Here is a 115343-nt window from a genome sequence, read left to right on the forward strand (position 1 = left end):
ATACAACATGGCAAAACCAAAAACCAAACCTCCCAAAGCAAAAAGGGAAGGGTAGAAGCCTATCTTACCGGTGAGGTTGGCGATAAATAGTCTGGAACGCGTTATAATTTTGAGCATAGGCGAATTTCCTAAATAACTTTATTATACTGCGTCTATTTGATAAACTGTTAACAGAAAGCTTTTGAGGCTGCGATCAAGAATTGTCTTCTGTTGAAGGATCAATGCGATTATCATTGAAAGCACTTGGCAACAATTCTGGAATGAATTTTATAAGAAGTGGAAGTAAAACACCTCCTCCCGGAAGCATAAAAATAGCAAGAGAAGGAATGCTTTTACAAATGTCCAGCAGCTGTGCTTTTACCTGCTTTTTTTCAGCTTTATTTAAATCGCGATAGGTAGATTGTCCCAGCAACATCACCAGATCTTTACTTTCTAAAAGTTCTTGAAGTAAACGCTTTTTATTTCTTAAAATAAGTCGTTTTACCGTATCACTGGTCTGCGTGTAAAAGTGGCGTACCGGATTGCTGTAATTGAGATACGATATGCGATCGTGATTAGAATGTATAAAATCAAGAACGTGCGTGGTTGACACTTTGAGCACTTCTTCGGGTAATTGAAGCAAGTTCCCCAACCTATTTAAAAAAAGAAATTCGGTTTTATCTAATTTATGATCATCCCAAAGTGCCAGCGCACCAAGGTCTAAAGCATAACGTTTTTCAAAAAGCGTTTGAAAAGGGGCTAGCGATAAATCATCGAGTGACTGCGCCTCTTGATTTATAGCTTTGGTATACCGCAAGGACTTCTCAAAAAGCTTAAGCAGTAAATAATCGTATTGTTCTTTTTCTTCTTTTTGCATCAGCGCGATCCAGATGATATTCATCAGTCCGGCTTCAAGAGCGGCCGCGTAGTTTTTCAGATCGCTTTTATTCTTTAAATATTGCTCAAATGCAATGACATCTAGAAAAAGTAATGCATTGGTTATAAGATTGCTGAAATTTCTTTCAAAACGCGCTTCATTAGTTTGTACGCGTTCTTGAATGATTTTTTCTAATGTAGCCGCACCGGGCTTACTTTTTGAAAATGAAGAGAAGTAAGAAGCGTGTTTAGGGTTTATTTGTTCATAAAACGCGCAGACTTCAGTATAGAAATCGCTTTCATCTCGCTGATTATAGAAATAGGTATAGTACAGGCAATCAAATAAATTGAGTTTGGTACGCTCAATTTCTGTCCATTTGAGCGGTTCCTTCTTTCCGTATGTAATCGATGACACCGAAACACCGTAGAGGAAACCAGATCTTAGCGCAAGTTCATAAAACTCAGAAGCGTTGATTTCCTGCGCGTTTAGGAAGCGATTGATGACCGGTTGGTGTTTATTTATCCATCCTGAAGATGAAGGGTTCATAAAATTTTATTTGATTTTTTAAATTTTAAAATATTGATTTTCAGTTTTTTAAAATTTTATTCGCTTTTTGTTTTAAAAAAAGTGAACCTGATGAAAACCGTATTTCTTTCTATTACGTAAATGTATTAAATAAGTTAAACTGGGCATTTAACTTTTTTACAATTGAAAAATCCAAATCTCTTTTATTTTGGAGAATATGGAAAGGAAGATTATCAATTGGTTAGTTGATTAGTTTTTTTGGATTTTTTGTTAGTTGAAGAATCACCTTGTTTTGGAGAAGGCAGGTGATTCTTTTTTTATGCCCAAATCTCAAAAGAAAGCTCTTCAGATTAAAATCGACACTCAATTCAATACATAAAAAAGCCTCTCAATTGAGAGGCTTTTTAGTATTCAACTATTGGCGCCGCCAAAGGGCTTAATAACTCGAGGTCGTTTACTAAGCATTATTTTCTACAACACCTAAGGTATAGAGTTGTTCCATTGTTGGTGTTTCACTACCACCGGCTGGTTCTAGCGTAATACCAAATGCCTGAGATTGATTTGGATTTTCTAGCGCAAATATTTTATTCTCATCCTCACTAAAGTTTTCCAGAAGTCCCATACTCGTAGGAGTTAATGGATCTAACGTAAGCGACCATACTTGGTAAACCATTCCTTCTGGAGGTTCGGGTAGACCTAAGGCATCAATATATGCTTTGTTTGAACTCTTGTCCCAGAATACATTTACATATGCGTCTGGTGCGATCTGTTGCCCGGCTAAAGGAACTTTTGTCACTTGTGGGTCTCGTATAACCGCTAAGATTTCTTTAGTCTCGGTAAGCGCATCTTCAGAAAATTGAAGTTTGCTTTCGAGCTTTGTTTTTTCGATTTCTACAACACGTAACTCATCACGCAAGTTGTTAGTACGGTTGAGTAAGATAAAAATTCCGATGAGGAATATTACCGAAGCCGCAACGCTTATAAAAGATAGCAAACGTGTTCTTTGTTGCGATCTGCTTGCCGGCAACTGTACCACGCCGTCTTTATTCTGAAGTTTTGATTTTATAACCGCAAGCATCTCCTCAGGATTGTAAGGAGCAGCTGCAGTCGCAAGTTGCTGCAGTGCAGCTTCTATCTGTTCGACTTCCTGTTCAACTTCAGGATACTGTTTAAGCACTTTAGAAACCTCTTCACTTTCTGCAGCAGTTAAAGCGCCATAAACATATAGCTCTAAGATACCTGATTCTATGTATTCTTGAATATCCATTTTATTTAACCAATATAGCTCTAAGTTTGTTAATACAGAGTCTGTTGCGGGTTTTAATCGTACCTAGGGGTATCTCTAATTCTTCTGAAGCTTCTTTTTGTGTGTACCCTTTAAAAAATAATAAGTCGATTACCTTTTTACAATCTTCGCCTATTTTTTTAATATACTTTTTAATTCCTATCGCATCAACCTTTGTAGAAAAACTGTTTTTGTTTTCAAGTATATCTACGAAATATTCCTGAGTAAGGTTTTTCTTTTGGTTTTTAAACGATTTAGACCGTGTTTTATCAATGGCTGCGTTGCGTGCTATATTGAGAAGCCACGTAAAAAATCTACCTTTTTTTGAAGAATAGGATTCACAATTATCCCAGACTTTTATAAAAACATCTTGCAGTACTTCTTCTGAGGCTTCAGTGTCGTGAAGAACACTATTGATCACACCAAAGATACTTTCGGAATACAGCGTGTATAAACGTTCAAAAGCTTTCTCGTCTTTTTGCTGTAATCGTAGAATTAATTCATCAGGTTGCATAAAGGGCTATTAGATTTTAAATGTATTAAATATAACACAAAAAAGCAGCCCGAAGGCTGCTTAATTTTATTGCTACCGTTAAAGGGTTCAATACTTTGAGACTTGACTTGAATCTGAAAATTTGTATCTAATCAATGCCTCCTGAGTTTGCCCTGAGGTAGTTTGCTTGTCAAATGTTGTGAATATGATTATTCAATAATTCCTCCACAGCTTACGCGTGCTCCTGCAGCACCACTAGGCTGACTTGTAAAATCATCTGCACCTTGGTGTACGATAATTCCTTTACCAACAACATTTTTGGTTTCATCTTCACAATCTAAACACCACTCATCTGTAGTTGTTGTAATTGTTCCGTTACCGTTTTCATCTGCTTCAAAATTACCTATATCTCCTTTGTGATATCCTTCAGCATCTCCCCACTTACCGTGTTTCTCTTTAGTTGGATTCCAGTGACCTCCGGCAGAAGTACCGTCATCTGCAGAGCAATCTGCGTTCTCGTGGATGTGTATTGCGTGCATTCCCGGTTCTAAACCTTCAAAAACAGCAGTCATAGAAACTTCACCATCTTCTTCGGTAAAAACAACGCTACCTGTAGCAGTGCTTCCGCTTTTTGAATCTAAGGCTACCGTTAATTTTTTTACTTCAGCCGGAGCTTCTTGTAATTCGGTAGTCTCGGTTGTCATTTCTTCAGTTTCGGTCTCTTTTTCTTTGTTCTCATTTTTACAAGAAGTAAAACCTAAGGTTAGGGCTAGAGAAAAAAGTATTGCGTAATTCTTCATAATACGTGTGATTAGTTAATTCAGCAACTAAAATAAAACTTTGAGCAGGCCCAGCCAAAGATTTAAAGATAAGCTTAACAAAAGCGTTAACTAGTGGTTAAAGCTTTTTGGAATTGCAATGCGCAATTTATCTGATGTCATTTTTGCGTGAATGGTTTCTTTTTTACCCATAAATTCGCCATCTATTTGAAAGGCGATCGGTTTCTCGGCAGTGATCTTCACCGCTTTACACGGAATAACTTTCACAAAGTCAGGATCTAAATGGGCATCATCGTAAAAGGTCTCTAAAATACCTTTTACGCTGAAATTTTTGAAAACCAAAACTTCAAAAATCCCATCATCCATTTTTCCGGTTGGATTAATGGTTGCACCTGTACCAAATTTATTGGCATTGGCTATGCCTATTAAAATTCCCTCTTCTTGGTAGATTTTTCCATCACAGTCGATGCTCACTTTAAAAGGGAAATCTTTATTCAGCAGGGTAGGGAAAGCTTGTATTAAATAGCCCAGTTTGCCTCGTATTTCAGACTTTTCATAGTTTTCAACAAGTTGAGCGTTAACGCCCAGATCTGCAATATGTAAACACGTATAGCCGTTGATATCAAGCAAATCCATATCGATGTATTCTTCGCCAAGCGCAATAGCTAACTGTCTGTCAAGATCCTCCGGAATGTCAAAATTAGTCGCCAAACCATTTGCAGACCCCGACGGAAGCAAACCAATGGTGACAGAAACACCTTTTATGGCATCGGCAACTTCGCGTATCGTCCCGTCACCACCAGAAATCAAAATGCGATCAGGTTGCTTGCTAGAAACGAGCTCTTGAATGGCTTCTTTATCGTTTTTACCGGTTGTCTCATAGACGTGACTTTCCTTATTTTGAGCCGCAACTTGCTCTTTAAAAGCCTTGATGATTGGACGTTTATCAGTTCCTCCTGCAATAGGGTTAATGACCAGTAAAATATTCTTTTGTGTTTTCATTAAGTCGATTTCGATTTAAAATTAGGTATTTTCAAAATCTCATTTCGTTAACAAAATACCAATTACGTGAAACTCGACCTCCAATTGTATCGTGGTTATGCCAATGATGAAGAACTTGTGGTTTTTGGCCATCTTTTTAAATCGTGGGCGCCAGACAAGTATCAATCTGATAAAAAAGGCTTTAAGCATGCATTTTCGGTTTTACATATGTTTCGTATTTCGCCACTCAAGAATGTAAGTGTACGATTGCGTTTTAAAGACATCGATGTGACTACGCGAACAATGGATGACGGATTTTTCAGGTTCAACGTGCCCTATAAAAATGACCTGAAAAGTGGGTGGCATACTTATGAGATTACCTGCAATCCCGTAGAGGAAGAATATGGCATTATTGAAAAAGCCGAATTCTTAAAACCCTTTGAAAGTGAATTGAGCATTATTTCTGATATCGACGATACTTTTTTGATTTCGCACAGCGGAAACATTTTTAAAAAACTATATGTGATGTTGGCGCGCAATGTAAACAGCCGTAAAACCTTTGAAGATGTTGTGAGGCATTATCAGTCATTAAGTACGAGCGGACATAATGAGGAAGGAAACCGAAACTCTTTCTTTTATGTCTCCAGCAGCGAATGGAATTTATACAACTTTATAGTGCAGTTTGCCAAATTGCAAGAATTGCCCAAGGCCGTCATTAAATTGAAAAGTATAAAAACAGGAATCACCGATTTTCTTAAAACTGGAGGAGGTAATCACGATCACAAGTTTATCAAGATCAAGGATATTATTTCATTCTATCCGCAGCAATCTTATGTTTTGTTAGGTGATGATTCGCAGCAAGATGCTTATATCTACGAGCGTATTTGTAAAATGTTTCCAATGAATATTAGAGCGGTATATCTACGGCAAACCGAAAATCATAAGAAGGAAAAAATCAATGCTGTTCTTAATAATATTGAAGGTATGCAAGTCGCCACCTGTTACTTCAAGAAAAGCACTGAGGCTATCGAACATTCCAAACAACAAGGAATCATCAAAGCGGAATAAACATAAAAAATCCCGAAAAGAAATTTTTTCGGGATTTTGTAATTCTGGTAACACAAGAACTATTCTACTTTAAAAGTTTTTATTTCTTTAAAAGGAGAGAGTTCTACTTGTTTCATTTCACTTTCATAGGTTGCCCATTCTTCGGTAAAGAAGGTATTTACTTTTTCTAAAGCGGCTTCAAGATCTTTTTCAGCCTGAGTGATCAGCTGCTCTTCTGTAGCGGTAAGTCCGTTAGGACGGCTACCTACATAACTACTAGCGAGGTAAATTCTGTTAAGAACGGTTACTTCAGCATTACGCGTAATACCTTGGCGATCATCTTCTTTGCCTAAAAACACTGCGATATGTTCTTCTAATTTTTCAGCAATTGCTTTAGAACTGTCAATCTGAGCTTTATAGGTTTCTTTATCGGCCTTTTTAAGATCGGCAATAAAATCTTCTGCAATATTCTTGCTTTCGACAAGTTGTTTAACCGCATCTGCTGCCACTTGTGTTAAGCTTTCCAAATGCTTTTCGGCCTCATAAATTTCTTGAGTAGCTTGTGCTGAAATATCCAGACGAGGATCGCTTTTCACCGTTATAGTTTCTGAATCTTCAATGCTTCCATAGCTCATAACTACTTTATAAGAGCCCGGTTTTACTGTGGCACCACCGGGTTCCCAGTTGCGCTCCCTTATGCGACGTGACGGGCGGTCTACACCTTTCTCATCAAGAAACCATCTAAAATTGTACATTCCCGCAGAATCAGGAGCTTTGGTTTTAAGTGTACGAATGAGACGCTCATTATCGTAAATATTGAGTACGATACTGTCCCATTTTACAGAAGCTTCTTCCGTTTCTGATGAGGATGCTTCATCCTTTTCAGTTTCTTCTGCTTTCACTTTTGGATTAAAGACATACTTTATAAAAGCACCGCTAGCACGATTTGCTCCGCTATATGTTGCATCTCCGCCAAATCGGCCTCCGGTAGGTTGTTGAGAGGCGTTTTGATAGGTGTCTGCAGGCGGTATCACTTCAAGAACAGTGCCTTCATCCATATTTAGATTTGCTACGAGATCTTGACTGGCTGCGAGCTTTCTCAATGGTTTGATATCATCAAGAATCCATATAGAACGACCAAAAGTGGCAATAGCTAAATCATCTTCTCTTGGATGAATGATCAAATCCTTTACTGGAACTGTAGGGAACCCGTTGGTCCACTTTTGCCAGTTTGCACCTGCATCTATAGAAACATATAAACCGTCGTCTGTCCCTAAGAACATCAGGTTAGGTTCTTCTTTATCTTCCAAAACTGCCAGCGCATAGCTACCCACATCTTCACTGTCTACAATGCGCGTCCAGCTTTTACCATAATCTGTGGTTCTATATACATAAGGTGTATAATCAAATCTGCGATAATTATTGGCTACCAAGAGCGCCTCACCTTTATTAGTCGCTGAAGCTTTGATCTGTGCGATCCAGCTGTTTGCAGGAAGACCTTTTAGGTTTTTAGATACATCAGTCCAATCTTGACCACCATTTTGTGTGTAATATACTTTACCATCATCAGAACCGGTCCAAATCATATTTTTTTCTGCCGGACTTGGTTCTATCACTAAAATAGTGGTGTGATTTTCAGCTCCGGTAGCATCCATCGTAAGACCACCACTTTCGCTTTGCTTTTGTTTTTCGGGATCATTGGTGGTTAAGTCGGGTGAAATTACTTCCCAAGTAAGTCCTTTATCTGTGGATTTATGCACATATTGACTACCAAAATAAAGTGTACTGTTATCAAAAGGATCGATATTAATAGCAGCGTTCCAGTTGAATCGAAGTTCAACTTCAGGATCAGGATGTGTAGGTCTTACTAAGTAATTAGCTCCTGTGATCCAGTCGTACCTACTTACATAACCCTGCTGACTCATAGACCAGCCATATTGTGAATCGTCCCGATCTGGCACTACGTCAAAACCGTCACCAAAAGAGATCTCTTGCCAATAACTGTTACGAATTCCCTGTGCTTTCCAGACATAGGCAGGACCGCGCCAGCTTCCGTTATCTTGCATTCCTCCGTAAACGTTATAAGGAAATTCATTATCTATTGCGATATGATAAAATTGACCAACGGGAATATTCTCAACAAAACGCCAGGTCTCACCGCCATCACGAGAGATGTTTAAACCGCCGTCGTTACCATCCATCATAAAATCGGTGTTTTCAGGATGAATATAGAACGCGTGATGATCTGGGTGAATACCGTTATCTACGCCATAAGCAGGCATCAGTTCTTCAAAGCTTTTACCGCCATCTTCAGAAACATTTACATAGGTAAATACACTATATACGCGGTTTTCATTATCGGGAGCGACATAGATTTCAGCATAGTAGAAAGGACGGTTTCCTATCTCACTCATATTGTCATTTACCAATTTCCAGTTTTCCCCACCATCTTCAGAACGATACAATCCGTTTTTCTTAGCTTCTACATAAGCATAAACGACGTTAGTTTTTCCTGGAGCAATGGCAAGTCCCATTCTTCCTAGGTCACCTTTGGGCAAGCCGTTTTCAGAAGTGATTTCTTTCCAGGTATCGCCACCATCATAGGTAATGTACAAACCAGAGCCTTCGCCACCACTTTTAAAGAACCAAGGATCGCGCTTATGCTCCCACATCGCAGCAATCAATTTGTTGGGATTGGTAGGATCCATAACCAACTCGGCAGTACCGGTTTTATCATTTACATAAAGTACTTTTTCCCAAGTTTTACCACCATCTTGTGTACGGTAAACCCCACGCTCTTCGTGTTCGCCCCAAGGCGATCCTATTGCAGCAGCATAGACAATATCTGGGTTTGACGGATTGATGCGCACGCGATAGATGTGTCTGGTCTTTTCAAGTCCCATACACTTCCAGGTTTTACCGCCGTCTAGAGATTTGTAGATACCAAATCCACCATTGAGGCTGTTTCGCGGGTTTCCTTCACCGGTTCCTACCCAAACCACAGAAGGATTGGATTGCTGAATCGCAACCGCACCGATAGATGAAGTAGCTTCATTTTCAAAAACGGGTTTCCAGGTAACACCGCCTGAAGTTGATTTCCATAGACCGCCAGAAGCAGAACCTGCGTAAATAATATCAGGATTGTCTGTCACCGCGTCAATAGCAGTAATACGCCCGCTCATTCCGGCAGGACCTACATTACGCGGTTGCATATCTTTTAAAAGATCAAGATTTAATTTTTGAGATATTCCTGTAACAGAAACACTTAGCAAGAGAAGAAGTAATAGTTTTTTCATTAAGTCTGTGTAAAGTTTGCTCTAAGTTAAGAAAAACCAAATGTTTATTGTGCACCCCAAGGAATATTGAAGCTTTTAACATAAATAAATTACAATTAACAAAAGCTTAGAGCATCGAATCGTTTTGTTTAAGTTTCTGTGGATATATTTAAACAAAATTAATAATCAAAAAAATTGAACTATGAAAAAGTTAGTATTAAGTATGGCAGTGATTGCTTCTATAGCATTCACTTCTTGTAAAGACAATGAAAAGAATACATCTGAAGAAACGATGACTGAAGAAGAGATAGCAATGGAAACAACCGATGTTTCAACTGAAGCCACCATGCCAGAACAAGAAACCATTGCAGAGATCGCAATGGGAAATGAGGACTTTAGCACCTTAGTGACCGCGGTAAAGGCAGCTGGATTAGCAGAAACTTTAAACAGTGAAGGTCCATTTACAGTATTTGCACCAACCAACGCAGCATTTGACAAGTTACCTGAAGGAACCGTTTCTACTTTAGTCGAGCCGGCAAACAAAGAAAAATTAGCTGGGATTTTAAAATACCATGTAGTTTCAGGAGAATATATGGCGGCAGATGTCGTAAAAGCAATCAATGATAATGACGGAAGCTTTACAATTCCTACAGTACAAGGCGGAGAATTGACAGCAACACTAGAAGGTGAAAATGTAATTTTAACCGACGCAGCAGGAAATAAATCTACAGTAATTATGACCGATGTTGATGCTTCAAACGGAGTAATCCATGCAATTGATGCTGTGGTGATGCCAAAATCATAAGCGCATAAGTGATTAGTATTTAGAACCCTTCAGCAATGAAGGGTTTTTTTGGTTTTGAGTTTTCAGAAAAAAAGAACCTGTCTATACATTCGCTTTTGCAGCTTCACTTAGAAAGAAACCTAGATTTTAAGAGACTTCTCAAGGTTTAGAATTCAAAATGCGTTAATTTTAGTACACTATGAAAAAGGAAACATTACGAAAGGGATTTGTATTTAAAAGCTACGAAGCTCCGGAGCAATCCTTATTTGATCAACTTTTTGAGATCTTCAAAGAATTGATCACGCATACATCAGGAGATTTTGATGAAGCGATGGATTGGTTGAAGGAGTTAGACAAAGAATACAATTTGACCAATGACGACTACACGCTCGACGATTTTGTACAGGAATTAAAGGACAAAGGCTACATCCGCGAGGAGATTGAACCTGACGGTAATGGTGGAATGTCGATCACCGCAAAAACCGAACGCGCTATTAGACAGCGTGCACTGGATCAGATTTTTGGTAAACTGAAGCGTGGCGGAGCCGGAAATCATAAAACCAATAGGGTAGGACGGGGTGATGAACATACCGGTGAGTACCGGGAATATCGCTTTGGTGACGCTCTAGAACGCGTTTCAATGACCGAAAGTCTTAAGAATGCACAAATCAATAACGGAATAGGCAATTTTGACCTTACCGAAAAGGATCTGGTTGTAGAAGAAACGCAATTTAAAGCGCAAATGAGTACGGTGTTGATGATAGACATCAGCCATAGTATGATTTTGTATGGGGAAGATCGCATTACTCCGGCAAAAAAAGTAGCGATGGCTTTAGTCGAATTGATAACCACACGCTATCCTAAAGACACCTTAGACATTATCGTTTTTGGTAATGACAGTTGGCCTATTAAAATCAAAGATTTACCGTACTTACAAGTAGGTCCTTACCATACCAATACGGTTGCAGGTTTACAACTCGCAATGGATATTTTAAGACGTAAGCGTAATACCAACAAGCAGATCTTTATGATCACCGATGGTAAGCCCAGTTGTGTGCGAGAGCCAGATGGCTTTTACTATAAAAACAGTGTGGGGCTTGATGAGTACATCGTTAATAAGTGCTACAGTATGGCGAGTCAGGCACGCAAAGTGAAGATTCCTATTACTACATTTATGATCGCTCAAGATCCTTACTTGATGAAGTTTGTGCGTCAATTTACACAGGCCAATCAAGGGAAAGCATTTTATACCGGTCTGCAAGGCCTTGGTGAAATGATCTTTGAGGATTATGAAACAAACAGAAAGAAGAGAATACGCTAGAAAAAGATAAAACTAACAGTAAACTATGAGTAAACCAGAAATTAAAAACCTAGGTGAGCTAAAGAAATCAGATTATAAGAGCCGAAGTATCAAAGAAGAACTTCGCGCTAATCTGTTAAACAATATAAAAGCAGGTAAAAATTCTTTTGAAGGAATACACGGTTATGAACATACCGTGATCCCAGAGTTAGAACGTGCTATTTTATCAAAGCATAACATCAATCTTTTAGGGCTTCGCGGGCAGGCAAAAACACGTCTGGCGCGTTTGATGGTACAATTATTAGACGAGTGGATTCCTGTGGTTGAAGGTTCAGAGTTAAATGATGATCCGCTAAAGCCCTTATCCCGCTATGCTCAAGAATTGATCGCCGAAAAGGGAGATGACACGCCCATTGTTTGGCTGCATCGTGAAGAACGTTTTGCTGAAAAGCTAGCGACTCCTGATGTGACGGTAGCCGATTTAATAGGTGATGTAGATCCTATCAAGGCTGCAAATTTGAAATTGAGTTATGCAGATGACCGTGTGTTGCATTTTGGGATGATTCCTCGTGCTAATCGTTGCATTTTTGTGATTAATGAATTGCCAGATTTACAAGCACGTATTCAAGTGGCTTTGTTCAATATTCTGCAAGAAGGAGATATTCAAATTCGCGGATTTAAATTGCGCTTACCGCTAGATCTTCAGTTTGTATTTACAGCAAACCCTGAAGATTATACCAACCGCGGAAGCATCGTTACTCCGTTAAAAGACCGTATCGGTTCTCAGATCTTGACGCATTATCCTGAGAATATTGAAATCGCGCGTACGATCACAGAACAGGAAGCAAAACGCGACGGCCGTAATGAAGAACAGGTTTATGTGCCTTCTTTGGCTAAAGATCTCTTGGAGCAAATAAGTTTTGAAGCTAGAGAGAGTGAATATATTGATGTTAAAAGCGGCGTGAGTGCGCGTATGAGTATCACCGCTTTTGAAAACCTTTTAAGTACTGCAGAACGTAGATCGTTGATGGCAGGAGATGATAAAACTACGGTGCGTCTTGGTGATTTTATGGGGATGATTCCGGCGATTACCGGTAAGGTAGAATTGGTTTATGAAGGAGAGCAGGAGGGAGCGGCTTCGGTTGCACATACTTTAATTGGTGATGCCATTCAAACCCTTTTTGTGACTTATTTTCCTGAAATTAAAAAGCTAGAAAAGCAAAATGAGAAAAGTCCGTACGATGAGGTGGTCACTTGGTTTTTTGACCAAAGCGACTTTCAGTTGTTAGACGATTTAACCGAAGAAGAGTATAAGAAAATGCTTGATTCGGTAACACCCTTGCAAAATTTGATCGATACACATCAACCTGATTTACCGAAGGAAGATCAGTATTTTATGAAAGAGTTTATTCTTTGGGCATTGGTTGAATTCAAGAAGTTGAGTAAATACCGAATGACCGATGGTATGCGTTTTAAAGACCTCTACGGAAGTTATATCAGTGGTTTATAATTCTTAATTTTAACAAACAAAAAAATCCCGTTAGCATCTGCGCTAACGGGATTTTTTGTTTTAAGGTTTAAAAGTCTTATTTCAAGATCGTGAATTCACTTCTACGATTCTCATCGAATTGTTCTTCGGTACAATCTCCCGAAGGACACGCATTGATAGGATCTTGCTCACCATAACCTTGCGCTTTAAGCCTGCTGCGATCTATTCCTTTAGAAACGATATAATCAACAGTAGACTGTGCTCTGCGTTGAGAAAGTTGTAAATTATAATCTTCTGGACCACGCTGATCTGTATGCGATGCTACTTCAACATTCATTTCAGGGTATTTCTTCATTAAAGCAACCAATTTATCTAATGTAGTTGCAGCATCTGGACGAATATTTGCTTTATCAAAATCAAAATAGATCTTCTCAAGTTTGACCTGAGTCAATTGATTACGATCATTTACCGCTACAATATCTTCGGTATCTGCGTAGGCCGACATTTGAAGCTTGATTAGTGTTTTAGTATTCTGAGCATATTCAATCTTTACTTCTTTTTCTACAGGAGCATACAATGCTTTTGTTGCTTTAACCTTATACAAGCTGTTCGGGCGTACTTCAAATTTGAAGCTGCCATCTGCTTCTGTGATCGTTTTTTGAGTAGTTCCTGTAGACGGGCGATACAAGGTCACTTCAGCGCCTGGAAGTGGCTCTAAGGTTTTCTTATCGTCAACATTACCTATGATCTGATAATTTAAATTAGGAAAGGTCTCAAAACTGTAGATTTTATCTTTTCCGGTTCGGTTTGATGACATGAATCCGCTGCCTTGGCGCTCTTTAATAATCAACGCAAAGTCATCTGCATTTGAGTTAATAGAACTTCCTAAGTTGTAGGCTTCAGCAAAAGAATCTCCTTGCGGATCACTGCTGTACAGATCCAAGCCGCCTAAACCTTCAGCGCGGTTAGAGGCAAAATAAAGATTTCCATTTTCAGAAATGTAAGGAAATTGTTCAAGCTTGTCTGAATTTACATTTTCACCCAAATTAACCGGTGTTCCAAAGCTTTCGCCCTCGATTGAGACTTTGTAAATATCAAAACTACCATAGCCTCCAGGCATATCGCTCGAGAAGTAAAGCGTATTCTCGTCTGCACTCAAAGCCGGGTGCGCTACCGAATATACATCAGAACTAATAGGTAACATTTGTACATTATCCCATTTTCCAGCTATCAATTCGGCACTGAATAATTGAAGCGGAGCTACCTTTGCGCCATCAACTTTTTTGAATTTATTGCTGGTACGTGTAAAGTACATTTTTTGTCCGTCTGAAGTAAAAACTGCATTACTTTCGTGCGTATCAGTGTTAATCGCTCCCGGAAACTCACCCTCGTCTGTGATAGCAGAACCGTTTATTTTTCCGTAATACAGGTCTAGATAAGGTTTACCCGTCCAAGGATACAACGGTCTTGTGGCATTTCTGTTAGAGGCAAAAACCACCTGCCTATCATAATACGCAGCACCAAAATCGTCATAAGCCGAAGCAGCATCTACTACTTGTGGCATAAAAAACTGGGAAACTTCAAGATCATTGGCTTCCATAGCTTTTAGGATATCTACGTTGGTCCCTGTGTAATTGGTTAAAATTGCATTGGCACGATCGTAATCTTTATTGCGTTTTAATGCATCTGCATATCTAAAATGCGCTTCAGGAGATCTGCCCTCATTGAGTTCCCAGGCTTGGTCATAATATTGAACTGCCTTTTCTGCATCAGCGATATAATAGTAAGCATCAGCAAGATTTAGTGTTGCATCAGCATCTAATTCATCTTCTGCAGTGTAAGCTTCAATAGCTTCTGCATAAGCTTGGCTTGCAAAAAGTTTATTGGCTTTTTCAAGCGTTTTGCTCTGTGATAATCCTACTTGACAAACGGCTAGTAGAATAAATAGTAGCGTATAATTTTTCATAGTCGTAGTTGTAGGTTAGAAGAAGCGAGGTGATTTGCGGTAAGAAGGTAGTTTACCAAAAATATCAAAATCAAACAGCAGCATGATTTCGTGACTACCGTTGTTATACTCACCAAGGTTTGATGTTGTATAGTCGTAAGCGTAGCCTACGCGAACACCCGGTGTTACCTCAAAATTGACCATCCCGGTAACAGCGTCGTCGAGGCGGTAACCAATACCTGCTTCAAAACGTTGATAGAATCGTACATTGGCGTTAAGGTCGATACTCACCGGAGCACCGTTTACCCAGCGTGCCATAAAAGAAGGTTTTATCTGAAATTCTGATGAAGGTTCAAAAACATATCCTCCTGTCAGGAAGTAATGCGTATTCTCACTACCTAAGCGCTGTACTCCGTTTTCATCTTCAATATGTCTTGAAGCTACCAAGTTAGGTGTAGAAAGTCCTATATAATAGCTTTCTGAAAAGTAATATGCACCAATACCAATGGTAGGGTAGGTCTGGTTGATATTCTGAGCAAAAGAAGGATCTGTTGCCGGAGCTCCACTTCCTAATTGTAATCGGCTAAAATCAGTACTGAAAAAAGAAGCACCAGCTTTAAGACCTAAGGCCAAGGTTGCATTTTCCTGAATTGGTAATTTATAAGCAAAATCTGCATTTAAATTGGTTTCCTGAACCACATCACCAATCTCATCGTGAACCAGATTTAAACCTAATTCTACATTGTCTGACATAGGTAAATGTCCAAAGACGGTGGCGGTAGTAGGAGCACCGTCTATTCCCACCCATTGTGCGCGGTATAAGGCTCCTACTTTTGCTTTATTCACCGAAGAATAAGCAGGGTTAATCACGCTCATATTATACATATACTGCGTGTATTCTGGGTCTTGTTGTCCAAACATGCTTCCACAAAAAAGGACAAATGCTGCAAAAAACGTAAGTTTTGAAGTTGAATTTTTCATCGTAAATATCCTTTTATCGGTTGAGGTAAACTTTACCTTGTTTTGGACTTGTTTGGCCATTGTTGTAATTAATTATGTAGAAATAAACTCCGTTAGGAAGCGTGTTGCCACCTAATCGACTTTGGTTTGATTGACCATTCCAGAAGCCTGTAGCGGCATCGCCTTTAAAGACAACCGCTCCGTTTCGGTTAAAAATTTCTATGGTGTAGTTGGGATAAACAATATCCATATTCTTCATTTCAAAAACGTCGTTAATTCCATCTCCGTTAGGCGAAAATCCATCAGGAATGAAAACAGAATCACAACCGGTAAGATCAATGGTTACGGCAAGGCGTTGAGATCCCTCACAACCTGTTGTAGTATTTTGAGCAGCTATATAATAGGTCGTGTTTGCTTGTAATAATGTTGACGGACTTATTACTGAACCTCCTGAAGCCGCATCATAAGTGATGATAGCAAAAGAAGAGCTCACATTCGCTTCAAGATCAGCAACGGTAGGATCATCATTAATACAGAAAATCGCTCCGGTGCTCGAAATCGTAGGTACAGCAGGATCTTCAACAGTAAATTGGGTGAAGGCCGTTCCTAAGTTTATTGCACTACAACTTGTAAGACTATTTTGGAGATCTAATAAACTGAATGTAGTCGCGCCACCTGCAGTAAATGTAGCAGGGTCAAGTGTGATTGTAGCTGCTCCACCGGTAACCGTAATGGTTTCGCTTAAAATTTCTGAAGTCGTAGCTCCGGTAATTTGATAAGAAACGATATAATCTCCGTCATTCAAAGCTGTTGCTCCTGAAAGCGTAACATTCACTTCTTCACCAAAACAAACATCAGAAGCTGAAACTACAGCGCCCTGAGCATCGGGTAATGGTAATACTTCAAAAGTGTCTTCTACTGATGCTGGTACAGAACTACATCCAAAAGTGCTGCTGATTAAAGTAGCAGTAATTGTGGTAGTTCCGGTTGCTGAAAGAGCAGTTGAAGGAATAGAAAATGTACCAGAACCATTAGCGATCGCAACTGTTTCTGTAAGACCTGTTGTGGTATTCGCTCCTGAAAGGGTGTACTCGATAGTATACTCGCCGTCAGCTAATGAACTTCCTGCATCCACGGTTACAAACCCGCTTTCAGCTAAACAAATATCTGAAGCAATCAAGTCTCCAGTGGCAAGTTCTGGAATAGGATTCACGTCAAAAGTGGTGTTTGTAGCTACAGTGCTTACACAGGCAGTGCTTTCATTAGTGATCGAAGTTACTGTGACCGTCGTAGAACCTGTAGCGGTTAAGTTAGCCGCATCAAGAACTATAGAAGCTTCACCGCCAGTGAATATAGTGCTTACCGTTTCGGTAAAGGTGTTAGCGTCTGACAATTCATAGGTGATCTCATAGCTTCCGTCAGGAAGATCAGATTCTGAAAATTCTAGCGTTGTGTCTTCTCCAAAACATACAGAAGCGACTGCTAATGTTGTGTTTTCGAGCGTAGGCAGCGGCAATACTTCAAAATCTGTAGCAAGCGGCAGACCGGTCGCTTCACAACTCTGAGCAGCTGTCGCAAGGCTAGTTACGGTTACTGTGGTCGTACCCGCTTCAGCAAGTTGCTCGGCAGTTAGATCAAACGAAGAGCTTCCTGAAGTAAAGGTAACAGTAGTTGTTGTAGCTTCAGTAGTGTTTGCACCGCTCAAGGTATATGTCAGCGTGTAATCTCCGTCAAGAATCAAGCTCGCATCTGCTGTAAAGGTAACGCTCGCTCCACCATCTTCACAGGTATCTGCAACAGCCAATACCGCGTTTGTAGCATCTGGCGTTGGTACAATATTGAAAGATGCAGCCGGCATCGTAAGATTGTCTGCTTCACAAGTACTGGTTGAATTTGAAACCGAAGTCAGCGTCAAGGTAGAGCTACCGTTAGCTAAAATATCCTGTGGAAGGTCAAAACTTCCGCTTCCGTCAGTGATAATAACTGAGCTTGCAATTTGATCGGTAACTGTAATAGCTCCTGAAATGTCATAAGTGAAATCGTAGGTTCCGTCTGCCAAATTTGGAGTTTCAGCAGTGTCAGTAATGTTAACCGAAACCACATCATCCTCACAGGTATCGTTGATGCTTACAGTAATTGTTTCAGCATCAGGAATAGGATTCACGTCAAAAGTGGTGCTTGTAGCTACAGTGCTTACACAGGCAGTACTTTCATTAGTGATTGAAGTTACTGTGACCGTTGTAGAACCTGTAGCGGTTAAGTTAGCCGCGTCAAGAACTATAGAAGCTTCACCGCCAGTGAATGTAGTGCTTACCGTTTCGGTAAAGGTGTTAGCTTCAGACAATTCGTAGGTGATCTCATAGCTTCCGTCAGGAAGATCAGAACCTGAAAATTCGAGTGATGTGTTTTCTCCAAAACATACAGAAGCGACTGCAAGTGTAGTGTTTTCAAGCGCAGGCAGCGGCAATACTTCAAAATCTGTAGCAAGCGGCAGACCGGTCGCTTCACAACTCTGAGCAGCTGTCGCAAGGCTGGTTACGGTTACTGTGGTCGTACCCGCTTCAGCAAGTTGCTCGGCAGTTAGATCAAACGAAGCGCTTCCTGATGTAAAGGTAACAGTTGTTGTTGTAGCTTCTGTAGTGTTTGCACCGCTCAAGGTATAAGTCAGCGTATAATCTCCGTCAAGGATCAAGCTAGCATCTGCGGTAAACGTAACGCTCGCTCCACCATCTTCACAGGTATCTGCAACAGCCAATACCGCATTTGTAGCATCTGGCGTTGGTACAATATTGAAAGATGCAGCCGGCATCGTAAGATTGTCTGCCTCACAAGTACTGGTTGAATTAGAAACCGAAGTCAGCGTCAAGGTAGAGCTTCCGTTAGCTAAAATATCCTGTGGAAGGTCAAAACTTCCGCTTCCATCAGTGATCGTTACGGAGCTTGCAATTTGATCGGTAACTGTAATAGCTCCTGAAATGTCATAAGTGAAATCGTAGGTTCCGTCTACTAAATTTGGAGTTTCTGCAGTGTCTGTAATGTTAACCGAAACCACATCATCCTCACAGGTATCGTTGATGCTTACGCTAACCGTTTCGGCATCTGGTTTTGGTAATACCGTAAATGTTGTGCTCAAATCAACGGGAGTCGTGCAGCTGGTACTGTTTTGAACTGAAGAAAGTGTAACAGTATAGTCGTCTGCATTCGGAAGTGCATTTGTAGCTAAGGTGATGGTTGCTTCTCCGTTGAGAACAGTTGCTGTTTGTGTGTACTCTTGAGAAGTAGTCGAACTTTCTAACGTATAGGTGAATGCATATTCCCCATCAATCAACTCTATTGCAGCAGTCGTACCTGCATCAGATAGTGTTAGTCTGCCATTTTCGTCCAGACATAGGGGTTGATCCACACTAATTTGTGTATCGGTAAGGTCTGGTAAGGCAACAATAGTTAAGGTGTCGCTTAGATTAGCTATAAGTGCTTCACAATTATTCTCTGTGTTTGGATCTATAATTGAAATTACACGAACCTCAGCAACACCGGCAGCAGTGAAAAAATCAGGATTTACAGCAAAGCTACCAACACCATTACTCATGGTAATTGTGATGGTTTCCATCCCGGTATTTGGGCTTGGACTTACTTCGTAGGTAAGTTCGTAATCTCCGTCAGGAATATCTGCGCTATCTCCGGTAATGGTTGCTGTTGTGTTAATAGGTAACGTGTCTTCACAAATAACATCATCTTCTTCTGCAGGAAAAGTAAGCTCTAAATTGGCATTAGTAAAGTCTACAACTTCCTCGATCTCGATACTTACAGTAGTTTGGCTAAGATCACAAAGTGGGTTTGTAGGTTGTACAGTATATGTGAAATTATAAATACCGGGACCAAAATTGTCTCTGATATTTTGAATATTAATAACGCTGTCATTAAAACCAGAGATTTCATTGGTTGTAGTTTCGGTCCAAACTCCATTAGTGTCTTCACCTATAAGAACATCTCTTAGATCAAAGTTGGTTTGTCCGCTTAAGTCATCGGTTTCACAAAATGAAGTATTAACAGCAGGGTCAACAGTACCTGATTCTGGAGCTTCAACCACTTGCATGACTACAGTACTCATTGTAGAGGGGCAGCTTCCCTGAGCATCTACAGTATAGGTAAACGTATAACTTCCCGGGCCTGCTTGTTGTGCATTAAAACGAGGGCCATTTAAAGCATCACTAGGACCACTTGTAATTGCCCAGGTTCCAAAAAGCGTAGGGTTGGGATTACTACCTACAAACTGAAAAAGGTTAATGTTCGTTTCATCCTCACAAGCAACCGCATTAAAATTGTCACTACCGGCATAACCGGCTAGTGTTAATGTTACCGTAGATTGGTTATCAGAACATCCGGTTTCTCCTTCTACTGTATAGGTATAAGAAAACGTGCCTCCACGGTTAATTAGCCAAGTGTTGAGTTCGCCGGTGGCTGTATTAAGACCGCCACTGTTATCACTATCAAACCATACACCTCCAGCAACCGGGCTTCCGCCTAGTGCTGCAAAAAGGTCGATATATTGATTAGATTCTTTGTCACAGGAAGTAATAGATGCATCTTCACCGGCACATTGACCGTAACTTTTAGAAGATATTCCTGCATTAAATAAAAGGAAAAATGCGCATAGCATCTTACCTAAAAACGTAATAGTTTTATGCATAGGAGTTGGGTTAGTATAAATTTAGTACAAGTATAGTCGATTAATTGCATATTCTGCCGATTAAAAGTAATTATTTTTCATTAATATTAATAAAAAATGTTAAGTCGGCAGAATTAGCTGTGTTTTTCTAGATTAAAAATTCTTGAACTTTTTAATAGAAGTCAAGATTTTAGAAGTGAAAAAGAATTAGTTAGCGTACTACTTTTTTTCCATCGGGATAAAGTGCAAAGCGTTTTGCATCAGCATCGTGGGTATGTTCTGAAGTAGGCCACGGCCAGCCACCAAATTGGGTTTGCTGATAATTCATAAATGCAGTCTCAATATCTTTTCTAGAATTACCCACAAAAGGGCCGTGTTGTACCACAGGCTCATTCATTGGTTTTCCTTCAAGTAATAAGAGTTTCGCTGGTTGTTCACCATTTTTTAGCGTGAGCTCTTGAGTAGGGTCTGCTTTAATTTGGTGCATTAAAGGAATGTCAAAACCTTCAGCGTGCAAGGTGTCACCTTCATAAAAGTAAACAGATCTATTGGAGCCGTCAATGCCTTTGGGAAGTTTGAATTCTGTATGAGCATCGAGGCTTATCAACCAGATGTTGATGCCGTTTTCGGGATTTGATGCCCAAGAATCGGGAGCAGGTTGCAAGGCTTTTTGATCTTTATAAGCTCCTGCGATAATTTTGATGCTGAAAGCACGACCTTCATCATCTTTTTCGTTTATAATTGGAATATCCTCATGCCACATCATTCCGAAATAGGGCGCTACATTTTTACTGGCTGCAGGAAGATTTAACCAAATTTGAAAAAGTAAAAGTGGATTTTCTTCTTCAGTATTAATAAGTGGAAACATTTCGCTGTGCTGAACACCTTTACCTGCGGTCATCCATTGTACATCGCCTTGACCAAATCTACCGGCAGCTCCAAGAGAATCTGAATGATCAACGAAACCTTCTTCAGCAATGGTTACCGTTTCAAAACCCACGTGAGGGTGCCCCGGAAATCCCGGTACTTTCGAACCGTGATACATAGCCCAACCGTCTTTCTGAACAAAATCTTGTCCTAGGTTGCGACCTGCTAAAGAAGTTGCCGGTCCAAGTTTTCCGTTTCCTTTAGGGTATTTGTCATTGTGAAAAGCACAGAATAAAAAAGGATCTTGTGTGTCCCATTGTGCATGTAATCTTGTGATTTTTTGAATCGCTGCCATTATTGATAATTTAGTGGACTACGAAGATACGAGCGAAAATCGTAACTCGAAAGCTTCTTCTTATGCACTTAGTAGCCTCAGGAACGCTTTGCGTTTTATAAATTTGTACGTTCATTAAAAGGAATAGGGATGCGATTTTATCAGAAAGAAATACGTTTACAGGCCAAGAGCCGTGGTTTTCATTTAATTACGCAAGAGATAGAGCAGAATTTAGAAGCACTGACAAACATAAAAGTTGGTCAACTTCAAGTTTTTATTAAACATACTTCGGCGAGTTTAACGATCAATGAAAATGCAGACCCTACGGTACGTCAGGATTTTGAAAGTCATATGAATAAAATGGTTCCTGAAAATGCACCTTATTATATTCATACTTATGAAGGACCAGACGATATGCCTGCACATATAAAAGCATCACTAATGGGGGCTTCAGTAACTATTCCCGTCACTAATGGGAGGTTGAATCTGGGAACCTGGCAAGGTATTTATCTATGCGAACACCGCAATCACGGCGGTGCCCGCAAAGTTGTACTTACGCTATTTGGTGAGTAGTGCTTCTTTAGCGGCTATGAGTTGCTCAAGAATGTGCTCTACGCCACCTTCATTGTTACTTTTTGTAGTGTAATTTGCAGCTTTGGTAACATTAGGATGTGCATTTTGCATTGCAAAACTGTAGGCTGCCTGCTCAATCATTTCAAGGTCGTTATTGTAGTCTCCAAAGACCATCGTTTCGTCTTTAGAGATATTTAATTGATCTTGAAGAATTTTAAGCGCGCGGCCTTTATCGGTATCAAGGTGACTGATGTCTAGCCAATACTCACCACTTACTTTTACTTTCACTTCATTTTCTAAAGCTTTGGCAATAGGATAAGTGGTTTCTTCAGAACCTCCAAAACTATATACCGCAATTTTAAAGAAATGATCGTCGCTAATTTCGGTTAGGTCGGGAACGCGCTTGAATTTGGTATAATATTCTTGAAAAATTTCAATAAACGGTTCGTGATCAGATTCAACATAGGCTTGTTCTTTTCCGCATAATACAATGTGCGCATCTTCAATCTCACGCATTTGCTTAATAAGATTATGCACGGTTTCGGTATCTACGGTACAGGTATCTAAAACTTCCGTTTTCTTAATTGTGATTCCGCCATTTTCAGCAACTACAATGATCTCATCTTTTATCGCCTCAAGCTTGTGAATGATGCTATAATATTGACGACCGCTGGCCGCGATGAATTGCACATCGTGTTTTTGCAGCTGTTTAAAAAGATCAAAAAATTTGGGGCTTACTTTTCCTTCGTCATTAAGAAGGGTGCCGTCCATATCAGAAACGACGAGTTTTACTTGTGTTAAATCCATATTTACAAAAATAACCCATAAACACGAGCCGTGTTTATGGGTCTTATTAATTGATTCTTAAATTATCGCTAAGCGAAATATGATCTGCAATTACTTGTACATCGCTCCTTGATCAATACCTTCACTGGCTTTCTCAATGAAATCACGAAGGTCTTGATTGGCGGTTTTTAAATCTTCAGCACGCAGATACATCATATGACCGCTGCGGTATCCTTTAAAGTCCATTCGGTCTGAAAATTTGCCGTTGATGTTGATCTGGCTCATAATATATTTCGCATTAAAATAGGTACACGCTCCGTCGTAATAGCCAGATTGTACCATTAAGTGCAAGTTAGCGTTCATTCCCATCGCATCTCTTAGGTCTGCACCAGTGTGATTATTAGAGCGATCCCAAGGATGCACGTTTCCAAACATATCATAAGTAAGGTCTGTTTTAAAGCCTAACTCTTCAGACATATAATAGTTGATTGCCGGTGTAAAACTGTGCAACCAAGACGTTAACTCGCTGTTGTAATCAGGACGATCTCCGGCATCTGCAATGTCTAAACCTTTGTAACGCGAATCGAGACGACCTATGGTGTATCCTTCTTTATCACGTAGCAGGTCTTTCCAGAAATAATTAAAAGGAACCGCCAAGTTATTTTGGCTAACGGTTTTTTCTGAAAGTCCCGAGTAATAGGCAGTTTTCTCAATGGCTTGTTGTTTTTCGGCTTCGGAAGCATAACCTCCTTTGGCTAAAACCGGAAGTAATTCTTCCACAGCATATTTTTCAACTTCCGGAAGCATTTCTGTTAAGTCTTTATTTTGAAGCGCCGGAGGCAAAGCATCATGATACCAAGCGGCGGCAGCAAAATAGGGTAGACGGTTAGCGATCTCTACAGGACCGGCAAAGTCAAAGCCAATTTCGGTAGGGGATACCAAAATCACCCCGTTTAAATACATCCAGTTACCTTGTTGTAAAGCTTTTGCTAAGCCTGAAACACGAGTAGTGCCGTAGCTTTCGCCAATGATAAATTTGGGAGAACGCCAGCGGTTGTGACGGGTTACAAAAGTATTCACCCAATCTGCGAGATAGGAGATATCTGCATTGACGCCAAAAAATTGATCGCGTTTGGGCATTTCGCCTTGCGCATTGGGAACCATTCTGCTGTATCCGGTATTTACCGGATTTACATAAACGATATCCGCCACATCTAAAACTGAATTTGGATTGTCTTTAATTCCATACGGTTGAACCGGGAAACCTTCGTCGGTGATTTTTAAAATACGCGGACCGGTATATGCGATATGCATCCAAACCGAAGCAGAACCGGGACCACCGTTAAAACTGATGAGTAACGGGCGGGTTTGATTGTCTTTAATATCGGTTCTTGTATAATAGGTATAATTAAGTGTTGCTACAGGATTACCTGAATTATCCCAAACCGGTTGAAAACCAAGCTCCGCTTTATACGGAATATTTTGACCTTTGATGGTCACACTGTGTGTAGAAGTTATTGTAGTATCTACAGGAGCTTTTACTTGTTGTGCAATTGTGGTAGAAGTGAAACACACGAGAAGCGCAAGTGTGCTAAGGGTAGTTTTTATATTCATAGAGGATTGATTATTCGTAATGCTTAAATTTAAGGATAAGGTTGATTGTTTTAATAAAATGCAACCATAAATCCTTTTACTGCATTTAAAATTGAGTCCTTAGAAGTTTTTGATCTAATAATTGAAGGATTACTAATTTTTAACCGTAGAATTTAGCAGTTCTGCTAGTTGATTACTTTCAAAAGTTTTTCCATTCTTTACCACCATAAAAATATCCTGCGTATTCTGAATGTCTTTCAACGGATTTGAATTAAGCAAAAGCAAATCTGCGTGTGCTCCTGCAATGATTTGAGGCAGTTCTTTTTGGAGAAAAACGGCTCCGTTTTGAGATGAGGTTTGCAAAGCTTCAAGTGGAGATAATCCGGCCTTAACCAAAGCTTGCAATTCTTTATGCAATGAAATCCCGGGATAGGTGTAGGAATTGAATGCGCCACTGTCTGAACCGGCAAGTAATCCCACTCCGTTATCAGCTAAAGTACCCGCTAGCTTTACAAATGCTGAATCTAAGTTCTTACGCATGATCACAAACTCGGGTGATGCATTTTTTGCACTGTTAATACGACCTGCATAGGTTTTTTGAATTCCGTTGCCTATGTATTTTAAATAGTCATCTTGCGTATGATCTACTTCGTCTAGATAGCTCAGCGTGTGACCAATATGAAGCGTAGGAACCACAAAAACATTGCGTTCTTTCAGTTTATTAAAAGTTTGTGTCGCAACAGAATCTGAATAGGTTTGCATTACACGATCCAGTGAGGTCCAAAAGCCGGCTTCGTTATTCTTTACTGCTTCGGTGATGGCACGTTCATCAGAAGAACAACCTTTTAAAACGTAATACAAATGTTCAATTGCATCGATTCCTGCACTTGTAGTTTCATCAACCGTCACCGAGTAAGGCATATGACCACTTGTGATCATCTTGCGTTTTTCAGCTTCTGAAATTACTTTTAGGTAATTCTCTCCGGAAATCTTACTGTCATAAATTTTGACAAAATCCACGTTCAATTCCTGCAGACTATCTAGCGCCTGTTGAATGTCTTGATCATTTTCCACTTCAAGCGAACCTGCCCAAGTAGCGCCGGGACCGTCAATTTTTGGTCCGCTGGTGTAGATGGTTGGTCCCACAAGCGTATTGGCTGCAATATCCTTTTGCCACCCTTGAACCGCTGTGGTTAAATCACCGCCGGCATCCCGTACGGTAGTGATCCCGTTTGCGATGAATAGTTTGAGTAAGTCTTTATTTTCTTCAATTAAATCTGTACCACCTCTAAAGTGCACGTGATTGTCCCAAAGGCCGGTCATAAGGTATTTACCGCTTCCGTCAATTTGTTGCTTGGCCGCGCTGGTCATTAAGTCCTTACTGTTCACAATAGAGTGAATCGTATCGCCAACTATAAACACCGATTGATCTTGTGTAACTTTCCCATCTTCAAGGTTGATAATGCTCACGTTATGAATGGCAACATCAAATTGTGGAGGAGGATTTCCGCAGGAATTAAGAAGTAAGATTAAAATAAGTAGAGGAAGTAAAGCTCTTTTCATAAATAGAGAATTGTGATGCTTTAAAAATAGGAATAAAAAAAGAGCCTCGTTAAAGGCTCTTTTCAAATTTATTGGCGTCGCTAATGGTTTTACTTGGCTTTGATTACTTTCCCCATTCTGTATGGAAAATACCTGAACGGTCGATACGCTCGTAGGTATGTGAACCAAAGTTATCGCGTTGTGCCTGAATTACATTTAATGGAAGTCGGCTTGAAGTATAGGCTTCAAAATAATTTAAAGCACTAGATAAACCGGGAACCGGAATTCCGCTTTGCGCCGCATAAGCTACCGTCTCACGAACAGACTCCAAAGTACCTTGTACTTTTTCTACAAATGAAGGAGCTAATAGTAGATTAGGCAATTCTTTATCTGCGGTATAAGCTTCTGAAATGTCCTCTAATAATCCCGCGCGAATGATACAACCTGCTCTCCAGATCTTAGCGATAACTGACATGTCAAGATCATACTCATATTCTTTAGAAGCGTCTGCCAGCTGATGCAAACCTTGTGCATAAGCAATGATAAAAGAGAAATATAAAGACTCTTCTGCCATTGCTATCATTTTGTCTTTATCAATAGCTTTAGGCTCTGGACGGCTGTATAATTTATCTGCAACGATACGCTCTTCTTTTAACGCTGAAATCTCACGCATACTCACTGCAACATCAATCGTAGGAACAGGAATTCCTAAGTCCATCGCATTTTGTGAGGTCCATTTACCGGTACCTTTTTGCTTGGCTTTGTCGAGTATCATATCTACTAATCTTCCGTCACCAAGATCATCTTCTTGTTTGAAGATTTCCGCAGTAATTTCAACTAAAAAAGATTGAAGACGTCCTTTATTCCAAAGGTCATAAACCTGATGCAATTCATCATTATCAAGACCAACCGATTTTTTTAGTAAGTCATAAATCTCTGAGGTTAACTGCATTAGCCCATATTCAATACCGTTGTGAACCATTTTCACATAGTTTCCGGCAGATTTAGGGCCTAAGTGTGCCACACAAGGCTCACCGTTAAATTTAGCCGAAACCGCTTCAAAAATTGGTTTAATATGCGTGTAAGCTTCTGCATTACCACCAGGCATAATGCTTGGCCCTTTACGTGCACCTTCGGCACCACCGCTAACGCCGGCTCCAAAAAAGTTAATTCCTTTTTCTTTTAAATAAGCCTCACGACGGTCTGTATCTGTAAAGAAGGAGTTACCTCCGTCTATAATAATATCTCCTTGATCGAGGTGCGGTAAGAGTGTTTCTATAACCTGATCTACAATTTTACCTGCAGGTACAAGCAACATGATTTTGCGAGGAGCGGCAAGCGCATCTACAAAAGTTTCTATTTCTGTAGAAGCATCAACCTTGTTCAAGTCTCCACCTTCTTCTTTTAAGGCGTCTACTTTTTCCTGATCTAAATCGTAACCGAAAGCCTTAAAATCGTTGTCTGCGACGTTTAAAATAAAATTACGTCCCATCACGCCAAGACCTACCAGTCCAAAATCATAATTTTTATGCTCCATAATAATGAATTATTGTTCTTTTTAATTTGACACGATAATGTTTTTATAAAGCCTCTTGTGTGCCGTCAAGATGCCTTATTTTTGTATTGGTTATAGCCAAAATTAAATGATAACATTGACTTTTTCCCCGTTTATCTTATAAACTCATGTTATAATTGCAAATAACCACCTAACAGATCAAAAAATTGAAAAATAATTATTCTTATGAATAAAACATCTAATCAGCTCCTGGTCATTTTTGGAGCTTCTGGAGATTTAACTGCCCGAAAACTTATTCCTGCTTTGTACAATTTATATGAGGGAGGACATTTCCCTGAAAATTTTGCAGTTCTAGGAGCGAGTAGGAGTGATTTGAGTGATGAGGAATTTAGAAAGCGTGTCGTTTACGAAAGCCCGTTTTTAAAAGACAAGCTTAAGAAAAAGGATGATGAGTTTATCAAGAAGTTTGCAGATATGATGTTTTACTCAGACTTAGGTGATGACTACGATTCTGAATACAGTAAACTTAATAAACGCATCACTGCGTTGAATGATGAACACGGCCTTGAGGGGAATTACTCTTTTTACCTTTCTACACCACCTAGTTTATTTGAACCCATCTCAAAAAATCTTTCTGACCAAGGATTAACAAAAGGTTCAGGAACTGATAAAGGATTTAGACGTATCATCGTTGAGAAGCCTTTTGGTTACAGTCTGGAAACTGCAAAAGAGCTTAATGCCGGTTTGCAGAAATATTTTAAAGAAAAACAGATTTATAGAATTGACCATTATCTAGGTAAGGAAACCGTACAAAACCTTATGGTTACCCGTTTCTCCAATTCTATTTTTGAACCACTTTGGAATCGTAATTACATTCATCATGTAGAAATCACCAATGCTGAAACTGTAGGTGTAGAAAAACGTGGTGGATATTACGATAAGTCTGGAGCTTTACGCGATATGTTTCAGAGTCACTTATTGCAGATTGTTTCTTTGATCGTAATGGAACCACCTATTAGTGCTGATGCAGATGAGATCCATAACGAAAAAGTAAAAGCGCTAAAGTCTATACGCAGAATGACTGAAAGTGAGACCCTTTTCAATCACACGATGAAGGGTCAATATGTAGCTTCAAGCATTGATGGAAAACGTGTAAAAGGATACCGCGAAGAAGAAGGCGTAGATCCTGAATCAAAAACGGAAACCTATGCAGCGATCAAATTCTTTGTAGATAACTGGCGTTGGAAGGATGTTCCGTTTTATGTGCGTACCGCTAAGCGTATGCCTACAAAGGTTACAGAAGTGGTAATTCACTTTAAAACACCGCATCACCAAGTATTTAAAGAGCAGGATATTAATAACAAAGACAATAAACTGGTAATTCGTATTCAGCCAGATGAAGGTATTCTGATCAAGTTTGGTGTAAAGGTACCGGGTCAAGGCTTCAAAGTAGAACGTGCGAATATGGATTTCTACTACAGTAGTCTTTCTGATAAAAATATAATGGATGCGTATGAGCGTTTATTGCTTGACGCGATGCAAGGTGATACAACCCTTTATGCGCGTGCCGATGAGGTTGAAGCGGCTTGGGCATTTGTTGATCCTATTTTAGAATATTGGGCAAACGACAAAGATGTACCTACCTACGGTTATCCTGCAGGAACTTGGGGTCCAAAAAATTCTGATGACTTGATCGAAGACAGCAATGGCTGGAGAAATCCGGGAGAGTTGCTTACCGATGAGACCGGATTCTGTATTATCTAAACTGAAATTTTAATTAAAATTATTCCAGAAATGGACTTACATATTAAAGAAACGAAGCAGCTTGTAGCTGAAGAATTTTCTGAATTTTTTAAAGAAAAGTGTACCACGGGAGAAGATGTTCATATCGCACTTTCCGGTGGAAGCACTCCAAAAATTGTTTTTGATTATTTAGCCAAAGAATATGGTTCTGATATCGATTGGACCAAAGTGTTTTTGTATTGGGGAGACGAGCGTTGTGTGCCGCCTTCTGATGATGAGAGTAACTACAAAATGACTGTAGAACACTTGATTTCTAAAATTGATATTCCTGAAGCGAATATTTTTAGAATCAAAGGAGAAGACGATCCTGAAAAAGAAGCCAAGCGCTATTCAAAAGTACTTGATGAGCAATTACCAAAGGCTAACGGTATTCCTTATTTTGATATCGTGATGTTAGGGATGGGAGATGATGGGCACACCGTATCTATTTTCCCTTACAACATAGAATTGTGGGATATGCCCGAAAATTGCCGTGTAGCAAAGCATCCTGATTCCGGACAAAAACGTGTAACCTTTACCGGCAAGATCGTAAATAATGCCAAAACGATCGCTTTTTTAGTTACTGGAGCCGGAAAGAATGAAAAAGTAACCGCTATTCTAAAAGAACAAGAAGGATATAAGCAATTTCCTGCAAGTTTAGTAGTACCAAAGCAAGGAGAGCTGCATTGGTTTTTAGACCAAGACGCTGCAGCAGGTTTGTAACGTGTTGCTAATATTAAAATTAAATTTCTGAGGGATTCCCAGGCTCAACGTGTATTAAGATAAAGTTGAGGTTGGGAATTTCTTCTTTTAGATAGTCTTGTAATCGGTGCGCGATCTCGTGACCTTCAGTAACCGATATACAACCATCTACAATCGCATGTAAATCGAGATGGTAGCTCATTCCGGCTTTGCGAATGAATGCTTTTTCGGTATCTAAAACTCCGGGAACTTCCAAGGCTTTTTCTCGTACCAATTCGATCACATCATCGTATCGGTTTTCGTCCATTATTTCGCCTAAAGCAGGTCTAAAAATGAGATAAGCGTTATAAAGAATAATTCCCGAGGCAAAAAGTGCAGCCCAATCATCGGCAGTCTCAAAACCTGCTCCAAAAATAAGTGCAATAGAAATTCCGATAAAAGCCATTACCGATGTTATCGCGTCACTGCGGTGATGCCAGGCATCTGCTTTAAGTGACGAACTATTGGTTTCTTTACTACGTTTTAATACGATTCTAAAGGAGATTTCTTTCCAGATAATAATCGCAGCGAGCACGGCAAGCGTCCACGGTTTTGGAGTTTTTTGCGGAGTGATCAAAAGAATATTCTGTACACTTTCATAAGCGATCACGGTTGCAGAAGTCACTAAGAAAGCAACGACCATAAAGGTGATAAGGGGTTCGATTTTTCCGTGACCGTAAGGATGATTATCATCTGCAGGTCTTTCAGCATATTTTAAACCGAATAATACCAGGAGCGATGCAAAAATATCTGCGGTAGATTCTATAGCATCAGCAATAAGCGCGTAGGAATTGCCAAAAATTCCTGCCAAAGCTTTAGCGATAGCCAGCACCGTATTGCCTATGATGCTGAAGTATGTTGCGCTTACTGCAGATTCGGTTTTACTCATAATTTAAACATTAGGGGAGTGCAAAGTTCAGCTATTTAAATCGCCTTTGCCCTTAAGTTTTAAATTATTTATCACGGAGTAAATCGGACTTGTCTGGTTCTTTAGTTGCTTTTTCAACCTTATCGCTATCCTTGCGCGATTGCATTTCTACACGGGTACGCGGTAAACTATGTGGATAATTTTCTTGGATGAAAATTACCAGTTTTTCTCTAACGTGCACCCGAAGGTCCCAAGCAGTAGGGGAGTCGATGGCACTCATTAATGCGCGGGTTTCTATCATTTCGTTATTGGTATCAGTAACCTGAAGCACGTTTACTTCGCCATCCCATAAATCGGTATTTTCAAGAATGCGCGTGAGTTCTTCGCGCAGCGCATCAAAAGGTACATTATAGTCGGTATAGATAAAAACTGTTCCCAAAATGTCTGAAGAATTACGGGTCCAGTTTTGAAAGGGTTGTTCTATGAAATAGGTTGTGGGAAGTACCAGGCGGCGCTTATCCCAGATTTTCACCACCACATAGGTGAGATATATTTCTTCGATGCGACCCCATTCTCCTTCTACGATCACTACATCGTCTAAGCGTATGGGTTGAGTAAATGCGATTTGAATCCCTGCCATTAAGGTTCCTAAAGCTTTTTGTGCAGCAAAACCAATGATGATACCGGCAATTCCTGCGGAGGTTAACATACTCACACCAATAGAGCGAATACTGTCGAAGCTCATTAGGGCAATACTCACGGCAAACAGAATGATCAGGAACATCAAGACGCGTTCAAGTACTGTAAACTGTGTGTATACTTTACGGGCGTGAACATTATCTGAAGCACTCATATCGTACTTCATCAAGACATTTCGTTTAAAAGCTTTCAGTATAATGATTACAATCCAAGTGATACTAAGAATGAAAAGCAGCGTACTGATATGACCTAAAACATTCTCATTGATAAATTCTAGGATTTGATCATTGGTATTGATGATCTTTAAGACTAAGGCCAACATAAAAAGTGCCAGCGGAATTCTCATTTTTCCGGCAAAATTTACGGGTAAAATATTCTTAGGACTTTTACCTAATTTTTTGAGAAAATAAAAAATCAATCCAAAAACAACAGCACCGGCAATTAATGTAAGGAGTAAAAATTTTGAAGTTTGAGAGTCAAAAAAATCTAGCATACGACCTGTTTTTTGGAGAATATATTATGAAGTTAAGAGGAAGTGGTGCTAAATTAAGTTAAGGATATTTAAAACTTTTAATATCAAGCTACTACAACGATGGTAAATATTAGATGTAAACCATTTCGGGGCAAGCCTGTCTGCCGACAAAGGCAGGTCCGTGAGGCATTGTTTGGAAATGAATGTTCAATTTCGAGGCAAGCCTCGTAGTATTTGACCCTTTGGCGGTGCCAATAAAAAAAGTCTCCTAGTTTTTACACTAGGAGACTTTTACATATAGGATGAAGATACTTAATTATCTCCAGCCAGGATTCTGCTCAAGTATAACATCCTTATTTCTATCGATTACCGTTTGTGGGATAGGCCACAAATTGAAATCAAAATTTAAAGTTGCACGAGTAATATCGTTTAATGCATATTCTCTGATTCGATCTACGGCTACAGTACCTCCCATTCTTAATAGTGTACACCATCTGCGCTCTTCCTGAAGAAGTTCGCGACCACGTTCATCGAGAATATAATCCAGATCAACTTCACCCGGAGTTACCGGAGTTGCATTAGCTCGGTTTCTGATAAGATTGATATCATCTGCGGCAAGACCGTTTTGATTTAAACGCATATAAGCTTCAGCTCTTAAAAGAATAGTTTCAGGGAGACGCACCGCGTACTCATCTCTAAAAATATTACTTCGGTTTTCACCTTGGTCAAGACCTACAAATTCATCAGTACTCAATTTCCAAAAAATTGGGAAGATCCACCCGTTTCCATTATTCTCATCGATCACACTTTGAGGAACAGGTTCGCCAAAGTTTGGTTGTGTAGGATCGTTATAGTAAAATGTACGTTGAATATTTGCAGTACTGTTTCTAATGTCATCTCCGGCGTTTTCCCAGATCAGATCCTTAGCATAAGGTGTAGGTGCATCAAAAGCAACACCACGACCTCCAACATCTTCTGCAGTACCTTCAACACCGGGAATTGCTCTAAGTACCGGCATATAACGTCTAGGATAATCTAAAACAGATTCACCATCCCCAGCAACAAAAGCATCAAAATCAATTTCAAAAGACCAAATGCTTTCTCTGTTACCGTCATTATAGCTTACATTATCTATTCGGAATAGATCCCAGTAAACATCTTTACCTTCTTCATCTGCGCGACTACCGAAGCGTTCTGTCATTAATGAATAGGTACCGCCATCAATCACAGCACTCGCAGCATCAATAGCATCTTGGTAATAGGAGGTTTCCCCTGTTTCAATACCTAAGGCTAGATAAAATTCGCTCAGGTAATGGTTTGCCACACCTTTAACAATTCGTCCCGGTTGACTTGCAACATCAGGTAAACTGGGGATGATCTCCTCGAGTTCTTGGATTGCAAAAAGGTAAGTTTCGGCACGCGTAGCACGCTCAAAATCATATCGCGGTTCATCTGCAAGTTCAGTGACAATTGGTACACCGCCATAAAGTTCGGCTAAAGTACCGTGGGCATAGGCTCTAAAGAAACGTGCCTGTGCAAGATGATAGTCTTTTACAGATTCATCTGCATATATAACTCCCTCTTGGTTTGCAGCATCAATAGCTGTGTTTGCATTTCTGATGACCAGATAATGAAAATTGAAGAAGTTAGTATATCTCCAATCGTTTGGGTTCAAAAGGCTGTAATCACCAAAGGTGTCTCCCAATCTAAATGCAGGCACGTCAAACATATCGGTGCCACGATGCCTAAAGTTTGCATCTCTGTGAAAGGCTCGCATATCTGAGTACAACGTGATCAATACCTGATCTACCTGAGTAGGAGATGTAAAAATATTACTAGAGGTATAAAATGTTTTGGGCTCAATATCTAGAAAATCTTCATCGTTACAGGCGGTAAACACCAGTAACAATAAGAGGATACTTAATGCGTATTTAAAAATTTTCATATAATTCTTTTTGTAGTTTATAGACTAAGATTAACACCAACAGAAACGGTTGTTGGTACTGGGTATGTACCATCACCAGGACGAATTCCTACCTCTGGGTCACCACCGCCAAACCAGTTTGTGAACGTATACAGGTTTTGAACATTCGCAAAAACCTTAGCCGACTTAAATTTGATTTTATCTAATAATTCGCTTGGGAAATTATACGATAATGACACATTTTGAATACGTACAAAACCTCTGGATTGAAGTCCCAGGTAACGGTTACCTAGATAGTTGGGTCTCAAGAATTCTTCGCTTTCATTCTCTGGAGTCCACCAACCGTGATTGATCTCATTGGTATCAAATCTTGCACCGAATGAATTGTGACGCGGATTTTCAGCCAGATAATAATTGTTTCCGCCAAAAACTCCATTCAGCATTACATAAAGCGAAAAGTTTTTATAATTAAACGTGTTGGCTAAACTCATTCTGAAATTTTCACGACGATATCCCAAAATTTTACGGTCATTGGTTGCATCGATCTCGCCATCACCATTGAGGTCTACAAATTTTGCATCACCTGGAACAGCGCCTGTGTTTGCAATATATTCGGTGTCATCTGCTTGTACCACACCGTCATAAACAAAACCATAAATGGCTCCAATAGGTTCTCCTATAAACAGGCTGTTTGAAATATCATCATCTTCTACACCGTCACCGTCAAGATCATCGCCATACAGTTTTTTAATTTTATTTCTATTTCTGAAATAAACCAGGTTTGAAGTCCATGAGAAATCTTCAGTTTCAATATTAGTGCTTCCTATATTTATTTCAAGACCGTTATTGTTAACCTGCCCCAAACTCGTTAGAATAGAATTAAATCCTGTCATTGACGGAATATTTCTATTGAAAATCTGGTCTGTGGTTTGAGAGAAATAAAGGTCCAGATCAAAAGAAATCCTATCATCTAAGAATCTTGATTGAAAACCGGTATTAAATGTTGAAGTGGTTTCCCAACCCAAGTCAGGGCTTGATAAGGAGTTTAATGCCACCCCATAAACGATGGTAGAAGGCGCATCTCCAAATTCATATTCAATATTACCGTCACTACCGTTTAAAACACGTGCTAAGGTTTGGTAAGGCTCTAGCCCTTGGTTACCATTTTGACCATAAGAAGCTTTTAATTTTAGATAGCTTAACGTCGAATTACCACTTAAAAAGTCTTCGTTTGAAGCTGTCCAAGCAAGACCTACAGAAGGGAAATTACCAAATCTTCTTCTCGCTCCAAATACCGAAGCACCATCTCTACGAATAGACGCATTTAAGTGATAGCGATCTTTAAAGGTATAGGCTAGTCGTGCAAGATAACCTACGTTAGAACGTTCAATCACTTCTTGTGAACTCAATATCGTAGTTGCTTTACTAATACCGTTAACTCCTAAAGATGTATTACCATTATCAGAAAAATCGTTTCCGCTTAAGAATACATTTTTTTGATAGCTGAAATCTCGAGTAGCCACTAAAGTAAGGTCTACATAATGCTCATCAAAAGTTCTGTTATAGTTAATGATGTTGTCTATAACGTATGTATATCTGTTGGTTCTAGAGTTATAACCATTAGCCTGCGAAAGACGATCCCGTAAAGCTTCATCAGAATAACGCTCGATATAATTGTTTGCACCGGCCTCACCAATGTAGTAATCTTCAAAAGTGAATCTATCCTGAATATTATAATTTGCATCTATTGAGTAGTTAAAGCGATAGCTAAGTCCTTTTATAGGTGGAATCTTTACTAAAGCATGACCTGCAAATCTGAAGAAATCACTTTTATCAATATCCTGAATTGTTCCATTTGTTCCCCATAACGGATTTTGTACAGAAGAACCCATCGGCCAGCGTTCTAATTCACGGTTTGTAGAAGCCGCTGCGTTTTGAGGCATGTTGTCATAACGATAGGGGAATGCTGAAGGATACATTAAATAAGCATCAGATACATTACCACCAATTCCTGAATAATCGTTGTTATTGTACGTACCGTCGATACCAACTTCTAACCAGTCTGTAATATCGGTATTCAACCTTGCTCTTAAAGATAACCTTGTGTAGTCATCACCAATGATAACACCTTCTTCGCTAGAATATCCTCCAGAGAAGTAATAGTCCATATTGTCTGTTCTTCCAGAGACAGAAACCTGATGGTTTTGAATCACACCATTTCTAGAGACAAAATCCATCCAGTCGGTATCAATACGTTGTTCTAAATAAGCCGTAGCCACCGGGTTGTCAAATGTAATCTCATCTACATCAACACCAAGCTGAGCGGCATATTTACGCTCATAAGTATCTAGGTTCATCATATCAAACTTATTCTGCCAAGTGTTAACCCCCATAGAAGATTGAATGTTGATCACCGGTTTACCAATCTTACCTTTTTTAGTAGTAATTACAATCACACCATTTGCAGATCGAGAACCATAAGCCGAGGCTGCTGATGCATCTTTCAAGATATCAAAACTAGCAATGTCATTTGGGTTAATATCTCGTATACTTCCTAGAAAAATAATTCCATCAAGTACGATAAGTGGATCATTATTACCATTAATCGAGTTTTGACCACGTACCAGAATGTTAGGTGTTCTACCCGGTGAGTTTTGAGGTCCAATATTGATCCCTGGAGAAACGCCTTGCAAACTTTGCAATACATTTGTGTTAGGAGCATTGGCGATAGGAGAGTCTTCAAGATCGATAGTGCTCACCGAACCAGAAAGGTCTTTTCTACGTGCGGTACCGTATCCTACGACAACGATTTCGTCTAAAACGCCCATATCTTCTTCAAGAGTAGCGTTGATTGTAGATTGGCCGTCAACAGGGATCTCAATCGTTTTCATACCCACATATGAAAACGTCAGCACAGCATCTGCTGCTACTTCTAGTTCGTAGTTTCCATCAAAATCGGTTGTAGTACCATTGCTAGTACCTTTTACAACAACAGTAACACCTGGTAGAGGCATCCCATCTGCTGCTGTAGTAACAGTTCCGGAAACAGTCTGTTGTACGTCCGATATCGTTGTAGCTTTTGCTTCAAAAGAAAAACTAAAAAATATCAATACAAGACTGTAAACCGTAAATGATTTGAATTGTAGAATTTTTTGTTTCATAGATTAATTATTAGTTGAGTTTACTCGTGTTATTATCCAAATAATTTAGAGGATATAAAATGTTAACAATTTTTAAAAAAACTGAAATGAATTAAAGGGGGTTAATCGGTAAAAAATAGGGGATTAATGATTCAATACGCCTAAAACAGGGACATTATGAAGAGATATTGATATTTTATGTTGTGAGTTCAATAAAAATCGAACATAGATATTTTCTTTTTCTGGCGCTCAATTTTGTTTATAAATAGATGTTTTTTTAGGTATTTGGTTGAACTTAATACAATTCAAAATTAAAAAATTCTATTTAATAAATGTATAAGTTACATTTATTTTTATTTTATTTGTAGTGCAGGATCATTGTTTTTTATTCTGCATTTAGTTGTTACAGAGAACCTCTGCAACTTATTACAAACACCTAAAAACATATACGATGTTCAAAGTTCGATTAGTAGTTGTACTGATGCTTTTATTCTCGACTCAAGCATTCTTATCTTGTGCAGATTCAAAATCAAGTGAAGCATACAGTTCCTATTTATTTGTCTATTTCACCGGAAACCGACCCGGAGAAGAAGCTGTTCATTATGCCTTAAGTAGAAATGGCTATGATTATTATGCACTTAACGAGGATAAACCTATTGTAGATACCGATAGTATAAGCAATACGGGAGGTGTGAGAGATCCACATATTTTGAGAGGGGATGATGGTAATTTTTATATGGTACTTACCGATCTAAAAACAGCCAATGGCTGGAGTAATACCGAAATCATTCTGGCAAAATCAAAGGATTTGCTCACTTGGGAGACTTCTCAAATCAATCTGGCTGAAGAATTTTCAGAGTTCAGTGACATTACCAGAGCCTGGGCACCCCAAACTATTTATGATGAACAGGTGGGCAAGTATATGGTATATTGGTCGATGCTACAGCCCGGAGGATATGATATCATTTATTATGCCTATGCCAACGAAGACTTCACTGCTTTAGAGAGCACTCCAAAACAGCTTTTTTACAGTCCGGATGAAAAATCGTGTATCGACGCAGATATCATTAAAAAGGATGATAAATATTATATGTTTTACAAAACGGAAGGAACCGCAACAAAAGGAATACGGGTTGCAGTATCAGACAGTTTAACTTCAGGTTATGTTCCTGAAGAAGGGTATAAAGATCAAACCGATCGTGCGGTTGAAGGTTCATCTGTATTTAAAATGATCGATAGCGATACTTACATTCTTTTGTATGATATGTATGTAGATGGAAAATATCAATTTGCAGAGAGTACAGATTTGCTCAATTTTGAAGCTCTAGGAGCAGATAAGGTTTCTATGAATTTTCATCCGCGTCACGGTACCATCATTCCGGTGACCGAAGCTGAAGCAGCACAGTTATTGAAAAAGTTTCCTTCAAAGAATTTGCCATTGATAACAGGAGCAAAAGCAGAAGCTGTAAGAAAACAAAATATCCTAGTGAATGCTGAAGATAAATCGGTGTATTTACCAGTTTATACAGATAGTAGTTTATCTAATCTCGATCCACAACTAGAGACGTTTCCGGGAGTAACAATTGCAGAAACCGGCGTACAGGATTTTTCTAATGGAACAAAGGAATACACGTTAAACCTTCCTGACGGGAGTACTTCAAAGTATACTGTTGAAGCTGCAACAGCAAACAATCCGGTACTTGACGGATTCTATGCCGATCCTGAAATTATTTATTCAGAAAAGGATCAAAAGTTTTATTTGTATCCTACAAGCGATGGTTTTGATAGCTGGAGCGGAACCTATTTTAAAACATTCTCTTCTAAAGATCTTGTACACTGGGAAGATGAAGGTGTTATTTTAGACCTAAAGAAAGATGTTTCTTGGGCTAATCGTAACGCATGGGCTCCTTGTATTGCAGAAAAGGAAATCAACGGTGCGCTGAAATACTTTTATTATTTCTCTGCTGCACAAACTATAGGTTTGGCAACGGCAGACGATCCTGCAGGTCCTTTCACAGATTCTGGAGAAGCATTTGTAGGTACTAAGCCAGAGGCGATCAAAAGAGGAGGAGGTCAAATTATCGATCCTGATGTATTTATCGATCCTAACGATGGGAAAGCCTATTTCTATTGGGGAAATGGCTATATGGCAGGAGCAGAGCTTAATGAGGATATGATGTCGTATAAGGAAGAAACTTTATCCGAATTAACTCCTGACGGAACTTTTAGAGAAGGAACCGAAGTATTTTTTAGAAACGGAAAATACTATTTTATGTGGTCAGAAGATGATACCAGAAGCCCTAATTATCGCGTACGTTATGCCACTGCAGATAGTCCGTTGGGGCCGCTCAATATTCCAGAAGAGAATATGGTGATCGAAAAAGATGAAGCTAACGAGATTTATGGTACCGGTCATAATTCGGTTATTAATGTGCCGGGAACAGATGACTGGTATATTGTTTATCACCGTTTTACCAGACCTAAAGGAATCAAAATGGGAAGACCGGCAGGCTTTCACAGAGAAGTGTGTATCGATAAGTTAACCTTTGCTGAAGATGGTTCGATTATCGAAGTAACACCCACGCTTGAAGGAATAGCTCCGGTAACTATTCCGGCAGAATAAGAACAGATTTGAGTATAGAAAGCTCCGTTTCTTTTGAGGCGGAGCTTTTTTTATTGGCACCGCCAAGGGTTAAATACTCCGAGGCTTGTCTCGAAATTGAAAATTCGTTTCTAAGCAATGCATCTTGGGCCTGCCTTTTTCGGTTGACAGGCTTGCCGTTTGGTAGTTTACAGATAGCGCCAAAGGCTTAAATTCGTTTAGAATTTCCTGAGGCGGAATATTGAATTGTATTAATTTGGTTTGAAGGCCGATGGTGTTTTTCCGAAGCGTTCTTTAAAGATCTTCCTAAAATACTTAGCATCTCCAAAACCAACTTCATATGCCGCTTGAGAAATGGTGAATTTTTCTTTTTCGATCAAATAAGCTGCGTGTTCGATCTTAATATTTCTAATATATTCATTGATGTTTTTACCGGTTACAGCCTTGATTTTACGGTATAGTGACGAGCGGCTCATTCCTATTTCTTCTGCCACCACGCTTACTGTTTTTATGCCTTGTTGCATATTTTTATAGACGATCTCGTGAAACTCTGCCAGAAATTCCTTTTCTACATCAATAAGCTTTTTTTGCTCCATTGCTTTACTACTAACCGTATTATCTTTTGGCGTATACGTTTGTAATAAAAATGAACGACTTTCAATTAAATTTTTTATTCTAGCACGTAAAACTTTTACATTAAATGGCTTTAGCATATAATCATCGGCTCCTTTATTGTAGCCGGTCTCAATGAAGTTAAAGTTGCTTTTTGCAGATAATAAAATTATAGGGATATGAGAGGTCTCTTTTTTTGATTTGATAAATTGACAAAGCTCTATACCATTTTTGAAGGGCATCATCACATCACTTATGATCAAATCGGGAACATATTTACAAGCTTGCGCAATACCTGCTTCACCGTCTTCTGCGTGTATCAAGTCATAATCTTGGGCTAAAGCAGAATCTAAGAATTCAAGTATGTCTGGATTATCATCAATAAGTAGTATTAATTTTCTTTGATCTTCTGGCTTAACCAATAGTGGGTTAATATCAGTTTGTTTTTTTGACTGATCCGTTGTACTTTTTATTTGGTTTTCTATGAATTTGGTATTGCTCTGCGCGTTGGAGTCGTTATCTAAACATTTATTTAATAGGCTGTCGTCTTTAGGTAGGGTAAGTATAAAAGTACTTCCTTTATTAATCTTGCTTTTGACTTCTAAACTACCATTGTGAAGCTTAGCAAATCGTTTTGATAAGGCAAGGCCTATGCCACTACCGTCTTTCTTAAGGGAGGATTTGGATTGATAGTACCACTCAAAAATGTGGTCTAAGTCGTTCGGCTTAATACCGGGTCCAAAATCTTGAACTTTGAAATATGCATTATATTCATCCTGTGAAAGTTCTATTTGAATTTTGCTCTGAGAGGTGCTATACTTTATTGCATTACTAAGCAGATTGTTTACGATGATCTGAATTTTGTCTATATCGCAATAAAGAAATATTGGGTTTTGAGGCATTGTAATCACCAGTTCAATAGCTCTTCTTTTTAGTAAAGGATCGTAAGAATTAAGCCAAGCACTTATGTGTTTTGAGATATTAAATTGATTGATCTTTAACTCACTTAAACCTTCTTCACTTTTTCTAAACTCAAGTAATTTGTTAATGAATTGTAATAAACTATCTGCATTACGCTTGATAAGTTTTAAGCTTTTAAGGTGTTGTTTTTGCTCTATCTCTAGAAGTAAAGTTTCTAGAGGTGCAAGAATTAAGGTGAGCGGCGTTTTTAATTCATGGGAGAACCCTGTGTAAAAACGTATACGCTCTTCGTTAAGTTCTTGCTCGAGTTTACGCTGATTTTTTTCAAGGATTAATGAATTTGTGAGTTTTAAGCGCTCTGTGTAATAGCGTAATCCAGCCCAAATGAGAAAAATTATACACAAGATATAAAAGATATAAGCCGGGATGGTTTTCCAAATAGGAGGGGTAATATGAATTTGAAGATCTTTGTAAAATGAATTACTAGCTAAACTTTCGGCTTTAATTTTTAAATTATAATCTCCCGGAGGGATATTACTTAAGTTAATGCGGTTTGCATTTTTCAAATCAATCCAGTGATCATTAAAACCTTCTAAAATATAAGCGTAGTTGGTGTTATTTGCGAAAGGAAAATTGAAACTGGTAAATTCTAAAGAAAAATTGGTTTGATTATGGTCAAGATTGATTTTGTCTTTATATGCAATGGATTGCTCTAGAACAGAATTTGCATCTTTAGAATCAATAACAAGGTTGTCATCGGCAAGTTTAAAATCTTTAATAACGATAGATCTCAGCTCTTGCTTTATATTTAATTCCTCCGGTTTAAAAACCGTGAGGCCTTTATTACCGCCAAAAAAGATTTGATTATTCCAACTTTTGATGACTGCTCCAACATTGTATTCGCTGATTTGAATATTGTTGAATGAATTTAGACTCTCTATTTTTTTACTTTTTAAGTTTAATTTGCTAATGCCTTTGTAAGTCCCTAAAAATAAAGTGCTGTCATTATGTGATATGATGCTATTTACAGTGTTGTTACTCAATCCTTCATACTCAGTATAATTTGTTGCTTTGTCATCCCCTTCTTTAAAATGAACTAATCCACCGTACTTAAGACCAGCTACAATGCTGTCATCTTTGAGTACTTTTATACAAAAAATGACATTTGTGGTAAGATCTTGCAAGTTTCCGTTGTGATAGGAGTAGACGCTTTGATCTTTCAGATTGTAACTTATAATGCCATTACCGTAAGTGGCTATCCATAAGGTTTGTTTGCTATCTATATCAATAGCACGAATATCCATTCTTGCAGATATTTTATCTAGAGCATCAACATAGTTGAATTTGTTTTTTTCAGGATCAAATTTGAATAAGCCTCCTCGGTTTGTTCCTACCCAAAGGGTACCATAAGGATCTTCAAAGATGCATCTCACGTCATAGCCATTTTCAATACTTCCTTGTAAATAATATTGCCATTGCTTTGACGTAAAGTTGTAGCGATTAAGCCCGCCTTTATAGGTCCCTATCCATAAATTGTTTTGACTATCTCCTTTTATTACATTGAGATGATTGGAGGTAAGTCCATTTTTTTCATTAAAGACACCATGACTAAAATGTCCAGTTTCTGGATTGTAGCTGTCTACACCGCCACCATCAGTTCCTAGATATATCTTATCAAGATCGGCTTCATATATACTGGTAATGCGGTTGTGAACTAATTTTTTTTCACCTATTAGGTCATTTTTTAATGATTTTATAGGTTCTTCTTTAGGGTCGACAAAATTGATCCCTGAATCTGTTCCGATCCACATATATCCATTTTTGTCTTTTTTTAGATCGTTTATGCTTGCATTGTAGATACTCGTCCCGTTGTCTTTTGGAGAGAACTTTATGATATCAAGGTTTTTTGAACTTTGTGTAAAGGATGGGATTTTAAAAATGTTTAGTCCGCTTTTATGTGTTCCTACCCAAAGCTGACCTAAATCATCTTCTTCAATAGCTATAATATTATCGCCGCTCAGTTCATTGTTCGCTTGACCTTCAGAAAGTGTTATTTGTTCTCCTGATTTTGAAATACCAATTAAACCTGAGTCGGTACCCACCCATAAACTTTTATGTGAGTCAACAAATAGCGTATTTATTCGTTTGATCTCCTTTTTATTAATTGTTAGCGGTAAATGAGTTATTTTATGAGATTTGAGATCAATTTTATCGAGACCACCGTCAAAAGAACCAACCCATAATTTGTTATCTTGTTTAATTAGGCACGAAATTTTGACTGAGCTTAAGCCATTTGTGTTTTGATCTCCTTGCCCAAAGTAAAATTTCTGTTCTTTATCTTTAAATATAAGAACGCCCTGATTATAAGCTCCAATAGCGTAAGTGCCATCTTGAAGGTTTTGATACGAATTTGTACTTAGGGTTAAATAGGAATTGTAGTTATTAAGCAAATCGAATTGCTCTTGTTTCTGATTGTAAATATTGAGTCCTCCATCTGTTGCTAGTACAACCTCACCTTGTTGATTGAACGAGATGTCCTGTATGTAATTATTGCTTAGCATAGAACTTTCTCTTCTGAAAACTTTGAACTCATCTCCATCATATCTATTTAAGCCATCTGCTGTACCTATCCAGATAAAACCTAAAGAATCCTGTTCTATTGTTTTTACAATATTATTAGAAAGACCTTGGTGTGTGTCTATATTATAGAATGTAAGCTTTTGCGTTAATGGTATTGTAGCCTCCTCTCGTGTGGTTTGAGCGAAAAAGGATAACGGAAAGGAAATTACTATTAGTAAAAAAAGATGACGTAACTTCATGTATTATGTTAAGTAGTTATTACAGAATGAAAAATTAATAAATATTTAGCGTATTAAGATTTTACTTACGTCATTTTTAATTAAAAGCTTCATTTATAGGTTGTTTGAATCAGCACCCCCCCAAGTTTTAATGATTTCCCCCTCTTAATCTCACGGTAAATGTTAGAAAATTGTGAAAGAGATTTAAAGACAATGTTATAAAACAGGTCTAAATCTTAAAATTTTAACATATATCGTAATGAAGTATATTATTGCATTTTGTTTTGGCTTAGCCATAATACTAGGCTTTAAAATGTCTAAAACAGGACATGATACGTTTAAGCCAGGTGCTATTTGGGAAGATTTTGATGGCAATCACATTAATGCTCATGGAGGCGGTTTTTATTATGAGGATGGAACCTACTTCTGGTACGGGGAACATAAAGACCAGAATAGTCTAGCACAGGTAGGTGTGCGTGTATATAGTTCTAAAGATCTTTATAACTGGAGCAATGAAGGAGTTGCATTATCTGTAAGTAGTAATCCTGATTCTGAAATCACCACAGGTTCTGTAATAGAAAGGCCTAAAGTAATCTTTAATAAAAAAACCGGTAAGTATGTGATGTGGTTTCACCTAGAGCTAAAGGGGCAAGGTTATGCTGCTGCGCGTACAGGGGTGGCAACAAGTGATAGCCCGCTAGGACCATTTGAATATATAAAATCCTTTAGACCTAATGCTAATGTATGGCCTAAAAATATCGATGATTCAGAGAAGGTATACAACGAAGAGGATAAAAGTTTAGAATGGTGGACTTCAGAATGGAAAGCATCTTTAGTTGATGGCTTATATGTACGTAGAGATTTTGAAAAGGGCCAAATGTCAAGAGATATGACCCTTTATGTAGATGATGATGGTACAGCATACCATATACACTCTTCAGAAGAAAACCAAACCTTACATATATCAGTTCTTACTGATGACTATCTAGACTTTACAGATACTTATGTACGTGTTCAGGAAGGTGGACAAAATGAAGCACCGGCAATTTTTAAATCAGGAGATACATACTATATGATAACTTCAGGTTTAACAGGTTGGAGCCCTAACCCGGCACGCTCATTCAAATCAAAATCTATGCTTGGCCCTTGGGAAAAATTAGGTAATCCCGCCAAAGGTAAAGGAGCAGAATTGACATTTAGGTCTCAAAGTACTTTTGTCTTGCCAGTAGCAGGTAAAGATGATGCTTATATCTATATGGGAGATCGTTGGAATCCTAAAAACCATATTGATGGAAGGTATATATGGTTACCTATCTCAATGTCCAACGGCAAACCAGAATTTCAATGGCATGATGAATGGGATCTTTCCTTTTTTGAAACAGCATCACCTTAAAAATTTAAATTCGATTTGGGTTTACTTAATCGATTTAGTTAGTTCTAAAACTAGCAGACTAGAAATCAATTTAAAATAACTAATAACTAATCTAATATGGATGAAAAAATCAAAAAGCATCAAGTATACCTTGTAAACCTACTAAAGTTAAAAGCATCGAAAAACAGTTACTAATAAGAGATTCTGATTATGATTAAAAAATGTTTAATGAACCAAAAAGTAGGAATAGTTCTTTTGCTTTGCCTGCTACTCAATTCAATAGCAACAGATTTGTATGGAGCTAGTTTATCATCAAAGCCTCCTCAAAAAGTTGTTACAGGAACTATACTAGAGGGCGATAGCGGCACACCACTTCCTGGGGTAACCATTGTAGAAAAAGGTACCAAAAATGGTACAAGTACAGATTTTGACGGAAAATACTCCATAACTGTACCGGCCGGAGCTACTCTGGTATTTACTTACATAGGTTTTGTAAGTCAAGAGATTGTCGTAGGTGATGAGTCTCAAATAGACCTGACCTTAAGTCCTGATATGGATACTTTAGAAGAAACAGTTGTTATTGGTTTTGGAGGTAAACAAAAAAAGGGGAGCGTTGTTAGTTCAATAACTACAATTAATCCTAAAGAATTAAAAGGGCCAACAAATAACCTTACTACTATGATGGCGGGTCGTGTATCAGGTATGATTGCCTATCAGAGAACTGGAGAGCCTGGTGCAGATAATTCTGACTTCTTTATACGTGGACTAGGTACTTTTGGTTCGGGAAAGCGTAACCCCTTAATTTTAATTGACGGGATAGAGTCAACTACAACAGATATGGCTCGTATTCAACCTGATGACATTGATAGTTTCTCAGTATTAAAAGATGCTGCTGCTGCATCTGTATATGGAGCACGTGGTGCAAACGGGGTTGTTTTAATTAGTACCAAAAGTGGTAAAGCAGGAGAAACTAAATTTAGTTTTAGATCTGAAACACGGGTTTCTGCAAATACAACCAACTTCAACTTTGCAGATAACATAACCTATATGAATCTAGCAAATGAAGCCGCTCTTACACGAGACCGTAATGCGATCCTGCCTTATTCTCAAACTAAGATTGATAGGACTGCTCAAGGAGATAATCCATTGTTGTATCCTAGTAATAATTGGATTGATCAATTAATTAAAGATTATACTGTAAATCAAAGTTTGAATCTTAACGTGAGTGGAGGTAGTGAAAAGGCAAGATATTATGTTTCAGGGACATATAATGTTGATAATGGAGTGCTTGATGTAGATGGGATTAACAATTTTAACAGCAACATAAAACTTCGTAATTATGCAATACGAAGTAATATTAATATACAACTTACTCCTACTACTGAAGCTATTATAAGAGTATCAGGTCAATTTGATGATTATAATGGTCCTGTAGGAGGTGGTCAGGCGATTTTTAATAGTGCTGTTTGGTCTAACCCGGTTGCATTCCCAGCAATATATCCTTCAGAATTACTTCCTTTTATTGACCATCCTCTTTTTGGAGGTGCACCTACAGGCATTGCGTCAGAAACTTTGTTAAATAATCCCTATGCTCAGATGGTGAGAGGTTATCAAACAAGGAAAACGTCTACCATTCGACCACAGTTAGAATTAAAACAAGACCTGTCGTTTATTACAGAAGGACTTAGAATACGCACAATGGGGTATTTGAGTAGATATTCTACATATACAGTTTCTAGACAATACAATCCATTTTTTTATAGTTCGTACTTAAACCCGGTTGATGGTAATATAGAGCTTCAAGTTTTAAATGACGGTAGTGCAAGTTCTATAGGTACAGTAGGACAAGAATATCTAGGCTATAGTGAAGGTGAGAAACTTTTAGATTCTAGAATATACAACGAGACTGCCATAAATTATGACCGCACTTTTGGAGAGAAACATGCAGTTTCTGCAATGTTACTTAATTTAATTTCTAGCTATGAAAACGGAAACTCTGGTAGTGTACAAAGCTCTTTAGCCAGAAGAAATCATGGTATTTCAGGACGATTTACTTATGCATATGATAATCGTTATATGTTTGAAGGAAATTTTGGCTATAACGGTTCAGAGCGATTTGCAAGAGGTAGTAGATACGGTTTCTTCCCTTCAGTAGGTTTAGGGTATCGTATCTCAAACGAGAAGTTCTTTGAGCCTTTAAAGGATGTTGTGTCTAATTTAAAATTTAGATTAACGTATGGTTCTGTAGGTAATGACCAAATAGGTAATACAGAAGATAGATTTTTCTATCTATCTAATGTTAGCTTAGATGACGGAAACTATGGTGTTAGTTTTGGACAGGATTTTGGGTATTACCGTAATGGAGTTTATATCTCAAGATATGCCAATTATGACATCGGTTGGGAAGAATCAGAGCAGGTGAATTTAGGTGTTGATATAGGTCTTTTTGGAGATTTAAATATTGTAGCTGATGTTTTTAGACAAAACAGAACCAATATCTTACAAGCTAGATCAAATATTGGTTCGGCTCTAGGTTTAACAGCAGTACCACAAGCAAACTTTGCTAAGTTAGAGAGCTACGGTTTAGATCTTACCGCAGACTATAACAAACAGTTAGGTAAATATTTGTGGACGCAATTAAGAGCTAATTTCACATATGCAGATAATGAAATATTGGAATATGATGAGGTAGATTATCCTGAGAATTTAGCATACAGATCTCAGATAGGTCAAAACGCATCTCAGGTTTATGGGTATATCGCTGAGCGTCTTTTTGTAGATCAACAGGAGGTAGATAACTCTCCTACGCAATTTGGAGATTATACCGGTGGAGATATAAAGTATCGTGACGTTAATGGAGATGGTGTCATCTCACAGAGTGATATGGTGCCAATAGGTAGCCCAACTACTCCAAAAGTCATCTATGGTTTTGGAGGAACGATAGGTTATAAAGCCTTTGATTTAAGTGTGTTCTTTCAGGGGTCAGCAGGTTCTACCTTTTTTATTAATCCACAGAATATCTCGCCCTTTGTTATAAATGGGGGAGCACAAAATGGACTTTTACAGGTAGTTGCAGATGATTACTGGTCAGAAGAAGACCGTGATGTATATTCCTTTTGGCCACGCTTAAGTCAGAATTTTATAGAAAATAATAACCAGACTTCTACTTGGTGGATGCGCAATGGAGATTTTTTAAGACTAAAGACTTTAGAGCTAGGTTTTAATGCTCCTCAAGATTTTCTAGAAAAATTTCATATCAAGAGTTTACGCTTCTATGCGAGTGGTCTTAACCTGGCAGTGTGGAGCAACTTTGATTTGTGGGATCCTGAAATGGGAGGTAACGGATTGGGATATCCAATTCAATCGGTATACAACTTAGGACTTCAAGTAAACTTTTAATTAGCGATGATGATGAAAGAATTTAAAACAATTAAAATGAAAACATTAACGATAAAAAAATGTTCTGTTTGGAAAAAGCTTGGTGTTATCATGGTAATTCCTATGATGTTAAACTTACAATCTTGTGAGGACACTTTTTTAGATGTAGTACCAGATAATGTAGCAACAATTGATCAGGCATTTAAATTGCGTAACGAGGCCGAAAAATATTTGTTTACCTGCTATGCGTATATGCCTAGAAATGGAAATTTAATCCATAATCCTGCTATGTTGGCAGGTGACGAAATGTGGATACCTGATCAACGACAAGGTGTTGTAGCCTATTCACTAGATATAGCTATGGGTAATCAACGCGTATCAAACCCTTATTTTAATGCTTGGGACGGATATTATAATGGCGGTGGTCCTGCAGATCGATACAATCTTTTTGATGGCATAAGACACTGTAACATTTTTATTGAAAACTTAAGTGACCTTAGTAAGGTTCCGGACATTCAGCCTAGTGAGCGTGAACGTTGGATTGCCGAAGCTAAATTTCTCAAAGCATATTATCATTTTTACTTGATGAGAATGTATGGGCCAATACCAGTTATGAGAGAGAATATTCCTGTTGATGCGCCAAGTGAAGAATTAGATGTTAGTCGTGATAATTGGAATGAGAGTATCGCATATCTTATAGAACTATGTGATGAAGCTATCGCGATTTTACCTCCATCTATAACCGATATAAACTCAGAGCTAGGTAGAATTACAAGACCTATTGCTTTAGGTTTAAAGACACGTATTTTGCTAACCGACGCAAGCCCTTTATTTAATGGTAATTCAGATTTGGCTGGATTGGTAAATAAAGATGGTGCGCAATTGTTTGATACAGAGTATGATGCTTCAAAGTGGGAATTGGCAGCTGATGCAGCATTGCTGGCTATTGAAGCTTCTGAGGCTGCAGGACATTCATTATATGAATTTCCGGGTTCGGGATTCACCTTGACAGATACCACAACACAAAAGCTAACCATTAGAAATGCGGTTTCAGAGCGTTGGAATTCAGAAGTGATCTGGGGTAATACAGTAAGTAGAACAGGAGAAATTCAATTAAACGCGATGGCTCCATTGAATGTTGCTCATTCACCCAATAATGCGCGTAAAGTTATGTCTCCAACCCTCAAAATAGCACAGCAGTTTTATACTAAAAACGGAGTGCCTATTGATGAAGACACAACATTAGACTTTAGTGATATTCTTGAATTAAGAGAAGCAGGTGCAGCCGAAAAGAATAACATTAGACAGGGGTATAATACATCTATTTTAAATTATGACAGAGAACCAAGGTTTTATGCAGATTTGGGCTTTGACGGTTCTATATGGTATAAATACGATAGTGGAAACGAAGAAACTAGATTTCATATTGAAGGGAAATACAATGATTATGCAGGAAGTAATACAGCTTTCTTCTTTAATATGACAGGATATTATGTGAAGAAGTTAGTAAACTGGAATCAGAGTTTTGGAGAATCATCTGCATCGTATAGAGAGTATGCTTGGCCAGAATTAAGACTTGCAGATCTATATCTAATGTACGCCGAAGCACTCAATGAAGTGCAAGGTCCTTCCCCTGAAGTTTTTGAATATTTAGATAGAGTTAGAGATCGAGCAGGTTTAGAAGGTGTACAAGAATCTTGGGCTAACTTTTCATCAAATCCTAATAAGCCTAACTCTCAAGATGGGCTGAGAGATATAATTCATCAAGAGCGCAACATAGAAATGGCCTTTGAGGGAAGTCGTTTTTGGGATATCCGAAGATGGAAAGAGGCTTCACGTGAATTCAATGAGCCCATACGTGGGTGGAATGTTTTTGGAGAAGACGAGGCATCATATTATCAGGTAAGAACAATTTATCAACAGCGCTTTGTTTCTCCAAGAGATTATTTCTGGCCTCTCGCAGAAAATGCATTATTACAAAATTCAAATTTGGTTCAAAATTTAGGATGGTAATTAAAAAACAAAATTAAATAGAGATATTATGAAATGGAATTTATTTAAAAAGATGAGCTTTTATCTGATGGCCACTATGTTCATAGTGAGCTGTACAGAAGAAGATGTTAATGAGCCTTTAGAAAGTAATTCTGAAAAACCGGGGCAGGTATCAGATGTGAGAGTAGAGAATTTGGCAGGAAAAGCCAGACTAAGTTATACACTACCTAATGATCAAGACCTTCTGTATATCAAAGCAGATTATGTTTTAGAAAATGGTAGAGAGATGAATGTAAAATCATCATACTACAATAGTTCTGTGCTTTTAGAAGGGTTTTCTGGTAATTCAGAGGTTGAAATAGCAATAACTACGGTAAACAGAAGTGAAGTTGAATCAGATCCTGTTTATGTTACGGTTAATCCAGATTTGGCACCTATCTACGATATTTATGAGAGTCTAGAAGTTGCACCTGCATTTGGAGGTATTTTTGTTTCTGCAGACAATCCGGAACGAGAGGATATCGCTATTCTCATTATGGAAGAAGATGAGTACGGTGATTGGGTAACATTAGGAAACAGTATTTATACATCTACTAATGAAATTGCAAGTACACTTAGAGGGATGGATACTATAAATAAAAAGTTTGCCCTAGCCGTGAGAGATCGTTGGTTAAACTATACAGATACTTTGTTTGCTGATGTAAAACCGCTTTTTGAAGAAGCAATTCCAAAGTCGGGCTATAGAGGAGTTACATTACCTAATGATGCACCTCATCATCCTTCGACCTCATTAGAAGGTCTGTGGAATGGAAATATATGGGACTGGCCGCAAATATATTTAACTGCCGGAACGTACACAGCCTCTAACCATATATTCACTTTTGATATGGGGGTACAGGCTCAACTTAGTAGAATTGTGATATGGGATTATCCTGAATATTTTAATAATAGATCATACTACTATTTGGCGTGTCCTAAACGCTTTAGAATATACGGGTCAGATGTTTTAGAGACATCAGGAGATCTATCAGAATGGACATTATTAGGAGAGTATGAAGAAGTAAAACCTTCAGGTCTTCCTTATGGGCAGCAAACTAATGAAGATTTTGAAACTGCAAACGCCGGGTTCAGTTGGGACATTCCTATTGATATGCCTAGAGTAAGGTACATACGAATTGAAAACCTTGAAAATTGGGCAGGAGGTAAACAAATTGCAATAGCCGAACTTCAGGCATATGGTAATTCACAGTAATAACACATTAAAGTATTCATATGAAAACATATAAGAAACAATTTTTTCTCTTGCTGTGTTTTGTGGCTCTAGCCTTTACAGCGTGTTCAGATGAGATGGAAGAGTATAGAAAGTTCACTGAAGGAGGTGAAATTAACTATACAGAAAAATTAGACTCAGTAGAAGTATTTACAGGAAGAGAAAGACTGTATTTACGAGGAATCCTTAAAGCAGATCCTAAAGTTACAAGTTTTAGGGTGTACTGGAATAATAAGGCAGATTCTGTAGTAGTACCGGTAACCCGTACCAAACCAGTAGATACTCTGGGGGTATATATAGATAATTTAGAAGAAAATATATACAACCTTGAAGTACGCACCTATGATGATGAGTTAAATAGTTCTATACCTGTAAATGTAACAGCAGAGGTTTATGGCGAGCGATATCAAAATACACTGTATAACAGGCCAGTTATAAGTAATGTTTTAATTGGTACAGATCTGACTGTTAGTTATTCTTCAATGGATTTAACTACAGGGGTTTTAGGTACAGAAATTCAATATACTTCAAGCAATACTTCAGAAATGGAAGAATTGTTTGTGCCTATTGATTCGGCGATGGCTTTTATAGAAGATTTTACGAGTGGTTCAGAATATCAATACCGTACGATATTTAAACCAGAACCTACTAGTATAGATACGTTCTATACAGGCTATCAGGCTTATATACCAGAACCAAAATTAACAGATCCTCCATATCTTGTGAATAGCACATATCCTTTTGAAATTTTAGAAGGAGGAAGTAGATGGGGAACTCCAGCAGGCTGGATACATAATGAAGCTGCACTTAGTCACGATGGATACGGTGCTTTAGATGGAGAAATATTTGATCTAGAAAGTGGGTGGGGGCAACCTGACCTTATTAACGCTAAAGTTTATCAAACAGTAATCTTACCTGCAGGGACGTACGCTTATAGCATAAATATAGCAGAGCTTAATTATGAAGGAGCAGATAATAATTTAGACCAAGGGTATTTCACGGTAGCAAGAGGTCCACAATTACCTGATGTGTCAGAAGTAGAAACTTCATCTGAGACACTCGCATATGAACGTGTTAACAGGGCTAACGGACTTAATAGATTGCTTACCTTCTCTTTAGAAGAAACCACACAAGTATCTATAGGTGTTCAAACAACAAACGATCAAGGAGCAGGTAGGTATTTGAAAATTAATTCTTTTGCATTAAATCAATTTTCAGAAGCGCCATATCTTAAAAATGCATCAGTTCCTTTTAGACTTGCTACTCAAGGTAGTCGATGGGGGACTCCTGCAGATTGGATTCATAATGATGGAGCTATGAGTCATACAGATAATGGACCTCAAGGTGCATATGATGGTAACTCGGCTACTTGGGATTTAGAAAGTGGATGGGGACAACCCGATATTCTGAATGGCAAAGTGTACCAGGTTTTATTTCTTGAGCCGGGTACATACACCTATACGATAAACATCTTTGCTACAAATTATCAAGGCACACGCGGTACAGCAGATCAAGGCTACTTTGTGGTTGCAGAAGGTAATACGTTACCTGATGTGGTAGATGTCGAAGAAGCTGAGGAAACCTTAGTCTTTGAAAGAGTAGACTCAGAAAACGGAAATGTAAGTACGTTAACGTTTACAATTACAGAACCAACAGAGGTAGCTATTGGAGCTGAAACAACTAACGACGAAGGTGCAGGTCGTTATTTACAGGTCGAATCTTTTAGACTTGTTAAGCAATAAAATCTTTTAACAAAGAACAGGAAATACAGTTTAGCTATTTCCTGTTCTTTTTATTTCAATTGAATTATGAATGTAATTTGTATGCGTAGACTAGTATATTCCTTGCTATTTCTTCTGAGCTCACTATCGTGTAGTAGTTCTGATACTACAGACGACGCGGTTATAGAACCAACTCCAGAAAAGAATGTTGAACTCGCAGAATTAAACACTCAAGATGTAACAAATATAGATACTTTTAACGCTACTATACTTGCTGCTGTAACAGATGCCGGTGACGGAAGTATTTCTGAAAGAGGAATTTATTTAAGTACAACTCCTGATTCAGGTGATGGAGAAAAATTTTTGGCATCAACAATTAAGGGTTCAGGTGAATTTACTGTGAATCTAACAGGTTTACAACAAGCCACTACCTATTATGCTAAGGCCTATGCTGTAAATCAAGCAGGTGTAGCGTATGGAAATGAGATAAATTTCAAAACGCTAATTGCTGAGTCGGCTTTATTTGATACAGATGTAAAATCAGTCTCTGGAGCTCATGATATTTTTGTAGAAGTTAAATTGGTAGATCGTGGAGATTTACCCATCGCAGAAATAGGAGTTGTTTGGGGGACTGAAGAAGTACCTACAATAGAGGATAATAAATTAATGCACACTACGGTAGAGGATCATTTTAAGCAACGTATAACAGATCTTGAAGAAGAACATTTGTACTTTATACGTCCTTATATGATCTCAGAAGGAGAGGCTGTTTATGGTCGTCAGATGATTATTTCAACTATTAAGAAAGGAGAGTTTACCTGGTCTTTTAATGGAACCTTAAATTTAGACAATCCTACTCATGTACGTATTAAAGCGGCGTTTGATGAGGCTTGTATGTATTTCAACAACTTCACTTCGATCACAAAACATGTTACAGTTAATTATTCTCCCGGTACTCCAACAGCTGATGCAAATTTTGCAGGTTGGATCAATATGGGAGCTGTAGAAAGTTATCAAAGAACGGGTACAGCATTGCATGAAATGGCGCATACGGTTGGTATTGGTCAGCATTGGAGATTTGACGATTTATTTACAGATAACCGTTATAATGGAGAAAGAGCTAATGAAATCGTACAGTTAATGAGCGGTAATGACGAGGAGTATATTAGAAAATCTGGAGTGCACTTTTGGCCTTATGGAATTAATGGAGCACACGAAGATACCGGAGAAGAAGATTTATATATAACTCACTGTTTAATCTTACAGGGAATGAAGACTGATGGTTTGCCTTCAAATTGATAAATTTGAAACAATTAATTATAAACGTATTTTTTACGTTAATACCAGTTTATGAAATCACAGTATTATAAAATCCTTTTCATTTTAAGTCTTGCTTTTCTGCTTTTTTCCTGCAATTCTTCAAAATCACTTACACCTTTAAAAACTACCGAAGTTGGTCTTGGATGGTCTTCGAACTCGGTAAATACGGTGATTTTTAGACAGAATGCGATCACGACTTATAAAAACACACAGTTTACGGCCTATTATGATGCAAATTCCTTTTTGGTATTAGCGCAACGAACATTGCCTGATGGTATTTGGCAAACACAGCAAACAGCATATAAAGGAAATACTGCAGATGCGCATAATGCGATAAGTATCGCTGTTGATGGATTGGGTTACTTGCATGTGAGCTGGGATCACCATAATAATGAATTGCGCTATGCACGCAGTAAAGAACCATTATCGCTGGAATTAGGTGAAAAAATGCCGATGACAGGGAATTTAGAAAGTAGAATTTCATACCCTCAATTTTATAACCTTCCGTCTGGTGATCTGTTATTTATGTATCGCTCGGGTGAATCGGGTAGAGGTTCTCTAGTTCTAAATAAATATGACATAGCTCAAAAGGAATGGTCACAATTGCATAGCAATCTTATAGATGGCGAAGATGCGCGTAACGCCTATTGGCAAGCCTATGTAGATACACAAGGAACCGTGCATTTGTCTTGGGTTTGGAGGGAGACTTGGGATGTAGAGACCAATCACGATATCGCTTATGCCAAATCTTTAGATGGAGGAAAAACCTGGGTGGCATCAACAGAAAAGCCGTATGCATTGCCCATTACAGCAAGCTCTGCAGAATATGCTTGGGAAATTCCGCAGAATAGTAGTTTGATCAATCAAACAGCGATGACAGCAGATAAGGATGGGAATCCGTATATCGTGAATTACTGGAATACCGAAGGAACGACGCAATATCATCTGGTTTATAAAAAAGATGATGCCTGGAAGGTTGAAAATACAGGGTTTAGAACTACAGGTTTTACACTTGGAGGAGGAGGTACTAAGAAAATCCCGATCTCAAGACCAGAAATCATTTTAACGGAAAAAGCCAATAAAACCACCGCATTTTTAATTTTTAGAGATGACCTGCGCGGAAGCAAAATTAGCATTGCCTCAAAACAGTTAGCCTCTGAAACAGCTTGGAGCGTTCAGGATATTACTGTAGAAAGTGTTGGTGCCTGGGAACCTAACTTTGATAAAGAGCTTTTTAAAACACAGAAGCAATTGCATTTATTTAAACAACAAGTAATCCAGATTGATGGAGAAGGACTCAAAGAAAATGAAGCAACACCTGTAGAAGTCCTTGAAGTGAATCTTGATCAATTAACACAAAAAACTAATCAACCCTACTAAATATTTAATGAAACTAATGAAAAAAATTGCTTTAAGCCTTTTTAGCGTTTTTTGTCTTTTGACCTCTTACGCACAACAAAATGAATGGGAAAACCCCAAAATTATCGACCGAAACAAAGAAGAAGGTCGTGCATCTTTTGTGCTTTTTGAAAAAACTCAAAAAGCTAAAACACGTGATGCTTCACAATCTCAATTTTACAAAAGTCTCAATGGCGTATGGAAATTTGACATTGTGAAAACTCCGGCTGAACGCCCTACCGATTTTTATAAAACCGATCTTGACGACAGCTCGTGGAGCGACATAACAGTACCGTCAAACTGGGAGACTGAAGGTTTTGATCTGCCTATTTACACAAACGTTCAGTACCCTTTCAAAAAAGATATTCCTAAAATTGATCAAGAATATAATCCTGTTGGAAGTTACCGTACACAATTCAGTATTCCTGAAAATTGGGAGGATAAAGAAGTGTTATTGAGTTTTGGATCTATTTCAGGATATGCCCGCATTTTTGTCAATGGGGAAGAAGTAGGGATGACCAAAGCTTCAAAAACTCCGGCAGAATTCAATATCACTCAATTTTTGAAGAAGGGAGAAAATGTACTTGCAGTTCAGGTTTTTCGATGGCATGATGGGAGTTATTTAGAAGATCAGGATTTCTGGCGCTTAAGCGGAATTGAGCGGGATGTATTTCTTCAAGCGATGCCCAAAACCACCATTTGGGACTATAAAGTTGTGAGTGATTTGACCGCAGATTATACGTCCGGTTTATTTTCGGCAGAAGTCGATATGCGCACTTTTGAAAAAAGTAAAATCAAAAAGGCACGATTAGAAGTGGCTCTTTTTGATGAAAATGACAATTTGGTTTTCGCAGAAAAAAAAGAAGTACCTAAAAAAGGAGGGACAATTTCTTTTGAGCGATCGCTTCCTAAGATTCAAAAATGGAGCGGAGAAACTCCTACACTTTACACGTACACGCTTACTCTAGAAGACAAAAAGGGAAATCCGCTTGCAGCTACTTCCGGCCGTACCGGTTTTAGAAAAGTAGAGCTTAAAAATGCGCAACTTCTCGTAAACGGAAAACCGGTTACCGTACATGGCGTAAATCTGCACGAGCATCATCCAGACAAAGGTCACGTTCCAGATCTTGAAATTACACGTAAAGATTTTGAGTTGATGGCGCGCAATAATATCAATGCTGTGCGTATGAGTCACTATCCACACGGGCAACAGGTTTATGATCTGGCTGATGAATTTGGTTTTTATATTGTTGATGAAGCGAATATCGAAACGCACGGAATGGGAGCAGAATGGCAAGGTAATTTTGATAAATCAAAGCATCCGGCGTATTCTGAAGATTGGGCTGCAGCGCATCTTGATCGCATAAAAAGAATGTATGAGATGGATAAAAATCACGCATCAATTATCCTGTGGTCTATGGGTAACGAGTGTGGTAATGGTCCTGTTTTTTACGATGCCTACGACTGGTTAAAGGAAACCGATCCTACTCGTCTTGTAACTTTTGAACAGGCAGGCCAAAACCGAAACACCGATGTAGTCGCACCTATGTATCCCGGAATTAGACATATGAAAGAATATGCAGAACGTACCGATGTGACGCGACCGTTCATTATGTGTGAGTATTCTCACGCCATGGGTAACAGTAGCGGAAACTTTAGAGCATATTGGGATATAATTGATAGTAGTCCGCATATGCAAGGTGGATTCATCTGGGATTGGGTAGATCAAGGTTTACGTGCAGAAACCGAAGATGGTCGCGAGTTCTGGGCTTATGGTGGTGACCTTGGTGCAGAGAATCAACCGCATGATGAGAACTTTCTTGCCAATGGACTCGTAACTGCAGATCGTGTTCCACACCCTTCTTTAGTTGAAGTGAAAAAAGTTTATCAAAATATAGATTTTGAATGGGTAGGAAACAATCTCAGAATCGAGAATAAATACAATTATACCAACTTAGATCAGTTCGATTTTAAATGGGAACTTTTAAAAGATGGAAAGGTAACAGAAACAGGAACTTTTGAGGCTAGCGTAGCACCCAATGCTTATGAGCTCGTTGGTTTAGACCTTCCGGAGACCTCTGGTGCAGAATATTTCTTGAATGTTTACGCTACTACAAAGGAGGCTTCAGCTTTAGTTCCGGCAGGATATGAATTGGCTAAGGAACAATTTAAAGTTGGAGAAACCGATTATTTTGCTGAAAGCAAGGATTCTGAAACTGAAGAGCGTTTAAGCTATGAGCAAGAGGATGATCAAATCATCTTTAATGCTTCAGCGGTTTCCGGTGTATTCGACCTCAAGACCGGAAAATTAAGTAAATATCAATTGGCAGACGCTTCTACAGTGATCGCTCAATTTCCGCAGCCTTATTTTTGGCGTGCTCCAACAGATAATGATTTTGGAAACGGTATGCCAAGTCGTTTAAAGGTTTGGAAAGATGCAACCGCAAATGCCGTAGTAACCAAAAGTGAGTTGGGTGAACAAACTACTGAAGGACTTCCTATTACCGTTCATTACCAACTTCCGGAAATTGATGCAGCTTATACTGTCGACTATTTTATAGAAAATTCTGGAGACATAAAAGTTACCGCTTCGATCAAAATCAATGATGAAAAAACTACAGAAATGCCACGTTTTGGAATGCGTATGGTACTGAATGAAGCCTACGATCAATTAAAGTATTATGGTCGCGGACCTTTAGAAAACTATTCAGACCGAAAAGAAGCAGCTTTCTTTGGTACGTATGAAGATGATGTGAAGAATCAATTTACGTGGACGTACATTAGACCACAAGAATCAGGTTATCATACCGATACGCGCTGGTTAAGTCTTGCTAACGAAAGTGGCAAAGGTTTAAAAGTCATTGGAGCACAACCATTAGGATTTAGCGCATTGCACGTTTCAACCGAAGATCTAGATCCCGGAATGTCTAAAGATCAAAAGCACCCAACAGACATTACGGTAGAGGATGAGGTATTTTTACATATTGACTTAAAGCAAAGAGGCTTAGGCGGACTCAACAGCTGGGGACAATATCCTTTTAGAGAATATCGTCTGGAAGATAAAGAGTATACTTATACGTACACCCTTTCCTTATTTTAAAAAAAATAGAGATGAAGTATTTTAAACCTTTATGTATTGCAAGTGTATTGCTAATGCTGACTACATCACAAGTATGGAGTCAGCTTCCGGCTGTAGTTTCTAGTCCTGATGATCGTATTAAAGTGCATATTCAGTTAGAAGATCAAAAACCGGTTTATGCCGTACAACTTGATGGTGTTGTTTTTTTAGAGAATTCACCACTGGGTTTAAAAACTTCATTAGGAGATTTTTCTGAAGGATTATCTTTTGCTGCGCAAAGTACTACAGCAATAGCTAAAACCTACGAGCTTAAAAAGGCTAAAGTAAGTCACGTTGAATATCAGGCAAATGAGCTGATCGTAAAGTTTATAAATACTAATCAAGATACCTTGGCTGTTCAGTTTAGGGTAAGCAATGCTGATGTTGCTTTTGCATACAAACTCACGGCAAAGGAGCGCAATACCAAAGTGAAGATTCTAGAAGAAGCAACCGGATTCAATTTACCAGATGATGCTACTTCGTTTATCACTCCTCAAGCTTTACCGATGACAGGTTGGGAACAAACCAAACCTTCGTATGAAGAAGAATATACCTTTGACGAAGCTTTGGGAACCGAGTCGCAATACGGTGTAGGTTACACCTTTCCTGCTTTATTTAAGAATGAAGAAAAGGGATGGATTTTAATTTCTGAAACCAACGTTGACGGGAGTTATCCCGGTTCTCGATTAGGAGAATCAGATAAAAATGGCTTGTTTCCGTTAGCTTTTCCTCAGGAAGGTGAGAATAATGGTTTAGGAGATGCTTTTGCTGCAATGGCTATGCCGGCGCAAACTCCTTGGCGAACCATTACCGTGGGCAAAACATTAAAACCTATAGTAGAGACCACCGCTTCATTTGATCTTGTAGAGCAGCGTTATGCGCCTTCTCAGGAGTATCAAATGGGAAGAGCAACGTGGAGCTGGATCGTTTGGCAAGATAACAGCATCAACTACGAAGATCAAATTGAATATATTGACCTTGCTGCTGCTTTAAATTTTGAATACGTACTTATTGATAACTGGTGGGATGCCCGCATAGGTCGCGATAAGATTGAGGAGTTGGTAAAGTATGCCAATTCAAAAGATGTTGATGTGGTTTTATGGTATAACTCTAATGGTTTTTGGAGTAATGCGCCGCAAACTCCACAAGATTTTATGAATACCGCTTATAAACGCCAAAAAGAGATGGCTTGGTTGAAAGAAATAGGAGTTAAAGGTTTAAAAGTTGACTTTTTTGGCGGTGACAAGCAGATGACGATGCAACTTTATGAAGATATATTGAACGACGCCAATACGTACGGTCTGGCAATTACTTTTCACGGCTGTACTATTCCACGTGGTTGGGAAAAAATGTATCCAAACTACGTGACTTCAGAAGCAGTGCGTGCATCAGAAAATTTAATTTTTACGCAATATGCACTCGACAAACACGCTTATTACAGTACGATTTTACCATTTACACGTAATCCCATAGGTGCAATGGATTTTGCTCCGGTGTTCTTGAACAAGCGTTTGAGCCGTGATCAAAAGGGAGGAACCGTGCGTAAAACTACAGACGCTTTTGAACTGGCAACTGCAGTTCTTTATTTTTCACCGATTCAGCATTTTGGCTTAACACCAAACAATCTTGAAGAGCAGCCTGAATTTGTTTTAGACTTTTTGCGAGAAGTGCCTACAGTTTGGGACGAGACCGTTTATGTGGGCGGTGAACCGGGCGATTACGCAGCAATAGCGCGTAGAAAAGGAGATACCTGGTATCTGGCAGTAACAAATGGAGAGCAAGCAAAGAAGACGCTGGAATTAGACTTACCCATGTTTAAAGGTATCGAAGCAACCCTAATTTATGACGCAAAAGACAAATCTGCTGCTCAAAAAACAGTTAAAGTCAAAAAGAACGGAAAATTAAAAATTGATGTTCTTGGTGAAGGAGGAGCCTTATTAATCTCAAAATAATGAAACTGAATTTCCAACATATCGCCGGTTTTTGTGGAGCGCTCTTCTGTATGATACTAACTGCTCTTATGGGCAGCTGTAAATCTTCAGCAGAGAAGTCGATAGAAGAAGCTATTCAGGTTCCAAGTGGGTATGAATTGATTTGGCACGACGAATTCGATTCCGGTGCAAAACCAGATCCGGATTCCTGGTCTTATGAGAACGGATTTGTGCGCAACGAAGAATTACAATGGTATCAAGAGGATAATGCTTCGATACAGGATGGTCATTTGGTAATTACCGGAAAGAAGGAAAAGGTTAACAATCCCAATTTTGAGGCAAAGAGCACGAATTGGAAAAAGAATCGGGAGCAGTCAGCCTATACTTCTTCGAGTATCAATACCCGTGGTAAGTTTCAGTTTAAATATGGCATTGTAGAAGTGCGCGCAAAAATTGATACCGCAAGCGGCATGTGGCCGGCAATCTGGACTTTGGGTATTGATAAAGGATGGCCATCCAATGGCGAGATCGACATGATGGAATTCTACCAAATAGACGGTAAACCTCATATTCTGGCTAATGCGGCTTGGGGTGCTAATTGGAGGAATGTATCCTGGGACAGTGAAAAAATTCCGTTTGCTGAATTTTTAGAAAAAGACCCGCAATGGCCTGAAAAATTCCACATCTGGAAAATGGATTGGACTTCAGAATCTATCAAACTCTATTTAGACGGCGAATTACTCAATGAAATCCAACTCAATAAAACGCAAAATCCTGATGGCTTTAATGGCTTTCAACAACCGCATTATCTTTTGCTCAACCTTGCTATAGGTTCTAACGGGGGAAAACCTGGGGAAAATGCCTTTCCGGGAGAATACCGCGTAGATTATGCACGAGTTTATCAAAAAAGTAAAAACACTAACTAATAGATTAGCAATGAATAACCACTTTAAAATAGTTCTATTAACTGTAGCTTTGACTGTTGTTTTCAGTAGTTGTAAAAGCAAAGGAGACAATACCACTCAGAAGCAAGATGCTGATATTGAGCAAACCATGATTCCCCAGGAAAAGGATTCGGTTTTAGCTATTATTGAAAAGGTAAACACACACTGGCAAGAAGCGCATCCCGAGCCAAATTTTGCATTTTGGCATCCCGCGGCCTATCATACCGGGAATATAGAGGCTTATAAATTGACAGGAAATGAAGAGTTCTTAGCCTATTCTGAAGCCTGGGCAGAGCATAACAAATGGATGGGAGCAAAATCTGATGATAAATCAGCCTGGAAATACAACTACGGAGAAACCGATGATCACGTACTTTTTGGAGACTGGCAAATTGCATTTCAAACCTATATAGACCTCTATACGCTTGAAGGTTCAACAGACCCTTCAAAGATTGCCCGAGCAAAAGAAGTGATGGAGTATGAGATGAGCACGCCAAATAACGATTACTGGTGGTGGGCAGATGGTTTATATATGGTGATGCCGGTAATGACCAAATTGTATAAAGTCACAGGAAACGAGCAGTATCTGGATAAACTCAACGAGTATCTGGCCTATTCAGACAGCATTATGCTCGATGAAGAAACCGGATTATATTTTCGCGATGCGAAATATGTTTACCCTAAGCATAAAAGTCTCAACGGAAAGAAAGACTTCTGGGCGCGTGGAGACGGTTGGGTCTTTGCCGGTTTAGCTAAGGTGCTTCAAGATTTGCCTGAGAATTCTCAGTATCGGGAAGCATTTGAAAGCCGTTTCAAAAAAATGGCTGTAACCCTTAAAGAAGCTCAGCAGCCAGAAGGCTATTGGACGCGCAGTATTCTAGATCCTGAGCACGCTCCTGGACCAGAAACCAGCGGAACAGCATTCTTTACTTATGGATATTTATGGGGAATAAATAATGATCTTCTTGATGAAGAAACCTATTTGCCGGTTGTAGAAAAAAGCTGGGAATATCTTACTGAAGTTGCTTTGCAAGAAGACGGAAGCGTGGGTTATGTACAACCTATTGGAGAAAAAGCCATTCCCGGGCAAGTGGTAGATGTAAATTCGACAGCAGATTTTGGAGTCGGAGCGTATTTGCTTGCAGCTTCAGAAATGGCACGCTTTGTCGATTCAGAATAAATAACAGTTATGATTTTAGTAAAACAAATAAAGTACATCACCGGTTTTTGCGTGGTGCTAATCACTATGGCTTCCATTGAAGCTCAAGAAATAAAACCTGCCAAGCAAGTTGATGGTGAAATGCCCCTTTTTGAGGTAGAAGATCCAGATTATGAGTTGAGCCCAATGACGGGAATGACGCGTAAGCATTGGGAAGATGCAGCACGCTATTTGCTTGAAGGAGCCTTTAGTTATATTGATGATCTAGATGATCCGATGAAGTTCCCTAAACTTCCCGGAAAGAGTTATCCGCACGATATAAGTCGTGTTCCAACCGAAAAATTAGAAGGCCTCGTACGTACGTTATTTGTTGCGGCTCCTTTGCTTAAAAAGGAACCGGACCTTACCTTAAACGGAATAAAAGTAGCCGAATATTATCAGCATCAAATTCCGAAGCTTGCAAATCCCAATAGCGAAGCATTTATAAAACCACGGGGTAACGGTGGACCAAGTCAGAATCTGGTTGAGTATGGTGCGCTGGCAATTTCCTTATTTATTTCTCCAGAAACGCTTTGGGAGCCCTTAAGTCAGGAAGATAAAGATGCGCTGGCAGCTTCTATGCTGAGTTATGGTGACGGACCAACGGTACCTTCAAACTGGAAATTCTTCAACATTTTTGTGCTGAGTTTTTTTGATGCGCAAGGGTATGAGGTAAACAAACCTTTACTTGAAGAATATTTGAATAAATCACTGGCAGATTATCGCGGCCAAGGTTGGTATAATGATAATCCGGCCTACGATTATTACAGTATGTGGGCATTTCAGGTTTATGGCCCGATGTGGGCATCGGTGTACGGTAACACCCATTATCCGGAGATCGCTAAAGCCTTTAAAACCAATTTTCAAGATTTGGTCTATCACTATCCGTATATGTTTTCAGAAGATGGAGAAATGATCATGTTCGGGAGAAGTATAAGTTATCGCATTGCGTCTATCAGTCCGTTTCCGTTTGCAGGAACGCTTGATGACGATACGATCAATTTGGGCTGGTTGCGTCGTATTTCTTCGGGGGTGTTGCTTCAGTTCTTAGAGAATCCTGAGTTTTTGAAAGATCGAATCCCAACTCTAGGCTTCTATGATCATTTTGAACCTGCAGTACAAAATTATAGCACGCGAGGTAGCGTATTCTGGATGGGTAAAGCCTTTTTAGGATTGCTGCTTCCGGAACATAATGCGTTTTGGACCGCAACCGAAAATGAAGGACCTTGGGCATCTCGATTTGAAGATGATGCGGTGTATAACAAATTTCAAGCAGCTTCAAACGTATTACTAACAGATTACCCCGGGATTGGAGCTTCAGAAATCAGAGCCTGGTGTCACGAGCGTAAAGCAGACGACTGGCAAGGGTTCCGCAGTAGTGAGAACTATAACAAGTTGTCGTATAATTCGGCATTTCCTTGGCAAGCCGATGGCGTAGACGGTACCATCTCGATGAATTATGTTTTTAAAAATGCAAAAGAAGAATGGGAACCTTGGCGACTGTATACTTTTAAAAAATATGAAGACGGCAAATACTACCGTGACGCCATTTTAGAAACTAATGATCAGGTACATATGCAGTTGGTTGACATCCCATTAGCAAACGGTATTTTGCGCGTAGATAAGCAGACAAGTGAGGTGCCTGTTGCTATGCGTCTTGGGCATTATGCGCTTCCTGAAGTAAACGGAAAAACAATTGAGCAAAGCACTCAAAAAGTAGGTGATTATACTGCGACCATCATTGATAATGGGCAATATCAACTCGCTATGGTACCGCTTTCAGGATGGGAAAATATTGCCGTATTAGAAAAAACCGACCTGAATCCGGTTTCTGATGACAGTGCCGTGATCAATGTGTCTGCAGAATTTTTGCCAAAGGCTAAAAACAAAATCTATGCAACGCTTATGCTTTGGAAAAAATCAGGCGAAGCTTGGAAAGAAGAGGAGTTGTTGCCGGTGAACAGTCTAGAGTCAAAAGCAAACAAGGTTGAGGTTAAAATGACATCGGGTGAATTACATAGTATCACTTTTGATTAATTCTGGCGTATTTATAATGCTCTGGTAAAGCTATATTCAACACAATAATATTTAGATAATGCGTATGTTCTCCTTTAGATTTTTAATAGTCCTTGTCCTTATTTGTTCACCAATTTTAAAAGCACAAGAATTGCCCGAATGGCAAAATCTGAGTGTAGTTACGCAAAACACCGAGTCGCCTCGATCTACGTTTTACGTTTATGATTCTGAGGAAGAAGCTGTTGAAAATGAATATTACAAATCAGAAAATCTTTTGCTGCTTAACGGCACTTGGAAGTTTAACCTCTCAGACACTCCAGAGCAGCGTCCAAAAGCGTTCTACAAGTCAGATTTCAACACTGCAGACTGGGATGATATTAAAGTTCCGGGGGATTGGCAGATGCAGGGGTACGATTTTCCCTTGTATGTGAGCGCCGGATATACGCATAGAATTAATCCACCTTTTGTAGATACGATTTATAATCCTGTAGGTTCGTATAAGCGAGAATTTATTATTCCGCAGGATTGGAAGGAAAAGCAGATCAAGCTGTATTTTGGAGGAGTTACCAGTGCATTTTATGTTTGGATCAACGGGCAAAAAGTGGGTTATGATGAAGACGCAAAAACACCTTCTGAGTTTGATATTACGTCTTTTGTAAAACAAGGCAACAATGAGATCGCTGTGGAAGTCTATCGCTGGAGTGACGGTACCTATCTTGAAGATCAGGATTTCTGGCGCCTAAGCGGAATAGAACGTGATGTGTATGTTTATGCACAGCCTAAAGCACATATTCAGGATTTCTTTTTCAAAGCGGGACTTGATACTGAATACATTGACGGAATTTTCGATGGAAAAATCGCATTAAGAAATGACGGGACAACTACTGAAAATCTTCAGCTTGATTTGAAAATTCGCGATGCTAATGAAGAACTGTATAGCGCAACTCAAAGCCTAAAACTTGCTTCAGCGAAAACTGATACACTTCAGTTTCAAGAAACTTTTGAAACTATAGAGCCTTGGAGCGCAGAACATCCTAAGTTGTATCAAGTGGTGCTTTCCCTGAGAAAAGGAGACGAACTTTTGATGAGTACTTCGGCTAAAATAGGCTTTAGAACCAGCGAGATCAAAAACGGAAATTTACTGGTTAACGGGAAACCTATTCTGCTAAAAGGGGTCAATCGACACGAACATGACCAGCATACGGGTCACGTGATTTCAAAAGAATCGATGCTGGAGGATATCAGGCTCTTTAAAGAAAATAATATCAATGCGGTGCGCAATTCGCATTATCCTAACGATCCGTTGTGGTATGCCCTCTGCGATGAGTATGGCATTTATATGGTTGATGAAGCCAATATAGAAACGCATGGTTTTGGTTATGATGAAGATAAAACGCCCGCAAACAAACCGGAGTTTGCCTTAATGCATCAAGACCGACTTGAAGCAATGGTGGAGACCAACAAAAATCACCCGTCGATCATCATTTGGTCTATGGGGAACGAAGCCGGCGATGGCCCCGCTTTTATTGATGGCTATCACTGGATCAAAAACCGCGATAACACACGACCGGTGCAATATGAGCGTGCAGAGCGTGGTAAGAGTTTTCAAGAACCGCACACCGATGTCATCCCGTGGATGTATGCCCGTATGGATTATATCGAAGAACATTATCTGGGCAAGTATCCCGATCGCCCGTTTATTTGGTGTGAATATGCACACAGTATGGGGAACAGCACGGGAAATCTGAGCGATTTGTGGGATTTTGTATATAAACATGACCAAGTGCAAGGCGGCTTTATTTGGGATTGGGTAGATCAAGGTTTTGTGAAAAAAGACAGCACCGGAACTGAATATTGGACGTATGGCGGTGATTATGGTCCCGACCGGTATCGCAATGATGGAAATTTTGTATTGAACGGTTTGGTCAATCCTGATCGCAGTCCGCACCCGGCTTTAGCTGAAGTAAAGCACGTGTATCAAGATGTGAAAATTAGTTTAGTTGATACGCTTCAGCGAAAGTTTAAACTGGAAAACCGATTCTTCTTTACCAATTTAAACATGTACGCGATCAGTTATGAAGTGTTGAAGGACGGAAAAATTATCGCTGAAGATAAGCTTCCTACTTTTGATGTAGCACCACAGCAGTCGGTAGATTTTTCAATAAAAACCCTTGAACTTCCCGAAGATGGAAGCGAGTATTTTATCAATTTCAGTATAACAACGAAAGGCGCATCTGCAATGCTTCCTGCTGCTTTTGTAATTGCTCAAGATCAGATTTTACTTCAAAAAGCAGCACCGCTTGTATTTGCACCCAACTTGGACAAGAAAAAGCTTAAAACCAAAAGTACACGGGATGCGCTTGAAGTTTCTGGGGAAGATTTCAGTTTACATTTTGATAAAACAACCGGAAGCTTGACCAAATGGACGTATAAAGATCAGGATTATCTATTGAAAGCACCACGAGCGAACTTTTGGCGTGCGCCAACAGACAATGATTTTGGTAATAATTATCAAAGGCGAGGTAAACTTTGGAAAGACGCTTCAGAAAATCAGAAGTTGATTCAATTTGAAACCTTGGCAAAAACTAAAGATTCTGTGATTTTTGAATCGACATTTGCATTAGACACGCTTGAGGCTACAACAAAAATACGCTACACGCTTTATAAAGACGGAAACTTAAAAATCTATGAGAAACTAGAATATTCCGGTGCTGAAGATATTGCTGAGCTTCCGCGGTTTGGAATGAATTTGATCCTTCCGAAGGAATTTGATCAAGTAAAATGGTACGGCCGCGGCCCCTTTGAGAATTATCAAGACCGTAAAGAAGCGGCTTTTGTGGGTATTTATGAAGCTTCAGTGGCCGATTTATATTTCCCTTACATTCGACCACAAGAAAATGGTTATCGCACCGAAAACCGCTGGCTGCAACTTACAGACGCTCAAGGAAGCGGCTTTCAAATACTGGGATTACCGGAGTTTTCATTCAGCGCACATCACAATTATACTGCTGATTTTGACCCGGGAACTCGTAAAGCACAGCGTCATACCACAGATATAAAACCTCGGGATTTGATCAGTCTTCATATTGATTACAGGCAAACCGGAGTTGGTGGCGATAACAGCTGGGGTGCAAAACCACTAGAAAAATACCAACTGAAGCCTCAAGATTATGAATTCAGTTTTATCGTCAAGCCTATAAATTAAAACGTATGCATACTTTAAAAGCATCAAAGAGTTCCCGGATTAATTTTTTAATCAAACTAAAAACCGGTCTTTGTGCTTTTATGTTCATGCTAATAAGTTCTGCTCTAAAAGCACAGAACGACATCGCAACTAAAGAGGCTCTGGCCGAAAAAGTATACCTACAAACAGACCGAAGTAATTATACTTTAGGTGAAACTATATGGTTTAAGGCGATTGTCGCACAGGCAAAAGATAATGTTCCTTCAGCGTTAAGTGGCGTTTTGCACGTAGAGTTGATAGACCCTTTTGAGACCGTTGTAGGTGAAAAACTGTTGGATTTAGAAACCGGAATTGCAAACAATTATTTTGATATTCAAAATTTCTACAGTCCGGGTACCTATCAATTGAGAGCTTACACGCAGTGGAATAAGAATTTTAAGTCTGACTTTATTTTTAAAAGTTACCTCAGCATAACAGAAGACAAAGCGCTGAATGATGTAGTTCAAAAAATAGATGCAGATGATCAGGACACCACGAGATTCCTGTTCAAGCCTGAGCTTATTGATAGTACCACCAGTTCTAAATTTGATTTAGAACTGGCTTATGACGACCGAGTAAAGAAGCAGGTCATTCGTAAAAACAGCTCCGGGTATTTTCTATTGGAACAAGATTTTCCTGAAGGTACAGCTTGGGTGCATATGAAGTTAATAACCGAATCAGGAAAAGAATGGAGCGAAAGCATTCCTTTGTCACAGCCGGCTATTGACATTCAGTTTTTACCAGAAGGAGGTAGCTTAATCGCCGGGATCAATAACCTAATAGGATTTAAGGCGATTAACGAGAAAGGAAAAGGCGTGGCAGTTACAGGGACTGTGTACGACGAGGCAAATAATGTCATTACCTCATTTAAAAGTAATAAACTGGGTATGGGGCGCATCTATATCTTTCCAAAACCTGAAGCAAGCTACAGAGTTGAACTGAAAGAGCCTCACGAGGATCTCAAGCTTAGTTATTCGTTTACAGATGTGGTAGAGAAGGGGAGTACACTTTCGGTCAATGAGGTCGGAAATAATCTAGCCGTGCTCATCAATTCAACTCAATTTGTAAATGATTCAGTGTATGTAGAAGTAAGCAGCAGGGGATTGATATTAGGTGAAATAGCTAGAAAGCTAAAGGCCGGAAAGCAGACTTTAATGTTTTCAAAAGAATCGCTACCTGCTGGAATTATTGTTTTTAGTCTTAAAGACCAAAATAAGAATCCCTTAGCCGAACGTTTGTTTTTTAATAATCTGGAAATAGAAGCGCTTCCAATCGACTTTAAGATGGCTAAGAGCTCTTATAAAACGGGTGAAGAAGCAAACCTTGAATTTTCTGCATCTGGAATAGCACAACTAGCCAGTGCGTCGGTAGTTGTAATTCCGAAAGAATTAGGCAATGATCAAAACATTTGGAACTATTTTATGCTCAGTTCAGAATTAAGAGGAACTATTGAAAAACCTTCATTTTATTTTGAAGACACCCATCTTGTTAAACCAGATGAACTCGATAATTTACTATTGACTCAGGGTTGGCGAGGTTACGCGTTTAATACAGCTTTAGATGAAGAACAGATGAACGTTTTGCCTGAATTTGCACTGGGTGTTGAGGGAGCGGTCGCAGCCCTTTTTAATAAAGATAAAATGAAAGAAGGTGTTGACGTCAGCTTAATGGTTTTTGGTGAAGAGCAAAGTTTTTACACTCAAAAGACTGACAGTCTGGGAAGGTTTAATTTTCTTTTGCCTCCAATGGAAGGCAGACGGGTAAGGGCGGTGTTACAAACCAAAAATGATGCTGGTAAAAACCGAAATTATACGTTGAGTCTAGCCGAGGCAAATAAACCGAAAATACAGTACGATCGAACTCAAGCTTTCTTCAAACAAAATAATTTACAATCTAAGGTTTTTCAGCAATCAGAAAGTGAGGGGGCGTCTGATTCTTTTTTTGATTATGATCCTGAAGTCAACCAGTTAGACGAAGTGGTGATCAGCAATTATGAACTTACGCCGCAACGTCAAAAAGTAATGGACACCTACGGTAAACCCGATGTTGTTATAGATGGCCGGGAGCTTGAAAGTAAAGAAAATGAATACAACCGTGGTTTGTATGGAGTGCTCTTGCAGTCTTTTGGTGATAAAATCAGTTTTCAAATGTATCAAGACAGCACCGGTGTTCGCTATCAAAAGGCAGTGGTAACCGGTGGTATGGAAACAATAGTGCTCGTCGACGGAATTCCGGTTTTGGATGATGCCTACCAGTTTTTGCCTAATCTACCGCCCAGCGAGGTGAAAAGCGTCGAAATTCTTGATGGAATCACTAAAAATTTTATGCCGCTCTACCGAAGGGTTTATCCGTTTAAAGATACGCAGTCGACTCCAATTCAGGGTTGCATTTTGGCCATATATACGTATAGTGGCAACGGGCTATATACCGCCACGAAGTCGAAGGGAATTTTGAAAACCTCAATTCCTGTATTTGCACCAACTAAAGAATTCTACATTCCAAAATATCAGCCTGAAAAGTCTGCCTTAGGTCCCGGAGATAACAGTGTAAGTCTTTATTGGAATCCTGACCTGAAGCTAAAAGACAAAGAGGTGATTAGTTTAAATATTCAAAATAATGAAATCCCAGGAACCAAAACCGTTCGTATCGAGGTCATTGCTACGAACGGAAGAATAGGCTATAAGAATATTGATTATGAGGTAAAAGATTAAGGCAAATCTTCACCTTTAGAAGCGATATAGATTTTATACCATTGCTCCAGACTTAATTCGATTTTAAGGGCGTCAACAGCACTTTTAATTCGCTTGATGTGTTGTGATCCCACAATTGGCATAATCCCGGTAGGATGCTTTAAAAGCCACGCATACATCACCTGATCAATATCTGTATTCAATGCTGCTGCAATAGTTTTTAAGACAGCAGCTAAGCGCTGTTCTTTTTCTGTTTTTGGATTGAAAATTGCACCGCCGGCAAGTGGCGACCACGCCATCGGTTTAATCTTATGTTTTAAGAAATATTCGGTATTCTCATTCTCAAAATGCGCTAAACAACTCACAGAGATCTCAACCTGATTGGTCGCTAAGGGCATATCAAGATAACTTTGCAGGGTATCAAATTGCGCCGGACTAAAGTTTGATACACCAAAGTTGAGCACTTTACCGCTACTTTTAAGTTGATCAAAAGCCTTAGCAACTTCTTCAGGATTGAAAAAAGGCGCAGGGCGGTGCAGCAATAAAAGGTCAAGACGATCTGTGCCTAAGTTTTTAAGTGAAGTTTCAGCTTGTTTTATAATGTATTCGGTGCTGTAATCATAGATTTTAATGTCAAGCTCCGGATTGTAATCGGTAGCCATTTTGATGCCGCACTTGCTTATCAATTCCATCTTTTCGCGCAGCTCAGGTTTCAGTGCCAATGCACGGCCAAAATAAGCTTCACAGGTGTGATTTCCGTAGATATCTGCGTGATCAAAAGAGGTGATTCCCAATTCCAGAACTTGCTCAATGAGCTTTAAAAGTTGGTCGTCGCTCAAATTCCAATCGCGTAAACGCCAGTATCCGTGAACGATGCGTGATAAGCTTAAGTTGTCATTAAGTGCAATTCTATTTTCCATAATTATTGAATCAATTTTAGGGTTTCAAAAAGTCCGGCATCCAAGTTTATGTGTCCCTCATAATCTTCAGGAATCGCAACAGAACCAAGAATCGTGTTGGTTGCTTTGGCATCAACGTGTTCAAAAGCGAGTGCAAAGCCCATTAATTTTCCGGGTTTTAAAGATACAGCTTCATTGGGTTTGTTGGGCTGATATGTCGAATCAAAATTGGTTATTCTCAATTCCCAATATGCGGTAGTCCCATAATTTTTTAAAATGGAATAAACAGCGTGATGAGCAGTTCTCGGTTTTTTATTCTGATCTAGAAATACTGAAATGTTCGTTGGCGAAATTTGATATGCAAAAGCATTATAAGAATCTTCGTAGCTTCCGCCGCTGTTGTCTTCATCAACATAAACACTCAGGTGATCTTCGCTATTGAAGTTCTCCATTGGATTGCCAAAATTAGACTGAATTGTAATGTTTTCTAACCGAAGCAACACATATAGCGCATCAGGCGTCCACGTGAGTTTATATTGAATTGATGAATTTTCCGAAGCTTTTCCGCTCCAAATATGATCCATTTGTTTCCATTCTAGAGATTGCCATGCGGGATCGTGAGCTTTACCGTCGACCTTAGGAGCGATGATCGCTTTTTGAACCGGAGTAAAAGCAGTTGCTGACTTTTGAAATAATGGCGGCGGGCCGTCATTTTTGCCACACGCTATAAAAATCAGAAAGAAACAGCAGGAAAGAATTCTCATAGTCTAGACCGGTACAAACTCAAAATTCCAAAGATAGGCCCCAGACTTAAAATCAAAAAGAGATAATCGATCTCAAAATGAATAACCCAATGCTTGAGTAGTTGAATGCTAATTACGGTAATCGCAAATCCTATGCAATTAACGAGCGTCAGTGCGGTCCCGCGGTATTCGGGTGGTGCGTTACGCGCGACCAATGTTGAAAATTGCGGACTATCAGCAACCACGGCAGCGCCCCATAGTAAAAGAAAGAAACTAAAAATCGCCGGTGGAAATTCAAAACTAAAAACAGAAACCAAACAGCAAATTCCTGAGATCAGGAGCGCGTAAAAGGCTACCTTTTTACTGCTTATTTTTTGAGTCAAAACGCCACCATAGGCACAGGAAATTGCACCGATCGCAATGGCAAAAAAGGACCAAAGCGAAGTGTTGAGATAGACTTGATGTTCTGCTTGATAATAGTTTATAAAAACAGGTAGAAATCCCCAAAAAGCGTATAACTCCCACATATGTCCCCAATATCCAAAAGCCGCCCTTCTGAATTTTTTAGTCTGAAAAATAAAGGGAATGGCGTTTATCGAAAGTTTTTGCTGTGCTTTTCGATACGGACCATCAGCAACCAAAAAGCCGATTAATAGTCCGCCAACAGCAGCTAAGCCCGAAGTGACCAATGTGATAATCTTATAATCTACCGAAACTTCAAAACTGTTCAAAAAGTGGGGGAGTGCTGTACCTAGGACCAAGGCGCCAACCAAAAGTCCCAGAACTTTGCCTAAGCCTTTTTCAAAATAGTCTGCTGCGATTTTCATTCCAACGGGGTAAATTCCGGCCAGGAAAAAGCCGGTGCTTAATCGCGAAACCAATAAAGTGCCGCTTTCTGCCTGAGGTAAGAGTAACGCCAGATTGGTAATCGCTCCCAAAATCGCACTTACCGCAAAAACTTTAGAAGGCGAGAAGCGATCGGCAATTGCGAGTATTGCAAAAACAAGTGTTCCTAAGATGAATCCAAGCTGTACTGCGGCAAGTAAATCTCCCAGAAGATCAGGATTACCCAACCGGGTAACAGGAAGTTGCGGAACCACAATATTACCGACAAACCACAGCGATGTTCCCAGAAATTGAGCGAGAACAATGAGAATAATAATTTGGGTTTGCTTAGGCACCTATTGAATTTAGTTTTCTACAGGTTCTGCCGCTACTGCGAGGTATTTTCCGTCAGGACTCACAGTCATTCTGGTGATATTTTTAAGACCATAGCTGTTTAAACTCGTGGCAAACGTCCAGGCCGGTTCTCCAAATAGATCATAGACAAAAAGACTATCGCCGCTACCTACGAGAATTCGGTTTTCATCGAGCCACGTATAATCTTGGCGACCTATGGGCATCTCACATACAAAATAGCTTGTAGGTTCGTCACCCGAAAAATCTAGCGTATACAGGTCCATATTTTGGGTTTCATTTTCTACCGTATAACTCATCGAGTTGCTATTGGGGACTTTTTGTAACGACCTACCGGAATTTGTAATGATGTTCTCAGAAGTTCCTTTTTCTGAATTTATAAGGAAGAGATCCATTTGATTTGGCTGTAAAACCGAAGCAATAAACGTGTGCTCATCGTAAAATGAAAAATAACCAACCTGACTGCTGTCTAAGAGTTTTTTGAAGGCTTTGGTTTGAAAATCATATTGCGCCAAGCGCTGACGGCCTTCAGGATCTTGACGTACCGCAACGATCGTTTCAGTATTAGGAATGCGTTGCGGAGAGAAAAAACCGCTATTCGGTTCGTTTGTGAAAATCGAAGTTTTAGACTTATTTATATTATAAATGCCAATTGCAGTGAGACTATCCTGAGTGCGGCTGTAGAGTAACGTGTGCTCATTATAAAATGAAGGCTGATTGTCATAACCTGCATTTTGAGAAATGTTTTTACCACTTACAATTTCAATAGTGGTAGGAGTTGTTTTGATCTCAAAAAGAAAAATCTCCGTGTCTTCTTGTGCTTGAAGTGAAAGGCTCATTACAAACGCAAGCAGTATAAATCCTATTTTTTGCATAAACTAAGTTGAAGTTTTAAAGATACAATGTTTCTTACATCACAACCAAAGTAATCAAGATTTGAGCCATTCTTTGTCATTTCGACCGATAGGGAGAAATCACACAAGAAGCTCAAAGTATTTCATTTAGAATTTCCCAAGCAGGATGTGATCTCTCCTGCCGTCGGGATTACGATGCTAAAAAACTTCATTATTTAATGTTTTCCAACATGGGTTGAAACTTGAAATCAAGTCATTTTTCTTTTCACGACGCCATTTTTTTAATTCTTTTTCTCGTGCTATAGCAGTATCAGGATTATCGTAGACTTCATAATAAACTAAATAGATGCAATTGTATTTGCCGGCAAAAGACTTTTTAGCATTTATGCTATCAAAATGATGCTGATCTAATCTTCTCTGAATATTGTTAGTTATACCTATGTAAATTGTGGTTCTATATTCATTAGTAAGTATGTAAACTAGATAATTCACCCAAATTCTTTTTGAAAGTAATTGAAATTAGTAAAAAAGAAGAAGCTATCAACTTATATTTAGATGTGACCACTTTAGTCATTTCGACTGATAGGGAGAAATCACAAAAGAAGCTAAAGGAACTTCAATTTGAATTTACTAAGCAGGATGTGATCTCTCCTTCCGTCGAGATGACTGAATAGTAAAAAACAAACCCCAAAGCAAAGCTTTGGGGATGAATTCAAATCAAAATGTAACTATTAGGGCAAAATTTTAAAACGGATAGGTGTTTTCTTCCGTTACTTTTTCAGCGATGGTATTACGTAAAGCAACCACATTAGGCTGATTTTGATATTTTGTGAAACGCTTAAGACCCATAAGCATCATACGCTGCTCATCACCTTCTGCAAAAGACACAATACCTTCTTTTGCTTTTTGGTTAATAATATCTACAGCGTGATACAGGTACAATTGCGCCATTGCGATTTGCTCTTTCTGAGTGTCTTCGCCAAAGCGTTTTACATTTTTTTCGGTACGTAAAATGGCACTTTCTGCCATATAGATCTCAATCAAAATATCTGAAGCGGCCATCAACAATTGCTGATGTTCTTCTAATTCTGGTCCGTATTTCTGAATGGCACTACCAGCTACCATCAAGAATACTTTTTTCAGTTTAGCGATCATCGCTTTTTCTTCAGAAAGTACTTCAGAATAATCTGGTGTATCAAAAGAAGGGATTCCGGTTAATTCATCTGCAACTGCCATCGCGGGATTCAATAAATCCACGTGACCTTTCATCGCTTTTTTAACCAGCATTCCTACCGCAAGCATTCGGTTGATCTCGTTGGTACCTTCGTAAATACGCGAAATACGGGCATCTCTCCAGGCAGCTTCCATCGGCGCGTCGGCACTGAAGCCCATTCCACCATAGATCTGAATACCTTCATCGGCACAATTTTGCATATCTTCTGAAGCGGCAACTTTAAGAATAGAACACTCGATCGCATACTCTTCGACACCTTTCAATTCGGCTTCCTGATGGCTGTTACCATCGGCCATTCTGATTGCGATTCGGTCCTCAATATTTTTAGCCGCACGGTACGAAGCACTTTCGCACACGTAAGCATTTGTAGCCATTTCAGCTAATTTGTACTTAATTGCACCAAATTGGGCAATCGGTGTTTTAAACTGAACACGCTCGTTTGCATATTTCACGCCCATATCGATGATACGACGTTGTGCGTCAAGACAGGCAGCAGCAAGTTTAATACGGCCTACGTTAAGCGCATTCATTGCGATCTTAAAACCTTCGCCACGACCGGCAAGCATATTTTCTACAGGAACGACGGTATCATTGAAAAATACCTGACGGGTAGAAGAGGAGTGAATACCTAATTTTTTTTCTTCTTCACCCAGTGAAATTCCATTTGAAGAGTCATTTTCTACAATGAAACCGGTGATGTTTTTATCATCTTCAATGCGGGCGAAAACTATAAACAGATTACAGAAACCGGCATTAGAGATCCACATCTTCTGACCGTTGATCTTATAGCTTTTCCCGTCTGCTGAAAGTTCTGCTTTGGTTTTACCACTGTTGGCGTCAGAACCTGCTCCCGGCTCGGTTAAGCAATAGGCGCCAAACCACTCTCCGGTAGCCAATTTAGGAACGTATTTTTTCTTTTGCTCTTCGGTACCATAAAGGGTGATTGGCATTGTACCAATACCGGTGTGCGCACCAAAGGCCGTCGCGATAGAACCCGTAGCTCCGGAAATATAGTCGCAAACAAGCATTGTTGAAACAAAGCCCATTCCCAGACCATCGTATTCATCAGGAACAGCGATACCAAGAAGACCGAGTTCACCCGCTTTACGCATCACTTCTTCGGTAAGCGCATAGTCTTTATGTTCAAAACGTTCTTTGTTAGGAACGATCTCACGGTCAACAAATTCTTTAACCGTTTCCTTCATCATTTTTTGCTCCTCATTAAAATCTTCGGGAGTAAAAACATCTTCACAAGCGGTTTCTTTCACTAAGAATTGCCCGCCACGTAGAATTTCTTTTTTATCTGCTGTTTCTGCCATTTTTTAAGATATAAGTATTGAGATTTTAGATTTTAGAAACCTTAGTCTCAAGTGTGTTTTTAAATTTTATTTAGATGTCTGATATCTCTGGTCTAGAGTCTCAAGTCTAATTGAGGAACTCATAAATCCCGGCTGCACCTTGACCGGTACCAACGCACATCGTCACAACGCCGTATTTATTTTTCATTTCGCGTTTGCGCATTTCATCAAAAAGCTGAACGGAAAGTTTAGCTCCCGTACAACCTAGCGGGTGACCTAAAGCGATTGCACCACCGTTGACGTTTACGATATCCGGATTGAGACCTAACTCTCTGATCACTGCTAAAGATTGCGACGCGAATGCTTCATTCAATTCGATTAGGTCGATATCTTTCTGCTGTAATCCGGCTTGTTTTAATGCCTTTGGAATGGCTTTAACCGGACCAATTCCCATAATGCGTGGTTCCACACCAACGGCAGCGAAATTCACCAGGCGAGCTATAGGCTCTAATTTTAATTCTTTAACCATTTCTTCGCTCATCACTAGTACGAATGCTGCACCGTCACTCATTTGTGAAGAGTTACCTGCGGTTACGCTTCCGCCTTCGGCGAAAACAGGACGTAGTTTCGCCAGAATTTCAAGCTTGGTATCTGCACGAGGACCTTCGTCTTTGCTAACCGTATAGGTTTTAGTTTCTTTCTTTCCGGCACCATTTACAAAAGTGTGTTCAACATCAATCGGAACGATTTGCTCTTTAAAACGATCTTCTTCCTGCGCTTTTAAGGCTTTCTGATGCGAGTTGTATGCAAACTCATCCTGATCTTCACGAGAAACATTAAATTGATTGGCAACCGCTTCTGCAGTAAGACCCATTCCCCAGTAATAATCTTCATTTCCGGCTTTTGCCACTTTATAATCAGGAACCGGTTTGTAACCACCCATCGGGATGTAACTCATACTTTCGGCACCCCCGGCGATAATACAATCAGCCATTCCTGCCTGAATTTTAGCCGAAGCCATAGCGATGGTTTCTATTCCTGAAGCGCAATAACGGTTCACCGTCACTCCCGGTACGTCTTCGATCTTTAATCCCATCAACGAGATCAATCGCCCTACGTTAAGGCCTTGCTCAGCTTCCGGCATCGCGTTACCTACCATCACGTCATCAATGCGCTTCTTGTCAAAATCAGGAAGCTCGTTCATCATGTAATCGATGGTTTCTGCGGCGAGTTCGTCTGGTCTCTTAAATCGGAACAAACCTCGCGGTGCTTTCCCTACGGCTGTTCTGTATGCTTTTACGATATATGCTGTTTTCATTTATTAGATTTTAGATTCTAGACTTGAGATATGAGATAATCTTTAGTCTATTTTGAAAATTTCTTTATTAGCGTATAATTCATCTTTTGAACCTCTTCCAATTCTTTTAAGATATTTGAAAGTTGTTCATCTTCAGATATAAGACCTAAGCGTTGTGCCAAAATAAGCTGTGTATACAGTTCATTAGAAGAGCCACTCGCAATTCCTAGGAAATTTTTAAACTCTCCATCTGTATTTCTTCCAGCTCCCTCGGCAATATTAGAAGGAATACTTACGGCACTTCTTCTAATTTGACTTGTCAAACCAAATTTTTCTTCCTTTGGAAATTCAGCCGAAATTAAATAGGTACTTTCTGCGATATCCATCGCTTTCTGCCAAATCTTAAGTTCTTGAAAATTATGCATAGGATTTATTTTAGTCTATGGTCTTGTATCTAAAGTCTCTAGTCTAATTTCTCAAAGGTTTCCCTTTCTTGATCATATGCTCCAGACGCTCTAGAGTCTTACGCTCCCCGCAAAGGCTTAAGAAAGCTTCGCGTTCAAGATCTAGCAAGTAACGCTCACTTACATAAGAAGCTTCAGATAAATCACCACCAGCCATTACATAAGCCAGTTTATTAGCGATCTTTTGATCGTGATCACTGATGTATTTCCCTGCGTTCATTTGATCGGTTCCTACTAAGAAAGCACCCAAAGCCTGTTTACCTAAGACTTTAATGTCGGTACGTTCAATAGGTTTGGTGTAGCCTTGATCTGCCATAAACTTCGCTACTTCTTTTGCCGCAGCGATCTGACGATCTTTATTGACCACAACAATGTCTTTGCCCGGTTTTAAAATCCCTAAGTCGTAAGCTTCATAAGCTGAAGTCGAAACTTTTGCCATACCAATCGTTAGGAAATATTCGCGTAGTCGGTTTAACTCGACATCATCTTTATGATAGGTTTCAGAAGCTCTTAAAGTCATTTCTTTAGAACCACCACCGCCGGGAATTACCCCAACACCAAATTCTACCAGACCGATATAACTCTCAGCAGCAGCCACAACGCGGTCTGCGTGCAAAGTCATCTCGCAACCACCACCTAAGGTCATCGCTTGTGGAGCAACAACGGTAGGAATAGAAGAGTAGCGCAAGCGCATACAGGTATCCTGAAAGTATTTAACGGCAGCGTTAAGCTCATCATATTCCTGCTCAACGGCCATCATAAAGATCATCCCGATATTTGCACCCACAGAGAAATTCTTCCCTTGATTCGCAACAACGAGTCCGGCGAAATCTTTTTCAGCTAAATCAATAGCTCGATTTAAACCGCTCAAAACGTCGCCACCAATAGAATTCATTTTAGATCGGAATTCTACATTTAGGATTCCATCGCCGAGGTCTTCAACAACAACGCCGCTGTTTTTAAATACTTCTTTAGATTCACGGATGTTGTCGAGAATAATAAAGCCATCCTGACCTGGTTTTTTCACATATTCTTTCTTCGGAATATCGTAGTAGAAGGTATTTCCTTCTTTTACAGTGTAGAAGGAATCTTTACCGGAAGAAAGCATCGCGGCAACCCAATCGGCTACTTCATAACCTTCGGCTTTCATCAATTCAATACCTTTCTCAACTCCTACAGCATCCCAAATTTGAAACGGACCGTGCTCCCAGCCGTAACCGGCACGCATAGCGTCATCAATCTTGTATAGTTCATCGGTGATCTCAGGAATACGATTTTGCACGTAAGCGAATAAGCCTGCGAAATTTTTACGGAAGAATTCTCCAGCTTTATCTTTTCCTTTAACTAGAACCGGAAAGCGGTCAGCCACATTATCAATAGACTTCGTCATCTCAAGCGTACTGAAAGAAGCGCGCTTGTTGGCTCTATATTCCATAGAATTCAGGTCTAGCGTTAATATCTCGCTAGAGCCATCCTCCTTTTTAATTTTCTTATAAAATCCTTGTCCGGTTTTGCTTCCTAACCATTTATTCTCGTGCATCGTGTTGATGTAGTTAGGTAGCGAAAACAACTCAGCACGCTCATCGTTTTCTACATTCTCACGAATACCATTCGCCACGTGAACTAAGGTGTCAAGTCCCACAACATCAACGGTACGGAAGGTTGCCGATTTTGGACGCCCAATTACCGGTCCCGTTAATTTATCAACTTCTTCAACGGTCATCCCGAGTTCTTCCACAGTGTGGAAAAGACTCATAATACTATAGGTACCTACACGGTTGCCGATAAATGCCGGAGTATCTTTAGCTACAACTGAAGTTTTTCCGAGGAATTTTTCGCCGTAGGCATTCAAGAATGCTAAAACTTCTTTGTCTGTATTAGGTCCCGGAATGATCTCAAAAAGATCTAAGTAACGCGCGGGATTGAAGAAATGCGTTCCACAGAAATGTTTCTGGAAGTCATCGCTTCGGCCTTCACTCATAAACTTGATAGGAATTCCCGAAGTATTTGAAGTGATCAGCGTGCCCGGAGTACGGTGTTTATCAAGTTTTTCAAAAACCTGCTTTTTAATATCTAAACGCTCGATCACCACCTCGATGATCCAGTCGTAGTCTTTTACCTTAGCGATATCATCTTCCATATTTCCGGTAGTGATGCGCTTTGCAAAATCTTTATGGTAAATAGGAGAGGGCTTAGATTTTAACGCATTTTGCAGGTGGTCATTTACCAGCCTGTTGCGTACCGTTTTGTCATCAAGCGTTAAACCTTTTGCTTTCTCTTTGTCGTTAAGTTCGCGAGGAACAATATCGAGTAACAGTACTTCAACTCCTATGTTTGCAAAATGGCAAGCGATACCGCTTCCCATAATACCAGAGCCAATTACTGCAACTTTATTTATACGTCTTTTACTCATTGTTTTATAGTAGTTTCAGAAGTGTTATAAATCTTTTTATTCTGTATTAGATCATTGATCACGTGAATCACTTCAAAAAAGTGATCTACTTTTTCTGCATCAATGTTAGCGCGTACCGCTTCGTTAAATTTTAATACACGGTCTTTACTGAAGTCTCTATTTTCCTTTCCAAATTCGGTCAGGAAAATCAACACGCCGCGTCCGTCAGCTGGATTGGGTTTACGTTCAATAAGTCCGCGTTCTTCCATCGATTTTAAGGTTCTTGAAAGACTTGTAGCTTCCATTCCCATTCGAGGCCCCAAAGCTGTAGAAGGTGTTCCTTCTTCGGGGTCTATGCTCAATAAAGCAAATCCTGTAGCCATCGTACTGTCTAATTTTGCAGCTTGCTCATTATACATTTTAATGATGGCTTGCCAAGTAGCTCTAAGAGCGTGATCTATTGTAATATCTTTTTTACTCATACGTTTGCGTAAATTTAAAAAATATTACTATGCACGCATAATAAATTAAGGAAAATTTATAAGATTATTATCTCAGCTGTAAGAAGATGAACATATTCATAAAAAAACTCCTTATTTCTAAGGAGTTTGATAGATTATTTATGTTCGTAAATTTTATTGTAAAGATCAAGATACTTTTCTTTTACGATACGTCGCTTAAGTTTCATAGTAGGAGTGAGGTGGCCGGCTTCTATGCTCCATTCGTCTGGAGTGAGCTCAAATTTCTTAACACGCTCCCATTTACCAAACTTCTCATTATGGATGTCAACATCCTCTTGAATACGTTTTTTAACCTCCTCGTTAGAAGCTATTTCTTTAGGCGTGTTACCTACATTAATATTTTTGAGTTTTGCCCATTCAGTCACAAATTCAAAATTAGGCTGAATTAAAGCTGCCGGCATTTTTTCGCCTTCACCTACCACCATTATATGTTCGATAAAACGGGATTGCTTCATCATATTTTCGATGATCTGAGGGGCTACATATTTACCGCCACTGGTCTTGAACATTTCCTTTTTACGGTCGGTGATTTTCAGGAAGCCTTCGCTGTCGATCTCACCGATATCTCCCGTGTGGAAATACCCATTCTCCAAAACTTCGTCGGTTTTTTCTTGGTCTTTATAATAACCGATCATCACCTGAGGACCTTTAATAAGAATCTCACCATCTTCAGCGATTTTGACTTCAGTCTCCGGAATCGGCCTTCCCACGGTTCCTATTTTGAATCCGTGATCACGCATATCGTTTACTGAAATTACCGGTGAAGTTTCCGTAAGACCGTAACCTTCCATCACCCCAATATTTGCAGCATTGAATACACGTGCGAGACGCGGCTGCAAAGCAGCACTACCCGAAGCGATCACTTTTAGATTTCCGCCTAAAGCTTCTTGCCATTTACTGAAAATCAGTTTGCGGGCAATTCCCAGTTTTTTCTCATACCACCAGCCATTTTGACCATAAGGTTCATATTCTAATCCGGTTTCTACAGCCCAGAAAAAGAGTTTCTTTTTAATCCCGGTTAAGTCTGCACCTTTTGCAATGATCTTATCATATACTTTTTCCAATAAACGTGGAACAGCGGTCATTACTTCTGGCTGAACCTCCTTTAAGTTTTCACTTATGGTATCTAAGCTTTCAGCGAAATAAATAGAAACTCCGGTATACTGATAGAGATACATCAACATACGCTCATAGATATGACACACCGGCAAGAAACTCAACGCTTTACTCTGTCCTAGAATAATAGGAAAACGCGATGCACTATTAACTGCGTTAGACACCACATTTTTGTGGCTCAACATTACGCCTTTAGGTCTTCCGGTGGTTCCTGATGTATAAATTAAGGTTGCAAGATCGTCTTCTTTAACCGCGTCTTTTAATTTTTCAACTTCAGATTGAAGAGTTTTGTCTTCTTCTTTTACCTCTTCCCAGCTCTTACATCCGTTGATAGCATCAAAACTGTACACCTCTTTAAGTGTGGGCACATTTGCCTTTATTGCATTGACCTTGGTAAGTACTTCTTCGTCAGAAACAAAGCAATAAATAGACTCACTATGGTTAAGTACATACTCATATTCTTCTTCCGAAATCGTTGGATAGATAGGAACATTTTGAGCACCTAATTGCAGGATACCGATATCCATGATGTTCCATTCTGTACGATTAGTCGAAGAGATCACGGCGATTTTATCATTAGGTTTGACGCCTAATTTTAATAAGCCTCGACTTATAGCATTGGCTTGATCGAGGTAGGATTGTGTAGTAGTTGCTACCCATTTACCATCATATTTAGTGACCAGCGCTTCCTTCAAATTATACTGCTCAAGCTGGTGATAGGGGAAGTCAAAAAGACGTTTAATTTCCATAGTTATGAAATAGGTTTTCTTACAAGTGTGATTTTAGGTAATGAGGTCTTTACAAAAATACGATACAAGTTCTTGATTCTGCTCTTTAAGTAGCCCTCTGAGGTATTTGATTACTGCAAAATAGCGAATTTGTAGACTTTTTTCTACGATTTTAGAAAAATTTACAACGTTGTATTAATGATATTTAAAATTTACTCATTTCTTAAATGTGAAGAATTCTTGCGTTTCATTGATACATTTCGACTTTAATATTAAGAAATAATATTTTTAAATGTTAAAATTTGTTAATGCTTTAAGTTGAGATAATTGATATTTTTTTAAAAAAGTAATACGTTCTTATCCAGCGTGAATAAATAGTCCATGGCTGATCGTGTTTTTTTATACGAAGGGTTTTTTGAGTACTAAATCATACGACTATTCTACTTAGTAACTAGGGTAATGGTTTGCATAATTTTAACGAAAAAATTAATATTGCTTTAAATAAAAAACCTAAATCAATGAATGAACAAAAATTACTCACTGTATTCTTGGTACTGTTGCTTGGGGTACAATTTAGTTTTGCACAGCAAAAAACTGTGCAAGGAACGGTTGTAACAGCCGACGATGGTCTACCGCTACCAGGAGCATCTGTAGTTGTTGCAGGAACGTCAAGAGGTACTCAAACTGATTTTGACGGTAAATTTTCTATTTCAGTTAGCTCAGATGAAACTTTAACGGTTTCATACGTGGGTTTTAAAACCATTAGTAGAGTCATAGGCGATGCATCGCAAATAACTTTTTCTTTAGAGGCTGATTCAGAATCTTTGGATGAGGTTATTGTGACCGCCTACGGAACCAGTACTAAGGAAGCTTTTACAGGTTCAGCTAACGTGGTTGGACAGGCAGAATTGCAACAAAGAAATGTAACCTCGCCAATTGCCGCTATAGAAGGTAATGCTACAGGTGTTCAATTTACTTCAGCAGCTGGCCCAGGTGCCTCACCTAATATCGTAATTCGAGGTGTGGGAACCTTAAACGGAGATACAGATCCACTATATATTGTTGATGGAATACAATATGAAGGGGCGTTAAACACAATAAATCAAGAAGATATAGAGTCTTTAACCATTTTAAAAGATGCAGCATCTACTTCGCTTTATGGGTCGCGAGCTGCTAATGGTGTTGTGATTATTACAACAAAAAGAGGTAAAAAAGGTGGGCTTAGAGTATCAGCTTCAGCACAATCAGGATTTGTAACAAATAGTATTGGTCAGTATGACCAGATTTCACCAGGTCAGTACTATGAAAGTATGTGGGAAGCATTTAAAAATTCAAGTGCAGGTGGTGGAGATCCTCAGTTTGCTAGTGATAACATATACAATCAATTAGGATACAATCCATTTAATGTTCCTAATGATCAAATAGTAGATACAAATGGACAATTAAATCCTAATGCACAAGTAATCTATAAAAGTTTAGATTGGTTTGAAGAGTTGCAGCAGACAGGTTATAGAACAAATTATAATGTAAATGTTTCAGGAGGAGCTGATGATCACACCGTTTTCTTCTCAGCATCATATTTGGATGAAGAAAGTTATGTCGTTACATCAGGCTTTGATCGTTTAACAGCAAGGTTAAATGCTGATTTTGATGTGAGTGATAATATAAAAATTGGTGGTAGTGCAAATATCACATTATCAGAAGCTCGTGGCCCAAGTTCGGCGGGAAGCGGAAGCATTGTAAACCCATTCAGTTTTGCCAGAGGTATAGGATCTATATATCCTGTATATGTAAATGATTTGAATGGTGATATCGTTTTGGATGACTTTGGAAACCCAGTTTTTGACAATGGTGAAGGTTATGCAGATTTCAATATAGGATCAAGACCAGTAAATCAAGGGCGACATGCTTTACAAGAATTATTACTGAATAATGAAAGTGATAGAGACAACACTTATGGTTTTAGATTTTATGGAGAGTGGGAGATCTTTGATGGATTAAGCTTTAAACTTAACTATGGGCGTGATATAAACGAATTGTTTGAAAGAGAATATGAAAATGCAATTATCGGTGACGCGCAACCTGACGGAAGGTTAAGCGAAGATCGAGCTCGAAGAGAAATAGAAAACTTCAATCAAATTTTGACTTATCAAAAGAGTTTTGGTGACCATAATGTAGATATCACAGCAGGACACGAAAGCTATGATAGATCAATTTCAGACCTTAATGGTTTAGCGACTGTTCAAGCTGCTAATGGTATTTATGAATTTGCTAATTTCTCAAATATTGTTGATTTAGGCGGAGCGACCTTTGATAAGGGAATTGAAGGTTATTTTTTAAGAACGAATTATAACTTCAAGAATAAATATTATTTAAGCGCTTCGGCAAGACGAGATGGTTCATCTGTTTTCCAAACCGATAGTCGATGGGGTACATTTTACTCTGTAGGTGGGTCTTGGCGTATAGATCAAGAAAACTTTATGCAAGATGTTTCCTTCATAAATAAATTAAAGGTTAGAGCTTCTTACGGGGAGGTAGGTAACGATGATTTATTTGATAGTTATTTATCGCAAGCGCGATTCTCTATTACATCTAATGCAGGTGCTCCAGCACTTTTATTTACAGATATTGGGAATACTGCACTTCAGTGGGAAACTATTGAAAATTTTGATGTTGCTCTAGAGTTTGGTTTGTTTAATAATTTTATAGATGGTTCGATAGAATACTACAAGAAAAACTCAAGTGATCTATTATATAATCTTCCTATAGCACCAAGTAATGGTTTAAATCAAGTTCCTGTTAATTTAGGAGATATGTATAACTCTGGGTTTGAATTCGCATTAACAGGCCATTTAGTTAATAGCAATGACTTTAGATGGGACTTAACCTTACAAGCTTCTACATTTAAAAATGAAATTACCAGTTTACCAGATCCTTTTATCAATGGAAGTAAAAGATGGGCAGAAGGTCGTTCTAGATTTGATTTCTTCTTATTAAGAACAGCGGGAGTTGATCCAGAAACTGGAGACCAATTATTCTTATTGTATGAGCAAAATGAAGATGGAGAAAGTGTACCTGTAATTGATGAAGCGACAGGAGAAATTGCAACCACAAATGATTGGGAAGAAACAGAGAGAGCTTACACAGGGGACTCTTCGATTCCAGACTTACTAGGATCTATTTCTAATAGCTTAAGTTACAAAGGTTTTAATCTTAATTTTTTAGTAACTTATGGAATAGGTGGTAAAGTATTGGATAATGGTTATTCTTCAATGATGCATAGTGGTACCTATGGTAGATCATTGCATCCAGATATTCTCAATGCTTGGAGAGAACCTGGAGATATAACCAGTGTACCAAGACTTGAAAATGGAAATGTAGATCTTGTACGTACACAGTCAGAAAGGTTCCTTACTGATGCTTCTTTCTGGGCTCTTAGAAATGTAAGTTTTAGCTATAATTTCGGAGACAATGTAATTAACACGCTAGGCTTAGATGCGTTAAGAGTTTCAATCACAGGAGAAAATTTATACTTAAAAAGTAAAAGAAAAGGTTTAGACCCTCAATACAACTTAGCAGGAACACCATCAGCAAATGATTTCTCACCTTCAAGAATTGTATCGCTTGGGTTAAATCTATCGTTTTAATAAAAATTCATTATGAAAAGCAATTTGAAATATATACTAGTGGTATTATTTGCAATACCAATTCTATCTTGTCAAGAAGACTTTTTAGAAAGAACTCCAACAGATGCAATTTCTTCTGCCGATGCTTTAGCGAGTGCAGAAAATATGCAGCTTGTTTTGAACGGAATACACCGTGGACTATATTCACAATCTCAAACAGTATTTCCTGGCGGTAATACAGCACGTGCCAATAATCATTATTGGGTGCCTATGGGAGATAACTTAACAGGTGATTTAATTCATTCAGCTAACGCAAATAATTTATCTTGGCGTTCAGTGATGCAGTGGAATGAGCATACACAAGAAACTTCACTAACATCTAGTTTATTATGGTATCATAGATATAATATAATACTACACGCTAACCTATTAATAAATGAAATAGAAAGCGGAAGTCTTACAGAAACAGCGAGACTGAGAAATATATTGGGGCAAGCTTATACTTATAGAGCTTATGCCTATCTATCATTAGTTCAGCATTACGCTAAAGGATATCTCATTGGTAATCCATCTACAGACCCAGGAGTACCGTTATTATTTTCTTCAGAATCACCTTTTACAAGTCAACCTAGATCGACTGTTCAGGAAATTTATGATCAAATTGAATCAGATTTAAATTCAGCAATAACCGCCTTTCAAGATAGTGAAGGTCCTGGTGTAGGAGGGGCAGCGGCAAAAGCACAGTTAAGTATCAATGCTGCATATGGGTTATTAGCAAGATGGGCATTATCAAAAGGAGATTGGCAAACTGCTGCTGACGCTGCTGTAGCTGCTCGCGAAGGTTTCCCTCTTCTTTCTGAAGATGAATGGAAATCAGGATTTAACACAAATAACCTTTCAGAGGTAATTTGGGGGAGTAATGTAATAGCTACAGAAACAACCTTTTTTAGATCATACTTTTATTTAGCAAGTAATACATTTAATGGTAGTCAAATAAGAAATAATCCTAAAATTGCAGATAGAAGACTTGTAGATGCTATTCCGGAGACCGATTACAGAAAGGATGTTTTTCTTCCCGATGCTCCTAACACTAACACTTCTGCGGCTAATGGTAATGGAGGTTTTTCAAACAATACCAATCCACTTTACCCTACAGAAGAGGAGTTTGATGCTGCCGTAGATAGTATAAAGGCTGTTTATGGTTTAGTTGCTGGTCACAACTTACATCCATATATGCAATTTAAACTTAAACAAGCTAATCCTGGTACAATAGACCCTGATGATGTGATTTATATGCGTTCTTCAGAAATGTATTTAATTGAAGCGGAAGCAGAGTTGATGATGGATAATCTGACCGATGCAAAAGAAGCTTTAAGACCACTTGCAGAAGCAAGAGATTCTTCTTGGGATTCTGACGATTATCCAAATGCTGAAAGCTTTTTTGATCATTTAAAATTTCAATGGAAATTAGAAATGTGGGGAGAAGGATTCGGATATACAAATCATATACGATGGGATGAAGGCGTTGATCACGCTGCGGATGGAGGATCTGGTGCTTCAGAGGTACTTTACCAGCAATCATACCAAATTGAAAGACCATCACTCAATGATGATTGGATTTTCAAAATACCTCAAGCAGAAATTGATGCAAATCCTAATTTAGGTTCTGGTGATCAAAACTAGATAAATTAAAATCTTTTATAAAAAGCCCGGTATTACCGGGCTTTTTTCATGCATTACTTTATTAATATTTACTTAATTCCCCGGCTCGTAAATTAAGCGTAAAAATGAACTGAAGCGTTCGGTCTCGCGGTTAATAGGAATGCCGGTTACAATGCCTATTAACATATTATCTGCAACGTCAAGCCGCAATTGCGGGCGAATAGTCATATCAAAATCACCCTGATTGAATTCCTTATTAAATTCGAGACCAATGAAATTACGGGTACCGGGAATCATATAATGCAGGTTGCTGTTGATCTGCCAACTGGTGTGAATGGCTCCGTCGCTAAAGTGATGGGCAATTGCGGGACCTGTGTAGATCAAACTGTGAAAATTAGATCCCAATCGTTTAGCCGCAATGAAAAACGGATTATAGATATTGCCGGTAAACAATTTTCCTGCACCATAGTTGCTAAAATTGGTAAGTTCAAATTCCTGAATGTACCCAAACGCCATACTCGTTTTGTGCTTCTCAGAAACCCAGAAAGTATATTGACCAGCGATCTTGATACTGTTTAATCGGTTTCCGGGTGCATCGCCATTATCTCCTACAGGATAATGCAGTGAGAAGGGTAATTCTACTTCCAAACCCAACCGATCTGCGGGCGCCCATTCATATTCTACAAGCGCAAGATATTCATCGTATTGATCGTTATCGGTAAGGCCTAGACCAATATTCCATTCTTTTTCTCCTTTGCGAGCGCCCAGATCTCGAATGAGGTCGATATAAAGCGGTTCAGCATGTAAGATTTTTAAGGGTTCTTTGCTTTCTTCAACTTCAGCAATATATAAGCTGTCTGTAATAGCTTTGGGCTCTGTTTCTTGAGCATAGGAAAAGTGGGTGAGCACTGCCAAAAGCAGCACTAATTGTAATGGTTTCATTTTAATTTGTTTAATGAGTGTATTGAATGTAAGGATGCACCTCAGCTATTGAGGTGTTCAATAATGCGGTATAAACAACTTAAAATTTGGGTGGGGGCGCGTCAACCTCCAAACATAAATTTCGGAAGTTTGCTAAGGCAAAAAGGGTATTCTGTTTTTTCTGAAGGCTGAAATCTTGCTGAAATGCAATTGAAGACTTGTCAACGATAAAGTGATCCAGATTGACTGAAGTTTTAGAAGAAGTATGTTCTTCAGTGTCGTTATCGTCATACTCAGGAATGACATCTCCAAGATCTAAAACCTGCTCTACAACCAACTCAATTACACTCTCCTGATCGTTAATATTGAGGTTTTCTGGTTGATTAGGAAACAGGTCTGGACTGTCTACACAGATATTGAGCATATAGAGCGCAATAAGCCCCCAAAATATGCGAATACCAGTATGTTTACGGCGCAGACCTGTCATTTAATTAGTTGGGTTTACTGCTTCTCAATCCACTTGCGGGCATTTTCAAAAGCTTCGATCCACGGACTTACTTCATCTTTGCGACCTTTTGGATAGTTTGCCCAGTTCCATTGAAAAATAGAGCGCTCAATGTGCGGCATTGTTACCAAATGACGTCCGGTTTTATCGGTCATCATTGCAGTGTTGTAGCTACTTCCGTTAGGATTTGCAGGGTACGTATCATAGCCATACTTAGCAACAATATTGTATTCTTTTTCGCTAAGCGGAAGTTCAAATTTTCCTTCTCCGTGAGAGATCCAAACACCAAGAGTAGCACCTTCTAAAGTAGAAAGCATCACCGAATCGTTCTTCTCAATCTTCACGCTGGTAAAGCCACATTCGTGCTTGTGCGAATCGTTATGTAACATTTTTGGCTTTTCATCGTGTTCCGGGTTGATTAAGTCTAATTCAACAAAAAGTTGACAACCGTTACAGATTCCTACCGAAAGCGTATCAGGACGTGCGAAGAAATCTTTCAATGCCTTATTGGCTTTCTCGTTGTATAAGAATGCTCCGGCCCAACCTTTTGCAGAACCTAAAACATCTGAGTTAGAGAAACCACCCACAGCTCCAATAAACTGAATATCTTCAAGCGTTTCACGACCGGTAATCAAATCGGTCATATGCACATCTTTTACATCAAAACCTGCGAGGTACATCGCATTGGCCATTTCGCGTTCTGAGTTACTTCCTTTTTCACGTAAGATCGCAGCTTTGGGTCTTGGTTTAGAAGCATCAATTGTTGGCTGGATTCCGGTGAATTGTTTCGGGAATTCAAACTTCAGGTCTTGCTGATCAAAATTATTGTAACGATCTTCTGCAAGACCATTTGCGGTTTGTTTTTGATCTAATAAATAAGAAGTTTCAAACCATTTTCTACGCAATGACGGAATATTCAAACCAATTTCTACCGAATCTTTCTTGATCAATAATTCGTCTGAAGTATTAGTCGATCCAATTTTGAAGAATTCCACGTTATTATCAGCCAACGCCGCCTCAAAAGCAGCGTCATCATTTGCCTGAACGACTACACCTGCATTTTCAGCAAATAAGATTTTGATGATATCTTGTTCAGCAAATGCAGAAAAATCAACTGAAGCTCCCAGTTTATTTTCAGCAAAACACAATTCTAAAAGTGTTGTGATCAATCCGCCCGAAGCCACATCGTGACCGGCTGCAACAAGATCTTTTCTAATTAGGCTTTGTAACGTATTGAAAGCGGTAGCAAAAGCAGCATCGTCTTTAATGCTTGGAGCTTCCATTCCAACTTTATTCTGAATTTGAGCAAATGACGAACCGCCCAATTTAAAGTTGTCTTGAGATAAATTGAGGTAGTAGATTGATCCTGCTTCAGCATCCAGAACAGGTTCAACCACGCGGTTGATATCATCACAGCTTCCTGCCGCAGAAATGATAACTGTTCCCGGCGCAAGCACATCACCTTCAGGATATTTTTGCTTCATTGATAAGGAATCTTTTCCGGTAGGAACATTGATTCCTAAAGCAATCGCAAATTCTGAAACAGCTTCAACCGCCTCATACAAACGCGCATCTTCACCTGCATTATTACACGGCCACATCCAGTTTGCAGAAAGTGAAACCGATTTTAAACCTTTTTCCAGCGGCGCCCACACAATGTTGGTAAGCGCTTCTGCGATACTGTTTTTACTTCCGGCAACGGGATCAATCAATCCGCTAACGGGAGAATGCCCAATTGAAGTAGCAATTCCGTTTGAAGATTTAAAATCAAGTGCCATCACACCTACGTTATTCAGCGGAAGTTGTAGCGAACCAACACATTGTTGTTTTGCCACACGACCACCTACACAACGGTCAACTTTATTGGTCAACCAGTCTTTACAAGCAACCGCTTCAAGTTGTAATACGTTCTCTAAATACTCGTGGAAGTTTTCTAAAGAATACGAAACATCGCTGTAAATACGGTGAATTTTTGAATCAACCATGACCGTTTTTGGCGAACTGCCAAACATATCGTTCATCGCCAAATCCATTGGTGCAGCACCGGTAGTAGCCGACTTGAACGTGAAACGATGATCGCCGGTAACGTCACCCACTTCATACATTGGTGAGCGCTCGCGATCTGCGATGGTTTTTAAAGTTTTAATTTGTTCGGCACCTATAACGAGACCCATACGTTCTTGCGATTCGTTACCGATTATTTCCTTAGCCGAAAGGGTAGGATCACCCACTGGCAATTTATCAAGATCGATCAATCCGCCGGTTTCTTCAACCAATTCAGAAAGACAGTTTAAGTGACCACCGGCACCGTGATCGTGAATAGAAACGATAGTATTCTCATCGCTTTCTACCATTCCGCGGATGGCGTTGGCCGCACGTTTTTGCATTTCAGGATTAGAACGTTGGATTGCATTCAACTCAATTCCTGAGCTAAATGCACCCGTATCTGCCGAAGATACAGCTGCACCGCCCATACCAATACGGTAGTTGTCCCCACCAAGAATTACAATTTTATCTCCTGTTTCCGGTTTTTCTTTTAAGGCTTGTTGTTTCTTGCCGTAGCCAATTCCACCGGCTTGCATAATCACTTTGTCAAAACCGAGTTTTCTTCCGGCTTCATCGTGCTCAAAAGTAAGTACCGAACCTGCGATAAGTGGTTGGCCAAATTTGTTTCCAAAATCTGAAGCTCCATTTGAGGCTTTGATCAAAATATCAATGGGCGTCTGGTATAACCATTTGCGCGCCGGCATTGCATCTTCCCAAGGACGTTCTTCCCTAAGGCGAGAATAGGCAGTCATATAAACAGCTGTCCCTGCCAGCGGAAGCGAACCTTGACCACCCGCCAGACGGTCGCGTATTTCACCACCGGCACCAGTTGCAGCACCGTTAAAAGGCTCAACGGTGGTAGGGAAGTTGTGGGTTTCCGCTTTAAGCGAAAGCACACTGTCAAATTCTTTTTCGGTATAAAAATCAGGTTTATCTGCGGTTGCAGGAGCGAACTGTGTCGCTTTAGGACCCTTTACAAAAGCCACATTGTCTTTGTAAGCCGAAACAATTTCGTTAGGATTTTCTTCGGAAGTTTTACGAATCATCTTGAATAGGGAAGAGGGCATCGTTTTCCCGTCGATCACAAAGGTTCCGTTGAAGATCTTATGGCGGCAATGCTCAGAATTCACCTGACTGAAACCAAACACTTCAGAGTCGGTAAGCGGGCGGCCTATGCGTTCTGCAACACTTTCCAGATAAGCGACTTCTTCTTCGCTTAAGGCTAAACCTTCCTGCTCATTATAGGCTTGAATATCTTCAATAGCCTTAATATCTTCAGGCTCGATGTCAATGGTATAAATTGCCTGATCGAGCTTGCTGTATTCCTGAGAAAGCATTGGGTCAAATTCGGCCTTTCCGGCAATAAATTCTTCTATTCTTATAATGCCTTCAATCCCCATATTTTGGGTGATCTCAACGGCATTGGTACTCCAGGGTGTGATCATCGTCGCACGCGGACCAATAAAAAAAGCGTCGATTGCAGACGCTTCTATTTTAGGCTGGTTGCCAAAAAGCCAGATGAGCTTGTTTGTAGTTTCTTCTGAAAGTTCAGCTTTAGCTTGAACTGCGTAAATTTTGGTGTCTTGTGAACCGAAAAAATGAATCATAGTGCTTTTACTAAGGAGCCACAAATTTAAGGATTTTTAACGGTTAGAAACACGCTTGGATTGAAACAAAATTCAACAGAAAAAAGCTTCTTTTTGTTGATAACTGAAAAATGAACCTCCTCCACAGCTCCAAAAAAGAAAAGCCTTAAAAGTATCATCTTTTAAGGCTTTAAAATGCTATTGTTTTCAGTAGCTAGGCTTTGTCTTTTTTGACCATTAAGCACATATAAAAGCCGTCATAACCGCTTTCGCTAGATAAAACTGTTTTCTGTTTTTCTATGCTAAAGTCGCTTCCTTCTTCGGTTTTTAAGAACTTTTTGATCTGTTCTTGATTTTCTGAAGGTAGAATAGAGCAGGTAGCGTAAACCATTTTTCCACCGGGCTTCACGATCTTAGAATAGTCTTTTAAAATGCTCTGCTGCGTTGCCTGAATTTTTTCAACAAAATCCGGTTGCAGTTTCCATTTGGCGTCCGGATTACGGCTTAAAACGCCAAGTCCTGTACACGGCGCATCAATAAGCACGCGGTCTGCAGAATTGTGAAGCTTCTTAATAACCTTTGTTGAATCGATCACGCGGGTTTCAATGTTAAAAGCTCCTGCACGACGTGCACGACGCTTGAGCTCTTTCAGCTTATTTCCGTAGATATCAAGAGCGATCAACTGGCCTTTGTTATCCATTTGAGCTGCAAGATGCAAGGTTTTTCCACCAGCTCCTGCGCAAGTATCTACCACACGCATTCCCGGTTCTACATCAAGGTATGGAGCTACCAATTGCGAAGAAGCATCCTGTACCTCAAAAAGACCGTTTTTAAAAGCTTCGGTTGTAAATACGTTGGCGCGTTCTTGAAGTTGAAGCGCGTCTTTATAAGGTTTAATATTTTCGGTCTCGTGGCCTTCTTCTGCTAAAGCTGTTTGCAATGCGCCGATGTCAGATTTTAAGCGGTTAACACGTAAAACTACCGGTGCTTGCTTGTTTAACGCAGCAAGTTCTGCATCCCACTTATCACCAAGTTCTTGCTGACCCAACTCGTCTAACCAATCTGGAACAGATTCTCTAAACTTTCTGGTGTTTGATAGTTCATCAAAACGACCTTTGATTCTGCGCGTAGGTGTTTCTTCAAACTGCGGCCAGTCTGGTAGTTTAATTCCGCGTAGCGTACACCAAACAGCAAACAGGCGCCAGAGGTCTTTACGCTCAAAGGGTTCTTTAACATCAGCAATTTCTGCATAAAGTCGTTTCCAGCGTACAATATCGTACGTGGTTTCGGCGATAAAACTGCGGTCACGAGAGCCCCAGCGTTTGTCGCGCTTCAGTTGTTTAGCGATCACTTTATCAGCATAGCCGCCTTCATTAAAAATTTCGATTAAGCCATCAATAACAGCAAAAACCAGATTGCGATGTAAACGCATAACAAATGTTTTTAAAATGCGCGCAAAGGTACAGGATTAAAAAGGAATAGTTTTAAATTCGGGAAAATTTTAAATGTATGAGATATTTATTGGGAGTGCTGCTCAGTTTATTGATTTTGAGTTGCAAAAACACTTCAGAAACTAAAAAGTTGAACGCGATACAATCTGTTGAAATAGAAACCATCTATGAAGATTCGGTAAGTATTAGGGCGCTCGAAATTCTTGATGACGGAAGCGTTGCCTTTGCAGGTTCTAACGGAAAATACGGTTTGTACAATCCTTCTTCTAAAGTTTGGAATACGGCCGTGATGCGACAGGATAGTCTTACGCCAAACTTTAGAGCCGTAGCGCATACCGCTGAAGATTTCTTTATGCTGAGTATAGAAAGTCCGGCGTTATTGTACAAAACAGGAAATTCTGGCGCTATGGAATTGGTGTATGAAGAAACAGATCCTAAAGCTTTTTACGATTCTATGAGGTTTTGGAATGATCAAGAGGGGATAGCAATGGGAGATCCTACCGAGAACTGCATCTCAATCATCATCACCCGAGATGGAGGTAAAACGTGGACTAAAGTTTCTTGCGATAAGTTACCTGAAGCAGCAGAAGGCGAGGCGGCGTTTGCAGCGAGTAATTCTAATATTGCGGTATATGAGAATAACGCGTGGATCATCACCGGCGGAATGAAATCAAGAGTTTTACACACAGGTGATAAAGGGAAAACCTGGGAGGTTTTCGACACACCTTTAAAACAAGGAACGCCCACTACAGGCGGTTATTCTATAGACTTTTATGATGCAAATCTTGGCGTAATTATAGGTGGTGATTATAAAAACCCTAAAGGAAATGAGGCGAACAAAGCGATTACAAAAGATGGGGGAAAGACCTGGGAATTGCTTGCAGATAAAGAAAATCCGGGACATCGTAGTAACATTCAATTTGTACCTGGTTCTGAAGGACAAGAATTGCTTACCGTGAGTTATTATTCTATTGACTACAGTAAGGATCAAGGAGCAACCTGGAAAAACCTGAGTAGCGAAGGCTTCTTCACCGTACGTTTCTTAAATGACTCTACTGCTTATGCTGCAGGAAATGGAAGCATCGCACGATTGACTTTTAAACGATAATTCATAAAAAAAGCGATTCTGTAACAGAATCGCTTTTTCAACATTTAACGCTAATTAAAAAGCTTAACCTTAATTTTTATCTCTGCGTTTCTTGTATTCTTCCCATAATTTTCTACCAAACTTGCGTTCGGCTTCTGGGAGGAACACCATTTTAGAAGCAGGAAGTTTCTGAGTAAGATCTATCATTAATTGAGTTTCTAACTCATATCTGCTTTTCTCGATGTCTTGATATTCTGCCATCAATTTTTTTGCCTGCGCATCAGAAAAGCTCTTTTTAGAGCCAGATTCAGAGAATTTCTCGTCGAATAATTTACGCTCTCTAGAACGTAAATCACTGATTTTTGAGTCATATACATTATATATAGGCCAAAATTTTTCGGCTTCTGCAGGAGTAAGATTTAATTCTTCAGTCAAGAATGGAACTTTAAGTGCTTTTATGTGCTCGTGTCTGTCTCTTTTTTGAGCACTTATAGAAAGGCTCGAGCAAAGAACAAGTAAGATTAAAAATCGTTTCATAGTTTTTTATAAAAATTACTGACCGTCAAGCGTATTCTGAATGATATCCTGATCTACATATTCATAGATCAAGTCTTCGCTCACGCTTTGATCATCAAAAATTGAGGTGTTGTCTTGAATTGTGCTAAGCTCTTCAGCAGAAAAATAATCTTGTATTCGATCTTCTTCTTCAAAGTAGCTTTCAAGACTGGTAATACTAAGTGAGTCAAACTGCATTTCTTTTTCTATAGGATTTACCACATAGAAAAGAACGAGTAGCACAGCAGCAATTGCCGCGACACTTGATAGTATTGTTTTAAAATTATAGCGAACAAGTTTTCCTTGTGGTTTATTTTGATCAAGAATTGCTTGCTCAACGTGACTGAAATAATGTTCAGGAACCAGAAACCCATCATTGTTATTAGGAAAAAGCTTCTGAAATTTTAGCTCAATAAGCAGACGCTCCTCAAACGACTCAAAATAGCCGAGAGGTACATTAAACTGCTTGTTTTTATTTTCGTTTTCGCTTTTCATTATATTTTAGACGTTTAAGGTCATAAAAGGTTTAATGCGCTGTGACGTATTCTGTTATCTTTTTTACTGCGTGATGGTAACTTGCTTTTAATGCACCTTCAGAGGTATCTAAAATTTCTGAAATTTCATTGTATTGCAGTTCATCAAAGTATTTCATCACAAATACCTGCTTTTGCTTTGCCGGAAGTGTATCTATAGCCTTTTGTAATGTAAGCTGTGCTTCATCTCCATTAAAGTAAGGATCGCTCGTCAGGTTGGCTACCAGGCTTTCTTGAAGCTCTTCACTACCTATCTGGGTCGTGCGTTTTCTTTTTTTAATAAATGTTAGACTTTCGTTTGTCGCTATGCGGTACAGCCATGTGTAAATTTGGCTTTCTCCGTTAAAGTTATGCAGATTCTTGTAAACCTTTATAAACGTGTTTTGTAAGACATCATCAGCATCATCATGAGAGATGACCATACGTCGTATGTGCCAATACAAACGTTCTTTGTATTGAGATACTAAATCTTCAAATTTTAAAGGTTGCAATGTATGTGCTTCTAGATGATTCAATGCAGATTTTTAAATGCTTACTCTACTTCTGACTGCAAATCTGCTAAATGGTTTAATTACTTAAAGTATAAAATATAGTTAAAGAAATAATTAAAGTAAAATGCAGTTGCAATGAATTAAGAGATTTTGCAGATGAAGCTATGAAACTTCGATTAAAAACATTAAAAAAAGGATAAAATACATATTCTTCTTGTGGGTTAGCTTTTTTGAATATATATTTGACTCACTTTAAAGTAAGAGAATGAGTTAATTAATATTGTTGTAAAGTTTGAAAAACACTTAAAATCTTTTTTGCCCCAAGTATTAAAGATGATTTTAACCCAACGTAAGAACTTCACAACAATAAAAAATCCGCATCAAACCGATGCGGATTTTTTGTTTTTAGCCTGTTTTGAAACTACTCAAAAGACTGCATCTCAACGAGTTTTTTATACGTTCCGTTTAAGGCGAGGAGTTCTTGATGCTTTCCTTGTTCTACGATTTTTCCTTTTTGCATCACAATGATCTGATCTGCATTTTGAATGGTAGATAGTCGGTGCGCGATGACAATTGAAGTTCTGTTCATCATCATATTTTCGAGCGCTTTTTGAACTAAGCGTTCACTTTCAGTATCTAAGGCAGAAGTCGCCTCATCCAAAATCATAATTGGCGGATTTTTTAAAACAGCTCTTGCAATAGATAAACGTTGCTTTTGACCACCACTCAATTTGTTTCCGCTGTCGCCAATGTTGGTATCTAGCTTTAAGGGCAATTCGTTTACAAACTCCCAGGCGTTGGCTACTTTGAGTGCAGCGATCACTTCATCGTCACTGGCATCAGGTTTCCCTAATAAAATGTTGTTACGTACCGTATCGTTGAATAAAATTGAATCTTGTGTTACCAATCCCATTTGAGCGCGTAAAGAAGCTTTGGTAAGTTGTTTAATATTTATTCCGTCGAGTTTAATGGCACCTTCATTAACATCATAAAAACGTGTCACTAGATTGGCAATTGTACTTTTACCGCTACCGCTTTGTCCTACTAAAGCAACCGTTTTTCCTTTAGGAACAACTGCACTAAAATTGGTGAGCACGTTTTCATCTTCATATTTAAAGGACACATTCTCAATGTGCACAGCATCGTGAAACTCTTGAGCGGTTATTGCATCAGGAGCATTTTTTATAGTTGTTTCCGTATTTAAAACGGAAAGAATACGTTCTGCTGCAGCATTTCCTTTTTTAACGCTGTAGGATGCTTTGCTTATTTGTTTTGCCGGCGTCAGGATCTGGTAAGAAAGTCCTAAAAACGCGATGAACTGTGAGGCTTCAAGCGAACCTTCAACAAGGACCATCTGTCCACCAAACCATAAAATCACTACGATCACAAAAATCCCTAAGAATTCGCTTGTAGGTGAAGCAAGGTTTTGCCGATTGATCAAACTATTCAAGATACTGTTCAATCGCGTAGTACTGCCTCTAAATTTGGATCTAAACTGATTTTCCCCATTGAATCCTTTAATGATCTTAAGACTTGAAAGCGTCTCTTCAACTATAGACAAAAACGTACCATTTTCTTCTTGCGCCTGGTTAGATTGCTTCTTCAATGATTTACCAATGCGGGAGATGATAATACCTGAAATGGGTAAGAAGACAAAAACAAATAATGTAAGCTTTGGGCTCAGGACCAGCATCATAAGAATGGTGAAAATGATGGTCAACGGTTCGCGCACTACCATTTCTAGAATAGAAAGAAAAGAACGCTCTACTTCATTTACATCAGCCGTTATTCTTGAGATGGTATCTCCTTTTCTTTTTTCAGAAAAATAAGCAACCGGCAATTCTAATAACTTATCGTAAATAGCATCACGTACATCACGCATAACACCATTACGTAAAAAAGTAATAAAGAAAGTAGCGAGATAACCAAAGATATTCTTCAAGAAAAACAATAGTACTACGATACCGCAAACAAGAACTAGAGCAGACAATTCGTTCTCTGCAACCTGTTGACTCACATAGTAGTAAAATGAATTGAAAAGATAATCTTTAACGCCGCTCCAGCCGTCCCAAACGGGAAGTTCGTTAACGCGTTTTGCTTTGTCAAATAAAATATCGATTACAGGAATCAATGCTAAAAAGGAAAGTGTACTGAAAATCGCATAGAGAATGTTGCACACAATATTTAAAACCGCATATTTTTTATACGGTTTTGCAAAAAGCATTATTTGTTTAAAATAATTCATATAAATGTCCCTTAAAATCGGGTTTAAAAAAATCGCCTCAACAAATCTGACCTAGCAGAAATGGTGAGGCGAATTTACTTCAATTCTTCTGGAATCGATATTTGTTTAGCTTAAGATTCCTTCAGAAGTATATTTATAGGTTAGAAACGGGCTTTTAAAGTCCTAATTCTTTGCGTATTCCGGCTATTTTAGCATCTAATTTTTCTTCTACGCTATTTAGATCTTCTAAGCTTTTAGCTTCATCGTTCACACTGATGTAAAACTTGATTTTAGGCTCGGTACCACTAGGTCTTGCAGCGATGCGCGATCCCTGATCTGTATGGTAGATTAAAACATTAGACTTAGGAATATCAATATCTACAGAAGTTCCGGTAGTTGTTTTTAGCGATTTTGAAGAAGCATAATCATCAATTTGTACTACTTGCTCTCCGTTGATCGTAGTTAATGGATTCTCGCGTAAATCGATCATTGTTTGCTTGATTTCTTCAGCACCAGAGATTCCTTTTTTTACTAATGAAGTCAGATCTTCTTTATAGAAACCATGCTTCACATAAAGGTCTTGTAATTTTTTGAAGAAAGAAGCTCCTTCGCTTTTCGCTTTTGTTACAATTTCGCAAGCGAGTAGAGTAGCGGTAACCGCATCTTTATCGCGCACAAAATCACCTACCATATAGCCAAAACTCTCTTCACCACCACCAATGAAATTCTGGTTAGGATGATCTTTAATCATTTTGGCGATCCATTTAAAACCGGTAAGTCCCAATTTACACTCAACACCATAAGACTCTGCCAAAACATCCATCATAGGCGTAGAAACTATTGTAGATCCAATAAACTCGTTTCCTTTAGGCTTGTTGTTTGAGAAATACAGGTCTAATAAGAAATCGGTCATCACGACCATAGTTTGATTTCCGTTAAGAAGTTGAAGCTTACCTTTGTTATTACGCACAGCGATACCCAGACGGTCACAGTCAGGATCTGTACCTATAACTATATCTGCATTTTTTTCTTCAGCCAGTTCTAGGGCCATCTTTAATGCTTCTGGCTCTTCTGGATTTGGAGATTTTACCGTTGGGAAATTTCCGTTAGGTGTACGTTGTTCTTCAACAATATGTACATTTTTATAACCGGCACCTTCTAAAACTTCAGGAATAATGGTTACTGAAGTCCCATGTAAGGGAGTAAAAACGATGGTGACATCATCACGGTGCTTATCAAGTTCTGCAAAGCTTCCGTTTTTCAGTGAAGCTTCGATAAATGCCTGATCAACATCTTTGTCTATATAAGTGATGTGTTCCTTTTTTGCTGAAAAGTTTACCGCGTCGTAATCAAGACTTTCGATCTCTGCAACGATTTCTGAATCTTGTGGTGGAACCAACTGGCCGCCATCTTGCCAATATACTTTATATCCATTGTATTCCGGTGGGTTGTGACTAGCTGTAAGTACAATACCACAGTGGCAATCTAAATGTTTTACTGCAAAACTTAATTCTGGAGTAGGTCTTAGATCGCTAAATAGAAATACTTTAATATCATTTGCTGAAAAAACATCTGCTACAACCTGAGCAAGCTCTTTACTGTTGTTACGACAGTCGTAAGCTATTGCTACTTTAGGGGTTTCGCCGGGAAAAGCTTCTTTTAGATAATTAGATAAGCCTTGGGTGTTTTTACCAAGGGTGTATTTGTTGATGCGATTGGTTCCCACGCCCATAATACCGCGCATTCCACCGGTACCAAATTCAAGGTTTTTATAAAAACTCTCATTCAGCTCGTCAGCATTTGCATCGATAAGTTTTTGTACTTCATTCTGGGTTGCGGAGTCAAAAGTAGATGAAAGCCAAGCTTTTGCTTTCTCAATAATTTCAGAATTCATAGGTCAAAAGTTGTTTGAATCAAAAATAGGAATTTTCAACCTTACTAGGCTTTAGTTAAATCCCTTTTTATCTTTTATTAAATAACGTGGTCGCTCGTGTTTTGTGCGTTGCACAAGTTCGCCCAAAAATCCCGCGATAAAAAGTTGCATACCAATGATCATACTGGTTAGAGCAATGTAAAATTGTGGGCGTTGGGTTAAAAGTCGTGCTGTAGGGTTAATAAAAAGTTTGTCAATACCTAAGTAAGCTACCAAACCAAACCCGATGATGAACATTATGGCTCCTAAGGTTCCAAATAAATGCATAGGGCGTTTAGCGAAATGTGTAGTAAACCAAATGGTTAACAAGTCGAGGAAGCCTTTAATAAAGCGGTCTGCACCAAATTTTGTCTGGCCATACTTTCGAGCCTGATGTTGAACAGGTTTTTCTGTAATGTTGATAAAACCGGCGTTTTTTGCGAGCAACGGGATATAGCGGTGCATGTCACCATAGACATCAATATTTTTTACAACTTCATTGCGGTAGGCCTTTAAACCGCAATTAAAATCGTGTAATTGTAGTCCGCTTGTTTTGCGAGCTGCTGCGTTAAATAGTTTTGAAGGAAGGTTTTTTGCTAATACAGAATCGTATCTCTTTTTCTTCCATCCTGAAACAATATCATAGCCTTCTTGAGTTATAAGGCGATAAAGTTCAGGAATTTCATCTGGACTGTCTTGTAAGTCGGCGTCCATAGTGATGACCACTTCGCCTTCAACAGCCAGAAAACCGGCGTTGAGGGCCTGACTTTTTCCGTAGTTACGGTTAAAACAAATTCCTTTTACAAATTGATTTTGTTGGGCGAGTTGTTCAATTTTTTGCCACGAGCCATCGGTACTTCCGTCATCTACAAAGAGAAGCTCATACGTGTAACCTTCTTTTGAGATCACACGTATGAGCCAGTCGTATAGTTCTTGTAAAGATTCTTTCTCGTTAAGTAAGGGTATAACTACCGATAACTGCATATAAAATTTATTGGTGCGGATTGTTACGCTTCAAAATTAAACCACTTATAAGAGAAATAATAAAGCCAAAGAAAATTCCTGCTACGATCTGAAATGAAGATTGTACCCAAGGTTGTGAAAATTTCCCGGCAAATTCCATTGCTTGATCAATTTGAGCTTCGGTCATATTAGGTTGTGAGTTGATCATCGTTTCCCTTTGTTTTTCGATGATCAATTCGGTAAAACCAGGTTCGATAACGGTAAGGAACACATAATTATAAAGCGCGCCTAAGATTGCACCGATTAAGGCAATACCGACACCAACTTTTAATGCATCCTTCAGATCCATAAAACCACCGTTTCCATTTCTATATACTTTTTGCCCGTAAGAAATACAAGCTATCATAATTAGGAAACTCACTGCAGCGGTCATCCAGTTCTGATCAAGTAGCGAATTGGTCACATAAAGTACTACTGCTAAAATAATAGTAAGAAGGCCTAAAAGTCCGCCATAGGTTAGGGCTACTTTTCCGGTGGTTAGTTTTTGTTCTTCCATAAGTAAAGGATTAAGTTTGTAAATGTACATATAAGGGTCCTATAGACCTAGTTTTAATAATTGTTGATAAGTAAACTTCTAAGCAAAATTGTTACAGGAAATTTCTTTTAGAATAAAATTGTAATTAATTATTTAAAACCCCTTGTCAGATTATAAATTATTTCTAAATTTGCACCTCAAAATTGAGCAGATTTTAAAGCATTTACGATGAAAAAAGAGATACATCCAGAAAATTATAGAGTAGTAGCATTTAAAGACATGTCTAACGACGAGGTTTTTTTAACTAAATCTACTGCTAACACAAGAGAAACTATTGAGGTTGATGGTGAGACTTATCCTTTAGTAAAATTGGAGATCTCTAGAGCATCACACCCATTCTACACCGGTAAATCTAAATTGGTAGATACAGCTGGTCGTATTGACAAGTTCAAAAACAAATACAAGAAATTCGCTAAATAAGCGATTCTCATATCATTTTAAAAAGCCTTTGCATTTGCAAAGGCTTTTTTTGTGCTTTGATTTGTGTTTTCTAAGCTTAGTTCTTATCAAAAAGCGCATTCATAATGCGATTGATTCCTTTAAAGGCAAAATAAATGGCCAATGCCGCAGCGATAAAACCCAAAACCAAAACAGGAATGTACAGTGGGTGCTCACTGTTTTTAAAAGCCTGATAGATAATTCCCGGACCCAAGAACATAAATAATAAGGACGTTGCCATCGTACGAACGCCTTTTGCCAATGCTTCTTTATTTGTTGCCATGTTGATACTTAGTTACCGCGGCTCTTACCGAACCGTTTTCCTTTAATAATTGTGCTGCTTCTTCGGTGCTTACCGGTATTTCAGCCTTAATCATGCGTATGCCACGATCTACAAGTTTGTCGTTGCTGAGTTGCATATCTACCATCTTATTTCCTTTGACTTTTCCTAGTTGGATCATCGCTGTGGTAGAAATCATATTAAGCACCAGTTTTTGAGCGGTTCCTGCTTTCATGCGGCTGCTGCCGGTTACAAATTCTGGGCCTACTACAACTTCTATCGGAAAATTGGAAGCTACGGCAATAGGGCATCCTTTATTGCAGGTGATGCTTCCGGTTGAAATCTTGTTTTCATTACAAGCGTTTAAAGCGTGTAGCACATAAGGTGTCGTTCCTGAAGCAGCGATTCCGATTACAAAATCTTTTTCGGTAATCTTATGTGCTTTAAGATCCTCCCAGCCTTGCGTGGTACTGTCTTCAGCATTTTCAACTGCTTTTCGTATCGCAGTTTCACCACCAGCGATCAAACCTATAACCAGATCGTGAGAAACTCCAAAAGTAGGAGGGCATTCTGAAGCATCAACAACTCCTAATCTTCCGCTTGTGCCGGCACCCATGTAGAATAATCTTCCGCCTTGTTTCATTTTGGCTATAAGCGCTTCAAGTAAACGTTCAATTTGCGGTAAAGCCTGTTCCACCGCCATAGGAACTGTTTTGTCTTCTGCATTTATATTTTTTAGCAGATTTGTTACACTCATCTTCTCTAAATCAGTGTAGTTTGAATCTTGCTCGGTAGTTTTAGTAAAGCTCATAATTGCTTTAGAAATGTAAATAGTTGCTGTTGCAAGTTAGTTTATTCAATAATTATGGAGGCCGAATACACAGCTCCAATCGCAAAATAGCCTAATGGATAATGTTCTTTATTGGTCGTGTTGACGATGTTACCACGCACGGTAGATGGTGGCGGTACAAAAGGATTTCCTGAAGCTTGCCCGGTTTGATTCAATAGCACGGTCATATAATCAAAAAAAGGTTTATTGATCCCTATTAAATCAATGTCTAATGTATCTTGAACGTTTAAATCTTCATAGAAATAAGAAAATGAAAACTGCCGATCTTTATAAAAAGTGTCTTCGCTTGCGAGAAACTGCCCTTTATCCAGATCAAAAAGATAGAAATTATCTTCATTTGCAAGGTCTGTGTAAGTGATGACCACTTCAGTCTCATCTTCAGAAAATAAACTTTCTTCCCCTTGAACGACAGAGTCTATAGGAACGGCAGGAAAATACTGTGTGCTGGCCTCATAAAGTTCTCCTTCGTATTCAATATTTAAAATCACGTTGCCTGTGGTAAGTTCTGATCTGGGGAGAACCGTGCTGTAAAATCCGTTTTCTTCGGGTTGTAGCGTGTACGTTTCATTACTCGTGGTTAAAGACACCAGAGCGTCGCTAACTGTGGGAATCGTATCTGCATAATAGCTTGCAGTGCGCGTGAGTTTTAGATAAGCCTCGACCAGAAAGGTATCATTGTCGGGAATGCGCATCAAAGCATCTACCACGAGGCGCTCTTCGGTTGGAGGAAGATCTACATCTATAGCTTCTTGACAACCGACAAGGAATAGCATTTGAAAAGCGCAAATCAATAAAAAACCAACTCTTCTCATCAGAATTTGAAATTATAGGTTACCGAAGGAAGAATACCGAAAATAGACGTGCGTAAAGCTTCATTTGCTCCTGTATCTTCATTCGTTCTAAAGGTGATCGATGCAGCATTCATACGGTTATAAACATTATAAATACTGAAAACCCACTCGCCTTTAATCGTTTTGTTTTTATTTTTTGGGGTTAAAGTTGCCGAAAGATCCAGCCGGTTATACGAAGGCAATCGCTGTTGATTTCGGGTAGCGTAATTGGCGATGGTCAAACCTTGAAATTGCGATTGACTCACCGGAAAATTGGTAGGTTGCCCGGTTTGAAACACAAAGTTTGCATTGAAATTCCATTTTTTGTTCAATTCAAAATTGACATACGCACTGATGTCGTGCGTTTTATCATAGGCTGAAGGATACCAGTCGCCATTATTAATGCCGGTCTCTGTTGGCGTTCTTCCCGGTGTTTGTTGCTCACTACGCGATAGGGTATAAGCGAGCCAGCCTGTGAATTTTCCTTTGTTTTTCTTTGCAAGAAATTCAAGACCGTAGGCTCTGCCTTTTCCACTTAGCACTTCGCCTTCAATAGCATCATTGGCAATTAGTTGTGCGCCGTTTCTGTAATCTAATCTGTTTTGAATGTCTTTATAAAAGATTTCAGTCTCTATCGAATATTCATTATTCCTTATCTTTTTAAAATATCCTAAAGCATATTGATCGAGCAACTGTGGTTTGAGATAAGGCCCACTGGGTGCGTAGACGTCAAGCGGAGTAGGGGCGTTGGTGTTTGAGATTAAATGTAAATATTGCGCCATTCTGTTGTAGCTCGCCTTAAACGAACTGTTATCATTAATCAAATAAGATAAGGAGGCGCGCGGCTCTAAATTTGTAAATGTGGCCAGAGTGCCCGTATTCGTTTGGACTTCTACAGGCGCGGCGGGTTGATATAATTCGAGTTGGTCGTTATAATTTAAGGCTTGATCATTTTGATAGCGGTTGAAAGCATCTTGACCCAGACGTGTAAAATGACTTAAGCGCAACCCGTAGCGTAGCGTGAGTGCTTCAGAAATATCATGTTCTGCTTCTGCATAAACTGAAAATTCATTTGCAAATTTATCCGTGAGTTGAGATGGATTGATTCCAGAATCCGGTCGGTTGGGAATGATCGTGGCGGGATTGAATCGGTAATAAATATTGTTTAGTCCGTAGCTCAATTTGATCTCACTATTCAGATAATGTTGAAAATCATATTTTACATTGAAATTTCGAATTCCTGAATCGTATTGAAAACCAACAAAATCAAGCAATAACCCATAATAATAATCAGAATAAATCAACGAAAGGTTAGAGAAGAGTTTATCTGAAAAAACGTGATTCCATCTTAAATTGATTGTAGCGTTTCCGTAAGTATTCAAAAAACTATCGCTCACTCCAAAAAGGTCACGGCCAAAATATCCAGAAAGGTAAAGACTGTTTTTATCATCAAAATTATAATTCAGTTTGGCATTCAGATCATAGAAATACGCCTTGTTGTCGATATCGAATAGCGGAAGAAAAAGATGCGCATATGAAGCGCGCCCGCCTACAAGAAAAGCCGACTTGTTTTTGACAATAGGTCCTTCGACTAAAAGTCTACTGGCGACGGCCCCGATTCCGCCATTGGCGTGAAACTCTTTACTGTTTCCTTCTTTCTGATAAATATCAAGCACGGAGGAAACTCTACCGCCGTAGCGTGCAGGAATTCCGCCTTTGTAAAGTTTAAGATCCTTTATCGCATCAGGATTGAACACAGAGAAAAAACCGAAAAGATGTGAAGAATTAAAAATGATCGCTTCGTCCAGTAAAATAAGGTTTTGATCAACTGCGCCTCCGCGCACGTTAAACCCTGAAGCACCTTCGCCGGCATTGGTTACACCAGGCAGCAACAAGATCGATTTAATGACATCAGCCTCACCCAGCACCACAGGAATTTGCTTGATCGTTTCAGCAGTTAGTGCATTCACGCTCATTTGTGGTTTTCTAATACTCAATTGTTCTACGTCTTCCTGAATGATGACCTCGTCTAAGGTTTCGGTACTTTCATTCAGTGAAAAATTCAGCTTCTTGTTTTCTGAAAGTTGAAGAGGTTGCGCGATATTTTCAAAACCTATAAAACTTACTTGAAGCGTGTAATTCCCTTCTGGTAAGGTCAGGGAGTAAAAACCATATTCGTTAGTTACCGCACCCTTGTTGAGTTCAGGAATGATAACATTTACGCCAATCAAGGTTTCGTTGGACGCGGCAGAAGTAATCGTACCGCTTATAGTGTAGTTCTCTTGCCCCCAAATGTTGAAACATAGCAAGAGCAGTAGCAAAGACCAATAATTGTTTTTCAAGCTTTTTTTCTCAAAAATAAGAGACTTAAAGGTTTGAAACACAGAATTAGTAAAATAAAAAAGGGGTTACCGTAAAGTAACCCTTCAATTTATATTGCCTTCTAGAAAAACCTAGGAGTTGATGATCGCGTTAAGCGTTGCACTTGGGCGCATTGCTGAAGAAGATTTTTCTTCATCAGGGAAATAATATCCACCAAGCTCTACTTCACTTCCTTGAGCATCTAACAGTTCCTGAAGAATTTTATCTTCATTTTGTTCCATTTCACTAGCGATTTCAGCAAAGTGAACTTGCAATTCCTTGTCTTTATCCTGAGCTGCTAATGCTTGTGCCCAATAAAGTGATAAATAGAAATGACTACCACGGTTATCAAGTTCATTAACCTTACGAGAAGGAGACTTTTTGTTGTCTAGGAATTTGATCGTTGCCTCGTCAAGCGTTTCAGCTAAAACTAAAGCTTTTGCATTGTCGTTTGTATTTCCTTCGTGTTCTAAAGAAACCGCTAAGGCTAAAAACTCTCCAAGAGAATCCCAACGTAGATGTCCTTCTTTTACAAACTGCTGTACGTGTTTAGGAGCAGAACCACCGGCACCGGTTTCAAATAAACCACCGCCATTCATCAACGGAACGATAGAAAGCATTTTTGCGCTGGTACCTACTTCAAGAATAGGGAAGAGGTCTGTGTTGTAATCGCGCAATACATTTCCGGTAACCGAAATAGTATCTTTTCCTTCTTTCATGCGTTTCAGGCTGAAGCGGGTAGCTTCAACAGGAGACATAATTTGAATATCTAATCCTGCAGTATCGTGATCTTTCAAATAAAGTTCAACTTTTTTGATAAGTTCAGCATCGTGTGCACGGTTTTTGTCAAGCCAGAAAATGGTAGGAACCCCCGTTGCTTTAGCGCGGTTGACAGCAAGTTTTACCCAGTCTTGAACGGGAGCGTCTTTCGTTTGACACGCTCTCCAGATATCGCCTTCTTCAACAGCATGCTCAATTAGTACATTGCCGGCAGCATCAACAACTTGAACAGTTCCGGCTTCAGCAATTTCAAAAGTTTTATCGTGAGAACCGTATTCTTCAGCCTTTTGAGCCATCAGTCCTACGTTTGGAACAGTACCCATTGTAGTAGGATCGAAAGCACCGTGTTCTTTACAGAAGTCGATGGTTTCTTGATAAATTCCAGCGTAGCTGCTATCTGGGATAACCGCTTTAGTATCTTGAGATTTTCCTTCAGCATTCCACATTTGACCACTGTTTCTGATCATAGCCGGCATAGAAGCGTCAATAATCACATCACTAGGAACGTGTAGGTTGGTAATACCTTTATCAGAATTTACCATTGCCAGGTCAGCGCGATTTTCTAAAGTAGTCAAGATCGCTTGCTCTACTTCATTTTTCTTAGCTTCAGGAAGCTTGTTGATGTCGTTTAAAAGATCGCCTAAACCATTTCTGGTGTCAACACCAATTGCTTTAAGATCTTCTCCAAACTTCTCAAAAACTTCTTTAAAATATACTTTTACAGCGTGGCCAAAGATGATAGGGTCTGAAACCTTCATCATGGTAGCTTTCATATGTATAGAGAATAAAATCCCTTGCGCTTTTGCATCTTCAATTTGCTCGCTTAAGAACTCAAGAAGCGCCGCCTTGCTCATTAAGGTTGCATCTATAATTTCACCTTCTTTAAGCGCTAAATTCTCTTTAAGTGTTTTTTTGTTTCCTGCAGCGTCCACGTGAATGATATCTACAGAAGTCGCTTCTGGTAATGTAACCGACTTCTCATTGGCTCTAAAATCACCACTGGCCATAGTAGCTACGTGTGATTTACTGTCTTTTGACCAAGCCCCCATACTGTGTGGGTTTTTACGTGCATATTCTTTAACCGGTTTAGGAGCACGTCTGTCTGAATTACCTTCACGCAAAACAGGATTTACAGCACTACCCAAAACTTTTGCATAACGTTGCTTGATGGCTTTTTCCTCTTCGGTTTTTGCTTCTTCGGGATAATCGGGAACCGCAAAACCTTTTGCTTGCAATTCTTTGATCACAGCAGTAAGCTGTGGTACCGAAGCACTAATGTTAGGAAGTTTGATGATATTGGCTTCCGGACTTTTTGCCAGTTCGCCAAGTTCACCAAGGGCATCGCTTACTTTTTGTTCTTCAGCAAGAAAATCAGGGAAATTCGCAAGAAGTCGAGCGGCAAGAGAGATATCTTTAACCTCAAATTCGATATTGGCAGGCTTAGCAAATTTACTTATGATAGGTAGAAAAGAATGCGTAGCTAACGCCGGAGCTTCATCAGTTTTGGTGTAAGCTATTTTAGATGTTTTGGTTGACATAAAAATGAGTTCGTTTAATAAATCTTGATTTTAATTCCGTCACTAAAAGGGGTGCTTTCTCTTATTTGAAGGTTTTTTTATCAAAAAAAATTCAAGAATAATTTGTGGATTGCAAATATAGAATTTTCGTGTAGATTTTAACACTTAAATTCTTCTTAAAGCCTGTAAAATTGGGAGTAAGCTTTAATTTGTGAACAGATAAGATATATTGTAGTGTAAAATGAAAAAAGCTCTGTTGCGATAATCACTAGCGCAACAGAGCTTCTAATGGTTTGATTTTTTACCGGTGAACCCTTGAAGTTCCTGAGACAAGAATATTAGTACTTGCACCGTAAATCAAAACATAGGGATTATTTTAAAATCCCACCCAATAGCTTTACCTGTTTTCAAGAAACTACTGCTATACAGTGGTAATGCTAATGGAAACAGAATGAATTTCTAAAAAAAATCATTCTAGAAACGTTTGATATCATAAAGGTAATAAAAATCCTATAACGTTGTAGCTAAAATTTGAATTTTGTTGTTAACCATTGATTAACAGTACATTTGAACATTTGTTGATAACGAATGGCTATCAAATAAAAATGCTCCCGTTTGGGAGCATTTAAATCGTATGTAGAAAGAAGCTTATTTTCTAACTTCTTTAATTCTAGCTTTCTTACCAGTAAGACCTCTAAAGTAGTAAATACGAGATCTACGTACTTTACCTCTCTTATTGATTTCAATTTTTTGAAGAGCTGGCATATTAATTGGGAATATACGCTCAACACCAACAGTACCAGACATTTTTCTGATAGTGAATGTTCTTGTTACTCCGGTACCGCGTACTTGAATTACAACACCTCTAAAGAACTGTGTACGTACTTTTTCACCTTCACGGATTTCATAGTAAACAGTGATTGTATCACCAGCACTGAATTCTGGAAATTCTTTTTTCTCTACGAATTCGTTTTGTACAAAACTTATTAAATCTTCCATTTTTAAGATTTTTTAAAATTGAATAAAAGCAACATTCACGTATCTCGCCAGAGGTTGGTTCTATGAGCGTGCAAATTTACTATAAAAAATAAATTAGACAATTGTTAATCCTAATTTTTTATAAAGAAACTAGAAATTAGTCTTTTAACAGATCTGGTCTTCTGTTAAGTGTGTGTTTATAAGCCTGTTCCTCGCGCCAAGCTTCAATTTTTGGAGTGTTACCTGAGGTGAGTATTTCAGGAACTTTCCAACCTTTATACTCTGCAGGACGCGTATAAACCGGTGGAGCCAACATATCGTCTTGAAAAGAATCGGTTAAGGCCGAAGTTTCATTCCCCAAAACACCGGGAATTAACCGAATAACCGCATCACATAAAATGAGCGCTCCCAATTCGCCACCACTTAAAACATAGTCTCCAATAGAGATCTCGCGCGTGATAAATTGATCACGCACGCGCTGGTCAACTCCTTTATAATGCCCGCAAAGAATAATGATGTTTTTTTGAAGCGAAATCGTATTGGCAATTCCCTGATTAAGGGTTTCTCCATCAGGCGTCATATAGATCACTTCATCGTAGTCGCGTTCTGCTTTGAGGCCACTGATGCACTTATCTATAGGTTCGATCATCATGACCATTCCTGCGCCACCGCCGTATTGATAATCATCTACTTGCTTATACGCATTGGTGGTGTAATCTCTAAGATTATGAAAATGAACTTCAACAAGACCTTTTGCAATCGAACGTTGCATAATTGAGGCTTCAAACGGACTCTTTAAAAGTTCAGGAACAACTGTGATGATATCAATACGCATGAATAAAAGCTTTTGCTATTGTTTTTTAACAGCTTTATTACGCTCATCCTGAAGTAAGCGTCCCATCTTTTGCTCTTTTTCCAGTGCTTTTTTACGGTATTCTTCATACTCAGATTCAACATCTGCCAACTTTTGTCGGGCTTCCTGCGTATGTGCGTTACTTCCTTTAAATTTGAAAATGAAGAAAATTAAGGCTAAAGCTAAAACCGCCACAATGCCCCACATCATTCCCATATAACTGCCTTTACTCATAGGCATACCTAGGAAAAAAATAGAGTCTTTTTCTGCTCTGGTTTGATCGAGCGTACCTTGTGTATCTTCAAGTGATTTGTTTAATTCACTGATTTTTGCATCCTGAGTTTGAATTTCCTCCTGAAGCCCTACTATTTGTCCTTTCAATCCATTGATACTATCGGCAGCGTTACTTTTCAGTTTTTGAAGCGCATTTTGCTTAACAACTTTATATTCCTGATAGTTATTTGAATTTTCAAGTAAATCTTCAAACTGTTGCGAGATCGTATTTACTTTAGGCTCGGTTGGTTGTTCTGCGTTTTGCGTTTCTTGAGCCGAAACAGCTGCTATCGCAAAAAAGAAGAGGAGGAAGTTGATTTTTATAGTATTCATTTTAGCTAGTCATTTTTCTATGTGTGGGAAAACGGAGCGTATCCCATCTTAGTATATAAAGCCTGCAAAAATAATCAATTCTAAGCGTTTTACTTCTATTAGCATAATAAATATAAACTTTAGTTTATGTTATCAATTTACTGAAATTCAAAGGATTAATAATAGGTGAATCTTCGCACTTTTGAAATATACTTTGCGAGTCTAATAACTTGATGGCTGTAACCATACTCATTGTCGTACCAAATATACAGCACAGCATTTTCTGAATCTGAAGAAACCAACGTAGCCTGACTGTCATAAATGGAAGGTGCCGAAGAGCCAACGATATCGCTGGAAACAAGTTCTGTATTGATCGAATATTTAATTTGTTCGACCAGATCACCTTCTAGAGCATACTTTTTTAAAGTTGCATTAATGGTTTCAACCGTGGTTTTTTGTTTCAGTTTAAGATTGAGTATCGCAAGCGAACCGTTAGGCACCGGTACGCGTATCGCATTTGAGGTAAGTTTTCCTTCGAGGTCTGGTAGGGCTTTAGCAACCGCTTTACCGGCTCCCGTTTCTGTAATGACCATATTGAGCGCAGCTGCGCGGCCTCTTCTATATTTAGAGTGCATATTATCGACCAGATTTTGATCATTGGTATAGGCGTGTATGGTTTCTAAATGACCAGTGGATATACCAAAAGTTTCTTCAATAACTTTTAAAACCGGAGTGATCGCATTGGTGGTGCAAGAGGCTGCAGATACGATTGAAGTTTCGTCAGGGTTCACCTGTGTGTGATTTACTCCGTGAACCACATTGGGAATTCCTTTTCCCGGGGCGGTGAGCAGTACTTTTGAAACTCCTTTTGCAATTAAATGTCTGCTCAATTGCTCTTGATCTCTAAAAGCACCGGTGTTATCAATAATGAGTGCTTCGTCAATGTCGTATTGAGTGTAATCAATATCTTCAGGATTGTTGGCTGAAATTAATTTTACCGTAGTACCGTTTATGATTAAAGCTTCACGTTCTAAACTAACATCTATAGTTCCCGGAAAATCCCCGTGAATACTATCACTTTTTAAAAGAGATGCACGTTTTTTTAAGACCGCTTCATCAATAGCGCCACGAACAACAATGGCTCTAAGTCTTAACTGATTGCCGCTTCCCGTTCGGGTCATTAATTCGCGTGCGACAAGTCGGCCAATTCTTCCAAAACCGTATAAGACCACATCTTTGGGA

Annotated in this window: 77 protein-coding genes (2 of these 77 cut by a window edge); 26 read left to right on the forward strand and 51 right to left on the reverse strand. The window is 39.0% G+C overall.

What is annotated here, in order from left to right; genetic code table 11:
• The 6 genes from MED217_RS07510 to MED217_RS07535 all read right to left on the reverse strand — a co-directional run.
• Positions 1-117, reverse strand: partial view of a DUF2254 domain-containing protein gene (locus tag MED217_RS07510; protein WP_009779896.1) — the 5' portion only. 1215 nt of this gene lie to the left of the window's left edge; only the first 117 of its 1332 coding nucleotides appear in the window; the start codon lies at positions 115-117; the stop codon falls past the left edge of the window.
• Positions 118-193: 76 nt separating this feature from the next.
• Complete coding sequence (locus MED217_RS07515) at positions 194-1402, reverse strand: LETM1-related biofilm-associated protein (RefSeq protein WP_009779897.1); 1209 nt, start codon at positions 1400-1402, stop codon at positions 194-196.
• A gap of 436 nt (positions 1403-1838) precedes the next feature.
• On the reverse strand, positions 1839-2648 hold the full coding sequence (locus MED217_RS07520) for an anti-sigma factor (RefSeq protein ID WP_009779898.1): 810 nt from the start codon (positions 2646-2648) through the stop codon (positions 1839-1841).
• Position 2649: 1 nt separating this feature from the next.
• Positions 2650-3180, reverse strand: a complete 531-nt coding sequence (locus MED217_RS07525; RefSeq protein WP_009779899.1) for an RNA polymerase sigma factor — start codon at positions 3178-3180, stop codon at positions 2650-2652.
• Between the two features lie 188 nt (positions 3181-3368).
• Positions 3369-3959 (reverse strand): superoxide dismutase family protein, encoded by a 591-nt coding sequence (locus tag MED217_RS07530; protein ID WP_009779900.1) that lies wholly within the window; start codon positions 3957-3959, stop codon positions 3369-3371.
• A 90-nt stretch (positions 3960-4049) separates the two neighbouring features.
• Positions 4050-4940: a diacylglycerol/lipid kinase family protein gene (locus tag MED217_RS07535; RefSeq protein ID WP_009779901.1), complete on the reverse strand. Its 891-nt coding sequence runs from the start codon at positions 4938-4940 to the stop codon at positions 4050-4052.
• A gap of 66 nt (positions 4941-5006) precedes the next feature.
• Here MED217_RS07535 and MED217_RS07540 point away from each other — a divergent pair, with 66 nt between their 5' ends.
• Positions 5007-5987 (forward strand): App1 family protein phosphatidate phosphatase, encoded by a 981-nt coding sequence (locus tag MED217_RS07540; protein WP_040532658.1) that lies wholly within the window; start codon positions 5007-5009, stop codon positions 5985-5987.
• 59 nt (positions 5988-6046) lie between these two features.
• Here the strand turns inward: MED217_RS07540 and MED217_RS07545 are convergent, their stop codons facing one another.
• Positions 6047-9262 (reverse strand): VPS10 domain-containing protein, encoded by a 3216-nt coding sequence (locus MED217_RS07545; protein WP_009779903.1) that lies wholly within the window; start codon positions 9260-9262, stop codon positions 6047-6049.
• 181 nt (positions 9263-9443) lie between these two features.
• Between MED217_RS07545 and MED217_RS07550 the strand changes: the two genes are divergently transcribed.
• From MED217_RS07550 to MED217_RS07560, 3 genes are all read left to right on the forward strand, one after another.
• Positions 9444-10046 carry a fasciclin domain-containing protein gene (locus MED217_RS07550; RefSeq protein WP_009779904.1) on the forward strand — a complete coding sequence of 201 codons (603 nt, stop codon included), beginning with the start codon at positions 9444-9446 and terminating at the stop codon, positions 10044-10046.
• A 178-nt stretch (positions 10047-10224) separates the two neighbouring features.
• On the forward strand, positions 10225-11346 hold the full coding sequence (locus MED217_RS07555) for a vWA domain-containing protein (protein WP_009779906.1): 1122 nt from the start codon (positions 10225-10227) through the stop codon (positions 11344-11346).
• A 25-nt stretch (positions 11347-11371) separates the two neighbouring features.
• On the forward strand, positions 11372-12835 hold the full coding sequence (locus MED217_RS07560) for a hypothetical protein (RefSeq protein WP_009779907.1): 1464 nt from the start codon (positions 11372-11374) through the stop codon (positions 12833-12835).
• A gap of 76 nt (positions 12836-12911) precedes the next feature.
• Here the strand turns inward: MED217_RS07560 and MED217_RS07565 are convergent, their stop codons facing one another.
• The 4 genes from MED217_RS07565 to MED217_RS07580 all read right to left on the reverse strand — a co-directional run bounded on the left by MED217_RS07565 (position 12912) and on the right by MED217_RS07580 (position 21610).
• Positions 12912-14780 (reverse strand): OmpA family protein, encoded by a 1869-nt coding sequence (locus MED217_RS07565; protein WP_009779908.1) that lies wholly within the window; start codon positions 14778-14780, stop codon positions 12912-12914.
• A gap of 15 nt (positions 14781-14795) precedes the next feature.
• Positions 14796-15740, reverse strand: a complete 945-nt coding sequence (locus tag MED217_RS07570) for a PorP/SprF family type IX secretion system membrane protein (protein WP_009779909.1) — start codon at positions 15738-15740, stop codon at positions 14796-14798.
• A gap of 13 nt (positions 15741-15753) precedes the next feature.
• Positions 15754-20409: a T9SS type B sorting domain-containing protein gene (locus MED217_RS18490; RefSeq protein WP_009779910.1), complete on the reverse strand. Its 4656-nt coding sequence runs from the start codon at positions 20407-20409 to the stop codon at positions 15754-15756.
• A 190-nt stretch (positions 20410-20599) separates the two neighbouring features.
• Positions 20600-21610: a pirin family protein gene (locus MED217_RS07580; protein WP_009779911.1), complete on the reverse strand. Its 1011-nt coding sequence runs from the start codon at positions 21608-21610 to the stop codon at positions 20600-20602.
• A 129-nt stretch (positions 21611-21739) separates the two neighbouring features.
• Here MED217_RS07580 and MED217_RS07585 point away from each other — a divergent pair, with 129 nt between their 5' ends.
• Positions 21740-22162 (forward strand): secondary thiamine-phosphate synthase enzyme YjbQ, encoded by a 423-nt coding sequence (locus MED217_RS07585; RefSeq protein WP_009779912.1) that lies wholly within the window; start codon positions 21740-21742, stop codon positions 22160-22162.
• Here MED217_RS07585 and MED217_RS07590 read toward each other — a convergent pair.
• The 4 genes from MED217_RS07590 to gndA all read right to left on the reverse strand — a co-directional run bounded on the left by MED217_RS07590 (position 22148) and on the right by gndA (position 27620).
• A complete protein-coding gene (locus MED217_RS07590; protein WP_040532661.1) occupies positions 22148-22969 on the reverse strand; it encodes a Cof-type HAD-IIB family hydrolase in 822 nt (273 codons plus the stop codon). The two genes, MED217_RS07585 and MED217_RS07590, sit on opposite strands and share 15 nt — an antisense overlap.
• A gap of 90 nt (positions 22970-23059) precedes the next feature.
• A complete protein-coding gene (locus tag MED217_RS07595) occupies positions 23060-24562 on the reverse strand; it encodes a S10 family peptidase (RefSeq protein WP_009779914.1) in 1503 nt (500 codons plus the stop codon).
• A gap of 132 nt (positions 24563-24694) precedes the next feature.
• Positions 24695-26104, reverse strand: coding sequence for an amidohydrolase family protein (locus MED217_RS07600; protein ID WP_009779915.1), 1410 nt, complete (start codon positions 26102-26104; stop codon positions 24695-24697).
• A 103-nt stretch (positions 26105-26207) separates the two neighbouring features.
• Complete coding sequence (gndA, locus tag MED217_RS07605) at positions 26208-27620, reverse strand: NADP-dependent phosphogluconate dehydrogenase (protein ID WP_009779916.1); 1413 nt, start codon at positions 27618-27620, stop codon at positions 26208-26210.
• Between the two features lie 204 nt (positions 27621-27824).
• On the opposite strand from gndA, the gene zwf reads away from it, so the two are divergent.
• Positions 27825-29363, forward strand: a complete 1539-nt coding sequence (zwf, locus tag MED217_RS07610; RefSeq protein ID WP_009779917.1) for a glucose-6-phosphate dehydrogenase — start codon at positions 27825-27827, stop codon at positions 29361-29363.
• Between the two features lie 30 nt (positions 29364-29393).
• On the forward strand, positions 29394-30104 hold the full coding sequence (pgl, locus tag MED217_RS07615; protein WP_009779918.1) for a 6-phosphogluconolactonase: 711 nt from the start codon (positions 29394-29396) through the stop codon (positions 30102-30104).
• A gap of 19 nt (positions 30105-30123) precedes the next feature.
• On the opposite strand, the gene MED217_RS07620 is transcribed toward pgl, so the two are convergent.
• From MED217_RS07620 to MED217_RS07635, 4 genes are all read right to left on the reverse strand, one after another.
• Positions 30124-31011, reverse strand: coding sequence for a cation diffusion facilitator family transporter (locus MED217_RS07620; protein WP_009779919.1), 888 nt, complete (start codon positions 31009-31011; stop codon positions 30124-30126).
• Positions 31012-31075: 64 nt separating this feature from the next.
• Positions 31076-32182: a mechanosensitive ion channel family protein gene (locus MED217_RS07625; RefSeq protein WP_009779920.1), complete on the reverse strand. Its 1107-nt coding sequence runs from the start codon at positions 32180-32182 to the stop codon at positions 31076-31078.
• Between the two features lie 295 nt (positions 32183-32477).
• Positions 32478-34106 carry a RagB/SusD family nutrient uptake outer membrane protein gene (locus MED217_RS07630; RefSeq protein WP_009779921.1) on the reverse strand — a complete coding sequence of 543 codons (1629 nt, stop codon included), beginning with the start codon at positions 34104-34106 and terminating at the stop codon, positions 32478-32480.
• A 17-nt stretch (positions 34107-34123) separates the two neighbouring features.
• Positions 34124-37246 (reverse strand): SusC/RagA family TonB-linked outer membrane protein, encoded by a 3123-nt coding sequence (locus MED217_RS07635; RefSeq protein ID WP_009779922.1) that lies wholly within the window; start codon positions 37244-37246, stop codon positions 34124-34126.
• Between the two features lie 430 nt (positions 37247-37676).
• On the opposite strand from MED217_RS07635, the gene MED217_RS07640 reads away from it, so the two are divergent.
• Positions 37677-39848 carry a glycoside hydrolase family 43 protein gene (locus MED217_RS07640; protein WP_009779923.1) on the forward strand — a complete coding sequence of 724 codons (2172 nt, stop codon included), beginning with the start codon at positions 37677-37679 and terminating at the stop codon, positions 39846-39848.
• A gap of 230 nt (positions 39849-40078) precedes the next feature.
• Here MED217_RS07640 and MED217_RS07645 read toward each other — a convergent pair whose 3' ends face one another.
• On the reverse strand, positions 40079-44179 hold the full coding sequence (locus tag MED217_RS07645) for a hybrid sensor histidine kinase/response regulator transcription factor (RefSeq protein WP_009779924.1): 4101 nt from the start codon (positions 44177-44179) through the stop codon (positions 40079-40081).
• Between the two features lie 292 nt (positions 44180-44471).
• Between MED217_RS07645 and MED217_RS07650 the strand changes: the two genes are divergently transcribed.
• The 14 genes from MED217_RS07650 to MED217_RS07715 all read left to right on the forward strand — a co-directional run bounded on the left by MED217_RS07650 (position 44472) and on the right by MED217_RS07715 (position 71750).
• Positions 44472-45551: a glycoside hydrolase family 43 protein gene (locus MED217_RS07650; RefSeq protein WP_230199247.1), complete on the forward strand. Its 1080-nt coding sequence runs from the start codon at positions 44472-44474 to the stop codon at positions 45549-45551.
• Between the two features lie 207 nt (positions 45552-45758).
• Positions 45759-48929, forward strand: a complete 3171-nt coding sequence (locus tag MED217_RS07655; protein ID WP_009779926.1) for a SusC/RagA family TonB-linked outer membrane protein — start codon at positions 45759-45761, stop codon at positions 48927-48929.
• A 36-nt stretch (positions 48930-48965) separates the two neighbouring features.
• The gene (locus MED217_RS07660; protein WP_230199248.1) at positions 48966-50921 is read left to right on the forward strand and encodes a RagB/SusD family nutrient uptake outer membrane protein; all 1956 of its coding nucleotides are present in this window, start codon (positions 48966-48968) and stop codon (positions 50919-50921) included.
• Positions 50922-50949: 28 nt separating this feature from the next.
• Positions 50950-52152: a DUF5000 domain-containing lipoprotein gene (locus MED217_RS07665; protein ID WP_009779928.1), complete on the forward strand. Its 1203-nt coding sequence runs from the start codon at positions 50950-50952 to the stop codon at positions 52150-52152.
• Between the two features lie 20 nt (positions 52153-52172).
• A complete protein-coding gene (locus tag MED217_RS07670) occupies positions 52173-53912 on the forward strand; it encodes a DUF4998 domain-containing protein (RefSeq protein WP_009779929.1) in 1740 nt (579 codons plus the stop codon).
• Between the two features lie 81 nt (positions 53913-53993).
• Positions 53994-55190, forward strand: a complete 1197-nt coding sequence (locus MED217_RS18495; protein ID WP_050759319.1) for a hypothetical protein — start codon at positions 53994-53996, stop codon at positions 55188-55190.
• 51 nt (positions 55191-55241) lie between these two features.
• On the forward strand, positions 55242-56591 hold the full coding sequence (locus MED217_RS07680) for a BNR repeat-containing protein (RefSeq protein WP_009779931.1): 1350 nt from the start codon (positions 55242-55244) through the stop codon (positions 56589-56591).
• A gap of 16 nt (positions 56592-56607) precedes the next feature.
• The gene (locus MED217_RS07685; RefSeq protein WP_009779932.1) at positions 56608-59709 is read left to right on the forward strand and encodes a beta-galactosidase, LacZ type; all 3102 of its coding nucleotides are present in this window, start codon (positions 56608-56610) and stop codon (positions 59707-59709) included.
• Positions 59710-59720: 11 nt separating this feature from the next.
• Complete coding sequence (locus tag MED217_RS07690; protein WP_009779933.1) at positions 59721-61679, forward strand: glycoside hydrolase family 97 protein; 1959 nt, start codon at positions 59721-59723, stop codon at positions 61677-61679.
• Positions 61679-62584: a glycoside hydrolase family 16 protein gene (locus MED217_RS07695; RefSeq protein ID WP_009779934.1), complete on the forward strand. Its 906-nt coding sequence runs from the start codon at positions 61679-61681 to the stop codon at positions 62582-62584. The genes MED217_RS07690 and MED217_RS07695 overlap by 1 nt, the downstream gene beginning before the upstream one ends.
• 10 nt (positions 62585-62594) lie before the next feature.
• Positions 62595-63782, forward strand: a complete 1188-nt coding sequence (locus MED217_RS07700) for a glycoside hydrolase family 88/105 protein (RefSeq protein ID WP_230199249.1) — start codon at positions 62595-62597, stop codon at positions 63780-63782.
• Between the two features lie 9 nt (positions 63783-63791).
• Entirely contained in the window at positions 63792-65837 is a 2046-nt protein-coding gene (locus MED217_RS07705) for a DUF2264 domain-containing protein (RefSeq protein WP_009779936.1), read from the forward strand.
• 130 nt (positions 65838-65967) lie between these two features.
• Complete coding sequence (locus tag MED217_RS07710; RefSeq protein ID WP_009779937.1) at positions 65968-69021, forward strand: beta-galactosidase, LacZ type; 3054 nt, start codon at positions 65968-65970, stop codon at positions 69019-69021.
• 5 nt (positions 69022-69026) lie between these two features.
• Complete coding sequence (locus MED217_RS07715) at positions 69027-71750, forward strand: hypothetical protein (protein ID WP_009779938.1); 2724 nt, start codon at positions 69027-69029, stop codon at positions 71748-71750.
• Here the strand turns inward: MED217_RS07715 and MED217_RS07720 are convergent.
• From MED217_RS07720 to MED217_RS07770, 11 genes are all read right to left on the reverse strand, one after another.
• Positions 71747-72649 carry an aldo/keto reductase gene (locus MED217_RS07720; RefSeq protein WP_009779939.1) on the reverse strand — a complete coding sequence of 301 codons (903 nt, stop codon included), beginning with the start codon at positions 72647-72649 and terminating at the stop codon, positions 71747-71749. The genes MED217_RS07715 and MED217_RS07720 overlap by 4 nt on opposite strands.
• A 2-nt stretch (positions 72650-72651) precedes the next feature.
• Positions 72652-73392, reverse strand: coding sequence for a sugar-binding protein (locus tag MED217_RS07725; RefSeq protein WP_009779940.1), 741 nt, complete (start codon positions 73390-73392; stop codon positions 72652-72654).
• Positions 73389-74552: an MFS transporter gene (locus MED217_RS07730; RefSeq protein ID WP_009779941.1), complete on the reverse strand. Its 1164-nt coding sequence runs from the start codon at positions 74550-74552 to the stop codon at positions 73389-73391. The genes MED217_RS07725 and MED217_RS07730 overlap by 4 nt, the downstream gene beginning before the upstream one ends.
• A 9-nt stretch (positions 74553-74561) precedes the next feature.
• Positions 74562-75443, reverse strand: coding sequence for a TolB-like translocation protein (locus MED217_RS07735; protein ID WP_009779942.1), 882 nt, complete (start codon positions 75441-75443; stop codon positions 74562-74564).
• Between the two features lie 177 nt (positions 75444-75620).
• Positions 75621-75914 (reverse strand): GIY-YIG nuclease family protein, encoded by a 294-nt coding sequence (locus MED217_RS07740; RefSeq protein WP_009779943.1) that lies wholly within the window; start codon positions 75912-75914, stop codon positions 75621-75623.
• 252 nt (positions 75915-76166) lie between these two features.
• Positions 76167-77975, reverse strand: coding sequence for an acyl-CoA dehydrogenase family protein (locus tag MED217_RS07745; protein WP_009779945.1), 1809 nt, complete (start codon positions 77973-77975; stop codon positions 76167-76169).
• A gap of 106 nt (positions 77976-78081) precedes the next feature.
• Positions 78082-79272 (reverse strand): acetyl-CoA C-acyltransferase, encoded by a 1191-nt coding sequence (locus MED217_RS07750; protein ID WP_009779946.1) that lies wholly within the window; start codon positions 79270-79272, stop codon positions 78082-78084.
• 47 nt (positions 79273-79319) lie between these two features.
• A complete protein-coding gene (locus tag MED217_RS07755) occupies positions 79320-79676 on the reverse strand; it encodes a four helix bundle protein (RefSeq protein ID WP_009779947.1) in 357 nt (118 codons plus the stop codon).
• Between the two features lie 43 nt (positions 79677-79719).
• Positions 79720-82128 (reverse strand): 3-hydroxyacyl-CoA dehydrogenase/enoyl-CoA hydratase family protein, encoded by a 2409-nt coding sequence (locus MED217_RS07760; protein WP_009779948.1) that lies wholly within the window; start codon positions 82126-82128, stop codon positions 79720-79722.
• Complete coding sequence (locus MED217_RS07765) at positions 82125-82589, reverse strand: MarR family winged helix-turn-helix transcriptional regulator (protein WP_009779949.1); 465 nt, start codon at positions 82587-82589, stop codon at positions 82125-82127. The genes MED217_RS07760 and MED217_RS07765 overlap by 4 nt, the downstream gene beginning before the upstream one ends.
• 134 nt (positions 82590-82723) lie before the next feature.
• The gene (locus tag MED217_RS07770) at positions 82724-84493 is read right to left on the reverse strand and encodes an AMP-dependent synthetase/ligase (RefSeq protein ID WP_009779950.1); all 1770 of its coding nucleotides are present in this window, start codon (positions 84491-84493) and stop codon (positions 82724-82726) included.
• Positions 84494-84990: 497 nt separating this feature from the next.
• On the opposite strand from MED217_RS07770, the gene MED217_RS07775 reads away from it, so the two are divergent.
• Both MED217_RS07775 and MED217_RS07780 read left to right on the forward strand, forming a co-directional pair.
• Positions 84991-88119: a SusC/RagA family TonB-linked outer membrane protein gene (locus MED217_RS07775; protein ID WP_009779951.1), complete on the forward strand. Its 3129-nt coding sequence runs from the start codon at positions 84991-84993 to the stop codon at positions 88117-88119.
• A 12-nt stretch (positions 88120-88131) separates the two neighbouring features.
• Complete coding sequence (locus MED217_RS07780) at positions 88132-89781, forward strand: RagB/SusD family nutrient uptake outer membrane protein (protein ID WP_009779952.1); 1650 nt, start codon at positions 88132-88134, stop codon at positions 89779-89781.
• A 72-nt stretch (positions 89782-89853) separates the two neighbouring features.
• On the opposite strand, the gene MED217_RS07785 is transcribed toward MED217_RS07780, so the two are convergent.
• The 4 genes from MED217_RS07785 to MED217_RS07800 form a co-directional block, all read right to left on the reverse strand.
• Entirely contained in the window at positions 89854-90702 is an 849-nt protein-coding gene (locus MED217_RS07785) for an HAEPLYID family protein (protein WP_009779953.1), read from the reverse strand.
• Positions 90703-90781: 79 nt separating this feature from the next.
• Positions 90782-91168, reverse strand: coding sequence for a hypothetical protein (locus MED217_RS07790; RefSeq protein ID WP_009779954.1), 387 nt, complete (start codon positions 91166-91168; stop codon positions 90782-90784).
• 14 nt (positions 91169-91182) lie between these two features.
• Positions 91183-94839, reverse strand: a complete 3657-nt coding sequence (gene purL, locus MED217_RS07795; protein WP_009779955.1) for a phosphoribosylformylglycinamidine synthase — start codon at positions 94837-94839, stop codon at positions 91183-91185.
• A 193-nt stretch (positions 94840-95032) separates the two neighbouring features.
• Positions 95033-96250 (reverse strand): RsmB/NOP family class I SAM-dependent RNA methyltransferase, encoded by a 1218-nt coding sequence (locus MED217_RS07800; protein ID WP_009779957.1) that lies wholly within the window; start codon positions 96248-96250, stop codon positions 95033-95035.
• Between the two features lie 77 nt (positions 96251-96327).
• Between MED217_RS07800 and MED217_RS07805 the strand changes: the two genes are divergently transcribed.
• The gene (locus MED217_RS07805) at positions 96328-97377 is read left to right on the forward strand and encodes a WD40/YVTN/BNR-like repeat-containing protein (RefSeq protein ID WP_009779958.1); all 1050 of its coding nucleotides are present in this window, start codon (positions 96328-96330) and stop codon (positions 97375-97377) included.
• Positions 97378-97446: 69 nt separating this feature from the next.
• Here MED217_RS07805 and MED217_RS07810 read toward each other — a convergent pair whose 3' ends face one another.
• The 7 genes from MED217_RS07810 to MED217_RS07840 all read right to left on the reverse strand — a co-directional run bounded on the left by MED217_RS07810 (position 97447) and on the right by MED217_RS07840 (position 104590).
• Positions 97447-97893, reverse strand: coding sequence for a hypothetical protein (locus MED217_RS07810; protein ID WP_009779959.1), 447 nt, complete (start codon positions 97891-97893; stop codon positions 97447-97449).
• A gap of 15 nt (positions 97894-97908) precedes the next feature.
• Entirely contained in the window at positions 97909-98406 is a 498-nt protein-coding gene (locus MED217_RS07815; protein WP_009779960.1) for a hypothetical protein, read from the reverse strand.
• 31 nt (positions 98407-98437) lie between these two features.
• Positions 98438-98959: an RNA polymerase sigma factor gene (locus MED217_RS07820; RefSeq protein ID WP_009779961.1), complete on the reverse strand. Its 522-nt coding sequence runs from the start codon at positions 98957-98959 to the stop codon at positions 98438-98440.
• Between the two features lie 397 nt (positions 98960-99356).
• The gene (locus MED217_RS07825; protein ID WP_009779962.1) at positions 99357-101180 is read right to left on the reverse strand and encodes an ABC transporter ATP-binding protein; all 1824 of its coding nucleotides are present in this window, start codon (positions 101178-101180) and stop codon (positions 99357-99359) included.
• Positions 101181-101334: 154 nt separating this feature from the next.
• On the reverse strand, positions 101335-103053 hold the full coding sequence (locus MED217_RS07830; RefSeq protein WP_009779963.1) for a phospho-sugar mutase: 1719 nt from the start codon (positions 103051-103053) through the stop codon (positions 101335-101337).
• A gap of 51 nt (positions 103054-103104) precedes the next feature.
• Positions 103105-104055, reverse strand: coding sequence for a glycosyltransferase family 2 protein (locus MED217_RS07835; RefSeq protein ID WP_009779964.1), 951 nt, complete (start codon positions 104053-104055; stop codon positions 103105-103107).
• A gap of 7 nt (positions 104056-104062) precedes the next feature.
• On the reverse strand, positions 104063-104590 hold the full coding sequence (locus MED217_RS07840) for a DUF4199 domain-containing protein (protein WP_040533362.1): 528 nt from the start codon (positions 104588-104590) through the stop codon (positions 104063-104065).
• A gap of 207 nt (positions 104591-104797) precedes the next feature.
• Between MED217_RS07840 and MED217_RS07845 the strand changes: the two genes are divergently transcribed.
• Entirely contained in the window at positions 104798-105049 is a 252-nt protein-coding gene (locus MED217_RS07845; RefSeq protein WP_009779966.1) for a type B 50S ribosomal protein L31, read from the forward strand.
• A 76-nt stretch (positions 105050-105125) separates the two neighbouring features.
• Here MED217_RS07845 and MED217_RS07850 read toward each other — a convergent pair whose 3' ends face one another.
• The 9 genes from MED217_RS07850 to MED217_RS07890 form a co-directional block, all read right to left on the reverse strand.
• The gene (locus tag MED217_RS07850) at positions 105126-105350 is read right to left on the reverse strand and encodes a DUF6095 family protein (RefSeq protein ID WP_009779967.1); all 225 of its coding nucleotides are present in this window, start codon (positions 105348-105350) and stop codon (positions 105126-105128) included.
• Positions 105337-106158, reverse strand: coding sequence for an N-acetylmuramic acid 6-phosphate etherase (gene murQ / locus MED217_RS07855; RefSeq protein ID WP_009779968.1), 822 nt, complete (start codon positions 106156-106158; stop codon positions 105337-105339). Before murQ ends, MED217_RS07850 begins: the two co-directional genes overlap by 14 nt.
• Before the next feature lie 41 nt (positions 106159-106199).
• Entirely contained in the window at positions 106200-106970 is a 771-nt protein-coding gene (locus MED217_RS07860; RefSeq protein ID WP_230199250.1) for a DUF4249 family protein, read from the reverse strand.
• A gap of 38 nt (positions 106971-107008) precedes the next feature.
• Positions 107009-109369, reverse strand: a complete 2361-nt coding sequence (locus tag MED217_RS07865) for a TonB-dependent receptor (RefSeq protein ID WP_050759351.1) — start codon at positions 109367-109369, stop codon at positions 107009-107011.
• Positions 109370-109480: 111 nt separating this feature from the next.
• The gene (locus MED217_RS07870) at positions 109481-111706 is read right to left on the reverse strand and encodes an NADP-dependent isocitrate dehydrogenase (RefSeq protein WP_009779971.1); all 2226 of its coding nucleotides are present in this window, start codon (positions 111704-111706) and stop codon (positions 109481-109483) included.
• Between the two features lie 627 nt (positions 111707-112333).
• Positions 112334-112684 (reverse strand): 50S ribosomal protein L19, encoded by a 351-nt coding sequence (rplS, locus tag MED217_RS07875; RefSeq protein ID WP_009779972.1) that lies wholly within the window; start codon positions 112682-112684, stop codon positions 112334-112336.
• Between the two features lie 136 nt (positions 112685-112820).
• A complete protein-coding gene (gene trmD / locus MED217_RS07880; RefSeq protein ID WP_009779973.1) occupies positions 112821-113498 on the reverse strand; it encodes a tRNA (guanosine(37)-N1)-methyltransferase TrmD in 678 nt (225 codons plus the stop codon).
• A gap of 15 nt (positions 113499-113513) precedes the next feature.
• Positions 113514-114122: a coiled-coil domain-containing protein gene (locus tag MED217_RS07885; RefSeq protein ID WP_009779974.1), complete on the reverse strand. Its 609-nt coding sequence runs from the start codon at positions 114120-114122 to the stop codon at positions 113514-113516.
• Positions 114123-114277: 155 nt separating this feature from the next.
• On the reverse strand, positions 114278-115343 hold the 3' portion of the coding sequence (locus MED217_RS07890) for a glyceraldehyde-3-phosphate dehydrogenase (RefSeq protein WP_009779975.1). The gene runs 383 nt beyond the window's last position; the window shows 1066 of its 1449 coding nt (coding positions 384-1449); the start codon falls outside the window, past its right edge; the stop codon is at positions 114278-114280.

It is taken from the genome of Leeuwenhoekiella blandensis MED217 (genome assembly GCF_000152985.1).
Taxonomy (GTDB): Bacteria; Bacteroidota; Bacteroidia; order Flavobacteriales; family Flavobacteriaceae; genus Leeuwenhoekiella; species Leeuwenhoekiella blandensis.

Bases quoted from the DNA above. Each gene is read 5' to 3' on its own strand.
- MED217_RS07685 (WP_009779932.1), top strand. From the start codon at position 56,608: ATGAAAAAAATTGCTTTAAGCCTTTTTAGCGTTTTTTGTCTTTTGACC.
- MED217_RS07650 (WP_230199247.1), top strand. From the start codon at position 44,472: ATGTCTAAAACAGGACATGATACGTTTAAGCCAGGTGCTATTTGGGAA.
- MED217_RS07595 (WP_009779914.1), bottom strand. From the start codon at position 24,562: ATGAATATAAAAACTACCCTTAGCACACTTGCGCTTCTCGTGTGTTTC.
- MED217_RS07810 (WP_009779959.1), bottom strand. From the start codon at position 97,893: ATGAAACGATTTTTAATCTTACTTGTTCTTTGCTCGAGCCTTTCTATA.
- MED217_RS07585 (WP_009779912.1), top strand. From the start codon at position 21,740: ATGCGATTTTATCAGAAAGAAATACGTTTACAGGCCAAGAGCCGTGGT.
- MED217_RS07555 (WP_009779906.1), top strand. From the start codon at position 10,225: ATGAAAAAGGAAACATTACGAAAGGGATTTGTATTTAAAAGCTACGAA.
- MED217_RS07735 (WP_009779942.1), bottom strand. From the start codon at position 75,443: ATGCAAAAAATAGGATTTATACTGCTTGCGTTTGTAATGAGCCTTTCA.
- MED217_RS07720 (WP_009779939.1), bottom strand. From the start codon at position 72,649: ATGGAAAATAGAATTGCACTTAATGACAACTTAAGCTTATCACGCATC.
- MED217_RS07640 (WP_009779923.1), top strand. From the start codon at position 37,677: ATGTTCAAAGTTCGATTAGTAGTTGTACTGATGCTTTTATTCTCGACT.
- MED217_RS07770 (WP_009779950.1), bottom strand. From the start codon at position 84,493: ATGGAAATTAAACGTCTTTTTGACTTCCCCTATCACCAGCTTGAGCAG.
- MED217_RS07715 (WP_009779938.1), top strand. From the start codon at position 69,027: ATGCATACTTTAAAAGCATCAAAGAGTTCCCGGATTAATTTTTTAATC.
- MED217_RS07750 (WP_009779946.1), bottom strand. From the start codon at position 79,272: ATGAAAACAGCATATATCGTAAAAGCATACAGAACAGCCGTAGGGAAA.
- MED217_RS07625 (WP_009779920.1), bottom strand. From the start codon at position 32,182: ATGCTAGATTTTTTTGACTCTCAAACTTCAAAATTTTTACTCCTTACA.
- MED217_RS07780 (WP_009779952.1), top strand. From the start codon at position 88,132: ATGAAAAGCAATTTGAAATATATACTAGTGGTATTATTTGCAATACCA.
- MED217_RS07785 (WP_009779953.1), bottom strand. From the start codon at position 90,702: ATGAAACCATTACAATTAGTGCTGCTTTTGGCAGTGCTCACCCACTTT.
- MED217_RS07600 (WP_009779915.1), bottom strand. From the start codon at position 26,104: ATGAAAAGAGCTTTACTTCCTCTACTTATTTTAATCTTACTTCTTAAT.
- MED217_RS07530 (WP_009779900.1), bottom strand. From the start codon at position 3,959: ATGAAGAATTACGCAATACTTTTTTCTCTAGCCCTAACCTTAGGTTTT.
- MED217_RS07620 (WP_009779919.1), bottom strand. From the start codon at position 31,011: ATGAGTAAAACCGAATCTGCAGTAAGCGCAACATACTTCAGCATCATA.
- MED217_RS07645 (WP_009779924.1), bottom strand. From the start codon at position 44,179: ATGAAGTTACGTCATCTTTTTTTACTAATAGTAATTTCCTTTCCGTTA.
- MED217_RS07790 (WP_009779954.1), bottom strand. From the start codon at position 91,168: ATGACAGGTCTGCGCCGTAAACATACTGGTATTCGCATATTTTGGGGG.
- MED217_RS07805 (WP_009779958.1), top strand. From the start codon at position 96,328: ATGAGATATTTATTGGGAGTGCTGCTCAGTTTATTGATTTTGAGTTGC.
- MED217_RS07570 (WP_009779909.1), bottom strand. From the start codon at position 15,740: ATGAAAAATTCAACTTCAAAACTTACGTTTTTTGCAGCATTTGTCCTT.
- MED217_RS07690 (WP_009779933.1), top strand. From the start codon at position 59,721: ATGAAGTATTTTAAACCTTTATGTATTGCAAGTGTATTGCTAATGCTG.
- trmD (WP_009779973.1), bottom strand. From the start codon at position 113,498: ATGCGTATTGATATCATCACAGTTGTTCCTGAACTTTTAAAGAGTCCG.
- rplS (WP_009779972.1), bottom strand. From the start codon at position 112,684: ATGGAAGATTTAATAAGTTTTGTACAAAACGAATTCGTAGAGAAAAAA.
- MED217_RS18490 (WP_009779910.1), bottom strand. From the start codon at position 20,409: ATGCATAAAACTATTACGTTTTTAGGTAAGATGCTATGCGCATTTTTC.
- MED217_RS07560 (WP_009779907.1), top strand. From the start codon at position 11,372: ATGAGTAAACCAGAAATTAAAAACCTAGGTGAGCTAAAGAAATCAGAT.
- gndA (WP_009779916.1), bottom strand. From the start codon at position 27,620: ATGGAGCATAAAAATTATGATTTTGGACTGGTAGGTCTTGGCGTGATG.
- MED217_RS07775 (WP_009779951.1), top strand. From the start codon at position 84,991: ATGAATGAACAAAAATTACTCACTGTATTCTTGGTACTGTTGCTTGGG.
- MED217_RS07635 (WP_009779922.1), bottom strand. From the start codon at position 37,246: ATGAAACAAAAAATTCTACAATTCAAATCATTTACGGTTTACAGTCTT.
- MED217_RS07550 (WP_009779904.1), top strand. From the start codon at position 9,444: ATGAAAAAGTTAGTATTAAGTATGGCAGTGATTGCTTCTATAGCATTC.
- MED217_RS07835 (WP_009779964.1), bottom strand. From the start codon at position 104,055: ATGCAGTTATCGGTAGTTATACCCTTACTTAACGAGAAAGAATCTTTA.
- MED217_RS07525 (WP_009779899.1), bottom strand. From the start codon at position 3,180: ATGCAACCTGATGAATTAATTCTACGATTACAGCAAAAAGACGAGAAA.
- MED217_RS07515 (WP_009779897.1), bottom strand. From the start codon at position 1,402: ATGAACCCTTCATCTTCAGGATGGATAAATAAACACCAACCGGTCATC.
- MED217_RS07535 (WP_009779901.1), bottom strand. From the start codon at position 4,940: ATGAAAACACAAAAGAATATTTTACTGGTCATTAACCCTATTGCAGGA.
- zwf (WP_009779917.1), top strand. From the start codon at position 27,825: ATGAATAAAACATCTAATCAGCTCCTGGTCATTTTTGGAGCTTCTGGA.
- MED217_RS07760 (WP_009779948.1), bottom strand. From the start codon at position 82,128: ATGAGTAAAAGACGTATAAATAAAGTTGCAGTAATTGGCTCTGGTATT.
- MED217_RS07800 (WP_009779957.1), bottom strand. From the start codon at position 96,250: ATGCGTTTACATCGCAATCTGGTTTTTGCTGTTATTGATGGCTTAATC.
- MED217_RS07830 (WP_009779963.1), bottom strand. From the start codon at position 103,053: ATGAATTCTGAAATTATTGAGAAAGCAAAAGCTTGGCTTTCATCTACT.
- MED217_RS07630 (WP_009779921.1), bottom strand. From the start codon at position 34,106: ATGAAAATTTTTAAATACGCATTAAGTATCCTCTTATTGTTACTGGTG.
- MED217_RS07565 (WP_009779908.1), bottom strand. From the start codon at position 14,780: ATGAAAAATTATACGCTACTATTTATTCTACTAGCCGTTTGTCAAGTA.
- MED217_RS07850 (WP_009779967.1), bottom strand. From the start codon at position 105,350: ATGGCAACAAATAAAGAAGCATTGGCAAAAGGCGTTCGTACGATGGCA.
- purL (WP_009779955.1), bottom strand. From the start codon at position 94,839: ATGATTCATTTTTTCGGTTCACAAGACACCAAAATTTACGCAGTTCAA.
- MED217_RS07755 (WP_009779947.1), bottom strand. From the start codon at position 79,676: ATGCATAATTTTCAAGAACTTAAGATTTGGCAGAAAGCGATGGATATC.
- MED217_RS07840 (WP_040533362.1), bottom strand. From the start codon at position 104,590: ATGGAAGAACAAAAACTAACCACCGGAAAAGTAGCCCTAACCTATGGC.
- MED217_RS07545 (WP_009779903.1), bottom strand. From the start codon at position 9,262: ATGAAAAAACTATTACTTCTTCTCTTGCTAAGTGTTTCTGTTACAGGA.
- MED217_RS07870 (WP_009779971.1), bottom strand. From the start codon at position 111,706: ATGTCAACCAAAACATCTAAAATAGCTTACACCAAAACTGATGAAGCT.
- MED217_RS07700 (WP_230199249.1), top strand. From the start codon at position 62,595: ATGAATAACCACTTTAAAATAGTTCTATTAACTGTAGCTTTGACTGTT.
- MED217_RS07705 (WP_009779936.1), top strand. From the start codon at position 63,792: ATGATTTTAGTAAAACAAATAAAGTACATCACCGGTTTTTGCGTGGTG.
- MED217_RS07745 (WP_009779945.1), bottom strand. From the start codon at position 77,975: ATGGCAGAAACAGCAGATAAAAAAGAAATTCTACGTGGCGGGCAATTC.
- MED217_RS07725 (WP_009779940.1), bottom strand. From the start codon at position 73,392: ATGAGAATTCTTTCCTGCTGTTTCTTTCTGATTTTTATAGCGTGTGGC.
- MED217_RS18495 (WP_050759319.1), top strand. From the start codon at position 53,994: ATGCGTAGACTAGTATATTCCTTGCTATTTCTTCTGAGCTCACTATCG.
- pgl (WP_009779918.1), top strand. From the start codon at position 29,394: ATGGACTTACATATTAAAGAAACGAAGCAGCTTGTAGCTGAAGAATTT.
- MED217_RS07590 (WP_040532661.1), bottom strand. From the start codon at position 22,969: ATGGATTTAACACAAGTAAAACTCGTCGTTTCTGATATGGACGGCACC.
- MED217_RS07885 (WP_009779974.1), bottom strand. From the start codon at position 114,122: ATGAATACTATAAAAATCAACTTCCTCCTCTTCTTTTTTGCGATAGCA.
- MED217_RS07695 (WP_009779934.1), top strand. From the start codon at position 61,679: ATGAAACTGAATTTCCAACATATCGCCGGTTTTTGTGGAGCGCTCTTC.
- MED217_RS07520 (WP_009779898.1), bottom strand. From the start codon at position 2,648: ATGGATATTCAAGAATACATAGAATCAGGTATCTTAGAGCTATATGTT.
- MED217_RS07860 (WP_230199250.1), bottom strand. From the start codon at position 106,970: ATGCTATTCCTTGTCGGTTGTCAAGAAGCTATAGATGTAGATCTTCCT.
- murQ (WP_009779968.1), bottom strand. From the start codon at position 106,158: ATGAGCTTTACTAAAACTACCGAGCAAGATTCAAACTACACTGATTTA.
- MED217_RS07765 (WP_009779949.1), bottom strand. From the start codon at position 82,589: ATGAGTAAAAAAGATATTACAATAGATCACGCTCTTAGAGCTACTTGG.
- MED217_RS07680 (WP_009779931.1), top strand. From the start codon at position 55,242: ATGAAATCACAGTATTATAAAATCCTTTTCATTTTAAGTCTTGCTTTT.
- MED217_RS07845 (WP_009779966.1), top strand. From the start codon at position 104,798: ATGAAAAAAGAGATACATCCAGAAAATTATAGAGTAGTAGCATTTAAA.
- MED217_RS07815 (WP_009779960.1), bottom strand. From the start codon at position 98,406: ATGAAAAGCGAAAACGAAAATAAAAACAAGCAGTTTAATGTACCTCTC.
- MED217_RS07665 (WP_009779928.1), top strand. From the start codon at position 50,950: ATGAAATGGAATTTATTTAAAAAGATGAGCTTTTATCTGATGGCCACT.
- MED217_RS07670 (WP_009779929.1), top strand. From the start codon at position 52,173: ATGAAAACATATAAGAAACAATTTTTTCTCTTGCTGTGTTTTGTGGCT.
- MED217_RS07580 (WP_009779911.1), bottom strand. From the start codon at position 21,610: ATGGCAGCGATTCAAAAAATCACAAGATTACATGCACAATGGGACACA.
- MED217_RS07655 (WP_009779926.1), top strand. From the start codon at position 45,759: ATGAACCAAAAAGTAGGAATAGTTCTTTTGCTTTGCCTGCTACTCAAT.
- MED217_RS07660 (WP_230199248.1), top strand. From the start codon at position 48,966: ATGAAAACATTAACGATAAAAAAATGTTCTGTTTGGAAAAAGCTTGGT.
- MED217_RS07825 (WP_009779962.1), bottom strand. From the start codon at position 101,180: ATGAATTATTTTAAACAAATAATGCTTTTTGCAAAACCGTATAAAAAA.